This is a genomic window from Pantoea sp. PvP021 (assembly GCF_054056055.1).
The window spans coordinates 288,189-402,866 of sequence record NZ_JBSRXX010000001.1 but is presented as its reverse complement, the minus strand read 5'-3'; the positions used below and the strand labels follow the sequence as shown (position 1 = coordinate 402,866).

The following is a 114,678-nucleotide window of genomic DNA, read 5'->3' as shown; positions in this document are numbered from 1 at the left end:
CCGCGGATAAATTCAGGGGTATTTGCGATACGCGTTACCTGATCGTAACCGCGAATTTCCTGAACTTTGAGGATATCGATGCCGTACTCTTCGTCGCCCAGCGTGAAGACCAGAAACTCCTGACCCACAGTTTCGCCAGCGATTTTTGTCACGGTTGCCATTCCATTCATGTTATTTACCCTTTCGTTATCAATCAGGCGGCAGCGCCAGCCACACGTTTTTCACGGTTAAGTGATTGCAGTGCTGAAACATCAACAATCAGCGCCACGCTACCATCGCCAAGAATGGTGGCGGCAGAGATGCCCGGCACTTTGCGATAGTTACTTTCCAGGTTCTTCACCACCACCTGATGCTGGCCAATCAGCTGATCGACCAGTAGCGCGTAACGTTTGCCCGCGCTTTGCAGGATTACCACGATGCCCTGAGTGGCCTCGGTTTTGGCATCCTGCACATCAAAGACGTTCCACAGCTCGACCAGTGGCAGATATTCGCCACGCACTTCCAGCACGCACTCGCCACCGGCCAGCGGTTTCAGCTCTTCGGCGCGCGGTTGCAGCGACTCCATCACCGCATTCAGCGGCAGAATAAAGACTTCATCGGCCACACGAACGGACATCCCATCAAGGATGGCCAGGGTCAGCGGCAGCAGGATACGAATGGTGGTGCCTTTGCCCTGCTTCGAGGCGATTTCGACATGACCGCCCATCTCCTGAATATTTCGTTTCACCACGTCCATACCGACGCCGCGTCCTGAAACATCCGTCACCTGCTCTGCGGTAGAGAAGCCCGGTGCGAAGATCAGCATGCCGACCTCTTCGTCGCTCATGTTCTCGTGAACCGGCAGGCCCGATGAGAGGGCTTTAGCCAGAATACGTTCACGGTTCAGACCGGCACCATCATCAGACACTTCAATGCAGATGTTGCCGCCCTGATGTTCCGCTGAAAGCGTCAGGTTACCGGTTGCCACTTTACCGGCCACCAGACGTTTCTCTGGCGTTTCGATACCGTGGTCAAGGCTGTTACGCACCAGGTGCGTTAATGGATCGATGATGCGCTCAATCAGGCTCTTATCGAGTTCGGTTGAGCTGCCCAGCAGCGTCAGTTCGACCTCTTTGCCGAGTTTGCTGGCCAGGTCACGCACCAGACGCGGGAAGCGGCTGAAGACATATTCCATTGGCATCATACGAATCGACATCACCGATTCCTGCAGATCGCGGGCGTTACGCTCCAGCTGACCCATGCTGTTCAGCAGGTCACCGTGCGCGACCGGATCGAGTTCGCCGGAACGCTGAGCGAGCATTGACTGGGTAATCACCAGTTCGCCCACCAGGTTGATCAGCTGATCGACTTTCTCCACCGCAACACGGATGCTGGTGGATTCGCTCGATTTGGCAGGGGCCGCGACGCGCTTACTTTCACGCTTCACTGCGGCCACCGGCAGTTCGGTGACGGTGGCAGTGTGAACGTCTTCCACCACCGGTTCGGCCTCGGCAGCAACAGCAACTGGCGCGGCAACGGCTTCGTCTGCTGCCGGGAAGCGGATCTGTGCTTCGTCGATGACGAAGCAGAGCACCGCCACGATGTCATCTTTACCGACGCCATCAATGCAGACATCCAGCGTGGTGCTGCCTTTCTGTACGTTGGTCAGGGTGCCGAGATTACTCATCTCTTCCAGCATCAGATCGACCTCTTTCTCTTTGAGATCGATCAGCTGTACACGCAGGCCGCTGGTGCTGGCCGGTTCTGCGCTGGCAGTGGCAACACTGGCCGGAACATCAACCGGCAGACCTTTGGCCTCTAGCGCCAGCTGGCGCAGCGCTTCACAGATATATTTGAAGCTCTCCGCGTTAGGCTCCTGCGCGGTTTTATAAGCATCGAGCTGTTCCTGCATAATATCTTTGGTTTCCAAAAACAGGTTGATGATGTCGGTGCTGAGCTGCATCTCGCCGCGACGAGCACCATCCAGAATGTTTTCCAGGATATGAGTCGTTTCCTGTAATACCGTAAAACCAAAGGTTCCGGCCCCACCCTTAATGGAGTGAGCGGCACGGAAGATGGCGTTAAGCTGTTCCGAATCTGGCTCCTGCGGGTCTAAGCCCAACAGGTGTTGTTCCATATCCGCTAATAGCTCATCGGCTTCATCAAAAAACGTCTGGTAAAAATCGCTGATGTCCATACTCACGGGAATCACCTCGGCTGTGAGGGGGCTGCTGTATTCACCGCGCCGCCTGGTGTTGCAGGTGCGGTAATCTGTTCAATGGCCGCCGGATCGCTGATCTGGACGGCATCACTTTCTGCGTTCTCTTTTTCTATTGCCGCTTCGGTGTCGTGGTTCAACACCAGCAGGCTGATGCGGCGGTTAACGGCGTCATTACCGCCACGATTTTTCAGGCGCATGGTGTCGGCCATACCCAACACCCGTAAAATTTTTCCGCTGTCTAAGCCGCCCATCACCAGTTCACGGCGTGAGGCGTTAGCACGGTCTGTCGACAGTTCCCAGTTGCTGTAGCCTTTGTCACCGCTGGCATACTGAAAATCATCGGTATGTCCGGCCAGGCTGATGCGGTTCGGAATGTCGTTAAGGACTGGCGCTATCGCACGCAGAATATCGCGCATATAGGGCTCAACCTCGGCCCGACCGGTCTTAAACATCGGGCGATTCTGGCTGTCGATAATCTGAATACGCAGCCCCTCTTCCACCATGTTGATGATCAGATGCGGGCGCAGCGCTTTCAGACGCGGATCCGCTTCAATCAGCTGGTCGAGCTTTTCACGCAGCCGGTTAAGACGAATCTCATCCAGCTTGCGTTTCTGGGCGTCCATATCGACGACTTTGTTCACTTCGCCAATCTTTTTGGTCGGATCATCACCGCCGCCGGGGATCGGGCTCTCGCTGTCGCTGCTGCGCGCCCCGCCGGTAATCGCTACCTTCAGCGGTGTTTTGAAGTAGTCTGCTATCTGCACCAGCTCCTGCGGGTTGGCGATTGAGAGCAGCCACATCACCATAAAAAAGGCCATCATCGCCGTCATAAAGTCGGCGTAGGCAATCTTCCACGATCCGTGGCTGCCTTCATGGCCTTTATGTTTGCGCTTTTTGATCAGCACAATTGGGCGATTGCCGTGTTTCATGAAGCCTCGTCTGAAGTCTGTTTAGCCGGGTTCTTGGCGTTACGTACGTGCTCTTCCAGTTCGCTGAACGACGGACGCTCGGCGGAATAGAGCGTCTTACGACCAAATTCCACCGCAATCTGCGGCGCGTAACCATTCAGGCTCGACAGCAATGTCACCTTAATGCACTGCATCATCTTGGTGGTTTCCGCACACTTCTGACGCAGCACTGACGAGAGTGGAGAGACAAACCCGTAGGCCAGCAGGATGCCCAGGAAGGTGCCCACCATCGCATGCGCGACCAGCGCACCGAGTTCAGCGGCTGGACGATCGGCCGAAGCCAGTGCATGGACCACGCCCATTACCGCGGCGACGATACCGAATGCCGGAAGACCATCACCCACTGCAGCAATACTTTGCGCTGGTACGTCACACTCGTGTTCGTAGGTCTCAATCTCTTCATCCATCAACGCTTCGATTTCAAAAGCGTTCATGTTGCCGCTCACCATCAGGCGTAAATAGTCAGTAATAAAATCCACTAACTGTTTATCGGCAAGAATGCGGGGATAATTAGCAAAAATTTCACTCTGGCTGGGATCTTCAATATCGCGTTCCAGCGATAACATGCCCTGCTGACGCGACTTCGCCATCAGGCGATAAAGCAGCGCCATCAAATCCATGTAAACCGCTTTGTTGTACTTGGAGCCGCGAAATAACTTAGGCAGCGCCTTCAGCGTTTTTTTAATCGACTTACCGTTGTTGCCGACTAAAAAAGCACCGGCACCGGCACCGCCGATCATTAATAATTCGGCTGGCTGATAAAGCGCGCCCAGATGGCCACCTACCAGCGCATATCCGCCCAACACGGAGCCTAAAACAATCAGGTAACCTATAATTATCAGCACAAAAAAATCCTTACGTCCGTAACGTGTTGGTGGAAGTTAAGCCAGAGAGCCGCAGATGTTATTCCTGAACCGCAAGCAAAAAAAAAGCAGCGGTATTAACCGCTGCTGGATGGCTTCCACAGTGCGAACAAACTTAAACGGCGTGTTTAACCTGTTCATCCAGCAGTTGTGGAAACATATCGGCAGGTTCTGCAGAAAGTTTACGTCTTTTTACTGCCCGTGATGGTGGCTGGCACAGGCTGCAGGTAAAGCTGCCAACTGGCTGATGCGCATGATTAATAAAGCTGCCGTTGCAGCTTTTACAATCTGCCAGTTCCAGCATACCGCTATCAACGAATCGGACCAGGGTCCAGGCACGAGTCAGCGCCAACAGCGGGCCCTCGTCCGATTGAGGACACTGTTCAAGATACAGGCGGTAAGCTTTAATCACGGCATCGACGCCGCTGCACAACCCGGTTTTCAGCAAAAACTTCCAGGCGTTACAGAACATAGAAGCATGAATGTTCTGCTCCCACGTCATAAACCAGTCCGTAGAGAACGGCAGCATACCTTTCGGTGGCGGACTGCCACGTAATTCTTTATAGAGCTTGATGAGACGACCGCGGCTCAGTTGGGTTTCGCTCTCAAGCATCTGTAAGCGGGCACCTAATGTAATGAGCTCCATCGCGAGATGAATATCACGTGCTTCCTGAACAATACTTTTCTCACTCATGACATTGCTCTCTTTTTAGCAGGTGCATCATCTTTAGACGCATTACGCAGTAAACGGCTCGATAATAAAATGCCGGTGTGGATTTGTTGTAAATCATCCACGCGTGATTCCTGCGTCAGGCGATTAATGGTGCTGCTATCGGTAAAACGAAACTGGCAAACCAGTTGATTGGTTTCCGCCATTTTTACCATCTCAGGCAATGTTAATTCAGATAATGCATTCGCCATTTTCTCGTCAATTCCGAGGCGAAACATTGCAGAAGCTTTATCCTGGTTAATTAAACGCTGCGCAAGCAGTAAATAAGACAAGTTGAGATCGTAAATATGTTTCAGTACTTCAGAGGTGCCCATTATTTTTCCATCCTGAGAGATGCGACGTAACTGTATCGCAGAATAAATCTGCGGTTCGAGCTGCTGTTTGTTAAATCAAAAGATGGCAAAAAAAACTTCACGTAACGTTAATGTCACCGTTTTCGCCTTCCATTTTTGTGTGGGTTTCAGACCCACCGAAGGTCGAAAATCCATGCCATTTTATTTTCGAGTTCTGGACATCTTCCGTGACGTCTTCTTACATTTTTTAGGACTATTCCGAAAACAACGCAAATCTATATCGTCTGATTTCGACATACAACGACAGTGATGTGAAATTTTAGATAAAGTGTGACGCAGATCACACTTTTAACGCAAATTTCTTCAGCAACCCTTTACCATTACTTACCGACTGGTCATTTTTTGAGCAAAAAAGCCCGATTTTAAGTCCAATTGGTCCTGAGAAAGGTTTAATAGGGGGTAAAAGCATCGCTATTCGACGCTTTGCGCAGTCCGGAATGAATATCGGGTGTTAATCGTTTTAACACCCTATTTAGAACCACCCAAAGAAAGGTTATCAGCATATTATGCTGCTGCGACGTGCGGTTATTTGCTTTTAAATTAGTTACTTAAGGGGAGTATCGCAGAGGGTGAGTAATGAAATCGTTAAGGTTTATACGGCAGCAGGTCAGATTTCTGGCAACCTGGCGTTAACAGTGGTGACCGGGTGTACAGACTCTGATTCCCACTGTAACAAGGGGTTATATAAGAAAGTCGAATGAATTAACGAAGGGTTATGCGTTGGCACTATCACTATCGGCAGCCTGAAGAGAAACTTGAGTAAAGAAGGTAAAGAAAGCGGCAGGGGCTGACAGGACGGGGATTTCCGGGCTTACCTGCATTTATCGGGCCACTCCGGGCAGCCACTGACGTTATCAGCGTAGAATCGTAGCAAACGGTCATTAACAGATAGCAGGCGAGTTTTCTGTGACCTGGGCCGAAAAAAAAGCAGTGACGCCGTAGAGGCGCCGCTGCTTTCATAACCCTGAGTCAGAACAGATATCAGGCGAGTTTTGGGAAGGTCGCGACTTTATTAACCGTGTTGTGGTCAACGCTGCGCGGTTCAATGCGTTCCAGGTCTTTCAGGAAGCCTTCACGCCAGGCGGTAATATCATTTTTACGCAATACCGCCATCATGTCGTTGTAGCGTGAAATCCTTTCGGTACGCGGCATAGTAATCGCCCTATCCAGCGCGGCGGCCACTTCATCACGGTCATACGGATTCACAATCAGCGCGGAGGTGAGCTCGTTAGCCGCACCCGCAAAGCGCGACAGCACCAGTACACCAGGATCATCCGGGTCCTGCGCAGCCACGTACTCTTTCGCCACCAGGTTCATACCGTCACGCAGCGGCGTAACCAGACCGACATCGGTCAGACGGAAGATTTTCATCAGCAGGCGACGGTCAAAATGCTGGTTAAGGTAGTAGAGCGGGGTCCAGCCCAGCGTACCGTATTTACCATTGATGCGCCCTGCTTCGGTTTCCAGCTGATGACGGATATCCTGATACGCCTGCACATCGCCGCGCGAGGTCGGAGCAATCTGCGAGTAGCGAATTTTGCCGCGATGCTGCGGGAAGTTCTCCAGCAGCGCTTCATAGGCAAGAAAACGCTCAGGCAGACCTTTGGAATAGTCGAGACGTTCGCAGGCAATAATATTGCGTGCATCGCCCAGCTCTTTCTTCATGGCGGCCATTTTTGGTGGCAGCGGCCCTTCGGCCATCTCTTTAATACTGTCTGGCTCAATCCCGATGGGATAAACCTCAGTCATAAAGGTGTTGCCAAAGGCGCGATGTTTTTTGTCGCCCTTATTCTGCAGCTGAGTGAGCTGGCTGACGCTGTCGAGGAAGGCCACCCGATCCGATTCGGTCTGGAAACCCAGCAGGTCATATTCGCACAGCATTTCCAGAAGCTCTTTGTGCGGCGGCAGCGCATTAAATATTTCAGGCGTCGGGAAAGGAATATGCAGGAAGAAGCCGATGCGGTTATTAATGCCCGCCCGACGCAGCGCGGCTGCAAACGGTAAAAAGTGATAATCGTGGATCCAGACAATATCATCCGGCTTGATCAGCGGTTTTAAACGCTGTGCCACCGCATCGTTAACGTCGCAATACCCTTCCCAGGCTTCCCGCTGGAACTGCACCAGGTCAAGGCGATAATGGAATGCGGGCCAGATGACAGTGTTTGAGAACTGGCAATAGTAGAGATCGTAATCGTTCTGGCTCAGCGGGAACGAGGCATACTCAATACCCTCATGTTCCTGAACCGTGACTTCTTCTACCTCTTCGCCTGTGTACTCGCTGATTTCACCGTTCCAGCCAAACCACAGTCCACCGGTGCTTTTCAGTGCATCGAGAATACCGACGGCCAAACCGCCAGCGCTGGTTTTTGACCCATCGGGCATGGCGACACGGTTAGATACAACCACTAAACGACTCATAACCTAAACTCCTTACCGACGTTGTCTTGATCTGATAGTAATAATGTTCTTTCCAGCCAGCCGTAAACCGCATCGACATCATGAAGCCGATAATGGGCCTGGGTGGAACCTTCTCCGACTTTGATCGAGACGCCCTGCCGTGCGTTCACGGCCAGAAAGCCCTTCTCATCCGTCAGATCGTCGCCAATAAAGACCGGCGTACGTCCGGCAAAAGGGGGCTGCTGCATAAAGTCGCTGATTGCGGCGCCTTTATCGATACCTGCCGGTTTAATCTCAACCACACATTTCCCCGGCTGAAGCGCCAGTCCGGGAAAACGTTTCACTGACTGTTCAGCCAGTCGCATCACATCCTGCTCATGCTGCATCGCCTGGCGGTAGTGAAGTGCGAAAGCCATGCCTTTTACCTCCAGCTGGGTGCCAGGCCATGATGCCATGGCATCCTGCAATTCCGCCCTGAGCGATTGCTCCACCTTGACCGGCAGGCTGATGCGTTGCAGATTACCCTCTGCATCACGGCGCTCTGCACCATGTACGCCCGCAGCCGGGCCGTGCCAGGGAGCGGCCAGCGCATCAAGTTGTTCTATGGGTCTGCCGGAGACCAGCGCCAGCGCGCCCTGCGAGAGTGCAGAGAGCTGCTGCAGTTGCGCGATGACCTGCTCAGGAATAAATACCGCTTCGGGACGGGACTGAATCGCTGCCAGCGTGCCGTCGACATCAAAAAAGAAGGCGTACTGCCCGCCGCTTAATGTCGGGTACCTGGCATGGGTGTCTGCCGCTTGGGTCACGTTACTTCTCCTGAAAATCGAATTTTAATAAAACATTGAGTTAAAACAAGAATGTCCTGACGCAGTCAGGTCAGCAAGCGGGAAATTCTGATAAAGCGGTGATTGAGGGATAAAACGCGGTAACGGGATAGGTCACTCTCCTCAAACTTGCAAGCGCATTGCTGACAATACTGGCTAACTGAGAACATCTTCACAGTAAGTGTAGTCATTAACAGGGGTTATGCCAGAAAGATGCAGGTTTCATGCCAGCCGCTGCGGTTAAGTCAGCATAAAAGCACCATTCAATTCTGCTTCGCTTCCGATGATCAGGCCAGACACGATCCGCTGCTGACTGGAGTCACGCACGTATCGCACCCGGCAGAGTCGGCCCCCCCAAAGCTTAAGGCTCTTAAGGTATTCCTAATATTGAAAGCGCATTCTCGTGACACTTTTATTACTCTGGTTCCTGCTCACATGGCGTTTACCCTGAAGAGGCCGCTGATTAGCCGCCTTACGTTGCTGATTCTGGCTGCGGTTTACATCGCGGTTTTCCTTAACGTTGCCTATTACCGTCAGGTGCTGGCGGTGATGCCGCTGAACGACCTGCACACCACGCTGGTCTTTTTATCGATGCCGCTGGTCGCCTTTAGCGTGATCAATATCGTGATTACGCTGGCCTCGTTTATCTGGCTGGATCGGCTGCTGACCGCGCTGTTTATTCTGCTCTCCGCCTCGGCACAGTTCTTTATTCACACCTATAACATCGTGGTCGATCGCTCAATGATCACCAACATGATGGATACCACCGCCTCGGAATCTTTTGCGCTGATTACGCCACAGCTGCTTGTGACCCTGCTCACCTCGGGCGTGCTGATGACGTTGCTGCTGTTCTGGCCGCGAATCAAAAAGCAGCAGTGGCGCGGCGTGCTGGCGCGACTGCTCAGCGTATTGCTGTCAGCGGCGCTGATTGTGCTGATCGCCCTGCTCTTCTATAAAGATTACGCCTCGCTGTTCCGTAACAACCGCGAGCTGGTAAAAGCGCTGAGCCCCTCTAACAGCATCGCGGCGACGCTCTCCTGGTATAAGCATGAGCAGTTACAGAACGCGCCGCTGATGCGTATCGGTGAAGATGCGCATCTGCAGCCCAGCCGCAGCAGTGGCAAACCTAACCTGACGATTCTGGTGCTGGGCGAAACCTCGCGTGCGCAAAATTTCTCGCTGGGCGGTTACGGTCGTCTGACCAATCCCTTGCTGGCGAAAGATGATGTGATCTATTTCCCGCACACCACCTCGTGCGGAACGGCGACGGCAGTTTCCGTGCCCTGCATGTTCTCCAATATGCCGCGCGCCCACTATGATGATGTGCTGGCCGCCCATCAGGAGGGGTTGCTGGATATTATTCAGCGCGCCGGGATTAGCGTGTTGTGGAATGAGAACGATGGGGGCTGTAAAGGAGCCTGCGATCGCGTTCCGCATCAGGACATGACCAGCCTGAACCTGCCCGGCATGTGTATTGATGGTGAGTGTTACGACGACGTGCTGTTCCACGGTCTGGATGAGTACATTGGTCAGTTAAAAGGCAACGCGGTGATTGTGCTGCACACCATTGGCAGTCATGGCCCGACTTATAGCCATCGCTATCCGCCACAGTTTCGTCAGTTTGAACCGACCTGCGACACCAACCAGATTCAGGACTGTTCGCAACAACAGTTGATCAACACCTATGACAATACGCTGGTCAATGTGGATCACATCGTCGATAAAGCCATTAACGTACTGCGTGCACATCAGGACCGCTTCACCACCAGCCTGGTCTATCTGTCTGACCATGGCGAATCCCTGGGTGAAAATGGTGCTTACCTGCATGGCCTGCCCTATGCTATCGCGCCGGACACCCAGAAACATGTGCCGTTGCTGATCTGGCTCTCCGATGATTATCAGAAACGTTATGCGGTTAATCGCGGCTGTCTGAATAAACTGGCGGCGACAGACGATTTTTCACAGGATAATCTGTTTTCAACCATGCTGGGATTAACCGGCACCGCGACCCACGAATATGTGCCTGCGGATGATATTTTGACGTCGTGTCGGAGCCAACCTTAATGAAGATACTGATTGTTGAAGATGATGCCCTGCTGCTGCAGGGTCTGATGCTGGCGCTGGAAGGGGAAGGCTATGTCTGTGATGGCGTTACGCGGGTGCGGGATGCTGAAGCGCATTTCGCCAGCGGCCTGTATAGCCTGGTGGTGCTGGATCTTGGCCTGCCGGATGAAGATGGACTGCATTTTCTGATACGCCTGCGGCGGCAGAAGAAGATGACGCCGGTGCTGATCCTGACCGCACGCGACACCATCAGCGAACGCATTGCCGGACTCGACGCAGGCGCGGACGACTATCTGATCAAACCGTTCTCGCTGGATGAGTTGCTGGCGCGTATCCGCGCCCTGATTCGCCGCCACGTCAATCAGGGCGACAGTCATGTCAGAGTGGGTGCGCTGGCGCTGGATATGACCCATCGCCAGATTACGCTCAGCGACGTACTGCTGGATCTGACACCCAAAGAGTTTGCGATTCTGTCACGACTGATGCTCAAGGCCGGGAATCCGGTTCACCGTGAAATTCTCTACCAGGATATCTATAACTGGGAGACCGAGCCTTCTACTAATACCCTGGAAGTGCATATCCATAATCTGCGCGACAAAATCGGCAAAAGCGCTATCCGCACCGTGCGCGGTTTTGGCTATGCGCTGGTGACGCAGGATGGCGTTCGTGAGGCAACATGATAAGACGTTTCGATCATCGCAGTATGCGCTTTCGTCTCATCCTGACCATCGGTCTGATCCTGCTGGTTTTCCAGGTGATCAGCGTGGTCTGGCTATGGCATGAGAGCAAAGAGCAGATTCAGTTTCTGGTGGAAGCGCAGCTGCAGAAGCGCAACATGGACAGTCATGTTAAGCGTGAAGTGCATGAAGCGGTAGCCAGCCTGGCGGTGCCAAGTCTGGTGATGATTACCCTGACGCTGCTGCTCTGCTATCAGGCGGTGAAGTGGATTACCCGGCCGCTTTATCAGCTGCAGCGCGAACTGGAGAGTCGCAGCGAAGAGAATCTTGATCCCGTCGCCTGCCACAGTCAGGTTCAGGAGATCGATGCGGTGACGCAGGCGATAAACCAGCTGGTCGCGCGTCTGAACAGCAGTCTGGAGCGCGAACGGTTGTTCACCGCCGACGTGGCACATGAGCTGCGCACGCCGCTGGCGGGATTGCGGCTCCATCTGGAGTTAATCGAACGTAACAGCAATGTCAAAGTTCAGCCGCTGGTGCAGCGCCTGGATCAGATGACGCACAGTGTGTCGCAGCTGCTGAATCTGGCACGCGCAGGACAGTCTTTTACCTCTGGCACCTATCAGAACGTGGGGCTGATTGAAGATGTGATCCTGCCAATGGAGGCAGAGCTGAGTATCATGCTGGAGGCGCATCAGCAGACGCTGGTGCTCGATCTGCCGCAGGAGCAGTTTGTGCGTGGTGATGCCACGCTGCTGAAGATGTTGCTGCGTAACCTGGTCGAGAACGCCCATCGCTACAGCCCGGATAACAGCACCATCAGTGTGCAGCTGGTGTTAGCTCCTCAGCCGATGCTGGTGGTGGAAGATCAGGGCCCGGGAATTGATGAGAGTAAAAGTGGCGAGCTGAGTAAAGCGTTTATCCGGATGGACAGTCGCTACGGCGGTATCGGACTCGGGCTGAGCATCGTCAGCCGCATCGTCCAGTTACACCGGTTTCAGTTTTTCTTAGAGAACCGCCGCGACCGAAGCGGTTGTCGTGCCGTGGTGAAGTTTTAAGCGCTGAACCAGGCGGAGAGGAACAGAACGACCGTAGCTGCGGCAATCAGCAGTGCAGCATATTCACTCATCGGACGCGGAGCAGTCACAGACAGGGCAACAGGAGCAGTTTTCATAGCATCATCCTCAGTTAAAGCAGGCAGTATCGCGATTGCATATTAAGGAAACCTTAAGCTCGCGACACTGCCGCTAAAAATGTCTGCGCTGCCAGACGCCGCCATCAACCTCGCATTTCTGCCCGCTGACACGCCTGCTGCATCCGCCCGGTGCTCTACACTTAATGGCTACGTTCCGTTTCAGGAGTTACGCCATGAGCCAACGCATGCACAAATATGCTTTTCCGGTCAGCAAAGCCCGCAAATACCTTGAGCCCGGACCGGTGCTGCTGCTCAGTTCGCAGTACAAAGATCAACATGACATCATGACGCTCGGCTGGCACACGGTGCTGGAGTTTTCTCCGTCACTGGTTGGCTGCATGATTGCCGGTATGAACCACAGCCATGAGCTTATCCGCAACAGCGGTCAGTGCGTGCTGAACATTCCTTCTGCCTCGCTGATTGATGAAGTTGTGGCAATCGGCAACAGCCACGGTGACAGCATTGATAAGTTTGAGGCATTTGGCCTGACGCCGGAACCCGCTCAGGTGGTTGGCGCGCCGATGATTGCCGAATGTTTTGCCAGCTTTGAGTGTCAGCTTTATGACGATTCGATGGTCGCTAACTACAACCTGTTTATTTTTGAGATTGTTAAAGCGCACGTTGCCGAGCAGCCGGAATACCCCACTACCCTGCACTACACTGGCGAAGGCCGGTTCAGCGTGATGAGCGACAAAATACTGGATAAGAGCGGCGATTTTAAACCGGAGATGCTGATCTAGTTGAAAGCGCTCTTCTGCGCCCCCATTCACCTCTTTCGACCTGACAGGAGTAAATTATTATGGCAATCGAATACGCAGTTATCGCTGGCGGCTGTTTCTGGTGTACCGAAGCGGTATTTAAGGATGTTATCGGCGTAGAGTCGGTAGAAAGCGGTTATACCGGCGGTGCTCGTCCTAATCCGACTTATGAGCAGGTCTGCAGCGGTGCGACCGGTCATGCGGAAGCGATCCGCATTGGCTTCGACCCGGATAAAGTCAGCTTTGGCGATCTGCTGGATATCAGCTTTGTGACGCATGATCCGACCCAGCTTAACCGTCAGGGTAATGATATTGGCACCCAGTATCGTTCCGCCATTTTCCCGGCCAATGCAGAGCAGGAAGCGGAAGCACGCGCCGCCATTGCCCGCGCTCAGGCTGACCATGATGTGCCGGTGGTGACCACCATTGAGCCGCTGAAAGAGTGGTATCCCGCTGAAGCTTATCATCAGGATTACTGGGAAGGCGCGGGCCAGCGCAACGGCTACTGCATGGCGGTCATTCCACCGAAATTGCAGAAGCTGCGGAAAAGTTTCGCTAACAGAGTAAAGAGCTGATTCCGGCATCAGTCGGGGCAGCGTCTGACCAGTAACGAGGCTGAGAACGCCGCCCCGAGTTATTTGCTGCTATAAAACTCACCTGACCGGGCTCATCAGTTTGGCGGGATGTGGCCGATAAAACGGCGGGTTTTATGCCGCAGTAAATCAATTCGTTCAGAGCTTAAGCGAATAGATCAAAAGAGAAAAATAGTGCTTGACCGTTTTCAGTCGACTCCCTATAGTACCGCCCCGTTGACCCATCGCGGTCAGCGAAGTAAATCTGGTGAGGTGTCCGAGTGGCTGAAGGAGCACGCCTGGAAAGTGTGTATACGGCAACGTATCGAGGGTTCGAACCCCTCTCTCACCGCCATCTTCAAAGAAGAGCCTGAACTTTTGTTCAGGCTCTTTTTTTTGCATATTTCACGCTGAGAGAGTGTGATAACCCCCGCCGGGGAACGACCGCGGGCGCAGTCCTGCCCCACAATAAGAAAACCCGGCCGGAGCCGGGTTTGGGCGCTACACTTCTACTCAATCAAACGCTAGCTATACGCGTGCAGGGTGCGCTGACACAGCGCAGAACGCACACAATCTTCTTTGCCGAAGCGTACAATGCCAACCATCTCGTCCTCTTCGAAACGCGCCAGCGCGTCTGCGAGACCGGAAGGCACCCCAGCGGGCAAGTCGCACTGGGTAATATCGCCGTTAACAATGACCGTGACGTTTTCGCCCAGTCGGGTCAGGAACATTTTCATCTGCGCGGCGGTGACGTTCTGCGCCTCGTCCAGAATTACCACAGCATTTTCGAAAGTGCGACCACGCATATAGGCGAACGGTGCAATCTCTACCTTGGCAATTTCCGGACGCAGACAATATTGCATAAAGGATGCGCCAAGACGTTTAACCAGAATGTCATAAACCGGGCGGAAATAAGGCGCGAATTTCTCAGAAATATCGCCGGGAAGGAATCCCAGATCCTCATCTGCCTGCAGTACCGGGCGCGTAACGATAATCCTGTCGATATCCTTATTAATCAGGGCCTCAGCCGCTTTTGCGGCACTGATCCAGGTTTTACCGCACCCGGCTTCACCGGTTGCGAAGATCAGCTGTTTTCTCTCTATGGCGTTAAGATAGTGCGCCTGAGCTTCATTACGGGCTTCAATCGGCAACCGGTCACGCGTATCGCGCGCCATGCCAATGGCATCCAGTCCACTCATATGCACCAGCGAAGTGACCGACTCTTCTTCACGCTGACGATGACTTCTTGAGTCACTACGAAGCACTCTTCTTGCTTCACGACGCGCTTTGATCACTGCTTTCTGTCTTCCCATAGTGGCACCTTTCAGTTGGTTTCATTTCCTGCGTCAGGCCGGTGGCCCGTTGCGATAACGTGAACGCTTTAGAGGTTTCAGTTGGCTTCCTTTTGAGCCATGACAGGACAGGATAGTGGGTATGCAGCAGCGCAATAGCGTAGCTGAACACCGGATAAAACAGGATGCGATAAGACAAAAGAGATGGTTGAAGGAAGGAAGAAATAACGAGGCAGAATTGCCCTCGCGGTCAGGCGCAATCTATTTACTGACAGTGACTTTCCATTAAAGACTCGACCCATGCGCGAACTCCAGTGTGATACATCAACACATCCGATTACGCCTGTTTAATAAAGTGCACCATTTTGTTGGGCCTTTGCAATAGTAATTTTACCTGCTGGCAAAAGAATTGCTAATCACGTGTATGTATTTCTTTTAAGGCAAAATGTAAAATCTTTTAACTACAGTGCATTAGCTTATTTTATATATGCCAGACAACCGCTAAAACTCAGTTTAACCTCAGTCAGCAAAGCACGAAAACCGTAAAACGTGGGCGACCAGAACAGGTACGCCCACAGTGGTTGAATTTTAATCAGGCTTCCAGCAACGACTGCGCTAAATAACGGCTGGCGTCTGGTACACCGGGCAAAACAAAAAAGTAACCGCCACCAAAAGGCCGGATATATTCTTCCAGCGCTTCGCCGTTCAGGCGCCGCTGCACCGTGAGAAAGCCGCGTTCCAGATCGTGCTGATAGCAGACGAATAGTAACCCCATCTCCAGCTGTCCCGATGCAGAGATACCCGCGGAGTAACTGTAGCCGCGCCGCAGCATCAGGCTGCTTGCCGTCTCTGGTGTGCGGGGATTGGCAAGACGGATGTGCGCATCCAGCGCAATCACTTCGCCGTCCGGATCACGGGCGTAATCCGGAACGTCGCGCTCATGCTGCATCCCCAGCGGCGCGCCACTTAATTTCTCGCGACCAAAGATAGTCTGTTGCTCGCCCAGCGGCGTGCGATCCCACATTTCGACGTGAAAGCGGATTAACCGTACAGCCTGATAGCTGCCATTGCGCGCCCAGACCGGTTCGTCCTGATCGTCGGTCACCCACAGCAGCTGATTCATCAGAGCAGGGTTGTGGGTATCCGGATTGGCGGTGCCATCTTTGAAACCCAGCAGGTTGATCGGGGTCTCCTGCCCCTGACTGCGCGCGGCGTGATCGGAGATAAAGCCCTCACGCCGCCAGCGTACGCCAAGGAGGTCAGGCGTATGCTTGATGATATCCCGCAGGGCATGAATCACCGTATCCTGAGTGTTGGCACAGAGCTGCAACAGCAGATCGCCATGACACTGACTGGCATCCAGCGAATCATTGGGAAAGCGAGTCATCGGCTGCAATTTTTTCGGTTTGTGCGGCGCCAGACCAAAGCGTTCGTCAAACAGTGAGTTGCCGACCGACACGGTAATCGTCAGATTATCAGGCGCGATAGTCGCCCCAAGAATGCCGGAATCCATTGGCGGCAAACGCGGATTGGTGACTACCGGTGCCGGACCGCCCGTGGTCAGGAAAGCGATACGCTGGGTCAGCAACCGGAACAGACGCACCAGCTCCGCTTTATCGCTGCTGAGCAGATCAAACGCCACCAGCATCATCGATGCCTGCTGTGGCGTCGTGATACCCGCCTGATGCTGACCATAAAACGGCTGCATCTGCTGTCGGGCCTGCGGCGTAACCGTCCCCGGCGAAAAGCTGTCGGCGGCGGCTGCATGGAACGGACAGCCGCCGCCCAGCGCTGCCGCGCCACCCAGCAGCCCCAGCCCTTTAAGTAACCGACGACGCGCAGGCTGCGCGTCATCTTCCTTGCGACTCATGATTAATCCAGACCCAGGGTGCCACGAAGTAATGAAAGATCTTCCGCCAGTGCGGTGATCGGTCCTTTCAGCGCGTTACGGTCGGCGCTGGTCAGTTTCTCATAGGATTCAAAACCGGTTTGGGTGCGGTACTTACTCAGGATCGCATCCACTTTTTTGAAGTTGGCGTCAACCTTGGCCAGCAACTGCGGATTGGCTTTGCTTACCATGGGTCGCAGCAGCTCAACGATTTTCTGCGCGCCATCAATGTTCGCCTGGAAGTCCCACAGGTCAGTCCGGCTGTAGCGATCTTCTTCACCGGAAATTTTGCTGGAAGCGACCTCTTCAATCAGGCCGGCTGCGCCGCCGACCACTTTGGCTGGCGGGAAGGCCAGTTCGCTGATGCGCACCTGCAAATCTTTCACATCTTTATTCAGCTGCTCAGCGTAGTCCGCCATGCCTTTCGTGCTGTTATCAGCAAACAGCGCTTTCTCCAGACGGTGGAAACCGGTGAACTTAGGATCGGCCGCTTTTTTCTCATAGTCATCTTCACGGGCGTCAATGCTGCCGTCGAGATCGGAGAAGAGCTCAGCAATCGGCTCAATGCGCTCATAATACTGACGGGTCGGAGCAAACAGCGATTTGGCTTTTTCAACATCACCCGCTTTAACGGCGTCAGTAAAGGCCTGGGTGTTGCTCACCAGCTGGTTCACCTGGTCGGTCACATAGGCTTTATATTCGGTGATCGGGCCTTCCAGCTGCATACGTGCTGAGGTGCCACTTTTCGCCGCGCCCTCACCTGCCTGCACGATCAGCTTGCCTTTTGGATTGCTCAGCAGCCCACAGGTCATCTCATATTCGCCCGCCTCCAGATTGGCGGTCAGTTTCTGACTGAAGCCCGGCGCGATATTCTCACGCTCTTCAACCACCATCACGCCTTTGAGGATCTCCCACTCCAGCGCTTTCTGGCTGTTGTTTTTAATCAGGAACTGGGTCTTACCGGCCTTGACCGTTAAGCTCATCGGCTCGCACTGCTTGTCGGTGACGCTTACGGTAACCTGAGGAACCGCCGCGGCCGCCGTTGCGGAGATCGCCAGCAGAGGAAGCAGCAGTGCCTTGCGGCGGAAACGCATTGTCATCTCTCTTTCCCTATCATGTTGCAGGCGTAAGATGCGCCCGTTAAATGTCAAATTACACAGTGGCCGACGCAGCAGAACGCGCAGGCATAAAGAACAGAATCAGCGCCGGGATCAGGTAGGCAAAGTAAACGGTCACTTCACTGACGCTTGGGGACTCCTGATAACCCAGCACCCCTTCCAGCAGGGTGCCGAACAGCGAATGGGTCGATAAGGTATTGCTGAGATCGAAGGCGACATCCTGAAAGCGATTCCATAAACCCGCTTCGTGGAAGGCGCGGATGGCGCCCGCTGCCAGACCCGCGGCGACAAACAGGATGAATACGCTGGTCCAGCGGAAGAAATGGGCCATGTTAAGACGGATACCGCCCCAGTAGAGCAGCATGCCCAGCACGACCGCGGTTGCCAGACCCAGCACCGCGCCAATCGGCGGCGCATAACCGACATCCTGGGTAAACGCCGCCAGCAGGAAGAACACCGACTCCAGCCCTTCGCGCGCCACGGCAAGAAACACCATCAGCACCAGTGCCAGACCGCCACGACCTGAGCGTTGCAGCGCCTGATCGACCGCCTGTTCAAGCTCGACCCTGATGTTGCGGGCGACTTTGCGCATCCAGAAAACCATTGAGGTGAGGATCACCACTGCAATCAGCGCCACGATGCCCTCAAACAGCTCCTGCTCTTTCTGCGGGAACTCACCGGTGGTGGCATTGATGAACAGACCCAGGCCCAGACAGAGCCCGGCGGCAATAAACACGCCAGCCCACATCGCGGGAAACCATTGGGTACGCTGGGTGCGTTTGAGATAGCTGGCTATCAGGCTGACTATCAGCGCGGCTTCAAGCCCTTCGCGTAGCATGATGAGAAAAGGAACAAACATCGCCAACCTCTTGAATGTTAAGCAGCGTCAATAAACAGTAAAATAAGGTAAAGTGTAAACGATACCGATTATCATTATCGCTGAAAAAAAAACAAGTTGCCGGTGGAGATAATTTCATCTTTGAGTGGTTTATCTTTGTAACAAAAAAGCCCGCCCCTTTCGGGACGGGCCAGGCGATTAACGCCTCGCTTATTTTGTCTGGAACTCCGCCTCTGCAGCGGCAAAGCGCTGCTGCGCTTCTGCTGATGGCTCACGGCCCATCAGCGTGAACACCACAATGGCGATGCTGGCGAAAATGAAGCCCGGGATGATTTCATACAGTCCCAGCCAGCCATACTGTTTCCACACCAGCACGGTCAGCGCACCGACGATCATGCCCGCCAGCGCACCGTTGCGGTTCATCCGCTTCCAGCAGACACCAAACAGTACCACCGGACCAAACGCCGCACCGAAGCCCGCCCAGGCGTAGCTCACCAGGCCCAGCACGCGGTTTTCCGGGTTAGCCGCCAGCGCGATCGCAATCAGCGCCACCAGCAGCACCATCAGACGCCCTACCCATACCAGCTCTTTCTGGCTGGCATTTTTACGCAGTAAGCCTTTGTAGAGATCTTCGGTCAGGGCGCTGGAGCAGACCAGCAGCTGACAGCTCAGCGTTGACATCACGGCTGCCAGGATCGCTGACAGCAGAATACCGGCAATCCACGGGTTGAACAGGATACGCGCCAGCTCGATAAAGACCCGCTCCGCATTGGCGTTAACGCCAACCGCCAGCGTCGGGTTGTTCTGGAACCAGGCGATACCGAAGAAGCCCACCGCCACGGCACCGGCCAGACAGAGCACCATCCAGGTCATACCGATACGGCGAGCGGTACGGATTGAACGATGCGAATCTGCCGCCATAAAGCGCGCCAGAATATGGGGCTGCCCGAAGTAGCCCAGGCCCCAGCCGAGCAGGGAGATCACCGCAACGAAGTTCAGTCCCTTCAGCATGTCGAGGTTTTCCAGGCTCTTCGCTTCAATCACCGCCAGCGAATCAGACCAGCCGCCGACCGCGATAATCACAAACACCGGCGTCAGGATCAGCGCAAAAATCATCAGGCTCGCCTGAACGGTATCGGTCCAGCTCACCGCAAGGAAACCGCCCACCAGCGTATAGAGAATGGTCGCCGCTGCACCCGCCCACAGAGCGGTCTGGTAACTCATACCAAAGGTGCTTTCAAACAGACGCGCACCGGCTACCACGCCTGAGGCGCAATAGATGGTGAAGAACACCAGGATCACAATGGCGGAGATCACGCGCAGGATTTTACTGTGGTCCTCAAAGCGGCTGGTAAAGAAGTCCGGCAGCGTCAGGGCGTTGTTGTGATGTTCAGTCTGAACCCGCAGGCGACCGGCCACGATTTTCCAGTTCAGCCAGGCACCGATCGTCAGGCCAATCGCAATCCAGCTTTCAGAGATACCGGAGATGAAGATCGCACCCGGTAAGCCCATCAGCAGCCAGCCGCTCATATCGGATGCACCGGCAGAGAGTGCCGTGACCACGCTACCCAGACTGCGGCCACCGAGGATGTAATCATCAAAGTTTTTGGTCGAGCGATAAGCCACAAACCCGATTAATACCATCCCAAGAATATAAACCAAAAAGGTCACCAGCAAAGGTGTACTTACACTCATCTGTCTCTCCACTTATTATTTGATATCCCAGAGAAATCGCCAGCTACCCGCCTGCCGGAACGGGGCAAAGCGGGCCGATTTTCTTCGTCAGGGCGTCACTCATTTCCCAGCGGCGCGGTATCCTGCCGGAAAGGCGTTGTGCGCACAATGGATTTAACACAGGCGTTACAGTGATTTCACTAACCGTTTGTGAAAACGTGCTCATAGGTTGCACTCGCTCACAGTTATCCGGTTGCACCGTCGTATTACCTGTCTGAAACCCGCTTTTCATCGGGTCTGCCAGCCTGGCGAGGATCTTGCAGCAATATCCGTGCCGCATTGCGGGATTTAACAATCGTCGACGTTAAAAGGGTGTTAACTGGCTCACATTTAACACGGTTGCACAAAGTTGCAACTTAAGTGATAGTGCAGCCAACGCCGTATCGAACCATTATCAAGGAGCTCTGGAGTCATGGCTACAACCACCATGGGTGTAAAACTGGATGACGCGACACGCGAGCGCATCAAACTGGCTGCGCAGCGCATCGATCGCACGCCACACTGGCTGATTAAACAGGCGATCTTTAACTACCTGGGCCAGCTGGAAACCGGCGATACCGTGCCGGAGATCCCGCTTTCTGCTCAGGCGGCCGCAGAGTCCGACGACACCCAGCCAGAGGAGACGCACCAGCCGTTCCTTGATTTCGCAGAGCAGATTTTACCTCAGTCAGTGACCCGTTCAGCGGTGACCGCCGCATGGCGTCGTCCGGAGACTGATGCGGTGCCAATGATGCTTGAACAGGCACGTTTACCGGCGGCGCTGGCAGAGAAAACCCATCAGCTGGCTTACCAGCTCGCCGACAAGCTGCGGCACCAGAAAGGGGCAACCGGACGCGCTGGCATGGTGCAGAGCCTGCTGCAGGAGTTCTCACTCTCCTCCCATGAAGGTGTGGCGCTGATGTGTCTGGCTGAAGCGCTACTGCGTATTCCCGACAAGCCAACGCGCGATGCGCTGATCCGCGACAAGATCAGCAACGGCAACTGGCAGTCACATCTGGGACGCAGCCCGTCACTGTTTGTCAACGCGGCGACCTGGGGCCTGCTGTTCACCGGCCGTCTGGTCTCGACCCACAACGAGTCGAATCTCTCAAGCTCGCTTAACCGCATTATCGGTAAGGGTGGCGAACCGCTGATCCGCAAAGGCGTGGATATGGCGATGCGTCTGATGGGCGAGCAGTTCGTCACCGGTGAAACCATTGCCGAAGCGCTGGCTAACGCCCGCAAGCTGGAAGAGAAAGGCTTCCGCTACTCCTATGACATGCTGGGCGAAGCGGCCCTGACGGCAGGCGATGCCAAAGCCTATCTGCTCTCTTATCAGCAGGCGATCCATGCCATTGGTAAAGCGTCGAATGGTCGTGGCATCTATGAAGGTCCCGGCATCTCTATCAAGCTCTCAGCACTGCATCCCCGCTACAGCCGGGCGCAGTATGAGCGCGTGATGGAAGAGCTCTACCCTATTCTGAAATCGCTGACGCTGCTGGCCCGCTCCTATGACATCGGCATCAACATCGATGCAGAAGAGGCGGACCGGCTGGAACTGTCGCTGGATTTACTGGAGAAACTCTGTTTCGAGCCAGAGCTGGAAGGCTGGAACGGCATTGGTTTTGTGATTCAGGCCTACATGAAACGCTGTCCGTTTGTGATTGATGAGCTGATCGATCTGGCGCAGCGCAGCCGCCGTCGCCTGATGATTCGTCTGGTGAAAGGCGCGTACTGGGACAGCGAAATCAAGCGCGCCCAGATGGAAGGACTGGAAGGCTATCCGGTCTACACCCGAAAGGTTTACACCGATATCTCTTATCTGGCCTGTGCCCGCAAACTGCTGGCCGTGCCAAGCCTGATCTATCCGCAGTTCGCCACCCACAACGCCCACACCCTGGCGGCGATTTATCAGCTGGCGGGCAACAACTACTATCCGGGTCAGTATGAGTTCCAGTGCCTGCACGGCATGGGCGAACCGCTCTATGAGCAGGTGGTCGGCAAAGTGGCGGACGGCAAGCTTAATCGTCCCTGCCGTATCTATGCGCCGGTCGGTACCCATGAAACCCTGTTGGCCTATCTGGTGCGCCGCCTGTTAGAAAACGGGGCCAACACCTCGTTTGTTAACCGCATTGCCGATACCTCGCTGCCGATTGATGAACTGGTGGCCGATCCGGTGAGCGCGGTGGAGAAACTGGGAGCCAGCGAAGGCGCCATTGGTCTGCCGCATCCGAAAATCCCCCTGCCGCGCGATCTGTATGGCGATAACCGCGTCAACTCTGCGGGTCTGGATATGGCCAACGAACACCGCCTTGCCTCACTCTCCAGCGCCCTGCTGAGCAGCGCCGCACAGCCCTGCCTGGCCGAGCCGATGATCGACGGTGAAGCGGGTGCCGGCGAGTTGCGCGACATTCTGAACCCGGCAGCGCCTGGCGACCGTGTAGGTCAGGTCCGTGAAGCCACAGAGCAGGAAGTTTCTGTGGCGCTGGATGCCGCGGTGAACAGCGGGCCAATCTGGTTTGCCACACCACCGCAGGAGCGTGCCGCCATTCTGGAACGCGCCGCACAGATCATGGAAGGCCAGATGCAGCAGCTGCTTGGCATCCTGGTGCGTGAAGCGGGCAAAACCTACAACAACGCCATCGCGGAAGTGCGCGAAGCGGTTGATTTCCTCTATTACTACGCCGGAATGGTGCGTGACGATTTCGACAACGAAACCCATCGTCCGCTGGGCCCGGTGGTCTGCATCAGTCCATGGAACTTCCCGCTGGCGATCTTTACCGGTCAGATTGCGGCTGCACTGGCAGCGGGCAACAGCGTGCTGGCCAAACCGGCCGAGCAGACACCGCTGATTGCCGCCCAGGCGGTTCAGATCCTGCTGGATGCGGGTGTGCCGCCAGGCGTGCTGCAACTGCTGCCTGGCCAGGGTGAAACCGTTGGTGCACAGTTGACCGGTGACGTTCGGGTGCGTGGCGTGATGTTTACCGGTTCAACTGCGGTGGCGACACTGCTGCAGCGTAATCTGGCGGGTCGCCTTGACCAGCACGGTCGTCCTGTGCCGCTGATTGCTGAGACCGGCGGGATGAATGCGATGATCGTCGACTCTTCCGCGCTGACTGAGCAGGTGGTGATCGATATCGTCGCCTCTGCCTTCGACAGTGCCGGACAGCGCTGTTCTGCCCTGCGCCTGCTCTGCATTCAGGAAGATGTCGCCGACCATACCCTGAAGATGCTGCGCGGCGCGATGGCGGAGTGCCGCATGGGCAATCCGGAACGCTTCTCGACCGACATCGGCCCGGTCATTGATGCCGAAGCGAAAGCCAATATCGATCGCCATATTCAGGCGATGCGTAATAAAGGCTTCACGGTCTATCAGGCGGTGCAGGATAACCCGCAGGACAGCAAAGAGTGGAATAGCGGTACCTTTGTTAAACCGACACTGATTGAGCTGGGTCAGGTCAGCGATCTCGATAAAGAGATTTTTGGCCCGGTGCTGCACGTGGTGCGTTTCACCCGCAATAACCTGCCGCAGCTGGTTGAGCAGATCAATGCGTCCGGCTATGGCCTGACGCTGGGCGTACATACCCGCATCGACGAAACGATTGCACAGGTCACGGCGAACGCCCGAGTCGGCAATCTCTACGTCAACCGCAATATGGTGGGCGCGGTGGTCGGCGTACAGCCGTTTGGTGGCGAGGGTTTATCCGGTACCGGTCCGAAAGCCGGCGGTCCACTCTATCTTTACCGCTTGCTGGCGCATCGTCCGGATAGTGCGCTGCGTCTGACTTTTGATCGTCAGGATGCAGAACGCCCGGCGGACAGCTCGCTGCGTCAGTCACTGCTGGCACCGCATCTGGCACTTAGCAACTGGGCTAAGGATAAGCCTGAACTGGCTGAACTCTGCCAGCACTATGGCGATCTGGCCCAGGCGGGCGTGGTCCGTCTGCTGCCTGGCCCGACAGGCGAGCGCAATACCTTCTCACTGTTGCCGCGTGATCAGGTGCTCTGTCTGGCTGATAACGAGCAGGATGCGTTAATCCAGCTGGCCGCGGTGACCAGCGTCGGCAGTAAAGCATTGTGGCAGGATGATGAGCTGCATCGCGCCCTGCTGGCCTCGCTGCCGGATGCAGTGAAAGCGCGCATCACGCTGGCGCGTGACCCGTTAGCAGCAGAGTTTGATGCAGTGATCTATCACGGCGATGCCGATCAGCTGCGTACCCTGTGTGAACAGATTGCCGCACGTGAAGGTGCGATTGTGTCGGTGCAGGGCTTTGCCCGCGGCGAGACCAATCTGCTGCTGGAACGTCTGCTGATTGAGCGTTCGCTGAGTGTGAATACCGCTGCGGCAGGCGGTAATGCTAGCCTGATGACCATAGGGTAGCGCTGAAGCTTAAGGGGGTTGTTTGCTGCGCGAATGGGCTGAGGTGCAGCGCTGAAGCTGGGATTGTTCGCTGCGCGAACGGGCTATGAGAAGGTTTCGTTCGCCTGGTAAGCCAGGCAGTTTCAGATTCGCCTCTGCAGGCGACCGACAAGGGGGCGCCAGTCGCCGCGCCCCCTTGACCCCGGGCTCCGGCCTGCTTCACCGCCGCTTCGCGGTTCCTTCGCTACTTCAGGATTTCTCACGGACCAGCGGGACGCGCCATCCCTGGCGCGAGCCCGCCTCTTCGCGACATCCCTGTCGCTCGTCCTGAAATCCCTCATCCGCTCAGCGGTTCTGACGGCCTCCCCACCCCCTCGCTGTTATCTTTTCTTTTTATGTTGGGTTCGCTGTCGCTGTGAGTTTGGAAATTGCCTATGACTTTCGGCTCAGCACACAGAATGGCATTCAACTCGCCCGCTGTTATCTCTGCTTTTTATGTTGAGTGCTTTATCGTTGTAATTTTTTGGGATTGCCTCTGAATTTTTGCTCAGCAGACCGAATGTTATTCAACCCACCCGCTGTTATCTCTGCTTTTTATGTTGAGTGCTTTATCGCTGTGGTTTTCTGGGATTGCCTCTGACTTTTGGGTCGGCAGACAGAGTGGCATTCAAACTAACCGCTGTTATCTCGTTTTCAGGTCACTCAGAGTGTTGCGGTGAGATTTCGGAATTGAGACTGGCTTTCGGGGCACCAGACAACGCTGCACTAAAGAAAACACAAAGAAATCACCGGCAGGGGTTTGCCAGAGGCGTCCGAAGCGCTGAGGAACAACCGCAGGCAAGGATGAGCCGACAGGACGTCGGCGAAAGGACGGTACGAGCCAGGGATGGCGAGTCCGGACGGTCCGTCGGCCGCAGGGCGTGACGAAGGCACCCCGCACAGCGGGGCGCGCAGGCACCCCGCACAGCGGGGCGCGCAGGCAGCCGGACGCCGGGATTGTTAAGGGGCGGGCGTCCGCCCCTTGACGCGTCCGCCTGCACAGGCAACCTGAAACTCCCCATCGCCTGGCGGGCGTAACCCTCTCAGCGCTAACGCGCGGCTAAGTGAACTAAGACGCCCCATCGCCTTGCAGGCGAAACCGCTCAGTGCAAGCCCGCTGCAAAGCGAAACCTTATGAATCTTTCCACGCTTTCAGCGGCCTGAGCCCAGCCAGTCCGGGTGACAAACCCACCGGCAGGGGCTTACCAGAGGCGTCCGCAGCGCTGAGGAACAACCGGAGGCCAGGATGAGCCGACAGGACGTCGGCGAAAGGACGGTACGAGCCAGGGATGGCGAGTCCGGACGGTCCGTCGGCCGCAGGGCGTGACGAAGGTCCCCCGCACAGCGGGGCGCGCAGGCAGCCGGACGCCGGGATTGTTAAGGGGCGGGCGTCCGCCCCTTGACGCGGCCGCCTGCACCGGCAACCTGAAACTCCCAAACGCCTGGCGGGCGAAACCCGCTCAGTGCTAACGCGCGGCTAAGTGACATGAAACTCCCCATCGCCTGGCGGGCGAAACCCGCTCAGTGCAAGCCCGCTGCAAAGCGTAACTTCCCCGCTGCTAAGCGTAACTTACCCACCGCTCGCGCCGCCAGGCGCCCTTTTCATTAACGTCGGGAACACAAACAGCGACTGCCCGACTCCGCGATTGGTCAGCGACCAGATTGCCACTGAACAGAGCGAGCAAAGCCCCACGATGGCCACCGGATAGAAACAGGCCCAGAGAAACGAAAACCACGCCTGCTCGAACAGATGATGCCGCTGCGCGAACAGAATCGCAGACATACCAAAGAACTCGATAAAAATACGGTGGATGACGTAAATCTGCAGCGTATTGCGGCCAACCCAGTTGAGATAGCGCATGCTGAAGTGCTGATTCAGCCAGCGACAAGCCGCGATACTGAATAACACCGCCAGTACACACAGGAACAGACTCTTATCCAGACCGAATAGCACATGAATCCCGGCGGCTGCCGCCAGAAGCGCCCAGGGCATCAGATTCTCACGCCGCCATTCACTCAGGCGCAGCATCGTCTGGCTCCAGAATGCCCCTAGCAGGAAGAACACAAAATATTGGGCCAGGCTCTGTGGTCCCCAGAACGGGATCACTTTTTCTGCCGCCAGATAATTCAGCAGGATCGCCACCGCCACCAGGGCCAGCTTATATTGACGGAAAACTTTGGCACAGAGGAAATAGAGTCCCAGCCCATACAGATACCACGAGGTGCTCATAGCCATAAAGGTAAGCTTGAGAAACTCGAATAGCGAACCCGCATAGGCGGCATTAAGGTTCTGCGAAATACGCTGGCCGGTAATTTCAGTAGAGATACCGATAATTGACCACCACTGAATAAACCCCCACAGAATATAGAGATAAAAAAGATTGGTAATGCGACTGGTAAATACCTGCTTCCAGGGCCGGTTCAGAATGCCATTGGTCGCCAGTAATCCCGAGACGAAGAAAAAGGCGGGCATACGCAGCGGCGACAGTACCGTATTAAACTGTATCCATATTTCGGCGGGGATCCATCCGGCAGAGAGATATTTCATCGTCCCTTCAAAGCCGGGTAAAACTGTGTGGTACAGGACCACCAGTAATATGCAGGCGCCCTTCAGGGTATCTACCCACAATATCTGATCTGACTTAGTCTGGTTCATTCAATGACTCCTGCTGTGTAGGTCAGAATGCTGGAAAGTAAAAGCGAGGAAATCAGTATTGCTTTTATGATTATCCGGCAATTATTCGCCATTGAACCGGTGATGAATGTAGCGAAACTCTTAAAAGCCGCTGAGTGGCCCTGTTACCACAGTTATTTACTCAGCGGAACGTTTCCTTACACTTATTAATATCGACGCAACACACTAATTAGCAGTGCCGCAGCCTGTTTAAAGGATAATGTTGCTTCATAATTCAGAAAATATAATTAAGAGAAAGTGGCAACGGGAAAAGCCAATATATCCCCGATGAAAAGAAAAGATTTGTCAGATGTGCCAAAAGGTTTAACAGCAGCAGAGTTATTTATGATACTGCGCCTGTTAATAACGTGACCATAGCCAGTGGCAGCTTAAAAAATGAGGGTTTTAAACAGGTTAAAACTGCCTTCCTGGGAAGGCAGTGTGGATTACTGATTCAGAAATTTATCAAGGAACTGACGGGTGCGCGGCTGCTGAGGGTTACTGAACAACGCTTTCGCTTCGCCCTGCTCCACAATCCGCCCCTGATCCATAAAAATGGCGCGGTCAGCCACATCGCGGGCAAAGCTCATCTCATGCGTGACGATGACCATGGTGCGTTTCTCTTCGGCCAGCGCGCGAATGGTGCTGAGCACCTCGCCCACCAGCTCCGGATCCAGCGCCGAGGTCGGTTCATCAAACAGGATCACTTCCGGCCGCATCGCCAGCGCACGCGCAATCGCCACGCGCTGTTGCTGCCCGCCGGACAGACGGCGCGGATAGCTCTCTTCTTTGCCGTGCAGCCCGACCTTCTCCAGCAGCGTGCGGGCGCGGGCTACCGCATCCGCTTTCGCTTCGCCTTTAACGATAACCGGCCCTTCAATAATGTTCTCCATCACTGAACGATGCGGAAACAGATTGAAGTTCTGGAAGACAAATCCGACCTGCTGCCGCAGACGACGCACCTGCTCTTTCTGCTTACTCTGTGCCAGCGCCGCATCAACGGTAATCTCTCCAACGCGGATGGTGCCGCTATCCGGCACTTCCAGCAGATTGATACTGCGCAGCAGCGTGGTTTTACCTGATCCGCTGGGGCCGATAATGGCCACCACTTCACCGGCGGCCACATCAAGGTCGATGTCGTGCAGCACCGTCTGGCCGTTAAAAGACTTCACCAGCTTTCTGACTTCGATGGCGCTCATTTCGACTCCGAATCCTGACGATTAACATGCTGTTCCAGCCGGTTCTGCAACGCAGATAACACCGTTGCCATCACCCAGTAGATCAGCGAGGCTGCCAGATACATGGTAAAGACTTCCAGCGTGCGTGAGGTGATCAACTGCGCCTGACGGAACAGCTCCGGTACCTGAATGGTCGCCGCCAGCGAGGTATCTTTTACCAGGCTGATAAAGCTGTTGCCCAGCGGAGGCAGCGCGGTGCGGGCTGCCTGTGGCAGGATCACCCGGCGCAGGGTTTGCCAGCGCGTCATGCCGATACTTGCCGCCGCTTCCCACTGCCCGCGCTCAATCGATGAAATCGCGCCACGCAGTGACTCTGAGGCATAGGCTGCGGTATTCAGGGAAAGACCAATCATCGCGGAGGGGATCGGATCCAGTTCAATGCCAAACTGCGGCAGGCCGTAATAGATCATAAACAGCTGGGCGATCAGCGGCGTGCCACGAAAGATCGAGACATAGATTCGTGCCAGCCAGCGAACCGGCCAGAAGCGCGACAGACGCATCAGCGCCAGAATAAAGCCCAGCAGCAGGCCAAAGAACATGCCGCCGATGCTGAGCTGCAGCGTAAACAGCGCGCCTTTTAATAAAAAAGGTGCTGAATCCAGCACCAGTTGAAGACTTTCCTGCATTATTTCGTCACGTCCGCGCCAAACCATTTCTGAGACAGCTTGCTCAGCGAGCCATCTTTCTGCATGTCAGCAATGGCCTGGTCGATCGCTTTCAGCAGGTCGTCGTTGCCTTTACGTACCGCCACGCCCGATTCCTGACGAGAGAACGCATCGCCCGCGACCGCCATGGTATCGCCCGTTTTCTTCACCAGATCCAGCGCAGCCAGACGGTCAACCAGAATGGCATTCAGACGGCCAGAGCGCAGATCCTGATATTTGGTCGGGTCATCATCATAGGTACGGATGTCCACGCCCTTCACATTCTCACGCAGCCACTGCTCGTAGTTGGTGCCCAGACCGACGCCCACTTTTTTACCGGCCAGGTCAGCAGGTTTGGTGATGGTGTTCGCATTGGCTTTCATGGTCAGCGCCTGAATGCCGGAGACCGTGTATGGCGTGGAGAAGTCATACTTCTTCTTACGCTCATCAGAGATGGTGACCTGGTTGATGACCACATCGATGCGCTTCGCGTCGAGTGAGGCCAGCATGCCGTCCCACTTGGTCGGTTTCAGGCTCGCCTTGACGCCCATGTGCTGTGCCAGCTGTTCCGCGAATTCCACTTCAAAGCCGGTCAGCTTGCCCTTTTCATCCTGGAAGCTGAATGGCGGATAGGTGCCTTCCAGACCCACCAGCAGCGTGCCGCGCTCTTTAATTTTGTTCAGCAGATTTTCCGCTGCAAAGGTTTTAACGTTGACGCCAGCAATCAGCGCCACAGCCATGACGCCCATCACCATCTGACGACCTGCACGAGAAAAGGACATATTCACCCCATTATTGACAGTATTGTGTGTGTGTTCTTATAAGGGCAGCACGGCTTGTCGCTGCCAGTCCAGTAGGATAACCCACGGAGTATAAACTGTTTTATTCGCTTGTCTCAGACCGAAGGATGATAAGCAAATAACGCCGGTGCGCCGCCCGTGTGAATAAACAGCAACGGACCTTCACGGCGGAAACGATTCTGGCTCACGCCATCCAGCAGTCCGGCCATTGCCTTGCCGGTGTAGACCGGATCCAGCAGGATCCCTTCCAGCCGCGCCAGCAGTTTCACCGCAGCCATGCCTTCATCATTGGGTTCGCCGTAGCGCGGCGCAAAGTAGTCATCCCACAGGGTAATCGGTGCCTTAGCCTGCACTTCCAGCGTCTCCGCCAGCGACTGACGCAGCCGCTCCACCAGCGGCAACTGCGCCTCAACCTGGCGTGAAACGGTGACGCCCACCAGCTCGGTCTCCGGCAGCAGATGCTCCAGACCCACCGCCAGTCCGGCATGGGTACCGGCACTGCCCGAGGCCACGACCACGGCGGCGAAATCGACCACACCCTCGCTCTGATGAGCAATCTCCTGCGCACACTCTACATAGCCTAGTGCACCCAGCGCATTTGAGCCGCCGACCGGCACGATGTAAGGACGATAACCCTGGGCTTCCAGACGCGTGGCCTGTTCAGCCAGCTGTTCCGCAGGGTTATTCAGCGCATCCACCATAACCACTTCAGCGTCCATCAGATCCAGCAACAGTCGGTTGCCGTTGCTCAGGTAGTTTTCTGCGTGGGTGCCAATCGGGTTTTCCAGCAATGCCACGCACTTCAGGCCAAGCCGGGCCGCGACTGCCGCCGTCTGACGCACATGATTGGACTGGATAGCGCCCGCGGTCAGCAGCACATCGGCGCCTTCACGCAGCGCGTCCGCCGCCAGAAATTCCAGCTTGCGCAGCTTATTACCGCCCATCGCCACGGGCGTGAAATCATCGCGTTTAATGAAAATATCGCGACCCAGGTAGTCAGAGAGCCGTGGCAGATGTTCTAACGGCGTGGGTGCGCCCAGCAGTTCAAGACGTGGGAATTGGTGTAACAGATGTAAAGACAATGCTGCCTCCGTTCGGGCATTCAATTTATCCTTACAGTGTTGCAGAAGATGCGAAAAGGATCACCCTGATTCAGGTGTCAGCAGATGCGGTGAGACAGATGTGTAGTGAAAGTTGCAGGAGAAAGAAGCGCCGTGCTCCCCCTTCCCTTTTACCCGGCTGGCGGGCAAAAGGGGAACGTGCCGCAGGCACGCGGGGGAGCAATCGGTGCAGATCAGGGTTAACCCTGCTGCCAGCCTAAGAACTGATCGTACTTGCGCAGCGCGATGCGGTAATTGTTATTACCGGCATCGGGCAGATCGCTTTCCAGACACTGATGCCAGCTATTTCCCTGAAGCCTGTCGGCCGGGAAATTTCTGGCTTTCAGCATCTCATCCAGACGACGCAGCCGCACCACATATTCACGAATTGTGCTGGGGCTCATCTCTGTCTGTTCAAACAGATACTGTTTAAACGCCATTATGTCGAAGTAATTAGGATGGGTATTACAAAAAATATCACTGCAAAAACGACAAAGCGCGGTCAGTTCGGGCTGAAGTTTCAGCCACAGCTGCTCATCAATCATCTGGTCCATCCGAGCGATGGCCTCTTTATTGATGATCTGGCCACGAAAAACGAGCGCCATTCGATCTAATACCTTGCCACAGTGTGAACAGTTGCTCTGGCTGTGTTTATAGTCTTTAAGATAACGACTTAACGGTCTGGCCTTGGTCTTGGCTCCCATTACTGAGTCCCCGGTTTTTTATAATTTTGAATCGCCAGGAACTGATACTGCTAGCGCGCTCCCGCAAGTCGGGCACGCAGGCGTTTAATCGCCTGACTGTGCAGCTGGCTGACACGGGATTCACCCACATCAAGCACCGCCCCAATCTCTTTCAGGTTCAGTTCTTCCTGGTAGTACAGTGTCAGCACCATCTTTTCACGATCGGGTAACGCTTCGATCGCTTCAATGACGCGCTCACGCAGACTCCCTTCAAGCAACTGATGAAGCGGATTAGCCTCTTCATGGCCTTCCGTCACCAGCTCCGCGCTGTCGCCGTGCTCTTCCCGATACTCGTCGTAGGAGAAAAGTTGACTATTGTTGGTGTCCAGCAGGATCTGCCGGTACTCCTCCATGGAAACATTCAGCTGCTGCGCCACTTCCTGCTCAGAGGCAGAACGCCCCAGCGACTGTTCCACTCTGTGCATTGCTCCGGCCACCTCGCGTGCATTACGACGCACACTGCGCGGTGCCCAGTCCCGACTACGAAGCTCGTCGAGCATGGCGCCACGAATACGCTGCACGGCATAGGTGGTAAAGGCTGTACCCTGGAGCGCGTCATAACGCTCTACGGCATTTAACAGCCCTATCCCACCCGCCTGCAGCAAGTCGTCAAGCTCAACACTGGCCGGCAGGCGAACCTGCAGACGCAACGCTTCATGGCGCACCAGCGGCACGTAGCGCTGCCAGAGCGAATGCTTGTCCATCACGCCTTCGGCGGTATAGAAATCGTTCACGTTGACTACCCTGCGTTAATGAAGTTATCGGCATGATTATCCAATTCTGTAGCGTTTTCGATTGGCTGAATAGGCGGGGTAAAACGAGGCTATTTCATTTTTGTTACGTCAGAGTGCAGATCCTTCTGCACTCTTCAGTGAAGATTAACGACGGGCACGCAGCCGTTGCCGGGTGGCGGGCGGCACTGCCGCCCACAGGCTGCAGACGCGACCTTCCAGTTCCTGGTACCAGGGCGCCAGATGCTGCTGCGCCTCCTCACCAGGATGCACCAGAATCTCGCCCGATTCACCATCAATGCTAATCAGTCGGTTAATAAACAGCCGCTGCAAATCACTGCGTAAAAACAGGCCGTTATCGATGCTGTTATCTGCCAGTACACCGTCATCCCCTTCCTGCGTGTCGATATGGCAGGCTTCCACCCATGGCCAGTTATGCCGTTCGGTCAGCTCGGTGCCGGTCATCACACAGGCGCCGTAGCGGGCTTTGACACCGGCGCTGAATTCCGCCTGGCTGGCGCGCTGCAGCACCCGGGCTTTGACACGACGCCCGACTTCCGTTCCCGGCATCACCGCCGCCGGGACTTTGTGCTGCGGCGTACTCAGCACCACGATGAACTGAATGCGCTGCGACTGCGGAAAACAGGGATCCGCCTGTGGATTGAAGAGCTGCCAGTAAGCGTCTTCATCATCCTGATGCATCAGCACCAGTTTGTAGCCGCGACTGTTCAGCAGATTCTGTGCCGTGGCGGATTGCGGATCGATCATCGCGAAGACCTGGCTGCTGCCCATCACCTTCCACAGGTTGTCGCGCTTTTCGCTATCGCTGCGACGGAAATAGAGGAAGGAGAGATTCTGCTTAAGGTAGTGCTCAAAGCGACGCAGGTAATTTTTACGTTCGTTGTCATGGGAGATGAACAGCAGATCCTCCAGCGGGCTGTTGCTCTCTTCCTGCGCGAACACCGCGCGGATTTTCAGCGTGCGCAGGCCGGTTGACGGACTCAGCAAGGCGCGCGCCGTCAGCTCTTTATCATCAGGGTATTGCAGAGCATAACGCCGGGCGATCTCTTCAAAGGTCAGCCGCTCACCCGGTAACAGGTCATAATTGAAGCGCATAGACACTCCACAAAGTTAAAATCAAAAATGATGTTGTTCTGTGAGGAGTTATCGGCAGTCTGTAGGGGAACTGTAACGGGTCAGGGGATTATCATTACCTGGCTAATATAAGCCATGAGCTGCGAAAAATCATGAGCAGGATGAATACGCTAACGTACCCACCCTCCTCTTTTAATGAACTTTACGGGTCAGCCATGCGGGCAGTTCACCTGGCTGATAAATCCACTCTGCATTAACTTCATGATAGATATTTTCACCCAGGCTGCGTAACAAAAGGGGATTACTGATCATTTTGTTGATCATAAATCGCCACTGCGACGTTTTATTTTTAATGCGCTCAACGCTCATTATCTCTTTATAAGCATCATGATCGCTGGCAAGCACCGGGTAACCACAGGCACCTAACTGTGCAATAACCCGATGCCCTTCCGCCTGATTCAGTAAAGAATCTGAAAGGGGGGCAAGTGCAAGATTTAACCTGAGCGACTGAAACATCTCCGGCAATCTGTTTTGCGGCACTTTACGATGATATTCATGAATAGCCGTTTTCCATGCGTCAGGACAGGCACCGTAAATAATCCAGCAGATATCTTCACTCATCTCTTTGATAAGCACCTCAATATGTCGCCAGTCTTCCGGTAGCAGATCCGACAGCACGATACCCACTCTGGGCTTATCGTGATTTTCGGGCGGAACCGGGCGGGCCCGGATTAAATGCTGCCAGTCTGTACCGAGTTTGTCAGCCTGAAGGACTACATTTTTGTGGCTGAACAATTTCAGCGCAGCGGTGTTTCTCACTACCAGTAGGTCAGTGTTCCGCAGGATCTCATCACGACCATACGCAGGACGGTTCACGCTGAACGACGCCCGGGTCGCCTCAACAATAAAACGGGTGTCAGGGAAAAGATGTCTGTTTCTGAACAGCCGCCCGTTTTTATGGGCAATGACATCGCTCAGAACAACACAAGCAGGCTTCATTCTGTAAAGCTCAGCAACAGATAAATGCTGACACATTAAGGTATGTATGCCATTACCGGCTTGCGAAACTGACAGCGAGCTTTCTTTAACGCGCTGCACTTCCGTAGAGTCTTCGGCATTAAATAAAAATAACACATCAGGTTTTAAACCCTGCCGTGCTGCTATCAGCGAACGATTATTCTCCCGGACTAAATGCTCACCTTTCCAGGAGAGGTTAGGATTAACAACAGGATCGCGGGATAAGCGGTCGATCCATTTTTCATAAAAGAGAGAATCAACAGGGATGCGTTCTGCGTCAGAAACGATGTCATCGCAGCATATCCGCGACTGAGGCACCGCTAATATTACCGTTTCTTTGTCAGACGCCCTCAGCAGCAGATCGCTGATCGCCTCATTTATCGTCGGGAAGTGTTCATCCAGTCCTCCCGCCTCATGGCACGCCGCGGTTCTTAGCATGATACATTCACTGCTGAGTAGTAAATGTTGTCGGGGAACGCTCAGTTCCGGTGCGTACATCCTGTTCAGCGGGTCCGCTGTGCAGGACGGACTGTAGCAGCAGCGCATATCTCCTTCCAGCACGCCTGGGGAATAGAGATAGCTGCGTTTATCTGTTAAAAAGGGTGCGCAGGCTAAAAGTTCAGGTCGGCTGCAGTGATTCAATAAGGCGTTAAGCCACAATTTATTGTTAAAATAAATCCCGCATGAAAGATAAAGCGTAAAATCGCCTCTTGCCTCTGATAGAGCATAATTCAGCGCACTAACGATATTGATTTTTTCCTGAACAAAATAGACTCTGAAGACATCCTCATTGATATCAGACAGTGAGGATAGCCATGATCTGACGTTCTCGTCCGCTGAATAGTTATCAATGAAAATAATTTCGTAGTCAATATCGGCGACGGTATCCACAAAGGTCGACAGAAGCCGCTTAACATTAAGAATTTCATCTTCTACGACAATGATGACGGTAAGCTTTTTAATGTCTGACGCATTAAAATCTATATTAAAAGCATTATTCTTTCTTTCAATCAGCGCATTGCTGCATCCTCTAAGGGTCAGATGCTCTGCCAACAAAGATTGCTTCAACAGGTGATTGTCATTTTCTGTTAATGATAACGCCAGTAAAGGTAGCGGGACATGCTGAATATCAGCGCTAAGCCCTGCATTAACCAACTGCAACATAAAATCCATCTCTACAGTCTGGTGTGAGATGTCGCGCGATTTAATGACCTCTATGCATAATTCACGTCTGAAGAAAGCCCCCCTGGTAAAGCGTTCCGGTAGCGCTAAAAAGTAATCCAGATCGAAATCAGGCAGAAAATGTGACTCAATGATTTCTTCCTTATGCAAGACGATCCTGTCTGAATAAAATGCCAAGGATGTACATATTTTTTCCCTGAAAACAGAGAGTCCAGAGAATATATCCGGGTAAATCCGATCACCGGCACGCAGGAAAAGTATCCATTCATTCTGGTCTTCAACAAGCAGGTGACTCAGCCAGCGGCTGAAATTTTTCGGTTTTCCATCCTCATCGCCTGTTGCCACAACAGAGTAGATCTGAACATCCACGCCCAATGTATGAAGCAAGGAGAGTGTTGTATCGAGTGCCTGCGGTGATTGCTGATCATCCACGACCACAACGCTGAGAGATAAAGTGCCACTCGCTTCGGCCAGAGATTGTTCAGGCACAGGATAGCAGGCCAGCCAGTTTTCCGTTGCTAAAAACTTCTCTTCACTTTTCTTCTGGGCAGCTTTCTGCGTTTTACTGAAAAAATGCATTAGTTGCTGTGAGAAGTTTGCTTCAAACTTTCTCATATGGTCACGGACTTTATAAAGCCCGGAACGCGTGCGCTGCAATTCTGCAGGATCGTCACTAAAGCAGACGCCCGCCCCGCCCATATCGCGAATCGACGCGTCAGAGATGGCGAGCTTTTCATAACCCGGGGCGACCAGAGAAACCACCGGCACCCCACACAGCGCAGCAAGGTTGCAGGTTCCGGACCATTCAAAGGTGTACATCACCGTCGCCGACTTTAAAATTTCTGCCAGCTCCGCCAGAGGACGAGGATTTTGAACCGATATAATCGTGATATCGTCAGGTAACCCCGTAAAATCAACGGTCTGTTCGGGTACCCGATTCAGATAAAGAAGTTTTGTCGTTTTTACTCTGCCGTCATCCGAGAACATCTCTAAATCGGGGCCTACCATCGTTAAAAAATCAACATCAGGTTCTTTCACAATCAGCTGTGAGCTGTACCAGAAAAAGAGATCCTCTTCTGTTTCATTAAGACGATTACCATTGAGTAGCGCTTCATGATTTAACATGTAGCGCACACAGACGTCAGCCTTAATCGGATTACCCGAATAAATTTCAGGATAAACAGCAATGGGGATCAGCTCCGATTTTTTATGCTGATCATAAATCTCAATATCCAGTTTTGGGGTATTCCAGGCAGGATTGGTGATATCGCTATCCACCATCCACGCATTGCCGCCATGCAGATTGATTTGATGACAGAGTTTGTGCAAAGCCTGAATACCGCCGGATGACTCCCGATAATCAGGTGAAACTATATAATAAGGATGTTTAAATTCAGACATTGCAACTCCGCCCTGCCAGGTTGATAAAATCACTTAACCGTTCTGTGCTATACGCTGTTTCAGACCATCTGAAATTTTGATCAGATAGCCTGAAAGGTTAATAGTTACCGAAAAGAATCAGGGCTGCCATGCCTTTGCCCACAGACGCAGGGTCTCACCGGTCAGCATCCAGTTGCGTCGGATTTCAGCCTGCAATTCCAACCCCACTTTTGCGCTCGCATCTGGATCAGCGAGGTGCATCCGGATAGCATCGCGCCAGTCAATAAACCGGTTATTAACTCTTGTCACCGGAAGATTATCTTCCCGATAACAGGCTACATTGCTGCAGATAACCGGCACGCCACAGGCACCATATTCCAGTAACCTCAGATTGCTTTTACAGGCGTTAAAGATATTGTCTTCAACCGGTGCCAGCGCCAGATCGAGATTGAGCGACGCGAGCGCTGCAGGATAAAGCGCAAGATCAACCCCACTGTGTATTTCATGCACGTAGGGGCGGAGTTTATCCGGACACATACCCATAAAGATCCATTCAACGTCTTTCGAAAATTCCCGGACAATGTCGAAAATCATCTCAAGATCGCCCCGATGGCTGACACCGCCGGCCCAGCCCACACGGGGTTTCTTACCCTGCTGACGCAATGAGCGAAGGTTACCCCAGGTCTCTGAAGGAAGGCGATTTTTCATCACAACGATGTCAGGATGCATATCCCGCATCGCGTCAGCCAGTGGCGCGGTAGAGACCACAAAGCGGTCAAAGAAGCTCAGGCTTTTACGTATTAATTTTGCCGTCTCCTGCTTATAAGCATGGCGGCCATGGTGTTTCATGGGCAGATTGATAATGTAATCATCCAGCTCAAACACTTTAAAGACGTTATGAAGTTTACTGACCCGCTCCATCCAGTTATGAAATGCAGGTGCATACCGGCGCTGGATAATCAGACTATCGTGTCTGAACTGCCCCATTTCACTTAATGTAAGCAGCGTCATGCCGCTTGTTCCCTGAGCAATGCCTTCCGCTATCATCGCCTCAAGCGGTTGCGTAATACGGTAGTGTCCGCACCCATAAATATCGGCATTATGCGCCAGGAAGGTGGGCAGATTTTCTGCTCTGACCGGCAGCCAGTTAATATCATCATTTCTCAATTCGAAGTGGCGACTTCTCATTGACAGGTTGGGGTTATATGCAGGATCACTGGCAACAACCGGCATCCATTCAGCATAAATTTTGTCTTCTTCCAGCTGTTTTAATTTACTGGACGTCTGCACGGTTTCATCCGGGAACGGGCTGGTGCGTGCTGCAGGACGATGCAGACGGGCATAAGGTGTCCAGACCGTCAGATAGCCCTGCTCCCGTGCCTTCAGGCACAGATCAACGTCAGCATATAAGCGCTTATCCTGATCAAATCCTCCCAGCTCGTCGAATACCGATTTGCGCATCAGCACCAGATCACCTGAAACGGCACTGTAGTTCTGATCGACATTCATCCGTCCCAGATAGTTGGCGTCTTTGTCGTCATTACCTCTGAAAACTTCACCCACTGCACCGTTTACACCGAGAACATAACCCGCATGCCTGATCTTGTTGTCAGATGAGAGATGCTTTCCACCCACAGCAAAGACTTCGGGTCGTAGTCCATGATTCAGGAGATTATCGAGCCATTCACCGTCAGTGACCGCCATTTCACAATGCATGAAAAGCAGATAGTCACCTGTGGCCTGCTCAGCGGCGAGATTAGCCATTACACTGTGACTGAATGTGCCGTTAAAGCTCGCCGTTTTTATACGGGCGGGGTCTACGTTACTGATATCCGATAACCATTTGTCCCGCTCAGGCGTACCCTGGTTATCAGAGATGATGATCAACTCGTACTGGTGCCAGGTGGTTTTTTCCAGCACGGTCGTTACGCAACTAATCAGCGAGGCGAGATCCCAGTTAGCCAGAATGATGATTGAAACAACCGGCTTATCGGGATGGTTGTATCGTAAACGATAATTGAAGAATTTATCTAATGCCGCTCGTCCATCCGTGTAGCCGCGGTTATGCAAATGCCGCTCAATGATCGCCACATCCTCAAGGATATCTCTGCTTTTCAGGTGGCCGGTTAACAACGGCTCAGCGAGGTGACCTATACCCTCAAACCCCTGTGATTCAATCAGCTTAACAATGAGATCAAACTCTGCTGAATCGGGATAATCGGCATCCAGTCCTTCCGCCGCTAACAGCAGTTCCCGGCGGAACAGCCAGTGTTGCGCCATCGTTTTGGGCGAACTGAGCAGTAAATCAAGATTAAAATCGGGCCTGAACGCGGCACCGAGTGGTGCATTATCGATATAAAAAAATTCATCCGCATACAGGGCTAAATAATGGTTTTGAACGAGTAGCATTTTGCTCAATGCAATCATACCGCAGGCGTGCAGAATAGTAGTCGCCTCAAGAAACATGACCCAATGGTCTTCACGTTCATGGATGATTTGATTGATGACACTGATTCGGCTCTGCTCTGTTGCGGCATAGCATTCAGCGTCCGTATCAGGCGCTACGTCGAGGGCAACGATAAACGGTACAAACCGGATGCCCACTGTCGCTGTCTGGCTGATAGATTTTAAAAGTGTATCCAGACCACTGACGGTCTCTTCTGTAACCGTAATCACGACCAGCACGCTAATGGGGTGCGTGTGTGTCGCGGCAAGATCCACCAGCATATTATGCTGCAACGGATTCAGGGTGCGTGAAGCTCTCCAGGTCGCAAGCGTGTCTAAGGTAAAGTTCTTTTGCTGCTCTTCAGAAAGATTTTTGAGGCTAAAAAGATCAGGTCTTTCAGGGGAAGCAACTCGCGCAAGATGCAGTGCATGGTCGATATCTTTAAACCCGCTTTCGTTACGGATTTTTTCATATAAAGCTTCACGCCCGTTTCTGAACACGTCGTCACTTTCACGTTGATGAGGTTGATGTTCAACGTCTGACGCGCGTACGCTACACAGCGGCGTGGCAAACCAGAGAAGGTGGCTGTGGTTTAACTGACTATGAAAAATAACCAGCGCCGGAACCGCCTGCAGTGCCGGGTCGCCCGTAGTCAGCAGTGAATGATCGATGAGGCTGAGGACGAGATCTTCTCTGTAGAACATCGCTGCACTCATTTCCCCCAGCAGGCTGTAAGCTTTCAATGTCTGATTACGCAGCAAATCCTGCCCGTTGATAATGATATTTTCACTGTTGACTGCTGAGGTGGAGATAAGCGCGGGCAACGCTTCGCCCTGAGGTCCGATACGCTCCCGGCGGGACGCGGCAACACGGCACGCAGGAAAGGCAGTCAGTCCTGACACAAAGGTGGATACACAGGATGATTTCAGGAGATCGGCATCTGACAGAAACTTGATATATTTTCCACGCGCCACGTCTACAGCAGCCTGATAAACAGGTGTCGTCGCATCATCGATTTTTATATAACGGAGAATGTGACTGTATTTGGCAAGATAGCCCTGTAGCTTCTGATGAATGAAAGAAGCATCGCTGTAATCAGCGACGATAATTTCGATATGCGGATAATCCTGATTGAGCGCGCTGTCGAGTGCGTTAGTGAACCAGGCTGAAACGCGTGCGGTAATGATGATGCTAACAAGATCATGTTGAGCCATTTTCTCTCTCTCACTGACTCCTCTCAGTCACGAACGACTGAGAGCAGCGCATATTTTCCATAGCATAATATTTGCGCCTCAGTTCAATCGGAGAAATAAAACAGCAAACAGGGCCTAATCTGCCTGAACAGTTTCAACGTTCAGGTTTTTAGCCAAAAAAAAACCCCGCCGGAGCGGGGTTCTGATTGCGTTGCTAAGTGGAACTTATTAGCCTTGCAGCAGAGACAGAACCTGCTGTGGAACCTGGTTAGCTTTCGCCAACACGGAGTTACCAGCCTGCTGTACGATCTGCGCTTTAGACATGTTTGAAACTTCAGTTGCGTAGTCAGCATCCTGGATACGAGACTGTGCAGCTGACAGGTTAGTCGTGGTGTTGCTCAGGTTAGTCACGGCTGAGTTCAGACGGTTCTGAATCGCACCCAGTGAAGAACGGAACTTATCCACGCTTGCAATCGCGTCATCCAGTTTAGCCAGTGGATTAGCTGATGCACCAGTGGTCAGGCTGGACAGACTCATGTTAGTTGTGTCCAGTTTGAAAGCCGCTTTTGTAGGAGTCGTTGCGGTATCTGCAGACTGTGGATCAACGGCTACGAAGAAGTCTTTAGAAGCGCCGCTTGCAATATCAATACCATTTGCTTTCAGGTTGTTAGTTTCAGCATCGCTTGCTGATGTAACGGTAACTTTGGCAAACATCTTACCGTTGTCATCTTTATAGACGGTGCCGGTATCTACAGCAACACCACCAGTTGCCACACCCAGACGGGTAGACAGGGCATTAGCAGTAGATTCAGCAACGGTTGCACCAGTTACATTAGTAGTAGAGCCATACGCAGCCTTGAAGTCTGCGGCAACAGCGCCAGATGGCGTGCTTGATGGACCGTTGACGTTGAAGCTATCCAGACCCAGGGTCTTGGAGTCGATTTTCTTCAGGTCGATAGTGATGGTTTCGCCGTCGTTTGCGCCAACCTGGATGTTCATTTTGCCGTCTTTAGCCAGCACGTTCACGCCGTTGAACTGAGTCTGACCAGAAACGCGGTCAATCTCGTCCAGACGTGATTTGATTTCGTCCTGGATTGAAGATTTGTCAGAATCAGAGTTAGTACCGCTTGAAGCCTGTACAGTCAACTCACGGATACGCTGTAAGTTGTTGTTGATTTCTGACAGTGCGCCTTCAGTAGTCTGCGCAGCAGAGATACCGTCGTTGGCGTTACGAGCAGCCTGAGTCAGGCCCTTGATGTTAGAGGTGAAACGGTTGGCAATTGCCTGACCAGCAGCGTCATCTTTCGCGCTGTTGATACGTAAACCAGAAGACAGACGCTCCATTGAAGTAGACAGAGCTGACTGGTTCTTGTTGATGTTGTTCTGAGTGATCAGCGAGAGGCTGTTGGTATTAATGACTTGGGCCATGATGAATTTTCCTGTTAATCAAGTCTTTCGGTTAAGGTGTGGGCTTCAACCCGCCGGCTTCAGCGCCGTCAAAGTTGTTATCGTCTGCCGTTTAACAACCTTTAGAATTTTTTTAGTACCAGGCGAATTTTTCTGCTTCAACCTGTCACGTTTTAAGTTATCGCCACCCGCCCGAACTTCTTTAGGCTTAATTCATTAATTTTCTAGCCGCTGAATTACCCTTCTCTATAGTGCTTATTTACCTCATTACCCTAAGGCAAATAACCTTAAACTTTCCTTATTCAAGGCCGATAACCCAGGTATCAATTTTCTGTCGACCTTATAAAGGAATTAATATGGCTAGTATAAGCAACCTCGGTGTGGGTTCCGGCCTGCCACTCAGTACCATGCTTGACAGTTTGACCACCGCTGAAAAAGCTTCACTCAAACCTATTTCTACTCAGCAGACAGCTTATACGGCCAAGCTCAGTGCTTACGCCACCCTGAAAAGTTCACTGACAACTTTCCAGGCTGCTAATACCAAGCTGAACAGTGCTGACCTTTTTACCGCTACGACTGCGGCCAGTAGCTCCACAGCGTTCAGCGCGACCACTTCTGGCAGCACCGTGGCCGGTAAATATGCCATTAACGTCACGCAGCTGGCACAGGCGCAGGTTCTGACCTCAGGAGTACAGAGTAGCAACACCGCCGCGCTGGGCGACAGCTCCGTGGCCAGCCGCAGCATCGCGATTACCTTAAAAGATGGCACCAGCAAAAGCGTAACGCTCTCCAGCGATCAGACCTCGCTGACCGGGATGCGTGACGCCATCAACGGCGCCAATGCTGGCGTCACCGCCAGCATCATTAAGGTGTCAGACGGCAGTTTCCGACTCTCTATGAGCGCCAATAAAACCGGCAGTGATAATGCCGTGGCGACCATTGCCGTCACCGGTGACAGCACGCTACAGGGGATTGTGGGCTTTGACGCCAGCGCCAGCAGCAACGTGATGACCCAGAGCGTCGCTGCGCAGAATGCCAAACTGACGGTCAACAATGTTGCGATTGAAAACAGCAGCAATCAGATTAGCGATGCGCTGGAAGGGATTACTTTAAATCTGACCGCGAAGACAGTTGGCGATGAGACGCTGACGATTACCAAAGACACCTCAAAATCCTCCAGCGCCATCAGCGCCTGGGTGGATGCCTACAATACTTTGCTGGATCAGTTCAATACCCTGACCAAATTCACCAAAGTGGATACCAACAGCGATGCACAGGACTCCAGTAATGGTGCCCTGCTGGGTGACAGTACGTTACGGACGATTGAGACGCAGCTGAAAAGCATGCTCACTAATTCGCAGAGCACATCTACCTTTAAATCACTGAGTCAGATTGGTGTCACCACCGATCCCACCACCGGTTCATTAAAACTGGATTCGACCAAGCTGAGCAGCGCACTGGATAAAGATGCTGCGGGCGTGAAAGCAATGATCGTAGGTGACGGTAAAACCGGTATCGCCGCTAAAATCGACAGCAAGCTGACTGACTGGCTGGCTACTAAAGGGATTATTCAGTCCGCCACCGATGGCGTGAGTAAAACACTGAATAGGTTAACCACCCTCTATAACACCACCAGCGATCGTATTGATGCCGATATCGCACGCTATAAAACGCAATTTACTCAGCTGGATATGGCCATCAGTAAACTCAACTCGACCAGCACCTATCTGACGCAGCAGTTCGACACGTCCGATTCGTCTAAAAAATAACAGGAGTGACCATGTACAGCGCTACAGGCACCAAAGCCTATGCAAAAATTGGCGTAGAAAGCGCCGTGATGAGCGCCAGCCAGCAGCAGCTGGTTGTGATGCTGTTCGACGGTGCACTGAGCGCGTTAATCCGCGCTCGTCTGTTTATGCAGGATGGCAATATTGAAGGCAAAGGCAACTCCATCTCCAAAGCGATCAATATTATCGAAGCCGGCCTGAAAGAGGGCCTGACTGAAAACCGTGGTGATGAGCTGGCAGACAATCTGCTGGATCTTTACAACTACATGACGCGTCGCCTGTTGCATGCCAACCTGAACAATGATGTTACAGCGGTCGAGGAGGTCGAAGGCCTGCTGCGTAACATTGCTGACGCGTGGAAAGAAGTAGTTCAACCTAACCTGATTCAGGACGCCGTTTAATGACTACTGCACCGCATCTGATTACCGTTTACCAACAGTTACTCGATCTCAGCCAGGGAATGCTGCGTCATGCAGCACAAGGCGAATGGGATGAATTGATCAGCAGGGAGATGGAGTATGTCAGTGCGGTGCAGAGCTTAGCCCAATCGACGGAAGCCGTGTCGCCGTCGGCACAGACTCAGGAGCAGTTACGTCCGGTGCTGCGCCGTATTCTCGATAACGAATGTGAAGTGAAACGTCTGCTGCAGGCGCGGATGGATGAGCTGGCCTCACTGGTGGGTCAGAACAGTCGCCAGAAATCGGTGATGTCCGCTTATAGCAATCAAGGCGGCGTTGTTATGGTGCCGCACGAAACCCTCTCCTGACCCCCTGCTCTGTCACGCCGCCAGATTTATTTTTCTGCGCGGCGTCTCTTTTTTGCCGCTTACTCCATACTTGATTTTCATCATCCCCTGGAGTGTGGTACATGCAAAACCCAACGTTATTACAGTTTTTCCATTGGTATTACCCGGATGGCAGCAAACTGTGGCCGGAAGTCGCCGATCGTGCGGCCTGGCTCAGCGAAATAGGTATCACCATGGCGTGGTTGCCACCGTGCTACAAAGGAGATTCGGGTGGCTATTCTGTCGGTTATGACAGCTACGATCTGTTTGACCTGGGTGAATTTGATCAGAAAGGCGGTGTTGCCACCAAATATGGCGACAAACAGCAGTTACTGGCGGCAACAGAAGCCCTGCGCAGTCACAACGTTGGAGTGCTGCTGGATGTGGTGCTCAACCACAAAATGGGTGCCGACGAAAAAGAGACGATCAGCGTTAACCGCGTCAATCCCGATAACCGCGATGAAATCTACGACGAAGTGGTCGGGTGCGAGGCCTGGACGAAATTTACGTTTCCGGCACGCGCCGGGGAATATTCGAAATTTATCTGGGACCACAAATGCTTTAGCGGCGTAGACCACATCGAAAATCCGGACGAAAACGGCGTATTCAAAATCATCAATGACTACACCGCCGAAGGCTGGAACGACCAGGTTGATAACGAGCTGGGTAATTTCGACTATCTGATGGGCGCCAACATCGATTTCCGCAACAACGCGGTCAGGGAAGAGCTCAAATACTGGGCGCGCTGGGTGATGGAACAGGTGCCCTGCACCGGCTTTCGTCTGGATGCGGTAAAACATATCCCGGCCTGGTTCTACAAAGAGTGGATCGACCATATTCAGGAGGTTGCTGAGGAGCCGATGTTTATCGTCGCGGAATACTGGTCGTTTGAAACGGAGAAGCTGCAGGAGTATGTGCATCAGGTAGAAGGCAAAACCATGCTGTTTGATGCGCCACTGCACATGAACTTCCACCAGGCCTCAACCGCGGGCAGCGCCTACGACATGAGCCAGATCTTTGCTAACTCGCTGGTGGTCGCTGATCCGTGGCATGCCGTGACGATCGTGGCTAACCACGACACCCAGCCGCTACAGTCGCTGGAAGCACCGGTAGAAGCCTGGTTTAAACCGCTGGCCTATGCGCTGATCCTGTTGCGTGAGCAGGGTGTGCCCACCATCTTCTATCCCGACCTGTTCGGCGCGACCTATGAAGATGAAGGCGGCGACGGCGAGAAGCACAAAATTGAGATGCCGGTAATCCCTGAACTGGAAGGATTGATCCGGGCGCGCCAGCAGTATGGCTGGGGCGTGCAGACCGACTATTTTGATCACCCAAACTGCGTGGCCTTCAGCCGCAGCGGCACCGAAACACAGCCAGGCTGTGTGGTGATCATGTCGAACGGCGATGCCGGTGAGAAAAGCGTGCCGATGGGTGAAGGTTTTGCCGGTAAGGTCTGGCGCGATCATCTGGGGAATCGGGAAGAGACCATTACTGCCGACGAGCACGGCACGGCGGTCTTTGTCTGTAACGGTGGCAGTGTCAGCGTCTGGGTGGTGGCAGAATAAGGTCGTTGCCGAAGAAATGACTCAAAACTAAAACCGCCCCGGCAGGCAGAAGCGTGAAGTGCGCTCTGCCCGTCGGGGCGGTTTTGTTATGGTCCGGCTGTTATGACTTCGCGTTGTTTTCTGTAATCGGTGTGCGCAGCAGTTGCGGTTCGATGTTCTGAATCACGGCGGCTTTCGGCTGTTTCGCCACCTCTTCCAGCGCCTGCTGACACTCAACGGTCGGACGCGCCACTTTACGCAGAGTCATCCTGTCATAGCTAAGCTCGCCATTCTCCACGACCAGCGGCATCACCCGCACCTGACGCGTTACGTTGACATAATCGCCGCTTAACCGGGTCAGTTTGCCTGGCTTCGCAATCACCCGCATCCACTGACGGCAGTCCAGCGTGCTGCCATCCGCATTGATGATCACACTGGCTATCGCCTTGTCGCTGATCAGGCTGCTCTGTGGGCCGACGGTTTGCCAGGTTCCCTGCAGATCAGCGGGCGCCGGCGTTTGCACCGCATTTTCATAATCGTTGATTTGTGCACAGCCACTCAGTGCCAGCGCGGCAATCAGCATCCACTTTTTCATGTTTAATCCCTAAGATCCCATCAATGGCGGCTACGTTATAATTTTTCCACCGCGTTGCGCAAGGTATCTGGGTGTTCAAACACCACGCAGACCCTGATTGCGCCAGAATTTATCCCGCAGTGAGCTCCACGGTCAGGTTTTTGACCGGAAGTTCAGAGGCTGAACTGATGCAAACTCCGGCCTTTGTCACGCCTGACAAGCGGAAGACAACCCGCTACACTGACGCGCTGCAACAGACTTTCAGGAATATGAATATGAAAACGCCAGAAGCCTACTATGCCCAGGCGCGCGAGATGTTTTTTACCGCGCATCCCGACTTTCAGTCTGCGCTTGATGAATTAACGGAGAGCGACGCCCGTGCGGCTAACCTGTCACTGCGACAGCTGCGCGAATGGCATGCCGAACGTATCTATGCGGCCTTTTTGCGGCAGAAGAATCTGGATGGAATGATCTTTTCTATTCAGCTCGCTGAGTCGGATAAAGCGGTGGCGGCTGAAGCTATCGAGACTTATCTCAAATCTCATGCTGAGTCGCTGGGGATGAGCTGGGAAGAGTTTTGCATCAAAAACGAGCTCTAATCAGGGCCGCGCTGAAGTTGTATCTTGCACACACCTCCAACCAGTTTCGGCACTGCAGATAAAATTGTACTAAACAGGGGAAAGTGTATAACTTCGGCGTGCGACTCAGGTCGTGATTGTCCTTTAACGAATAGTGCTGATGCACTGCCTCTGCAGGTGTTGTCTCAATTCCACCTCCAGAGGCGAATTTTTTTATCCGCCCCTACCCTTCACCTTCCGTCGCTTTACCCTTTACTTCAACATAACTCGCTACCGCCAGCAGACGATTAATATGCGTCAGTAGCAGATCCACATCAGACTGCAGAAACTCGGTCGAAGATTTCGACGCGGTAATAATGGCATCCTGCACCGTTTCTGAAATGGTCAGCGAGTTGTCCTGTTTCGCCTGCACCAGCAGCGCCGCAACCAGCAGGGACTGCGCTTCAAGCTGCGCCGTCAACTCTTTTGCATCGACGTCCATCTTTGCCAGTTTTAGCAGAATATCAATTACCAGTTGTCGCATCGCGGACCTCCTAAAAGTAAGCCGCCATTATGTCGCGATGCGTGCGCATTTTGCTAGTCGAAGATTGAGGTTTATGCGAGATAAAAATTTACACGAAATCAGGCGCGCTGCCTTGCTACTGTTTTTATTTACAGTATTATATGTCAGCGATTTTGCCCTGAATGGATTGCCATCATGTTTGTTGAGTTGATTTATGACAAGCGCAACGTTGCCGGTTTACCGGGTGCTCGCGAGATGATTCGTGAGGAGCTGGAAAAGCGGGTGCATCGGGTGTTTCCTGACATTGAAGTTAAGGTCAAGCCCATGGAACGTAACGCGATTGATACTGATTTGAGTAAAAACGATAAAGCGACGGTTGCGCGGATTGTTGAAGAGATGTTCGACGAAGCGGAAATGTGGCTGGTGGCCGATTAATCCCTTAACGGCCACCACATCAGTTAGCGGGAGATGACTTAGCTCTCCTGCTCGCTGTGATTAACTTCAATCTCGATGTCCTGAATCGCGGCATCCAGATCTTCCAGCAGTTTACCCTGCTTATTCAGCAACGCATCGATTCGGTCGGCGTTGGTCTTGTCTTTATACTCACCGGCATCAAACGCTAACCATTGGCTGGAAAGGGTTTCGGTGTTGGTCTGAGCATAGTGACGCATCTCTTTTAGCTGAGAAGTCACGTCACGCAGATATTCAGTTTTGGTCTTGGTTTCTGTTGAATCGCTCATGCTAAATTTCCTTCTGGTCATCTATCCAAAGTGAGTAGGCTTAGCGGTTCATCAACCGGCCAATCAGCGGGCCTGCATTCAGGTACAAAATGTTGCCCGGATATTTAAAACTAGTCGATAATAGCGAAGCCGCATTAAGAATAATCGGAAGTTATGGTTTATGACCGGATTTCACGGCTGGCACCTCACTCTCAGTGACGACCTCTTTGACTTTTATGACCGTTTTGTCGGCTATGCGATCCGGTATTGCATCCAGCTTGTGCTGTATTGCTGCAACCTGATCGGTCAGCAGCTCCACTCTGTCATCACGCCGCGCCGCAATTAAGCGGTAATCCGCCCGAATCTCCTCGACCCGCTTGTTTGCGGTGTTACTGACGTAGAGAAAAATGATCGTCATCAGGATGCAAATCATCGAACAGCTCAGCAATACGCAGCCGAGGATAACTTTGCGCCGGTAAGACATCGGTGCCTTAGTGCTATTAATCGTGGCCATCACTGCGATCCTCCAGAGTTGAGATAAGCCGATCAATCTCATTACGAAATTTATCGTTCTGATCGGTTTCGGTCATTGCCAGTAAAATCCCTACCGCATTCTTGATTAACCGAAGATCCGTTTCGAGTGTCGAGATACGCCGCAGATTCCTGTCGTGCCGTTCGCGTAATTCATCGTTCTCCTCCCGTATCAGCAGGTTGCTCTCTTTCAGCAACACCACCTGCTCTTTGTAGCTGGTAATAATTTCGCCGCCGGCTCGATTACTGGTTACGATTGACGCAATTCCCGCCAATAACGGTTTCCAGAACAGTGCTGCTGCCCCCCCACCCAGAACTAACGCACCCATACTGGTAATCAGACTACTTTCCATGCCACACCCCTTTGTACGGTAAGGTCTCTGGAACTTACTGCGTGCTGTTTAGCCACGTCCCCCGCATGAAATTTAAGATTGCTTAAATACCAGGCTTAAGTATACTTAAGTCACTCTCAACCAAAAAGTCAAGCTTATGAAAAACGAAACGCTGGGTGACCGCATCCGACTCCGACGTAAATCGCTGCAGTTAACGCAGAAGCAATTGGCGCAACAGGTAAAAGTGTCCCATGTGGCGATTTCGCAATGGGAAAAAGAGGAGACGCTGCCGCGCGGTGAGAACCTGCTGCGGCTCGCCGAAGCGCTGGGCTGCGCACCGGCTTTTCTGATAGATGGGGATGGTCCTGTTTTCAGCGAAAGCGCCTGGAGTGGTTTGCATCAGATCCCACTGCTTGCACAGCGCGACGTGCCGCGATGGCTGAGCGAGGCCGGTTCCGTCCGGCATGAACTGCTGATGCACAACGACATGGCGCTTTCACAGCAGAGCTTTGCCTTCCGGGTGGAAGAACAGGCGATGACGCCCGCGATTCTGCGGAATGATGTGGTGATCATCGATCCCACGCAGTCACCTCAGCCCGGCGACTGCGTGCTGGCATTGCAGCAGCAGGTCGTGCTGCTACGCACCTGGCGTCAGCGCGGCAGTGAAAATGGCGTCATGCAGTTTGAACTGGCACCGGTCAATATCAACTTCCCTGAGCTGCAATCCAGCCGGGACAGCCTGAAGCTGATTGGTACGCTGGTGGAACTGCGACGCTACCGCCAGCCATAAAAAAACCCGCCGGGCGCGGGTTCACTTTTCATCGTACAACAGTGGCTGAGTTTATAGCCGGGCAACTACAGGGCATCGGTCAGTTGATCTACCACCACTTTGCCCTGCAGATCGGTCTGCATAATGCGGTAATTGACGGGCCATGAGCGGCGGGTACTGAGTTTATCGAACAGGGTTACGCCGCCTTTTTTAACTCCCTGGCTATTTACAATAATCCATTCGGTGACCTCTTCCTGACCACGATTTTTCAGGCTCAGCGAGCGTTGTTCGATTAACTGATCTTCAGCTTCAATCTTTAAATAGTCTCTTAACATAATTTCTATCTCCTGGTAACGCAGGCCACTATATGCCTTTTGCTAATCCGTTCAATCGAATTTATTTATCGATCTGTTTATCGACGGGAATGTGACCTGCCGCAAGCGACATGACAGGTTTGTCCATTACTGCATTAGGGATTCCCGGTTAGCATGAACCTGCTGTACACACCCAAACATCGAAAAATGACGTGTTCAGTATGAGAGAAACTCCGATTAGCCCGCCGCTGGCGGGCTTTTTTTTCTTCTTTAATCCGCTGCGCATGCGGGATGTCAGTGCTGGTCTAAACTTAAGAGACTGGAATAAAAGGAGAGAGTTATGTTTAAGCACAATACGAATGAAGAACGTAAGAAAGAAGGTGATGTCAGCAAAAGCCTGCCGGAAGCCGCGCCAAACGCTGGTAATGCTTACGAGGAAGATGATCATCCTGCCACTGATGCGCCGAAAGATCATGGCGAAGTGCCGCGCAAAAATGATGACAGCCAGGATGACAAAAAAGATCCTTACAAGGCAAGCTGATGTGCGAGAGGCGCGCCCGCTGGGCGCGCTGGTCAGCGTTAAGATTTAATGAGATCGGCAAGCTGGTGCTGATTTTCAACCAGCCAGGCTGGAAAATGTTCGGATGTCACCGGCACTATCTCCATCCTTCGCGGACGGTTCCAGATATCAATATTGTTCTCAACGCAGCGCCGTATATGATCCGGATTGTTAAATTCGGGACAGTTACGTTCGGTATGAGAAATCGAAGACATTTTTTCACTGATGCGCTCATCGCTCATTACCCAGGAAAAATGCCATCCTCCATTCTTAATGGTTTTTGTCCGGAAATTTAGCCACTTCCAGCGCAACCAGTTCTCGCGTATCGGTGTACCACGACGCTTAACATTGCGAAGCAATTCCGGTTGTCCCCTGAAAAATTCTCGCAGTGTTTTACAGGTCACCATTTTTGCCAGGGTGGCACAGCGCGGTGTGCCGTTGTCATTTAAAACCCGGACATTAAATTTAAAATTGAAATATTGCTGATGCAGCGTCGTGCAAAGATGTTGATGACTGAATGCTTTTATCGCCTCAGGCCGGGGAATTTCATCGACGTCTGACACAATAACAATATCATCATCCTGCGCACCGGCCAGCCCTTGCATAATCTGATTACGTGCAGTGGCTTCATTTTCCCAGGGATCTGTCTCACCCGCATTAACCACAGAACTATTCGATTTAAAGGCTTCCTGATAAAATCTGGGCGCAATATCGTTAACAATATAAATAATTTTATCGCGGAAACGATCGAACTTCTCAATATCAAAATGAAGCTTTTCCCGGCGTTTTCCGGTAAAGGTGTAGCGCGATTCCACAATGACAAACCGATCAACAACATGCTCAAGCGTGTTCAGACGCATCTCAAGCAAGATATCTTCATTGTAGTACAAAAAACAGTCATAAATCATAGTATTCAGAGGCATTTAAGTAGTAAGTATTTCATCAGGACACCTCAGCATGCGTAACACAACAGAGGTATAACGCCTTTTACTGGGTCGTTTTTTAGTGAACCTGATGTGTGTGTAATGTACTGCGTAAAACTATACATGTTTATAATAAACTGGCTAACAAAGGCTGCAGGCAATGATTTTCGGGCATCCACCTCAAAGCAGACTAACGATATGATGAGCAACCATTCAGAGTGATATTTACCTGACATTCACCTGACAACGGTTAACACCAGCAGACAGCATGAGTCACCTGATGCGGGCTACTGAGTTCCTGTCCGTTGCTTACATCATAATGCGTTGCGCAGAATGTTACATATAGTCCGTAACGCCAGCAATATTAAGCGCAGATTTTTGATTAAAATGAGCGATACGATCAATATCCGGATATTATTGGTCAACAAAATAACTATGATGGTTTAGTTAATGAAGAAGATCATTATTGCCCTGAGCATAAGTCTGATGGGCGGATGCGTAGATATGGGACGGGTTGGATTACATCCGACAACAAAAACCGCTTATTTCAACGGTCATCCTTTTCAGGTTGAATCCTGCCTTAGCGTAGCGGCACAGGATCAAAGACTCTATCTGGAGCAGGATGAACCTCTGCCGGATGGCACGAAGCGATATAATCTTGAGCAGGATGATGAAACCGTGGCCTGGGTTGAAATTGCAAAGTTCAGCCATCATCAGACCAGTGCGACATTTTACTATGCTCCAAAAGCATCAGATATCAGCACAGCAGTTTCAGGGATGATCGCGCGGTGCAAAACATCACGTTAAATGCCGCGTCGGCATGAATGTGATGCAGGATGGACGACCAGGAGACAGAATAAGTTGTCAGACCAGCCCGAGCACAAGCGCTGGCCTGACAATCTTTCGCACTCTTCTATTCTAAGGCTTTTATCACGCCCGCTTCCGGGCTATGCCATGTTCAGGAGTGTGCAGTCAAAGCTCAGCCTATTTAGCCGGTTCGCAATCATAGGCACCTCGTATGCGGATCTGACTCTGGCTGGTGCGGACGATTTCAGCTCTTAACAGCCCTTTACCCTCACGGTTCGTCAGTTCCATATCCACCATCCCCGGCGCTTTGCTGTTTTTCACCAGCAGTTTGACCGTCGCGTTGTCGTAATCGCCCTTCTCTTTCGCAAAGGTGACTTTCTGCGTTTTTGCACGTTCTCCATTCACCGAGAACCAGCCGCTCTTGTCAGGTTTAAGATAGAACGGCCCGCACTGCGTGGCAGTAAAGGCTGGAGCCGATAAGCTGATTAACGATGCGATAAGGATAAGTTTTTTTAGCATTGGGCTGGCCTCCTGCTGATGGGTGATGAGGGGTCAGGTCGCCTGCACTTAAGAGTGAGTTCCCTGCTGCACGGCTCGTAATAAAGAGCAGTATAGTCAATGACACCTGCATTATCGCCAGTACAGGGTCATAGACTCGGCAAAGGGATCGGCCTTGATGCTGGCAACGCACTACCCTAATCCACTGCCACGCAGGCGTGCCTTGTTCAGCGGAATCAGCTCACTAAACCTGCATATGCATAATTTCACTTTGAATATTTAGCATATCAGGTTGCTGTGCGTTGAAGCGTGGTTTTACAGAGACATACCGCAAGTCACAAACTGCCGTCGTGGTGGTTTTGAGGTGATTTGCGGTATTTTTTTGTGCTACATATGTGCTACGGCTAAATCGTGGGCCGGAGAGGCTCGTACACGGACACTACCTCCGCCGTCACCTTCCCCAGCACGATAATCCCTTCCATGCCCTCTCCGTCGATCGTCTCGCCGTCCGAAGTGATAATCCCTGTGCTGAACAATCTGCCAAGTTGCGGGTATTCGCCTATCTGGAATGCGATTTTGTCGCCCGGTACTGGCTTGAGTGATTTGTCCGCCAGCACGAACCCGTCCGGCGTCTCAATCAGGATCATGTTGTTGCGGTGAGGCATCAGTACATCATTCAGGTCGATGCGCCGCTCGATATAATCGGACGCTGGTGATGGAAATCCCATAGCTACCTCACGTATCCCATGTTGCGTAACGACCAGGTCTTATTCTCGCTTTCCTCTGTAACCAGCTCGAAGAAGAAATTCTGGTAACGCCGAATCCACCGGTTGCACTCTGCCAGCGTCCATACGTGATTCAGGTCATCCAGGCGCTTCTGGAATGCCGCAGTGGTGACAATGTCGCCCCCTGCCGTCCTTCGTTATCGCTCCAGTGAACGCCGCGTGTATGTCACTCTCTCTCGCCATGATAAATCCTCCTCTGACAAATACTGTATGGATAAACAGTAATATCGATCGGTAGTTTTGATCAAGGCGGAGCGGCGCACAGATTTGTAAAGGGATTGATGGCGAAGGATTTTTAGTTGGCGGTGGCGGTGGCGGTGGCGGTGGTGAGTTATTAATCTAAAATCACACACCCGGCAGCCTGCTGAGACTGGCGCGGTCTGTAGTTGCCCCGTCGCCCAGGCTTTTTTTAATGGGATATTTCTTAGTTGTGATCATTGAATTATCCTTTACGAAATGACAAGATCTGCCTCTTTACGAGAGTTAAACATGCTTAAGCTGTTTGCGAGGTACGCCTCTGTTGGTGTGATTAATACATTGCTTCACTGGATTGTGTTTTCGCTTCTCTACACACAAGGACAGCCACAGGCACTGGCTAATTTTTCTGCTTTCTGTGTAGCTGTTACATTTTCATTTTTCGTAAACGCTAAGTGGACTTTTAACTCAGAAGCTACAGCCATCAGATACATAACTTATGTATTCTTCATGGGGGCTATGGCGTACGGAGCGGGATGGGGTGCTGACAGGTTTAATCTAAGCCCATTTATAACACTGACATCCTTCTCTTTTATCAGTCTTGTGGGTGGATTCATCTACTCGAAATTCATCGTTTTCAGGGAAGAGAAATGAAAATATCCCTCGTTGTACCTGTATTTAATGAAGAAGAGGCTATACCCCTCTTTTATAGAGCCGTTCGAGACTTTGAAGGTTTTAAAGATAATGAATTAGAAATCATATTCATAGATGACGGTAGTACTGATAGCACTTCGTCTATAATGGAAGAAATAAGCCATGAAGATGGGCTCGTGAAAAATGTGTTTTTCACAAGAAATTTCGGAAAGGAATCAGCTTTATTTGCAGGCCTTGAGGAGGCCTGTGGGGATGTGATTATTCCTATTGATGTTGACCTGCAGGACCCTATAGAAGTCATTCCTGAAATGCTTGAAAAATGGGGCAATGGGTCCGATGTGGTTCTAGCAAAGAGAGTGGATCGAAGCACGGATAGTCACCTAAAGCGAAAGACAGCAGAATGGTTCTACAAACTTCACAATAAGATTAGCTCGCCGAAAATTGAAGAGAATGTGGGCGATTTCCGTCTAATGTCCAGAGAGATTGTTGATAACATAAAGCTTCTCAAGGAGAGAAATCTTTTTATGAAGGGAGTGCTTAGTTGGGTTGGAGGGAAAACTGATATAGTTGAATATACTCGTGCTGAGCGTATCGCAGGCAAAACTAAGTTTAATGGCTGGAAGCTTTGGAACTTGGCCTTAGAAGGCATTACTTCATTTTCCACGTTTCCTCTTAGGATGTGGACCTATATTGGACTTTTCGTTGCTGGCGTGTCATTTTTATATGGTTCTTACACTGTAATTGATACTTTAATATTTGGTAACCCTGTTAGTGGCTACCCTTCCATAATCGTTTCCATTCTCTTCCTTGGCGGCGTACAGCTTATTGGAATAGGCGTTCTTGGTGAATATATAGGAAGAATTTATATGGAAACCAAAGCAAGGCCAAAATATTTGCTAAAGAGAAAAGGTGAGAAGTGAAATATATAAGACACTTATATTTAACTTCATGCATTGCAGTTCTGCTGCTGTGCGCTGGGTTTTTCTACGCTTGGAATGGTAACTTTTACACAAGTGCGATGGAGCCCAATAATTTATCTAAAGGGAATATAGATATGTGCCTCATAGGAGATGATGTAATTGAAGTAAGGGGGTGGGCTTATCTTCCTGCCACAGGAAGAGTGTTAAACAGCATTTATGCTGAGACACTAGATGGTGAAATGTTATCACTGCCTGCCACAGCCTATCATATAATTAGCGTTCAAAAGGATCTCTTGTTGACGGATTATGAAATGCCAGGCTTCCATGCACTTAAGAGAAACCTACAAAAAATCAGTTTTACAGGGAACATAATCGTTGTCAGTAAGTCAGAAAATGGAGGCGTAGGTGTTATCAAATTCAAATGTTAAATTTAATTTCATTTATATCACGACATTGTTTTTATTAATGGCTTTGCTGGGAATGCATATTCATCTGCGCCCTAATGCTGACGATCAGTTTTTCTTAAGTATGGCGGGCGATAGCGTTTTCAATTCGCTACATAATAGATACTACAACTGGTCAGGAAGGCTGTCAATTGAGCTTATACTTCTCACTACAATTAAGCATAGCTTATTTTGGAAGTTTGCGATCCCAATATCAACTTTGTTATTGTGTTATGCAATAGCTAGAATGGCAGATTTCGATAAAAATAAATATAGAGCAACACTTTTGACCCTAACCCTAGGGCTTTTGATAAAATATGATATTCTTAAAGACTCTGTTTTATGGGTAACAGGATATTATAATTATCTATTGCCTGCATCTCTTTGTATCTTCTCCATGTGGCAGGCAAGTATTCGTTCTGAATCAATTACAAAAATGCAATTTTCTGCATTATTTTTTTCTTTCATATATTCATATAGCGAGCAGGCTGCAGTTTTTTCTCTATGCTTTTTGTTAATCATATTTACTTTAAAAGACATTGGAAACAAAAAGTTTATCTCTTTATTATTCACCATAACATTAATTAACTTTCTAATATGCTACCTTGCGCCAGGCAATAAAGTAAGGGCGGCTGTCGAAGCATGGTTTGCATTTCCACAATTCCTTAACTTAACTTTATTCCAAAAGTTGAGTCTCGGAGTGTCATGTTTCTATAAACATGCTACTGATAAACACAATTTATTATACCAATTACTTCTAATTACATGTGCCATTTTAAATATAAAGAGAAAGCGTGGATTAATTACTTATATTGCCACCTCTTTCATTTTGCTACATATAGCCTTAGTGTATTTTGGTTCGGGCCTCAACATTCACTTATATCAAACGCAGGTTTTTGATGAGTATTTCTGGGTTTCATATCGGTCATTCATTTCGTTAGCCATTTCTTTAATAGCTTTCCTGTCAGTTATATTAACAATAATTGAATGTGATAAAAACATGGGGATTAACATTCCTTCTGTAGCAATCACCTGCGGAACCATTACTGTTTTAGCAATGGGTCTATCGCCCACAGTCTTTGAGTCTGGCGAAAGGATATATTTCATTTTTGATTGCTCAGTTTTATATTGCCTGGCATCATTAATGAGGAATATAATAAAACCAAGAGTCAAGTAAAATATTACATCAAGCAAATACATGGAGATATTATTTTGTTTTCATTTTTCAGCAATACAAAGAAAGATAAAATTGCACATGATTTAGCCGTGGTATTAGCAGCAAAAACTTGCGACTCTTCAGTTGCTGCTGATCTTCTGGAACACTATAGGACCCATTACGAAAAACTTACCAAAGAGATTGATGATATAAATTTTGATGAGGAGGAGGAGTTAGTGCGCCCTTGCTAACTAATGATGGCCGCAATTGCGGCCATCATTCACTTTACGCTCCAGCTTACGCCGCTTAATGACAAATAATTAGCTGATGTCCATCCATAGATTTTTGCCTGACCGTTAGTGCCTATAACTAACTTTAGCACTGCACTCTGGTCTGAGTATGCAATCAAATTAACATTGGCCTTTGGTGCCATTGACTTGGGTATTGTAAAGATAGTTGTCCCATCAACTGTAGTTCCAGTAGAACGAAAAATAGTACCCGACATTACAATTATTCCCTCGTGAGAAATGTCGGCGAATATTGGATTGTCGTTTGAGTTGATGGACCAATTGTTAGCCGGACTAGCTATTAGGGCCGAATTCACCGCAAATGTATTTCTCGTAGAAACAACGCCCATAACGGCCTGAGCCATCCTCCGCCCGATGAGCTTATTTGCAAGGGATGTGGGATGGATGTTGTCATGAACAACTGAATCACCCAATCCAACCATGTTTATCGCTGAGGCAGGGTTAACGTAGTATGAAACAACTGGGCCTTCAAACTCTGTGAGGTCTATAAGCTTCACGGATCTCTGTGCCGCCACCCTAGACACAATCCCTCTGTAACGGGCCGCCCTCTCAGCGTTAGCCGATGCCTGCCCCCTCTCTCCCGCTTCCAAGCGCGTATACCACAGCCCAAACTTAGCTAGAGCGACAGTTTTATTTGCGTTAACACAAATATCGATCATTGCATTCAGGTTGGACGTATAGGTATTGAAGTCGACCTGTCCTTGCGCGTCATTTGTTCCCACGGCAATAATCACCAAGTTGGCATCAGCAACCCCTTGGCTTTGCATGATGGCTAGCTGCTGGCTGCTCGTCTGACCGGCAACCGCGGAGTCAATAATGTTCCATGCTCGAAGGCCTGAGCTAAGTTCAAGCTCTTTTTTAAGGTAGGCTGGCCAATAGTCATAGCGGGAAGAGGAAACAGAATCTCCGAAAATTTTAATAGCCAGGAATCTTGACGCATTTACGGCGGCATTTTTAGTCACCACCGGATTGATTATGTTCACGGTGCCATTACTTAGGCCACTCTGGAAGTAACCACCAAATCCCGCATCAATAATAAACCCATTCGTGGAAGTGGAGTAAACTACGAAGCCGTTAAAGCAGACATCAAAGTTGCTGAATGAGTTAATCTTAATAGACCATTCGCTATTTACGGCACTGTATGCTGGGTGGTTTCCCTTCATAGGAACGTCAATAGCAGCCTCAGTGGCATTTGAACCAGATATTTTAGTGACAAGCGTAAGTCCTGAGCCATCTTGATCTGTATAAGCTTTGAGCGCGTAATACCCACTAGTAGTCCTTACCACGGCTAAAAGATATGGCGTTGAAGAGACGGCGATGTAAGATGATATCTTATCACCTGGCTTCGCATTATAAGCGGCGTAATACAGGGTATTATTGCCAGAGGCGACAGTGAAGTTGGCTTGCGAGGCGTCCATGAATGTAAACTGTGACGCTACCTACGAATCTGAGTTAAATGGCGCGCTCAAAGGAGTAAGTTGCGTATTGCAGATCAGTGGGATCACATTACTGTAATCATATGAATAGCTTTCAAGGAAGCTATCTTTTTGTGCAAACGAATGAACATTTGTTGACGACAACATGTAGTTTACATTGATGTTTCTGAAATATACTTTTGTATCTCTGGTGAATGACATAAGCACAGAGCTTGGGCGTCCAACAAGCGCATCATCAGGAACAGATAATTTCACTCCATTTTCTACATCAAACGTAATGCCCTGGAGATTATTTGGCTCAAAAGATGAAAAATAATAGATGTTTGCCGATCCCAGCACAAAAGGAAGGCGGATGTATTTATGTCCGCCTGAAATTAAGGACGTGAGAGATGCTGAGCAATCCATTGCGCCATCAGGAATGCATGCCGTACCTGAACCATCTGCGATGCTTACTGACTCAAGTAACTTCCTTTGAAGGGTTATTGACTGAGAACCCTGCACTGGGACTCGGGCATTAACTATTTTAGATCCACGGCCCGTATCGCTTGCGATTAGATCTGATCTCAGGGAAGAGTCACCCACTGAAATCCACGCATTTACTCCAAATCCGCCCGTTGCCTCTGGAGTTGAACCAGCCAAAACGTTTTTCGGTAACGGTCCATCCCACCGATAATATTCTCCGTCATCAGTATCTTTAATGATTTGGTTTGGCAGTTCTAGATTGTATCCCTCCTGAAACGTTCCCACCGGAATCCAGCCGTATTGTGCAATGGCTTGCTGAGCCAGCCATCGAAGCCCTTCTATTGTGTAGTGGCGGCCCCCAAACCTATCGATGTACTGCTGCGCTAAAGAATTGACGAACTCATCAATTTTCCCCGCGTTGAATTTCAGATCGCGAGGAGACTCGCTTGGAACTTGATTTTGTGTAAGTTGAGTAGCCATATTTTTTCCATAAAAAAAGCCAACGCTAAGGCTGGCCTGGTGTTGGATTGGTTGCTGTCAGGGGTAAATCAGGTCACTGTATTCAGCGAGGCTTAAAGCTGTTGTGCCATCGCTATTTGGCTGCTTTTCGCTTATGACCCACTGAGTGGCGTTAAGCTCTTCTGTGGTTACGATTACATAACGCGAAGGAGATTGAACGTCATAGCCGTCAAAGATGTTCAGCGCCACCTGAGGGATGGCCGCAGTGAAACCAAAGGCTGTTTCTGAGTGAGGCGATGCCGGATAGCGAGCAGACGAGTTGCCAATTGAATCAGTAATGACCACATACATCGAGCCTGAAAATTTAATGCGCTCGCTGGTTTCAAATGAATTCCCTCTGCGTGAAACGATATATCCAGCCTGCTGATTAGTGTCATGTGTGTCAGGAACCTGCACCATATCACCTACGTTAACCCACTCCCCATCAGCAAGGGCTGTAATAGCCATGCTCATACGGGAATAAAGCAATCGTCGGCACTCCTTCTGAGCGCGGAAATCAGCCTGAAAACTATCCCGGATATACATCATTTCAAACTTTTTGGCTTTTACTGGTTGGCCTAATTCGATCTGAATATTTCTTACCCGGTAGCGCATGTAAGCCTGCTTATTGGTGGTTGGATTTCGGTACTGCACCTCAACACCGTCATAGCCCCCGGGAAGCGTCATGTCGTAGCTTAATGAGTATCCCGAATCTACAGTGTTGGACCGGTTGAAAACCGTTGCCGGGACAGTTCTTTTCGCGTCGAGCGTAAAAGATAGAACGCTGTCATCCCAGTAAACACTTACCCCTGCCGCATCACATATGTTCTCCATTCTCTGACCCAGCGACACATCCTCATCATCAAAGGTATAGTCAAAATAGCCAAGCCGCTGATCCCGCGCATCAATCTCTGCCTGAATCTGATAAAGACCATATATGTCGATTGAGTTCTCAGGCTGACCGCCAATGACTAGCCAGTTGTGAAGAGCAATATCTGCAAACTTTCTTGATGCCCTAATCGTGCAATCGACTCTCTGCGTGCTCATGTTGTATGTGATCACATGCCGGTTAATAAGAGCATTATATTTCCTGTCTCGCGCACTAGTGGCGTTCTCAGTCTGCCTGACCGTAACACGCACCAGCGTGTCATTGGGGTAACTGACATTAGTGCGTATGTTTACGCTGTGAATGGCCTCGACCTTGAGCTTACTGTTGTCACCACTGTTATCTGTGCGCTGGAAAGTCACCGCATATCGCCCGTAACCACCAGCCGGCGTTAGCTTATCTGTTCGATAGAATGTGTCAGAAGTGGACTGGTGAGGCGTAGTCTGTCGATAAAGGAACGTCTGAGTTGTTCCCGGCACCTGGACATTATCATCATCGACTTTCCAGATCGTAACCTGCCAGTTGGTCTCGCTTTTACCACCCAATCCTGACTGCGTGTGCAGCCAAAGCTGCGAGGATTGTACCGGTGAAAAGAACGGGCCAATCGCCAGTGCCTGGTTGTCATTAAGAATGAACTTAGTCGTGTTAATTGTTGCGGTAGATATGTATGAGGCGTTTGATCCTTCAATGCTGTCGATGACAAAATTGTAGTAATAAATCGGCGCTGTAACGGACCCGTTAGATGTCTGCGTGGCCGATATCAGATTGCCTGATAATGTGAAGTCCTGAGTAACATTCCCGCTAGCTGTTGGGTATGTAGCATTCACCACAAAGGAAACGGCGTGGGGTAGTGTCAGGCCCATGAAGTAGTCAAAGCTCGCTTGCTTAACGATCTTCATGAGAATCTGGCCGCCGGAGTAGCTTCCGCTTATCACTGTGGTAGCAGTGGCACTCTCAATAGGGAAATCCTCGGACTCGTTCTTACCAGGCACCTCCTGACCATCAACATCATCAAACTGGTAGCCTTCATTTATGGTGCCGATCACATCACCCGGGTTATATACGGTGAACGACGCTCCAGCCATCGACCCTAGGTTACTTTCCGAATATCTGACTGAGCTGACAGTGTATTTTCCAATACCAAAATTCATGAACTCAGTCAGGTATTTTAAATTGTTCGTATATTCAAAGAGAGACTCTTGTATCAGGTCAGGAAAGGCCCTGATCAGACCGTAATTATCAGGCTTGGCTTCTCCATTACGGGCAAGATTAGTCTGACCCTTCAGGCTGTTGTTTGATGATGTTTTGCTTTGCCCGATGTTGCCTGTTCCGGGCTGCTTGATGAGCCCACTCATGATTTTCTGAGTAAACTTTATCGGGTTGAAGTGCTCGAGCGGGTTAAGGAGGGTTTTGGCTAGATCGCCTGATTTTGGCTGATCGAAGATAATAACCCTGTCATCTTCCTGCAGGCTGAAACCGATATCGTCATCGTCCCGAAGCTCGCGACCGTTAACGCTGATGCGTAATTCGTTATGAAGATTCTGGTCAGTCAGCCACTCATTGAACGCCACACCCGCAGGTGCTTTAACTCTCTCTTTTGGCAGCCCCGGAACACGCTGCATCTGGATAATTGGCATACTGATAGAACTCCACGCGCGTGAATAGTTTTTGTATTGTTCGGATGCTGTCTGAGCGCACATGCCCATTCTCTCCGCGGCTGTGCAATGCCCGGCCGTCAAGAGTCAGTCCGACGTGAACCGGCTGGCTGCCGTACCAGGCAATAAAGATTCCGTTGTCACTGAAGATATCCGTTTGCCGCCAGTAAACGACCTCGCCTGTAAAGCACGTCAGGAAGTCAGCGCCAGATTCGTAGTCAGGCTGATGATGAATCTCCACGCCCAGCACATGACGGTAATAGAGAACTACCAGCGCCCAGCAATCCATAGCCTCAAAGGTACATGACCTGTCACGCCATGGGGCTCCTGTCACCCTATAGATGAACTCAGCTTTAAGCATTCTGTAGCCCCGGAAATTCCTCTGGCGTATACAACCGGCCAACGTTGTTATTTAGAGGGTTTTTAAGCGTCAATGGATGGAGGGGCGTGAATATAAGCACGTATCGCCTGATGGCGCGCCGCGTGATAACAGCATGTGCTTTTACGACTGGAAAGCGATTGAGAAGTGGATTGATAACCAGCCGGCAGCGATTGCCAGGAAGAAATCTGCTTAAATGCAGATCCATTTCAACAGGAGAAGGCGTATGTCTGGATATCCGACAGGAGTGGCTCCCAACAAGAACCACCTTCGAATCTGGTTCATGTATGAGGGGCAAAGACGGTGGGAGGCAATCGGCGTAGCCGATACACCCAAAAACAGGAAGATGGCTGGCGAGCTGCGTAGCAACATCGTCTACCGCATTAAGACAGGGACGTTTGATTACCGGAGTGAGTTTCCCGATTCACCAATGTTTAAGAACGAGGTGGGTTCATCGAAGTTGGTGGCTATCAGGGATGTGGCGGATTTATGGCTGAAGCTCAAAAAGCCTGACTGGGCCAACAGCTCTTATGTCACGACAGAACGTCGAGTCAGGGTGACACTGGATATCATCGGCAACGGAAAGGATATCAGGTCGGTTATGCAGAAGGACCTGCTCAACCTGCGCATCGAGCTTCTCAGTGGCAGCTACTTCACGGGCAGGAAGATGAATATAGAAAAGAAAGGGAGGACGGCGGCCACGGTAAACTCCAGCATGGCAGACCTGAAAGCTATCTTCGCCTTTGCTCATGGCAACGGGTATATAGAGGCAAATCCCATGACGGGAATAAAACCGCTCAAGAAATCCAGTAAACGGCCAGACCCGATCACGCGGGAAGAGTACCCTCGCCTCATCGCAGCATGCTCAACACACCAGACGGCAAACATGTGGTCACTTGCCATCCTAACGGGATTACGTCACGGAGAGATATGCGCTCTGGCATGGGAGGACATTGACCTTGAAGCGAAGAAGCTGACAGTCAGCCGAAACCTCACGCCACAGGGTCTATTCACGCCGCCGAAGACGGAAGCGGGAAACCGCGTCATCTGTCTGATAGGCGCAGCCGTTGATATTCTGCGTGATCAAAGGGAGCTGACCCGAATGTATCCTCAGACCTCATTCACCTTTCATACCAGGGAGTATGGCGAGCGCATTGAGGAACAGAAGACATTCGTGTTCAATCCCTGCGTTAACGCAGTCAACGGCAGGTCTGGAGCATATTACTCAACAGAGTCACTCGGACAGATATGGACCGGCGCACTGAGGCGTGCAGGCCTGCGTCACCGGAAAGCATATCAATCACGTCATACCTTCGCATGCTGGGCTCTCTCAGCAGGCGCAAACCCGAACTACGTTGCATCGCAAATGGGCCACTCCGATGCGCAGATGGTGTACCGGGTTTATGGCGCCTGGATGTCAGAGAACAATACCGACCAGCTATCACTCATCAACACGAAAATGAGCGATCTTGTGCTACGTACGTGCTCCACCAAAGTGGCAGTATGATAAACCTTAATAGCTTCAGACAGTTACCCGCCTAAACCTGCATATTCATAATTTCACTATACGCCGACACCAGCTTGTTCCTGACCTGAATACCCATCTGCATTGAGATTGACGATTTCTGCAGATCGACCATCACATCATTAAGCGCGATACCGGGTTTACCCATCTCAAAATCCTGCGCCTGGGTGCGGGCGGTGGTCTGCGTCTCGCTGATCTTATCCAGCGCCGCTTTCATAGTTGCACCGAAATCGATCTGATTAGGGGCTTCACTGCTGCGGTTGCTGGCCTGCAGTGAGGTCGCCTGAAGCTGCTGCAGTACGCCGTCAATTGCCTGAATGGACATGAACGATACCTTATAAAGGAGGATGATATTTTTTCTGTGGGGAAAAGTTAGCACGTTGTCAATGAGACAAAGCCGCTAAATGACATCAAAAACCCTACCTTATCCAGCCATCGAATTTTCCTTATCACCTAATAATGCCTGGCATTGAAGTGGAAATTTTATCTACGCAGGTCAGGGAGTCTGTTTTGCCATCTCAACTTACCCGGTCAATTACGTCAGGCAGGAATCGGTCATGAATGCGAGTACAGCCGCCACAACAGAACAAGAAAAGAAAGGCTTCGGTGACCTGCTCGCTCGCCTGCGCGCAAATCCGCGTATTCCTTTAATCGTCGCTGCCGCCGCCGTTGTGGCGATAGTGATCGCGATGGTGCTCTGGGCGAAGCAGCCCAGCTATAGCGTCCTTTATAACAACCTTACAGATGAAGATGGCGGTGCCATCGTCACGCAGCTGACGCAGATGAACATCCCTTATCGCTTCGCCGAAAATGGCGGCGCGCTGATGGTGCCGGAAGCGAACGTGCATGAGCTGCGTCTGCGTCTGGCTCAGCAGGGTCTGCCGAAAGGCGGCTCGGTGGGTTTTGAGCTGCTGGATAAAGAGAAGTTCGGTATCAGCCAGTTCAGCGAGCAGGTTAACTACCAGCGCGCGCTGGAAGGCGAACTGGCTCGTACCATCGAATCACTCGGTCCGGTTAAAAGCGCCCGTGTTCATCTGGCGATGCCAAAACCAACCTTATTTGTGCGTGAGCAGAAAGCGCCATCCGCCTCTGTTACCTTAACCCTGCAGCCTGGCCGTGCGCTGGATGAAGGCCAGATTCAGGCCATCGCCCACATGGTCTCAAGCAGCGTCGCCGGTTTACCGCCGGGCAACGTCACCGTGGTCGATCAGACCGGTCGCCTGCTGACCCGCTCTGACTCCGCCGGTCGCGACTTGAATGATGCACAGCTCAAGTATGCCTCTGAAGTTGAAGCTCGCTACCAGCAACGTATCGAAGCGATCCTGAATCCGATTCTCGGTCAGGGCAATGTGCATGCGCAGGTTACCGCGCAGATTAACTTCGACACCGCCGAGCAGACCGACGAGAAATATCAGCCTAACGCTAACCCGTCGAACTCAGCGATTCGTTCACGTCAGACCAGCACCAGCGACCAGTCAGGCAGCCCTTATCCGGGCGGCGTGCCGGGCGCGCTCTCTAACCAGCCTGCGCCAGCTAACACTGCGCCGGTGACGACGCCGAACAACACTGCCGCCAATGGTCAGAATGCTAACGGTCAGAACAACGCGGCGAATAACGCTAACCAGACCACCAGCACCGCAGCGGCCAGTGCCGGACCGACCAACTCGCGTCGTGACGACACGGTGAACTACGAGCTGGATCGCACCATTCGTCATACCAAGGTCAACGTTGGCGACGTACAGCGTCTGTCGGTTGCGGTCGTGGTGAACTTCCGTGCAGATGATAAAGGCAAAGCGGTTGCGCTGAACGAACAGCAGCTGAAGCAGATTGAAGATCTGACCCGCGAAGCGATGGGCTACTCCCAGAACCGTGGCGACAGCATCAACGTGGTGAACTCGCAGTTCAACACTACTGAACCAGTGACCACCGATCTGCCCTTCTGGCAACAGCAGTCGTTCTTTGATCAGCTGATGAATGCCGGTAAGTGGCTGTTGATTGCTCTGGTAGCCTTCATCCTCTACCGCAAACTGGTTCGTCCGCACCTGGTTCGCAAGCAGGCCGCAGAGAAAGCCGCCGCGGAAGCCGTTGCCGCTCGTGCGACTGAGCAACCGGAAGAAGAAGCCTTTAATGTGCAGCTCAGCAAAGATGAGCTGGATCAGGAACGTAAGTCTAACAACCGCATGAGCGCAGAAGTGATGAGTCAACGCATCCGCGACATGTCAGAAAACGATCCGCGCGTTGTAGCGCTGGTAATTCGCGAATGGATGAGTAAAGAGCTATGAGTCTGACCGGAACCGAAAAAAGCGCCATCCTGATGATGACCATTGGCGAAGAGCGCGCCGCGGAAGTTTTCAAACACCTGAACCAGCGTGAGGTCCAGCACCTGAGCGGCGCGATGGCCAACATGCGTCAGGTGTCGCATAAACAGCTGACTGAAGTGCTGCGTGAGTTCGAAGCGGATGCTGAGCAGTTCGCGGCGCTGAGCCTGAACTCCAACGAATACCTGCGTTCGGTGCTGACCCGGGCACTGGGCGAAGAGCGCGCCTCCAGCCTGCTGGAGGACATTCTCGAAACGCGCGACACCACCAGCGGCATGGAAACGCTCAACTTTATGGAGCCGCAGGCTGCTGCCGACCTTATTCGCGACGAGCATCCACAGATCATCGCCACCATCCTGGTCCACCTCAAGCGTGCCCAGGCCGCCGATATTGTGGCGCTGTTCGACGAACGTCTGCGTCACGACGTGATGCTGCGTATCGCCACTTTCGGTGGTGTCCAGCCAGCCGCGCTGGCCGAACTGACAGAAGTACTGAACGGCCTGCTGGATGGCACCAACCTCAAGCGTGCGAAGATGGGCGGCGTGAGAACCGCAGCCGAGATCATCAACCTGATGAAAACGCAGCAGGAAGAGGCGGTTATCGAAGCCGTACGCGACTTCGATGGCGAACTGGCGCAGAAAATTATCGACGAGATGTTCCTGTTCGAAAACCTGGTGGCAGTGGACGACCGCAGCATCCAGCGTCTGTTGCAGGAAGTGGAGTCCGAGCAGTTGCTGGTTGCACTGAAAGGTGCCGAACAGCCACTGCGCGAGAAGTTCCTCAAAAACATGTCAGCCCGTGCGGCGGATATCCTGCGCGACGATCTGGCCAACCGTGGCCCGGTGCGTATGTCCGCAGTGGAAAACGAACAGAAAGCGATCCTGCTGGTGGTACGCCGCCTGGCCGAGTCAGGCGAGATGGTGATTGGTGGTGGCGAGGAAACTTATGTCTGATGCATTTTCTGCGCGCCCCTGGCAGCTGTGGCAGCCCACGGATTTAGGCCGTTTCGATGAGCCTGCTGAACCGGAGCTGCAGCCAGAAATTTACGAAGCTGAAGATGGCGTTGATGAGCAGCAACAGCAGCTCGAACGCCTGCAGCAGCAGATGCGCAAAGAGGCACAGGGCCAGGGTTACAACGAAGGCTATCAGCAGGGTGTGACCGAAGGCCAGAAAGCCGGCTACGACGCCGGTTTTCAGCAGGGTCTGGCCGATGCCCAGCAGCAGCAGGCGCCCCTTCAGGCGCGTATGCAGCAGCTGGTAACCGAGTTCCAGAACACGCTTGAATCGCTGGACAGCGTGATTGCGGCCCGTCTGATGCAACTGGCGCTGGAAGCGGCACGCTCGGTGATTGGTCAGGCGACCACGGTGGATGGCACCGCCCTGCTGCGCCAGATTCAGGGTTTACTGCAGCAGGAACCGATGTTCAGCGGCAAACCGCAACTGCGTGTTCACCCGGATGACTTACAACGCATTGAGCAGACCCTGGGTCCGACGCTGGATCTGCACGGCTGGCGGCTGATCGCTGACAGCACCCTCCATCCTGGCGGCTGTAAACTCAGCGCAGAAGATGGCGACCTGGATGCCAGCGTCGCGACGCGCTGGCAGGAACTCTGCCGCCTTGCCGCACCGGGAGAACTGTAATGACCACTCGTCTGAATCGCTGGCTCGGCTCGCTCGACGCCTTTGAGAAACGCATCGCCCAGGTGCAGCCGGTGCGCCGTTATGGCCGTCTGACCCGTGCCACCGGCCTGGTGCTGGAAGCGACCGGCTTACAGCTGCCGCTGGGTGCGACCTGCGTAATCGAACGCAACGATGGCAAAACCATCAGTGAAATCGAAAGCGAAGTGGTGGGATTCAACGGTCAGAAGCTGCTGATGATGCCACTGGAAGAAGTGGACGGCATTTTACCGGGTGCGCGGGTCTATGCGCGCCAGAACGGAGAGAACCCGCAGGCGGGCAAACAGATGATGCTGGGGCCGGAACTGCTGGGCCGCGTACTCGATGGCAGCGGGCGACCGCTGGATGGCCTGCCGTCTCCGGATACTGGCTATCGCGCGCCGCTGAACACCCCGCCGTTTAACCCGCTGCAGCGTACGCCGATCACCGACGTGCTGGATACCGGCGTGCGGGCGATCAACGCCCTGCTGACGGTCGGTCGCGGGCAGCGTATGGGCCTGTTCGCCGGTTCGGGCGTGGGTAAAAGCGTGCTGCTTGGCATGATGGCACGCTACACCAAAGCGGACGTCATCGTGGTCGGTCTGATTGGCGAACGTGGCCGCGAAGTAAAAGATTTTATCGAGAACATTCTCGGCGCTGAAGGCCGCGCCCGTTCAGTCGTGATCGCCGCCCCGGCCGACGTTTCGCCGCTGCTGCGCATGCAGGGTGCCGCTTACGCCACGCGTATCGCTGAAGATTTTCGCGACCGCGGCCAGCATGTGTTGCTGATTATGGATTCCCTGACCCGCTACGCCATGGCGCAGCGTGAGATCGCGCTGGCGATTGGTGAGCCGCCGGCCACCAAAGGCTATCCGCCTTCCGTGTTCGCCAAACTGCCTGCGCTGGTTGAGCGTGCCGGTAACGGCATCGACGGCGGCGGCTCGATCACCGCCTTCTATACCGTCCTGACCGAAGGCGACGATCAGCAGGACCCGATCGCCGACTCCGCGCGCGCCATTCTCGACGGCCACATTGTGCTGTCGCGTCGGCTGGGCGAAGCGGGTCACTATCCGGCCATTGATATAGAAGCCTCGATCAGCCGAGCGATGACCTCGCTGATCGATGAGAACCACTATGCGCGGGTGCGCCAGTTTAAGCAGCTGCTCTCCAGCTTCCAGCGTAACCGCGATCTGGTAAGCGTCGGTGCTTATGCCGCGGGCAGTGATCCGATGCTTGATAAAGCGATCACGCTCTATCCGCAGATGGAAGCCTTCCTGCAACAGGGCATCTTTGAGCGCAGTGATTACGACGACGCCAGCCTGCATCTGCATGCGCTGTTTGGCTAGTCACACGAATTAACGCGAGGTAACGGCAATGAAAACTGCAAATGCCATCGATACGCTGCGCGACTTAGCGGAGCAGGATCTCGAACGCGCTGCCATCTATTTAGGCGATATGCGTCGCGGCCAGCATGCCGCGAACGAGCAGCTGACGATGCTGCTCGATTATCAGGACGAATATCGCAACAAGCTCAACGATGACATGTCATCGGGTATTGCCAGCACCCGCTGGACCAACTATCACCAGTTTATTCAGACGCTGGAAAAAGCGATTGAGCAGCACCGCAACCAGCTTAATAACTGGAATCAACGGCTGGAACAGGCGCTGATCAACTGGCGTGACAAACAGCAACGGCTGAACGCCTATCAGACGCTGATTACGCGCGCAGCAGAAAATGCATTACGACAGGAAAACCGTCTCGATCAGAAACGGATGGACGAATTTGCCCAACGGGCCGCATCGAGGAGAGGTGAATGATTACGCTGCCAAACATTGCTATGAAAGCGACGGTAAAAACCGACGCAGAACCCTCAGTCTCAACTGACCCTGCTGCGGGTGCCGATGCCCTGCCGCAGGACTTTCTGACCGCACTGGGAAACCAGTTGCTCGGCCTGGCTAAACAGCAGGGAAAAGCGGCGCAATCCGCTGACGTTAAAGCAGAAACTGCCGATGACGCCCGTCCGAAGGCCCCGCTGAATGCCCTGATGGCAGCACTGGAAAATCCTGCTGCGCTGACCGCTCTGTTTAAGCCGGAAAATATTAAAGGTGGGTCAAAATCAGCCGATGATAAAGACAAGCCGGACGTTGCACCCTTAAGCGCCAGCGATATGCAGAATATGCAGGCACTGTTCGCCATGTTACCGGGTGTAGCGGCTGTTACAGCCACCACGTCGACCCCGGTCAGCAGTGAAGCGGGCGAGATGATCGCCAAGACCGATACCGGCCGGAAAAGCCAGAGCTCGCTGACGCAACTGCTGAACAGCGCGCAGCAGAGCCACACACCGGGCGAAGATGAAAAGTCTGATGCCAGAAGCGACGTACAGAGCAAACCTGCCGTCACCACTGCCGCCAGCCAGAGTAACAACGCGGCGCAGGGTGCGACCAGCAGCGGCCTGACGCTCGACAGCAGTTTCCAGCAGGCGCTGAGCAACATGGTTAAGCAGGATGATCAGGCTGCGATTAAAGCCAGCGCCAGCGATAACGCGATCAATGCTACGCCAATCGCCACCGCCAGCAGCCTGCCTGCGCCGGTGACCGCCTCCGCGACCACCAGCACACCGTCAACGCCGATGCTGAACTCACAGCTGGGCAGCGACGAGTGGCAGCAGGCGCTGAGTCAGCAGATTGTGATGTTCAGTCGCAATGGCCAGCAGAACGCGGAATTGCGTTTACATCCGGAAGACCTTGGCGCTATCCAGATCAGCCTGAAACTGGATAACGACCAGGCACAAATTAATCTGGTTTCCAGCCATAGCCACGTCAGAGCAGCACTGGAAGCCGCGATACCGCAGTTGCGCAGCGCGCTGGCAGAGAGCGGTATCAACCTGGGCGAGAGTCAGGTGAGCAGTGACAGTTCCGCGCAGGGCCAGCAATTCCAGCAGCAGCAGGAGGCGCGCCGCGATGGACAGCATGGCCGCTTCTCCCTCACCCAGGACAGTGACACCGACATTACGCCGATCGCCGTTCCCGCCGCCCTTCAGGCTCGCGTTAACGGCAACAGCGCCGTCGACACTTTCGCCTGACAGCGGCAAACGCTGAAGGTAAGCGTAAAACCCGCGTCTTTTCTACCCATTGGTTTGACTTAAGACGCGGATAATCTGTCTCGTGAGCCGAGAGGCTTGCCCATAATTCACAGGAAGTAACTGCACCATGTCTGATAACGCGAAAGCAAAAAAAGGCAGCAAACGTAAACTCTTAATACCAGTGTTGCTCATTTTGACGCTGGCCGCTTGCAGCGTGGCAGGCTATGCAGTCTGGCGAATGATGAATAAACATGAGGGCGATAAGCCTGAGGTGGCGAAAGTTGAACCGCCTCCCGCTCCGGTCTTTTTTGCACTTGATACATTTACGGTTAACCTGGTCAATCCCGACAACGATCCCGACCGCGTGCTTTACGTAGGCTTTACCCTGCGTCTGGCCGATGAGGATACCCGGCGTCGGATGAACGACTATCTGCCTGAGGTGCGCAGCCGTTTGCTGCTGCTGCTCTCGCGTCAGAGCGCTGCGGCGCTGGCGACAGAGCAAGGAAAGCAGGCGCTTGTTGAACAAGTCAAACAGGCGCTGACACCCCCGCTGGTAAAAGGTCAACCTCCGCAGGCTGTAAACGATGTGCTGTTTACTGCCTTCATTTTGAGGTGAATCAATGGGCGATAGCATTCTCTCCCAGGCTGAAATTGACGCCCTTTTAAACGGCGACAGCGGCAGTGCGGAAGAAGAAAAGAAACAAAACGGACCGGAAGGCGATATTCGTCCTTACGATCCGAACACCCAGCGCCGTGTGGTTCGCGAGCGTTTGCAGGCGCTGGAGATTATTAATGAGCGTTTTGCCCGTAGTTTCCGTATGGCGCTGTTTAACCTGCTGCGCCGTAGCCCGGATATCAGCGTCGGGGCGATCAAGATTCAGCCGTATCACGAGTTTGCCCGCAATCTGCCGGTGCCAACCAACCTGAACCTGATCCACCTGAAGCCGCTGCGCGGCACCGCGCTGGTAGTGTTCTCACCGAGCCTGGTGTTTATCGCTGTCGACAACCTGTTTGGTGGCGACGGACGTTTTCCGACTAAAGTCGAAGGCCGTGAGTTTACCCATACCGAGCAGCGCGTTATTCGCCGCATGCTGAAGCTGGCGCTGGATGGTTACAGCGACGCATGGAAGGCCATTTATCCACTGGACGTTGAGTATGTACGTTCAGAGATGCAGGTAAAGTTCACCAACATCACCACTTCACCGAACGACATCGTGGTTAACACGCCGTTCCAGGTGGAGATTGGTAACCTGGTGGGTGAGTTTAATATCTGTATCCCGTTTTCAATGATTGAACCGCTGCGCGAGCTGCTGGTGAATCCACCGCTCGAAAACTCACGTCAGGAAGATAACCACTGGCGCGACAACCTGGTCAAACAGGTGCAGCACTCTGAGCTGGAACTGATCGCGCACTTTGCCGAAACCTCACTGCGTCTGTCACGGATTTTGCAGTTGAAACCCGGTGATGTGCTGCCGATTGAGAAGCCGGAACGCATTATCGCCCATGTCGATAGCGTCCCGGTCTTAACCAGCCAATATGGCACGATGAATGGTCAGTACGCGCTCCGTGTCGAACACCTGATTAACCCGATTTTGAATTCGCTGAACGAGGAACAGCCCCATGACTGACAGTAATAAACCGTCTGACGATATCTCTGCGGACGATCTGTGGGCTGAAGCGATGAATGAGCAGGTCGGCAGCGGCAGTGCGCCGCAGACCGACGAAGTCTTTAAATCATTCGACAGCGGCAACGTCGCTGGATCGCTGCAGGATATCGATCTGATTATGGATATCCCGGTGAAACTCACCGTGGAACTGGGTCGCACCAAAATGACCATCAAAGAGCTGCTGCGTCTGGCGCAGGGTTCAGTGGTGTCACTGGATGGCCTGGCGGGTGAGCCGCTGGATATCCTGATCAACGGTTATCTGATTGCTCAGGGTGAAGTCGTGGTGGTGAACGACAAATATGGCGTGCGCATCACTGACATCATCACCCCATCTGAACGTATGCGTCGTCTGAGTCGCTGAAGAGTCACATTATGAATAGCCAGAATCAAACGCTGCAACCGGTTGCACCGCACGCTCAGGCGATCTCGACCGGCTCCATGCTGGCCCAGGTCAGCAGCGTGTTAGCCGTGATTATCTTATTGATTCTGGCCTGCGCCTGGCTGGCACGCCGTGTCGGCTTCGCGCCGAAAAAGGTCAGCGGCCAGGAGCTTAAACTCACAGCCAGCGTCTCAGTGGGCCAGCGCGAGCGGGTGGTGATTGTCGATACCGCTGATGCGCGTCTGGTGCTGGGCGTCACCGCACAGCAGATTACCCATCTGCATACTTTGCCGCCGGGTGAACCGGTCTCTGTGACGCCGGTTAACAGTGCGCCACAGGATTTTCGTCAGCTGTTACAGAACCTGGTTAAACGTCCCGGAAAACCACAATGATGCGTCGACTGCTTCCTTTATTGCCACTGTTGTTACTGGCACCGGTTGCCCATGCCCAGCTGCCGGGTCTGGTGAGTCACTCGCTGCCGAATGGCGGTCAGAGCTGGTCACTGCCGGTACAGACGCTGGTCTTTATCACTGCGCTGACCTTTATTCCGGCCGTGCTGCTGATGATGACCAGCTTCACCCGTATCATCATTGTGTTTGGTTTACTGCGTAACGCCCTGGGCACGCCCTCTGCGCCGCCTAACCAGGTGCTGCTCGGACTGTCGCTGTTTCTGACCTTCTTTATTATGGCGCCGACCTTCGACAAGATTTATCAGGATGCTTACCTGCCGTTCAGCCAGGACAAGATCAGCATGGAAGTGGCGATTGATAAAGGTGCCCAGCCGCTGCGCGAGTTTATGCTGCGTCAGACCCGTGAAGCGGATTTAGCCCTGTTTGCCCGTCTGGCGAATACCGCCCCGATTGCCGGTCCTGAAGCGGTGCCAATGCGTATTCTGCTGCCCGCCTATGTTACCAGCGAGCTGAAGACGGCTTTCCAGATTGGCTTTACCGTCTTTATCCCGTTCCTGATCATCGACCTGGTGGTTGCCAGCGTGCTGATGGCGCTGGGGATGATGATGGTCCCGCCAGCGTCCATCGCGCTGCCGTTTAAACTGATGCTGTTTGTTCTGGTCGATGGCTGGCAACTGCTGGTCGGTTCACTGGCGCAAAGCTTCTACTCCTGATCCCCCTTTTCTTACCGGAGCAACACATGACACCCGAATCAGTAATGGTAATGGGACAGGAAGCGATGCGCGTCGCCCTGATGCTGGCCGCCCCGCTGCTGCTGGCCGCACTGGTCAGCGGTTTGCTGATCAGCCTGATCCAGGCCGCGACCCAGGTCAACGAACAGACCTTATCCTTTATTCCTAAGATTCTGGCGGTTGCCACCACCGGTATCATTGCCGGCCCGTGGATGCTGAATCTGCTACTGGACTATATCCGCACCGTCTTTACCAACCTGCCTTACATCATCGGCTGATGATTACTCTCGACAGCAGCCAGCTGGTTCAATGGGTCAGCCAGTTCTTCTGGCCTCTGGTGCGCATCATGGCGCTATTCGCCACCGCACCGATCCTCAATGAACGATCCGTCAGCAAACGTGTCAAAATCGGTCTGGCGGTAATGATCACCTGGCTGCTGATGCCGCTGTTACCTGCGGTCAATGTCACCCTGTTTTCCCCTGAAGGCTTCCTGCTACTGATTCAGCAGATGCTGATTGGTATTGCACTCGGCTTCACCATGCAGTTCGCTTTTGCTGCCGTGCGCCTTGCCGGGGAAGTGATTGGTTTACAGATGGGCATCTCGTTCGCCACCTTTTTCGATCCTGGCAGCCGTCTTAACATGCCGGTGCTGGCCCGTTTTCTCGACATGCTGGCGATGTTGCTGTTCCTGACCTTTAACGGACACCTGTGGCTGATCTCGCTGCTGGCGGACAGTTTTCATACGCTGCCGATTGGCGGTCAGCCGCTAAATGCCAATGCGTTTATGGCGCTGGTGAAATCTGGCGGATTAATTTTCCTTAATGGCATGATGTTAGCGCTGCCCTTAATCGTTTTGTTACTCATGGTAAATCTGGTACTGGGTTTGTTAAACCGTGTTTCACCACAGTTATCAATCTTCGCAATTGGCTTCCCGATTACCTTATCAGTCGGAATTTTAACCATCAGCTTGCTGATGCCTCTGCTAGCCCCGTTCTGTGAGCATTTGTTCGGTGAAGTATTTGATTTACTCGCCGTGTTCCTGACAGAACTATCCCGTCCCTGAACATTAAGTTTCTAACTATCTTTGCATAACGATACTTAAGTATCGCAAAACCATCCGTGCATTTTCCGAACCATGTTTTCCAGAATGCAACTAAGGAAATTCTGATAAACGTGCGGAGAGTCTGAAAATAATTCTTATTAAACCGGGCTTCGCGTATTTTAGTGGGGTGGTTCACAGGAGCGGTCAGACTGTGAATGTGCAGGCAAAATCGACAAGACACTGAATTTACAAGAAAAAAATCTTTAAGTGATTTTTCTTGTTAAAAAATGTTTTTTCCGGCATTGTCAACGCACGCTGAGACATCACACTTTCGTAAAACAAATGTTTTTGAGAATTGTCCTATCAGAAAACTCCGCGTTTTCAAGGATAGTGACCTGGCTCCCAAAAAAATGAGTCTTACTTAACCTCCGACATTTCACTGGCACTCCCCGCCATGGCCGGAGAATGTGTGACGTCATGGCAGCACAAATTTTTTGCAGAACGGGTCAGGGATGAAGACTTTTACGGGCGGTTGCCTGTTGCCAAACTGCACGAGCAGAATAAAAAAGTACCTAAGAAATCTCTCTCGTACCGCAACGCGTATTCATCGTTGATTTAAACGGATAACAAATTGGTGAGGGTCGCTATTATGCCAACTATTATTATGGATTCCTGCAACTACACACGCCTGGGATTATCAGACTACATGTCTTTAAAAGGAGTTAAGAAGAAGAATATCTCTTCTGTCTCCGATATTGAGCAACTACAGCAAAAATGTGAGCAATTAAACCCTGGTGTCGTCTTTATTAATGAAGATTGTTTCATTCATGAATCCGATTCCAGTGAACGTATCCGCAGCATTATTACGCAGCATCCTGATACGCTGTTCTTTATATTCATGGCGATTAGCAATATCCATTTTGAGGAATATCTCTACGTTCGTAAGAACCTGATTATTACATCAAAATCGATGAAGACATCGACCCTGGATTCCTTACTCAGCACCTATTTGCAGAAGAAGCTTAACCAGTCTGCGCGTATCTCTTCGGGCATGGATGTACATCCATTAACGCTGAGCCAGACTGAGTCAAACATGCTGAAGATGTGGATGTCAGGTCATGATACCATCCAGATCTCAGATAAAATGCAAATTAAGGCCAAAACGGTATCGTCACACAAAGGTAATATTAAACGCAAAATCAAAACCCATAATAAGCAGGTTATTTATCATGTGGTGCGTTTAACGGATAATGTGACTTCAGGTATTTACGTTAATATCCGCTGATCATAACATCTGAAGAACCGGCCTCTCTGGCCGGTTTTTTTTTGCCCGGAATTGCGATCCAGGTCTCACTCTTACCGCTAAGCCTTTACGCTCTTTTGCCGATGTTATGCCTTATAACAACAGCCTCAAGAGAGCAAGGATATGAACACTGCACGAGATAATAATGGACAGAAAAGCGCAGGCATCTGGCAGAATCTCCGCCTGGTGCCGCTGTTTAGCCTGATCTTCGGCGGCATTTTGCTGCTGTTCGCACTCTGTATTGGTGTCGCCAGTTACTTTCTGATTTCCGGCAATCACTCCCTCGATGATGCCACGGACGAAATTCAGGTTCGTATGGGCCTCTCTAACAGTTCAAACCACCTGCGTACTGCGCGCCTGACCATTATTCAGGCCGGTGCCGCCGCGCGTATTGGTGAAATGGACGAGTTTCGCGCCAATATTGCCGCCGCCGAAAAACGGATCCAGCAGGCAAAAGATGGCTTCGCGATTTATCAGGCACGTGAAGTAAAGACGCCCGCTGATATGGAACTGGATGCCACGCTGCAGGCTCGCTTCAACGATTACATTACCAAAGGCCTGATACCGATGATTGAATCCGGTAAACAGGGCAGCTTTGAGGGCATCATTGCTCAGGAGACCGATGTCACCCGCAAGCTGGATGACGACTATAACGCGGTGTTGCTGAAGGCGATCAAGATCCGAACTGATCGCGCCAATGCCATTACCGCCCAGGCCGATCAACAGTCGCGCATCGGCTTTATCTCCATGGCCGTGGCATTCAGTGCCGCCCTGGTGCTGGTGCTGTTGACCTTTGTCTTCCTGCGCCGCGTGGTGATTAATCCGCTGCGTCAGTCGGTGCTGCGTATCGAACGCATTGCGCAGGGTGATCTGACCTCCGCTCCCCTGCCCCATGGCCGGAGCGAGATTGGTACGCTCATCCATAACCTGCAACTGATGCAGCAGGCGCTGGTGACCACCGTTGGTACGGTGCGTGAAGGCGCCGTCGCGATTTACCAGGGCTCCAGCGAAATCTCAGCCGGTAACACCGATCTCTCTTCACGCACCGAGCAGCAGGCTGCGGCACTGGAGCAGACCGCAGCCAGCATGGAACAGCTTACCGCTACGGTGAAGCAGAACGCCGAGAATGCGCATCACGCCAGCCAGCTGGCCGCGGATGCCTCGGGCAAAGCGCGCAGCGGTGGCGAGCTGGTGAACAGCGTCGTGAAAACCATGACCAATATTTCCGGCAGCTCGAAAAAAATCGCTGAGATCACCAACGTCATTAACAGTATTGCGTTTCAGACCAACATCCTGGCGCTGAATGCGGCGGTAGAAGCAGCGCGTGCTGGTGAGCAGGGTCGGGGCTTTGCGGTGGTGGCCAGCGAAGTGCGTAATCTGGCCCAGCGCAGCGCGCAGGCGGCGAAAGAGATTGAATCGCTGATTGCTGAGTCCGTCACGCTGATCAATGACGGTTCGCATCAGGTCGGCGCAGCCGGTAGCACCATGGGTGAGATTGTCGAAGCCGTACGGCGCGTTACCGATATTATGTCGGAGATCGCGGCGGCGTCAGACGAGCAGAGCCGTGGTATACAGCAGGTGAGCCAGGCGGTCACCGAAATGGATAACGTCACCCAGCAGAACGCCTCGCTGGTGGAAGAAGCCTCCGCTGCAGCGGCCTCGCTGGAAGATCAGGCGGGTAAACTGACGCACGCGGTCGCGGCATTCCGCCTGCAGGACACGCCTGCAACCGCAGGTGTCGCTGCGCGCGTCTCTTCACCGGTAAAGACACCGACTCTGGCACCCCGTCCGGCGCTGGCAGGCGGCAGCGATAACTGGGAAACCTTCTGAGGTCATACCGGTTAACCGTCAGCGGCTGATGTCAGCCGCGTAATCTCCGACAGCAAAAAGCCGCCTTTCCGGCAAACGGAAAGGCGGCTTTTTTATTGCGCGTCAGGCTCAGGCTTCGTGGTAAGGCTCGACGAAAATGCCATCCGGCTGGTGCGTCTCGTTAAAAAACCAGATGCCCAGCGGATAATCTTCCAGCGCCACCAGGAACATGGTGCCTTCATTAAACGGCTCCATAGCCAGAATGGTGCCAACACGACGCGGGCCGCCATCGGTTTTGACGCTGACGCGGTCATTTACCTTCATTTCGGTTCTCCAGATTATTGACTGAGTACAGTCTAAACGAAGAACCGTGGTGATGCAGCGCGTTAGCGGCGGGCAATGACCCAGACGGCGTGGATGATACCGGGGATATAACCACAGAGTGTCAGCAGGATATTCAGCCAGAAGGCGCCACCAAAACCAACCTGCATAAACACGCCCAGTGGTGGCAGCAGAATAGCGATAATAATTCTTAAGATGTCCATAACCATTCCTTTAGGTATTGATAAAAATCAGCTTTATTATCAACTATAGCTGAATCTGCTCTGTTTAGTCGAAAAGTCAGGTAAATCTGAGTAAGGAGAAACTTTTGCAATTTCTTAACATTTCACCGCAAGACTTCTTACGCGTCAGACCTTTAAACTCCTCTCACTGCATCACCCCCATAGGTGCAGCCAACCTGAAAGTAACAAGGATTTTGCCCGCGCAGCGCGGGCTTTTTTTTGCCTGCGATCTCTCCGCTCCCGCCTTTCTGCCCTGCGTTCTATACTGATTACTCTGTTTGCTCTCAGGAGTCAGAAAATGACAGACGAAAAACAGCACGGCGATGCTCAGCCATCCGATCTGCAGATTGATGTCGAAGGTTTACTGGCGGCGATTCAGGCCAGAACGTCGGGAGAGGTACGGGAGTATATGGAGCAGGATCAGACGCCACGGCTGGAAGTAGAAGGCCGGGTTTTCCACTCCTATAGCGAACTGGCGGAGGCGTTTGAAATTGATATTTGTGATTATCGCGCCTATGAAGCGAACCGCTGAAATCGATTTCAAAAAAAACCCGGCGGGAAGGCCGGGTAAAAAATCAATTCGTTACACCAGGGAATTCTTAACACCTCTGCAGATTACCCTTTCCGGACGCCGAAACAAGCATCAGATATGCACGTTTCTGCAACCGATCGGGTAATTATGGAGCGACTGTTACCAAAAACACCGCGCCCGCCAGTCACTTAGCCCTGCACACTTCTTGCATACCCACTTTTACTGCGGTTTCGTTTTAAGAATTATCCTGGATTTCCAGCCAGCGTAGCAGGAAAAAAAGTGTGAGCCATATTCAACTATAATATTGAAAAATCGCCGCTTTAGCCGCGAACGTGATGAAAGGAGCCTGTAAATGCCCGATCTCCACCAGCCGTTAATGATAATTACCGATCTGGATGGTTCGTTACTCGACCATCATACCTATCGCTGGGATGCGGCCACCGAATGGCTCACCACGCTCAGGCAGTACGCTGTTCCGCTGGTCATCTGTTCCAGTAAAACCGCAGCCGAGATTATTCCGCTGCAAAAAAGGCTTGGCATCAGCGGTTCACCGTTTATTGCTGAAAACGGTGCCGTGGTGCAAACGCACGATCAGCAGCGGATCCGCCTGCCTGATAACACGCTGACCTATGACGCTATCTGCCAGCGGCTGGCTGCCTTGAAAACAGCGTACCGTTTTACCGGCTTCCATGACTTCTCTGATCCGGAAGTGGCCTCGATGACCGGCCTGAGCGAGGCGGATGCAGAACTGTCGCGTCAGCGCGATGCGTCAGAAGTGATTGTCTGGCGCGACAGTGACGAGGCGTTTGACCAGTTCCATGACGCACTGCGTGCAGAGGGCCTGGCGCTGACTCAGGGCGGGCGTTTCTGGCATGTGATGCCTGCGGGCAGCGGCAAAGGCGAAGCCCTGCGCTGGCTGCTGGCGCATTCACCCGGTGAGGCACGCGTGACCATCGGACTGGGTGACGGCCCTAACGATGCGCCGATGCTGGATGCGGTTGATTATGCGGTCGTGATTAAGGGCTACAGTAAAACACCGGTGACACTCAGCCGCTCCGATCAGCAGCAGATCTATCACACGGCTCACCATGGCCCAGAGGGCTGGCGTGAAGGACTTGACTATTTTTTGACTCAACCTCAATAAGCTGCCCACGGGCATTAAAAGGATGATGCGATGAGTGACTTTTATCAGAATGGCGTAATCACCAACTTTCACAACCTCACCCACCGTAGCGTGGAGTCGCTGGAAAAAGAGATGGTACGCTTTGCCCGCAAACGCAAAATGGGGCTGATCCTGCCATCGCTGTTTTCCGAACTTGAAGGCCCGGCGCTGACGAAAATTGTCGATGAGCTGGCTAAAGTGCCCTATCTGGATGAAATTGTGATTGGGCTGGATCGCGCTGACCGTGACCAGTTCCTGTTTGCCCGCGAGTTTTTCTCCCGTCTGCCGCAACGGCATCGCATTCTGTGGAACGATGGCCCGCGTCTGAAGGCGATTGATGCCGAACTGGATAAAGAGGGTCTGTCACCCACTAATCCCGGCAAAGGGCGCAACGTCTGGTTCTGCACCGGCTATACGCTGGCGTCAGACCGTACCAGCTGTGTGGCACTGCATGACTGCGATATCGTCACCTATGAGCGCGGAATGCTGGCACGCCTGCTCTACCCGGTGGCGAACCCGGCGTTTCAGTATGAGTTCTGTAAGGGGTTCTATGCGCGCGTCGCGGACGGCAAGCTTAATGGCCGCGTGGGACGTCTGCTGGTGGGTCCGCTGCTGCGATCGCTGCAGAAAGTTTATGGCCATTCAGAATATCTGGAATATCTGTCGAGCTTCCGCTATCCGCTCTCCGGGGAGTTCGCCATGCGGACGCATGTGCTGAACGGGATTAAAATCCCCGGCGACTGGGGGCTGGAGATTGGCGTGCTGTCGGAGATTTATCGTAACTACACCACCCGCCAGTCGTGCCAGGTTGAGATCGCCGATAACTACGATCACAAGCATCAGCCGCTGGCTGAAGATGACGGCACCGGCGGCCTGAAGCGCATGAGCAGCGATATCGTCCAGTCACTGCTGCGTAAGCTCGCCACCATGGGTGTGCCGCTGACCAGCGACTCGTTCCGGGTGCTGAAAGCGACCTATTATCGTAATGCGCTGGATATGATGGAGACCTATAACCACGAGGCGGCTATGAACGGGCTGAAGTTTGATCAGCATGTGGAAGAGGCAGCGGTAGAGATGTTTACCCAGTCGATTCTGGAAGCGGGTCAGGCGTTTATTGAGCGTCCTAACGATAAGCCGTTTATACCGAGCTGGAGTCGCGTCCAGTCAGCCTTCCCGGATGTGCTGCAGCGGATCTATCAGGCGGTTGAAGAAGATAACGACGGTAACGTCTGAAAACAGGGCGGCACAGGGAGTGTGCCGGGCCAGAAAAAGCAGAAACCGGGCCTGGCGGGTCGCAGAACCCACAGGCCTGATGCTGTCAGCCCGCCAGTTGCTGCGCGGGATTCAAAGCGCAGAGTTCATCGCTGCGAAAGGCTTCGCTGCGCACGGCATAGCCATCATACCAGCGGCACTCCACCATGCCACTCGCGTAGCCGGTCACCACCATCGTCTGCCCCTCTTCCTTATGCTGTACTTCTTCACTGATTGCGAAAACCATGATGCGCTCCTTTTATTAACCTGAGTGTTATTAACCTGAGTGATTATTTTCTTTATAGCAGGCGAATAACGTTCCTGCCTGTTAAGGCACGCAAAAAAAGGGCAAATTCGGAATTAATCAGCTGGATATGCGGAAAATAAAAAAAGCGGATAAAAAAACTTATCCGCTTTGATGAAGTATTGACGCTGACGTCAGATTTTACAGCCTTCGCAATCGGCTTCGTCGCCGAGATCATCCGGCACTTCGCTGGCTTTTTTCTCTGCTTTCGCTTCAGCCTGCTCCAGTTGTGCGTCGATATCAAATTCAAACATGTCGTCGTTCATCGTCATTCTCCTGACCGTAAATCACAGTGCGCTTTATACCGATTTTCCGCGCACTCTGGCAATAAGGTTGACCACTAACAGCACGATCGACCCAATGATAAAGCCGAGCACCAGGTTGGCGCCGTTGCTGAGCAGCATAGCGATCCAGCCGCTGAAGCCACTGCTGACTTCCTCGATGAGATGATGCAGCGGTGCGATGCCGTGCACCACAATACCGCCGCCGACCAGGAACATGGCGATGGTACCGACCACCGAGAGGATCTTCATCAGCCAGGGCGCGGCAGCCAGCAGCACGCTACCCAACCCCTGCGCAAGGCGAGACGGTTTCTCACGCAACCAGAATCCGAAGTCATCAATTTTGACGATGGCCGCCACGATGCCGTAAACGCCCACCGTAACCAGAATAGCGATGCCTGCCAGGATAATCACCTGGTTGAGCAGCGGCGATTCCGACACGATGCCTAAGGTAATCGCGACAATTTCGGCTGACAGAATGAAATCGGTGCGCACCGCGCCTTTGATCTTCTTCTTCTCAAACTCTGCCGCATTCTGATTCGCCAGCGAATCGAGTCGCTGCTGACGCGCTTCCGGTGATTTGCTCTGCTTGTCATGCTGCAAACTGTGCATCACCTTCTCCACGCCTTCGTAGCAGAGATAGGCACCGCCAATCATCAGCAGCGGCGTAATCAGCCAGGGCGCAAACGCGGAGATAATCAGCGCCAGTGGCACCAGGATCAGTTTGTTAAGAAACGATCCTTTGGCAACGCCCCATACTACCGGCAGCTCACGGTTGGCTTTCACGCCGCTGACCTGCTGAGCATTCAGCGACAAATCGTCGCCCAGTACGCCAGCGGTTTTTTTCGCCGCCACTTTCCCCATGACGGAAATATCGTCCAGAAGTGTTGCAATATCATCAAGTAAAGTCAGTAAACTGGTTCCCGCCAAAATCTTATCCTTAGTCTGGTTCGTTATGTTGACAACATGGGCAGCGCTCAATTTCCGTAACGGTCATCTCGGCGATGCCCTCACAATCCCACTCTACCCGCACCGTCTCGCCTGCTGCTCCTTCAGCATGCAGATATTTGCTGACCGGGCTTTCGGTCATGCCGGTGATCTCCTCCGTGGCGACAAGCCTGTCACCGCAGTAAACCCGCGCGGTCGCTTTGGTATTCACCATCCGCTCGTCACGAATCTGGTAAAGGCGTTTTACCGTCAGTTTTATGCTGCTCATTTCAGGCTCCTGGCCACGGAGAAAGCGCAGATCTAACCAATTATGTCTGTGATTAGCAATCGGCGTTGTAATGATGAATGCCCTGATGGTCGACTTCGGCACTCTCCGGCATCGCCAGCAGCCACTCCTCCAGCCGTTCCAGCAGGTCCTGATCCGTCAGGCGCAGTTTGCCACGTAGCGCACACTCCCAGATGATCAGCACTTTCCAGCCGCTCTCCTGCAGCTGGCGCACATAACGCCGGTCACGTTCAACGTTGCTGTTGATTTTGCCGGTCCAGAATTCTGTGCGCGTCGCCGGCAGTTTAAACAGATAGCAGTGATGACGATGCCAGAAGCAGCCATGAACAAAAATAATTGCCTGATGTTCTGTCAGAACGAAATCGGGCCGTCCCGGCAGGTTTTTATCCTGCACGCGAAAGCTGAACTCCCTATCTTTCAGCAGCAGCGCAATACGTTGCTCAATGGCCGTATCCTGAGCGCGAATGGCACGCATATTTTTGCTGCGTATTTCGCTGGAGTGAACATCAGCCATAACCTCTCCTTTTTTGCTGGTACTTCAACTTTAGCCTGCGCCACGAAAAGCGAAAGCCGCCGCCCGACGACTTCACACAGTGTGCCGCAAAAACAGAACATTCCGGGGGGCTGACACAGGGCACATCCAGGCAATTTCCTCACAGCGTCTGGAGTGATAGCATAGGCACCTTACTGTTAAGGAAAAACGCATGCATCCCGCCGCCCTCGCTGAACCACTCTCTGCTGCACTTTCATCTGCTGATGCGTCTGAACTCTTTCAGCAGGTGCTGGCAATCTATTCGGTTCGTGATCTCACGTCCCGCCTGCAGCAGTCAGGATTTTCCTGCTGGACGCCGGCACTCCTGAACCGGATTCGTCAGGGTAAAACCGCCCTGCCACCGTTATGTGAGGCGGAACTGTCGCTGTTACAAGGGCTGCTGCCGACCCGACCCGCCCATTATGATAATCCCGAATTTCGTTTTATCGATCTCTTTGCCGGTATTGGCGGCATTCGTAAGGGGTTCGAGGCGATCGGCGGCAAATGCGTATTCACCAGTGAATGGAATAAAGAGGCGGTCCGCACTTACAAAGCCAACCACTACAGCGATCCGCTGGAGCATCACTTCAATACCGATATCCGTCAGGTCACCCAGCCGGAAGGTCTGACTGACGATGAAGCGATATACCGCGCGATTGATGCGGCAATCCCCGATCATCAGGTGCTGCTGGCCGGTTTTCCCTGTCAGCCCTTTTCGCTGGCGGGCGTCAGCAAGAAAAATGCGCTGGGTCGTGCACATGGCTTTGAGTGTCAGGTACAGGGCACGCTGTTTTTCGATGTGGCCCGTATCCTGGCTGCCAAGAAGCCGCCGTTCTTTGTGCTGGAGAATGTGAAAAACCTCAAGAGTCACGACAAGGGCCGCACCTTCGCCATTATCATGGAGACGCTGGATGAACTGGGGTATGACGTTGCGGATGCGGGTGCCAGCAGCCCGGATGCCAAAGTGATCGATGCGCGTCACTTCCTGCCGCAGCATCGCGAACGCATTGTGCTGGTGGGTATTCGCCGTGACCTGAAAAAGCAGGATTTTACGCTGCGCGATATCCGCCGTTTCTACCCGGCGCAGGTACCCAGCCTGCAGAGCCTGCTGGAGAGTGCGCCGGACGACAAATATATCCTGTCACCGGTCCTGTGGCGCTACCTCTATCAGTATGCGAAAAAACATAAAGCCAAAGGCAATGGCTTTGGCTTTGGCCTCAACGATCCGCGTAATCCTGACTGCTGCGTGCGTACGCTGTCAGCGCGTTACTACAAAGATGGCTCAGAGATCCTGATCGATCGCGGCTGGGACAGTGCGCTGGGCGAAGCGGAGTTTCAGGATGCCGATAACATGGCGCGTCGGCCACGCCGCCTTTCCCCGCGCGAGTGCGCCCGCCTGATGGGCTTTGATGTGCCAGGCCGCGAGCCGTTCCGCATTCCGGTTTCGGATACCCAGGCTTATAAGCAGTTTGGTAACTCGGTGGTAGTGCCTGTGTTTGCAGCGGTGGCTCAGCTGTTACTGCCACATATTCGTCAGCTGAAGTCGTAATCACCGTGAAATGAAAAAACCCGTCTGGCGACGGGTTTCAGGCTGATGAAGAACTCACATCAGGCGAGTCTCACAGCAACAAATAAGCTTAACTCGCAGGGAACACGGTCAGAATAGGAAAGCGTCCCGCGCCAGGGACAAAAACGCCGGGAGCGTTTTTGAACAACGCAAAGCGTTGGCCCAGATATGGGCGCACCTCAGGGATGAGGTGCGTAATCGCGCGGGCCGAGCATGTCATGGATGACGGCTTTTGCGTCTTTCCGATCTGACCGTGTTCCCTTCGCAGGCACAGTCTCACAGCGAAAAGGTCCAGCCTTTCTCCAAAGTAAAAACCCGTCTGGCGACGGGTTTCTGTTTTATTTCTTCTTCTTGCTCTGCTTCTTCAGCAGCAGCCGAATCTGCTTCAGCTCTGTTGCACTTAGTGCATCGGTCTTCACGTCAGCGGCACTGGATCCCTCAGTCCCCTCTTCAGTGATGTCCTGATTATCAATCGCCGGATGTGGATGCGTTTCCAGACTGGCCTGCAAACGTTGCACAATCTCCTGGCTCATCGAAATCTGATTTTCCAGCGCCAGCTGTTTAATCGTTTCTTTCAGCTCAGGATCAATTTTAATTGTTAAATTAACAGTTTCAGTCATCGGGCAGCTCCTTTTTGTTATTGCTACAAGCTACCGGATGACCGTTTCGATTAACATACTGTCACAAAAATTTAATATTCGGTTTGTAAAGGTGTGAAGTCCCGCAGCACACCCTCATCCATTCCCACCAGATTGCCCTGCAGCTCGGCATAAAGCTTAGCCATATAGCGTACCAGGAAATCGGCGTTATGCTCAGCCAGCATGCGGCCGGTTTCAGTGTGCATAGTTTCCGGCAGACGCAACAACTTCTTCTGGAAATGATCCAGCGTCCACTTAACATCATTCAGCTCGCGATCTTTACCCAGCGGATCCTGGCTGTCGAACAACGGCCGATTCAGCGCACCGGCGGTGTAGAAGACCCGCGCCAGCCCGATCGCGCCCAGCGACTCCAGCCGATCAGCATCCTGTACAATTTTAGCTTCCAGCGTCTGAGGCGGTATGCCGGCGCTGAAACTGTGGGTTTTAACGGCATGCATCACGGCATCAATCTTTTCAGCCGGGAAATCGAGAAAGTCCTGCTGCAGAATGCGCTGGGTTTCCGTCGCGGCATAGGTAGAGGCGAGATGACGTTCCGGATGGTTCTTCGGCAGATTCACCACATCGTGAAAATAGCAGGCGGTCAGCACCACCAGCGGATCAGCGGGCGTGCCGTTCATGATTCGCTGTGCGCTCATCCATACACGCCGCAGATGGGCGATATCGTGCGCGCCGTCGTCGTGGATCCAGTTCGCCTGAAACCAGCTTTCATAGCGAGATTGCCAGAGTGTAAGTGACATAATCTATCTCCCTGTAGTGATCGACAGCAGTTTTTCTGTCGCGATCAGTGCGCAAACGGCAAGCCATCATAGCGACTGGCTAATGACACTTTTTTTACAGTGCAGTTGAAAAGAGCAGCGCTGCCAGCGATTCCGGGCAGAAAAATGAGATCTGGATCATCTGTATAGCATCTCTGTTACACAATAACCGCAATTTCGGCTGTTTTCAGTCTTTCCTCAGTGAATTGCTGCTAAGAAAATTAGTTTAACAGGCGTAATGTTTGGTTCGATCTTAACCAACTTCCTGCCTCATGCTCAGCGTTTTTTTGTCACGCGATTAAGTGTAAAACTGCACGTTATGACAGGTGAAAAAGTCTGAAAAGGTTCCTATTTTTACGGTTATAACGTACTGTATCCGGGCTATTCGTCGCTTTTTGCCAGTTGCGTGATAAGCTTTGGTGCGCTTTTTGCATTTTGCTGGTTTTTAACTACTAAAGTGACAATTATACAGTGACAGTCAGCCTACAAATTATTAAGCAAAATGATTTAAAGCTTTTATGATAACTCTCAGATGTGAAGCAAATGGACTTTTACAGCAGTAACCGGGTTCTACTAATAAAAAGAGGTAATCCATGAAAGAACGGCCGATTCTTTTTTCCGAACAGCGTGTTCGTGCCCTGTTGGTTGGCCAGCAAACGCAAACCCGGCGCATTATGAAAACTCAGGCTTTCGGTCCGGGACAGGATCATCACGAGGGCGTACACGCTTTCGATGTGAGTGCTAATCATCTGCATGGTTATAAAATGATGTCGATGACGGACATCAGCTATCAGTGTCCTTACGGTAAACCGGGTGACGTGCTCTGGGTGCGTGAAACCTGGCGTGGCCCGATGGTACCCGAGCAGTATCTGGCCGATTATGAACGCGACCCGACGCCCTTCCGCCAGCCAGAATATTGCCAGTATCGTGCAGACAGCAACGAGCTCGGCCAGCATGCACTGAGCACGCCGGAAGCGGAACAGTTTGGCTGGCAAACCGCCATTCATATGCCGCGCTGGGCCAGCCGCATCAATCTGGAAATTACCGGCGTGCGCGCCGAGAAAATTCAGGACATCAGTGAAGATGACATTATGGCGGAAGGTGTGCAGACCGATTCGCACTTCCTCAACAACTTCTTCACCATGAACGTCAATTCTGAATCGCCCAAAGAGGCGTACCGCAAAGCCTGGGAAAAACAGTATGGTGCGACCAGCTGGGAAGTGAATCCCTGGGTGTGGGTAATTGAGTTTCATCGTATTGAGCGCAACTGACGCCCCGGCCCCACGCTTTGCGGGCTGAATCACAGACAACGACCGTGCTAACAGGTTGAATAGACGGCCCTTAGCCCTGTCGCCAGATGAACAGTGCCAGCATGGTGTTTCGATGCTGGCATTTTTATGTCTGGCGCGTCAGGATAGCGAAATAGTCCGGTTCTGTGCGGGAGTTGCGATGTTTAAATGGCCCTGGAAAACGCATAACGACGCCACCCTGGCCGCGCTGCCATGGCAGCATGGGCTGGCGCAGCCGATATTCAGCCAGCTGGATGAGGCTGAACAGCAGGCGCTGGTTGAGCTGGCGCAGCGCTTTCTGCAGCAGAAAAAGCTGGTGCAGCTCGACGGTGTTCAGCTGGATGAACTGCGCAGTGTGCGGATCGCCCTGCTGTTCTGCCTGCCGGTGCTGAAACTGGGTCTGGAGTGGCTGGACGGTTTCCACGATGTCCTGATCTATCCCGAGCCGTTCGAGGTCGACGATCAGTGGCAGGATGACGATGGGCTGGTTCACAGCGCGCCTGCGGTTCACGCCGGACAGAGCTGGACGCAGGGGCCGGTCGTCCTCAACTGGCTCGATATTCAGGACTCGTTCGATCTCTCCGGCTTTAATCTGGTGATCCACGAAGTTGCGCACAAGCTGGATGCCCGCGGCAGCGGTTACACCAGCGGTATTCCGGTCATGTCGCTGCGTGACGTCGCCCTTTGGGAGAAGGACTTGCGTGCCGCGATGGCGGAGATAGAGAGTGAAGTTGAACTGGTGGGTGAACAGGCCGCCACGATCGATCCCTACGCCGCCAGCGATCCCGCTGAGTGCTTTGCCGTGCTCTCTGAATATTTCTTTACGGCTCCGGTTCTGCTGGCCGAACGCTTTCCCGCCATGTATCAGCATCTGCGCCAGTTTTACCAGCAGGATCCCCTGCCCAGAATCGCCGCTGACACTGCGCAAACTGCTTAAATCACGATCGCTTTGCGTTAAAGCTAGCCAGTTGAATGATAATGTATTTTTTGCTGTTGACACCTTAGAGCGACGCCGTTAATATTCGCCTCGTTCACACGATTCCTCTGTAGTTCAGTCGGTAGAACGGCGGACTGTTAATCCGTATGTCACTGGTTCGAGTCCAGTCAGAGGAGCCAGATTAGAAAAACCCGCTCAGGGAAACCTGAGCGGGTTTTTTGCTTTTCAGCGATCCCAGTATTCTATTCCTGTCTGACTGTTCATCTCAGCTCGTCTGCGGCTGCTATTACCGAGACCACCGTTAAGTCTGAATCAACGCAGGCTGTCTGGCGCAACCCTGTCATGGTGTAATGAGAAGCTGGCTTTAAATAAAAAACCAGCCGGGCAATATTTGCGCCAGCTGGCTCATACTATTGACGAATTATTAATCAGGAATGGTCAGTACCTGACCCGGTGCAATTTTATCCGGGCTGCTGAGAAGGTTTTTATTCGCCTCAAAGATTTTCATGTATTGGGATGCATCATTGTAAAACTGCTTTGCGATGGCGCTGAGCGTGTCGCCTGATTTAACCGTATATGTACGATTACTCTCTGCGGTGGTGACAGACTTATCTTCAACATTTTTATCCACAGCATGTAACAACTCATCGCCTATATTTTTAATATTATCCAGAATGCTCATATTTACTCCCCTATCGTTTCTGATACGTTTAGTTTGATAAAGAAAACAGGATTGCCAGGCAAATACTGCTCGGCGTACGATACACCTGCTTTTAATTCATGGGTTAAACCACTGCTAAACGTTGCTGTAATTAATATAAAAACAGAGGATATTAATGATGGGTATATTGTCATGGGTTGTATTCGGATTACTTGCCGGCATTATCGCCAGATGTATTATGCCAGGTAAAGAACATATGGGCATTTTCATGACCATTATTCTGGGTATTATCGGTGCGCTGATTGGCGGTGTCGTCAGTACCGCTCTGGGTTTTGGCAAGGTCGATGGCTTCAATATTTACAGCATTGGCATTGCCACCGTGGGTTCAATTATTGCGCTGTTTGTCATTCATAAAATCAGAGCGTGTAAACAGTCTTAATAGATTACGTCAAAGGGGATAACAGAATGAGTTTACTGGAAACAGTACTGGCCATGTGCGGCCTGAATAATCAGACCAGCCAGGAAGTGAAAGGTGTGCTGGAGTGGGTTGAGCAGCAAGGCGGTTTACATACCATCGTGAGTCACCTGCAGAGCGGCGAGTACAGTGAGGTGGTTAACTCCTGGCTGGGTGATGAGCAGAATGTTGCGCTGAGCAGCGACCTGGTGCAGAAGATGATTAACTCTGAGGCGATTGAGCAACTGGCTGCGCGGATGGGCATCAACACCAGCGATGCACTGAATCTGCTGGCGAAATATCTGCCGCAGCTGGTGGATAAAGCGTCAACGGCGGGCGTCGTGGATAAAAAGGCTGATCTTACCGGACTGGTGAGTCAGTTAATGCACTAAGCATGATGCTAGTGAAAGATAAAAGCCTGCTGCGAAAGTATGAGGCTTTTATCTTTTAGATTAGTCAGGATAAATTAAGACGAATGCTGGAAAGCTCTTTTAAACGTTGATAGAAACCATTCAGATGTTCCTGTAGAAAACATCAAAAATAGATTTTACAACTTCTCTTATATACCCTGACTGATAAACTCTAAAAACAAGCGCCATTACGCAATTGAATAAAAGTGATTAACATTATCTGAGTCATTTCCCTATATCAGGAAATTATATTTAATCATTTTCCGGAACCAGCACAAGACAACCCTGCTCAATTTTCACCGTAATAATGGTTCCGGTATCAAATCCTGCCTCACGCAGCCATTTTCCGCTCAGATGTATTGCAGGTGTACTGCAATCACCGCGTTTAGGCTGATAGCCGATGGTATAGCGACGTTGTGTTTTAGATGGCGCGACTTCAGATGAGAAGTGGCATTGATCGAGGTTCGTGGTCATGGGGATGTCTCCAGTATGCTTTTAAACCGCCACCTGAGGTTCCAATCTCATGGGTGGCAGACTGAACGAGGTTGGAACTACCGGGCATACTGAACCGGCGCACCCTGAGGTGCCCTCGCCCAGCCCACCATTGAGGTGTAGCAAGACGTACGACAATAATACATTGTCGCCAGTATGATTAACCGGAGTTCCAATTCCGTCGCCTGATTTTGCAGGCGCAGAAAAAGAATACGTCGATTAACGCTGGACGACAACAGGCAGAACTGGAACACAACTCGCAGATATTAAACGAAGTTTCCTGACATGCCTATCAGAGATCTCTACCCTGTATTAATCGGAGAAATGAAGTCCACACTCTATCCTGGCCCAAACGCAAAAAGGCCCGCAACGTAGCGGGCCTTTAACCAGACAACATACAACAACCATTATTTTTCATGGTAGCGATGCACTGCCGGATAATATTCCAGTCCATACAGCTGGCTCAGCGGCAGCAGCAGTTCCACGTTAATATCATGCACACGGTCACTCGCCACAGGGCCGCTCAGCAGCTGTTCAAACCAGGCTATCAGTTTCTGTTTCATCTCAGGCTCTCCGCATCAGTTGATGCCCTGAGTAAACCCGCTTACACGCCCGATCAGAACCAAAAATTTCTGCGCTGCTTATGCCGGAAATGGCATAAGCAGCCCGCATCTGTTTAGCCAGTGCCATATGCCAGCGGCTCAAAACGGTTACTGCGTTATCAGCGTCACCCAGTTCGCGCCTTTACCAGCCGGGGCTTCAGCAACCCGTTTGAGTTCACCGCTGGCGGAATCGATAGCGTAACTGCCAATCACCGCGCTCTTCTCCCCGCTGACGATCAGCCATTTACCCTGCGCATCAATCGCAATACTGCGCGGCTGTTTTTCAACCGGCCAGCTGCCGATAAGTGTTAACTCACCCGACTGTTTATCAACCCGGTAGCCGCTGACGGTGCTGGAGGTGCGCTCGGTGACATAGATAAATTGCCCGTCCGGGGTGATTTTAATGTCTGCCGCCCAGATGCGCGGCGTGGGATCGCTGTAGCCCGCCGGGCGCTGCTCGCCATGCTGCAGGTTATATTTCTTCGCCACCGCATTCGGCCAGGTTTTCAGCTCCGTCAGCGACCCATCCGCCGCGCGCCGGAACTGCGTAATGGTGCCGCTCATCTCCGCGAGGTTATAGAGAAAACGATTGTCGGGCGATATCACGGAATGCCGTGCGCCGCTGTTCTTCTCACCCTGAACAAATCCGGTGCCCAGCGGCGTTATCGCGCCATTATCGGCAAAGGCATATTGCAGCACGCGATCCGCGCCAAGGTTGCCGACGTAGAGTGAATGATTGCTGACGTCGGTGATCACCGAATGGGCATGCGGCCCGGTTTTCACCTCGCCCGTGACCTGTGTTGTCACAACTCCTTTGTCATCAATCCGGTTGCTGGTGACGATATCGCTGTCATAGGAGGCAGCCAGCAGATAGCGCCCACTTCTGTCGGTGGTGATCCACGGAAAGCTGGCTGCAACCGGTGTCACCGCCAGTTTCTGCAAGTCACCGTGCGGACCCGAGACGCGCCAGCTGATGATCGAATAAGGCGGACTCCGCAGCGCACCATAGAGCCGTTTACCATCCGGGCTGGCCGCCAGCGGCATAATCTTTTTACCGGCAGGCGTATCGCCACGCCATTGCAGGCTGCCATTCGCCTCGCTGAGCTGATAGCGGGAAACGGTGCCGGATTCGGCATTGGACACATAGACAAAGGTTGTCGCCCATAACGGGGCGCTACACAGCAGCGGCAGGAGTGCCAGCGCCGTTTTCAGACGGATCATAGGGTCACCTTGATAAGTAGTGTCTGCATCATTGCGCAGCAGGCATTACGCTAACCCTGTCTGGGAAGGCTGGCTTTGTGCAACTGTCTGAAATTCGGTTCGAAAGTCTGGAGATGTGACGGAGATGTTATTTTTAATGGTGCTAAAAGAGGTATGGCGCCTTTCCCCACGGCGGGGGAAAGGCGTTAACAACGCGCTAACCGGTTTTCGCGATCATTTTTCGATAGCGGTTGAGCCACTTGCCGCTGTTGAGCCGCCACCAGAAGAAGATGCCACGCACCGTCCAGTCGAGGAACATCCCCAGCCAGACACCGGTCACGCCCATCCCCAGTTCAATACCGAGCAGGTAGCCGACCACCACGCGGGCGCCCCACATGCTGAACATCGACACATACATGGTGTAACGCGCATCGCGTGCGCCCTTGAGACCGGCGGGCAGCACCCAGGATGCGGCCCACAGTGGCATAAACAGCGCGTTGAGCCAGAGCAGATGCTTCGTCACATCAATGACCTCCGGATCGCTGGTATAGAACCGCGCCAGCAACCCGGCCAGCGGCACCGTCAGCAGGGCCATCGCGCTCAGACACAACGTCGCCAGCCAGAAGACATGCCGCACCTGACGCTCTGCCTGGAACACCTGATTTCTGCCCAGACGGGTGCCGGTAATAATGGTGGATGCAGAACCCAGCGCATTGCCCGGCAGGTTAATCAGCGACGCAACCGAGAACGCGATAAAGTTACCCGCAATCTCACTGGTGCCCATTCCGGCAACAAACACCTGTGTCAGTAGTTTGCCGCCGTTGAACAACACCGACTCGATACTGGCAGGCACGCCTATTCCTAAAACTTCCATCAGAATGCTGCTGTTCCAGCGCCGGAAATAGCTCGACAGCGTAATTTTCAGTGAGGCGTTAAAGCCGATCATCAGCACGTAAATCACCGCGATCGCCCCGATATAGCGGGTGATGGTCAGTCCGAGCCCGGCACCGATAAACCCTAAACCGTCCCACGAGAAGCAGCCATAAATCAGCACGCTACTGATGATGATGTTGAGGATGTTCATGCCGCCGTTAATCAGCATCGGAATTTTGGTATTACCTGCACCGCGCAGCGCCCCGCTGCCAATCAGGGTGATGGCGGCGGCCGGATAGCTCCAGGCGGAAGTCTGCAGATAGCTCAGCGCCAGCGCTTTGACTTTTGGATCGGCGGCACCGGCAATCGCATCGACGATCAGATGGCCCCAGAACTCAATGGCGATCACCAGCACAAAGGCGAGTATCGTCATCATGGCCAGCGACTGACGCGTGGCGGCACGGGCGCGCTTGCCGTTGCGTTTTGCCAGACTGAACGCCACCACCACGGTGGTACCAAGATCGATGGCAGCAAAGAACGAGATGATCACCATGTTGAAGCTGTCGGCCAGGCCGACGCCCGCCATCGCCTCTTTACCCAGCCAGCTGACCAGGAAGGTGCTCAGTACGCCCATCAATAGCACACAGGCGTTCTCGAAAAAGATAGGCACTGCTAATGGCGATATCTCACGCCAGTAGAGCGTGCGATACGAACGGCGTTTCGGGTACCACGCCGTGCGCTTGATCGCCTGCATCACTGCTACGCCGGGATTTTGCAAAGGATTACCAAATCAGAAGAGACTGGACAGGAGTTCTAATGATGATAGTGGGCAGGGAAATATGCAAAGTCTTTCCGGTGCAAATTAATCATGGTTACAAACTTTTTAATGCCGCCACGGCACAATCTGCCTCACTGCCCCGCCCGCTGTAGCAAACCTGATTATTTCCCTGACGTTATGATCGGTTGGCCATGCTTTGCTGCTGGCGGTTTTTCCGCCATCTCCTCATCGGTAACGCATTCAAACGTGGCGAACCACCCCTTCTGATAGTAAAGATTTTCTTACTGTTTTTCAGTGCAGCAGATCTTCACTTAAAACAGCACTGCTCAGAATTCCCGCTTCGCTGGCGCAAAAAAACGGCGATCACAGATTCTTCAACAATCTCCGCAACAAACCCGCTAAGCTTGGGGCAAATTGCGGAAAAAAATGGAAGGAGAAACCATGCCGACACTACGGAAAAACCTGACCAGCCAGCAGGCGCTGGATGAACTTGAACGCCTGTACGATGGTGCCGTCGATGCGCTGCGCGAGGCGATTAAAGCCTTTACCGAAAACGGCACGCTGCCCGATGCCACCGCGCGGGCGCAGGGACTATTTGTTTACCCGGAGCTGCGCATCACCTGGCGCGGCGACGGTCCGCAACAGAACCGCACGCGTGCCTGGGGACGTTTCACCCACACCGGCAGTTACAGCACCACCATCACCCGCCCGGCATTGCTGCGCCACTATATTTCGGAACAGCTTCAGATGCTGGAAAAGGAGTATCAGCTGGAGATCGACGTGGGGCCCTCCAGCCAGGAGATCCCCTATCCTTACGTGATCGACGGTTCCGACCTGTCACTGGATCGGACCATGAGCGCCGGTATTGCGCGCCACTTCCCGACCACCGAGCTGTCACAGATTGGTGATGAGACCGCCGACGGCCTGTTCCACGCCGATGCAAAATCCCCTCTGTCGCACTTCGACGCGCTGCGAACCGACTTCTCGCTGGCCCGCCTGCGCCACTACACTGGCACCAGCGTAGAGCACTTCCAGCCGTTTGTGCTGTTCACCAACTACACCCGTTATGTTGATGAGTTTGTGCGCTGGGCGATCGAGCAGGTGCGCGATCCCAGTACCCCTTACGACAGCCTGGCCTGCGCGGGCGATGTGGTGCTGACCGCCGACACCGCTGACAGTGAGTCGATGCTCTCGGATCTGGCGTGGAAGAAGCACCAGATGCCCGCCTGGCATCTCACCTCGCCGAATCGTCGCGGTATTACGCTGATTAACATTGGTGTCGGCCCGTCGAATGCCAAAACCATCTGCGATCATCTGGCGGTGATGCGTCCACATGCGTGGCTGATGATTGGTCACTGTGGCGGGCTGCGCGAGAGCCAGCGGATCGGTGATTATGTGCTGGCCCATGCCTATCTGCGCGACGATCACGTGCTGGACAGCGTGCTGCCGCCTGATATCCCGGTACCCAGCATTGCCGAAGTGCAGCGCGCGCTGTATGACGCCACCAAATCAGTGAGCGGCATGCCAGGCGAAGAGGTGAAGCAGCGGTTGCGTACCGGCACCGTGGTGACCACGGACGACCGCAACTGGGAACTGCGCTACTCCGCTTCGGCACTGCGCTTTAACCTGAGCCGTGCGGTGGCGGTCGATATGGAAAGCGCCACTATTGCCGCACAGGGTTATCGTTTCCGGGTGCCATATGGCACGCTGCTGTGCGTTTCAGACAAGCCGCTGCACGGTGAGATTAAGCTGCCCGGTCAGGCGAACCGTTTCTATGAAGGGGCGATTTCGGAGCATCTGCAGATTGGTATTCACGCTGTTGAGCTGCTGCGCGCCGAGGGCGATAAGCTGCATTCGCGTAAGTTGCGTACCTTTAATGAGCCGCCTTTCAGGTAAGCGTTAGCCGGCTGATGCGAGGAATAAGGCCGGTACTGCTGACAGGCAGTACCGGCCTCTTGCTTTGGAATTTACCCAATGCGCATGTCAGCGCCGGGATAATTTATACTTTAAAGGTCTCTACAATCAGCCTGAGAGACTGCGCTTGCTCAGAGAGAGACTGAGAAGCACTTGATGATTCTTCTACCAGAGCAGAGTTATTTTGCGTCACCCCATCCATCTGGCTGACTGCAATACTCACCTGAGAAATCCCCTGCATCTGTTCAGCCGACGACAGCGCAATAGCATCCATGGATTCAGCCAGTTCATCCACTAAATGCACGACTTTGAGAATACTTAAACCCGTATCACTGGCAACAGTGACGCCGCATTCAACCTGTCCGACAGCCTGCTCTATTAACGCTTTAATATCTTTTGCGGCAGTCGCACTACGTTGTGCAAGCGTTCTGACTTCAGACGCGACGACAGCAAAGCCCCTTCCCGTCTCTCCCGCTCGTGCCGCTTCAACGGCTGCGTTCAGGGCAAGAATATTAGTCTGGAATGCGATGCTTTCGATGACGGCGGTGATATCTCTGACTTTAGACGCGCTTTTTGAAATATCACTCATCGTATCTGACATTCGTTTGACGTCCGTTTCCCCTCGTTTTGCAATCGAGGCGGTATCTCTCGCTGAGTTGGCTGTGTCCCTGGCAGTTTTGCTGTTATTTTGTACCGTAGCGGTGAGCTGTTCCATACTCGCAGCCGTTTCCTGCAAGGCAGCGGCCTGCTGTTCAGTGCGGGATGCAAGCTCATTGTTTCCTTCAGAAATCTCATTCGCAGAAAGGGCGACTGAAGAAGAGCCTGATTTAATTTCTGAAACGATATCCCGTAACCGAACCTGCATGCTGTTTAAAGAGGCCATGAGACTGAGAGTGTCATTTTTCTTCAAGCTAACCGGTGTGGTCAGATCCCCATTAGTGATCGCATTAGCAAGTTTCCGCGCTGTACTCGGTTCATCGCCAAGCTCGCTCATGAGTTTACGAATAAGATAGATGCTGGTGCCCGTGCCGAACAAAATAGCCGCAACTAAAAGCGTCACCAGGATGATGTAGGCTCTTTCGGTATTTTTCGCGTTTTGAATAACTGAGTCATCCGACTGCTTTGCCAGGATTTCACTCATCAGGGTAAGACCTTCAAGCAGCGGAACCTGTGCGGGTCTGACTTTTTCCAACAGATACTTAACCGTGATGTCACTGTTTTTAGCCAGTGCCAGCGGAACGGTGTTACTGAAGGCGTCCAGAGCATTTTTCTCGCTGTCACTGATCTTCGCAAAGGCTTTATATTCTTCCGTATCGCCAGACTGGCTGATCATCGTATTCAGTTGATCCCTGCTGGCTGCAAATTTAGCCTTCAGTTTAACCAGACGATCAGACTGCTCCTGGATAAGAGCCTGATCTGAAAAGAGTGATAAATTCCTGACGGTTATCGCCATATCGCGCTGCGCCAGGGTAAGTTCATTGATTAATTTTGTTTTTTTCATATCACCCTGAACAACTGACTCAAGCGTGCTTTTAGCCTGATATAAAGAGTGAATAGCGACAATGATACATATGGAGAAAAAGATGATTAACGTGCCAAATCCGGAACCGAGGCGCGTAGAGATTTTCATTAACATTCCTTGAAGGGGGGCGGCGATATAGATCTATCGGCATCTCTTTTTTTAACTTCAATGAATATTTATCACATAAATAATATTAACCAGAATTAATAGCACCGCTGCAAAGCATCACAAAAACTCATAAATTTGTCAGGCTTTGATGCTTTCCAGTTCAACCAGAAATCGTTTTTTTGTGCGTTATAAACAATCAGAACCCTTATGCTTACCGTTGTCTTAACTTATTACTGCGTTACGCTACACTGGTTTGCATGTCATAAAAATTTCATTTAACCCTTGCAGGCGCGGCTTTTAAGGCTGCTACAACCTGGATGCTTTTCGCATGCAAAAAACACCGAAATAAAAACCAGGAATACATAAATTATAATTATAAATAACGTCAGGAACTTCTGTAGATCACTTTAAACGTGGGCCGGTTCTGTGACGTCTCGCAGGATATGAATGCTTTATTCGTTCGATGAATATGGCAGAACAGACCGGCATAAGGATGCTTCAGCCCGACCGTAGCAATCCAGCCTTCAGGCAGAAAACGCGCTGAGTGCGCTGATGAGCGTGCCCGTCTGCACGATAGCCCTGGTCTGATATGCATCACGAATAAACTCTCCATCATCAGCCCTTGATACGAACGGATAGCCCGGGCAATCGCAGAGAGAAATAGGTTTGCCTGACTCGCGCATCAGCTGCAGTAACAGATGAAATTAAAAGCCGTAACATAACTGAAGTATATTGCAGACGAAATATAAAAACATACACAGCAACAAAACTCATCATTATTGAGCTTGTCACTCCATAATTACTGTGCAATATAAATAACAGCCAACTGGAGAAGCTATTTCTTAAAATTAGTGCCACATTCTGGCAATGCATTTCCGCCTTTCACATAAAAATTAAATAAAGGACGCATAAAGAAACTCCAAAATGGAGGAAGAGTGACAAGAATTATTTGAGGAAAATTAACATACCTTTGGCAGCGCAGATAATAAATTTAATTACTCACTTAAAGAGGATTCATTGTGAAAGTTAAAAATATGACTGTGTTAGCGAGTATGGTTTTATTCTACTCCGCTCAGGGTATGGCCAGACAATTTGATATCAGTGCAGCAAACATTGACGTCAATACCTCTAAGTTTTCCTTCATTCTTACTGGTGCGGGAGGTGCCGGCGGCGCAGGTGGCGCGGGGGGTGCAGGAGGCGCGTTAGGCGGGCAAGGTGGTGCCGGAGGTGTTGGAGGCGCCGGAGGTGCTGGCGGAAGTGATGGTAATGGCGCCGCTAACGCCAGCCAGAATGGTAATAATTCCAATAATGATAACGGCAGTAAAAACGGCAACGGTTCTGATCAGGGTAATAACAGTAATAACGGCACCGGGAATGCTAACGGGAGTGGTGACGGTAACGGAAATGATGCAGGCAACGGCGGTGGTAATGGAGGAGATGATGGTGGCGGAGATGGTGGTGGTAATGGTGGTGGTGGTGATGGTGGCGGTGATGGCGGCGGTGATGGCGGCGGAGACTGATAGTCTGGCGTCCATTAACTAAAAAGCTCCTGTTTGTAACCGTTATAGCAGGAGCATTATCACTGTTAGCACAGGAACAGCACATGAAACTTACCAGAAGTTACCCATTATTTTTAGCCACCGTACTGACAGTGGCATGTCCGTTTTACTCGCTGGCTCAGACTGCCAGCGACATGAATACTTCATCCTCAAATACCTCCCTCCAGCCCTCAGCAGGCAAAGACGGACAACAAGGCAATGGTGAAAACGGAGGCGCGGGAGGCAAAGGAGGCGTTCCGGGAGAAGGTACTAACGGAGGAAAAGGAGGTAATGGCGGCAATGGCGGCAATAGTGGGAGTGCCGATAATCCCGATACATCAAGTAAAGGCGGCGCAGGTGGCGCAGGCGGTGCGGGTGGCGCAGGTGGTGCGGGTGGCGCAGGTGGTGCGGGTGGCGCAGGTGGTGCGGGCGGCGCAGGTGGTGCGGGCGGCGCAGGCGGTGCAGGTGGTGCGGGCGGCGGCGCAGGCGGTGCGGGTGGTAACGGAGGGACCGGTGGAGAAAGTTTTCTGAAAAGGATTTTCAAATGAAAATAATCACTTTGTTAGCTTCGCTAATCATCATTCCGTATGCGCATGCTGAGTACAAAACGGATATGTTGAGTTCACACCATAATGTCATTCTCATTGATGCCGCTGCAGGTTCTGATGGCGGACCGGGTCAGAACGGCGGTGCCGGGGCCAATGGCGGTCCGGGTGAAAATGGAGGACGAGGGGGAAACGGAGGTATCGGAGGAAATGGAGGGTCAGGAGGAAACGGTGGTGCCGGAGCCAATGGCGGTGATGGCGGAAATGGCGGCCTGGGAGGAAACGGTGGAAATGGAGGGAACGGAGGTGCTGGACAGAATGGCCAGGCCGGAGGCAATGGCGGGAATGGAGGAAACGGCAGTATGGGGGGAGATGGCGGAAACGGTGGAAATGGAGGGGATGGCAGCAATGGTAGTGCTGGTGGCGCAGGGGGGAACGGAGGGAATGGTGGCAGCACGGGAGGTGACGGCGGTGCGGGAGGTAACGGTGGTGACGGGGGAGATGGCGGCGACTAAATTCAACCACGCCTTAATATCTCTTCTCTCCTGGCAGCCGGCTTATAAAACAGGCCTGAACAGCAATTATCACGGGTTAATTCACAGCTAAAACAGGCATTTTAATAACTCTGATTTAGCGTAAGAAAACTTTCCGTTAGCTCAACATTAAAATCAGCTTACCTGAACTAACAAAAACGCTCAGAGATCCTGTCAACGCTGAGTATGTGTGAAACCCCTCTTTTTTTACCATCAGGGAAATGCAGCTTAGAGCTGGCGTACAGTGGAACCTCGGGTTTTTGGATAGCTATGATGTGAGAAATAATGGAATTAAATACACCGCTGAAATGGAGTAGCGAGTAACAACAAACGTCACAAGTGAAATGCTTTTATAATTTAAACGCACAAACGAGAACAGCCGCGAATAACAACAACTCCGCCATATGCGCTCTATTGTAATGTTTCGCAGTGTATCAGACACCGCCTGCCCCATAGCCTGGCCGACGAAACCCGCTCAGTGTTAACGCGCGGCTAAGTGATCTGAAACTCCCATACGTCTGGCGGGCGAAACCCGCTCAGTGCTAACGCGCGGCTAAATGACCTGAAACTCTCCTCGCCTGGCGGGCGAAATCCGCTCAGTGTCAGCCTGCTAAAAGCGAAACCTTATGAATCTTTCCCCGCTTTCAGCGGCCTGAGCCCAGTCAGTCCGGGTGACAAACCCACCGGCAGGGGGTTTGCCAGAGGCGTCCGCAGCGCTGAGGAACAACCAGAGGCAAGGATGAGCCGACAGGACGTCGGCGAAAGGACGGCACGAGCCAGGGATGGCGAGTCCGGACGGTCCGTCGGCCGCAGGGCGTGACGAAGGCACCCCGCTACGCGGGGCGCGCAGGCAGCCGGACGCCGGGATTGTTAAGGGACGGGCGTCCGCCCCTTGACGCGTCCGCCTGCACAGGCAACCTGAAACTCCCCATCGCCTGGCGGGCGTAACCCTCTCAGCGCTAACGCGCGGCTAAGTGAACTAAGACGCCCCATCGCCTTGCAGGCGAAACCGCTCAGTGCAAGCCCGCTACAAAGCGAAACCTTATGAATCTTTTCCCGCTTTCAGCGGCCGGAGCCCAGCCAGTCCGGGTGACAAACCCACCGGCAGGGGGTTTCCCAGAGGCGTCCGGAGCGCTGAGGAACAACCGGAAGCCGGGAGCCGACAGGACGTCGGCGAAAGGACGGCACGAGCCAGGGATGGCGAGTCCGGACGGTCCGTCGGCCGCAGGGCGTGACGAAGGCACCCCGCTACGCGGGGCGCGCAGGCAGCCGGACGCCGGGATTGTTAAGGGGCGGGCGTCCGCCCCTTGACGCGTCCGCCTGCACGGGCAATCTGAAACTCCCCATCGCCTGGCGGGCGAAACCCGCTCAGTGTTAACGCGCGGCTAAGTGATCTAAAACGCTCCATCGCCCAGGCGGGCGTAACCTGCCCATAGCCAGCCCGCTGCTAAGCGAAACTTACTCAGTGTGCCAGCCCGCAGCCAGGCGAAACCCGCTCATAGCCAGCCCGCTGCACAGCGAAATCCGCCCGCTGCTAAGCGACCTTCCCTGCCGCCAGGCAACAACTAAGCACTCAACCATCCCAGCTTAATCACAAACAGAATCGACAGGATCACCAGCGCCGCATTCACCTCTTTCGCGCGTCCGCTCAACAGCTTCACCAGCGTCCAGGTAATAAAACCAAACGCGATGCCGTTGGCGATCGAATAGGTCAGCGGCATGGTCAGCGCGGTGACGGTGACCGGCGCGGCGGTGGTGATATCTTTCCAGTCAATCTCTGCCAGGCCCGATGCCATCAGCACCGCTACAAACAGCAACGCAGGCGCGGTGGCATAAACCGGAACACTGGAGGCCAGCGGCGAGAAAAACAGGGCCAGCAGGAACAGCACGGCGACCACAATCGCGGTCAGGCCGGTACGGCCACCGGCACTCACGCCCGCCGCCGATTCCACATAACTGGTAGTGGTCGAGGTGCCGAGCAGTGAACCAAACAGCGCAGCCGCACTGTCAGCAATCAGCGCACGGCCCATCTTCGGCACGTTACCCTGCTCATCCGCCAGACCGGCGCGTTTGGTCACACCCAGCAGCGTGCCCGTGTTATCAAACACATCAACAAACAGGAAGGCAAAAATCACGCTGATCAGGCCGACGTTAAACGCGCCGGCAATATCCAGCTGCATAAAGGTCGGTGCAATCGATGGCGGTGCAGAGAAGACCCCGGCAAAAGGCGACAGACCAATACCCATGGAGATAAAGGTCACCAGCAGAATACCGATCAGCACTGCGCCCGTCACCCGACGCGCTTCCAGTACTACGATAACCACAAAGCCGAGCATCGCCAGCAGCGGACCCGGTTTAGTCAGATCGCCAATGCCCACCAGCGTCGCCGGGTTATCGACCACAATGCCCGCCCCTTCCAGCGCAATCAGCGCCAGAAAAAGCCCGATACCGGCACCAATCCCGGCGCGCAGCGGCAGCGGAATACTGGCAATAATCCATTCACGAATCTTAAATAGCGACATCGCGAAGAAAATCACCGCCGAGAGAAACACCGCGCCCAGCGCAATCTGCCACGTATAGCCCATGTGCAGCACAACGGTGTAGGTGAAAAAGGCGTTCAGTCCCATACCCGGAGCCAGCGCAATCGGATAGTTGGCGATCAGCCCCATCAGCACGCAGCCAATCGCCGCAGCCAGACAGGTGGCGACAAATACCGCGCCCTTGTCCATGCCGGTCGCGCCCAGAATGCTTGGGTTCACAAACAGAATATAAGCCATCGCCAGGAAGGTGGTGATCCCGGCGATAATCTCAGTACGAACCGTCGTGTTATGCGCTTTGAGTTTGAATAGTTTTTCTAACATCATCATCTCTCGATACAGGAGACATCAGTCTCACTTGCCAAAGGGGTTTGCATGCTGATTATTCTGTTTCCGGGACATTGATGCCGGCCGCTGCATACTTGCTTGCCAGAATCGCATGAAATCCCTGACTTACCCACTGCCCAAAGCAATTGTCATGCCATCTACCGACGCAATCGATTACCTGGCAGAGCCGGGTACGCCTAAGAGAATTCCGAACCAAAACGAGGCGCGATTATGGTGCAATGCACCGATGCCGCGCAATCGTTTTCCTGCGGCAAACAGGCAGCCCCGAAAAACTCTGCGCCAGCGCACGCTTCCGCACTCTCACAGGCGAAGCTGGTCACGTTTCAGCACGCTGCCTCAGCACGCTTTTCTGGTCTGTGTAGACTCCTGAATTAACTCTTTCGTAACATTGAGGCCGCGCAATGAAGCCAGCAATTTTGGTGGTGGATGATGATCCTGCAGTCTGCGACGTCTTGCAGGATGCGTTAAGTGAACATCTGTTAACGGTCTACCGCTGTCATCAGGGACGCGAGGCGCTATCGATGCTCAGCGAACACCCGGAAATCTCGCTGGTGATGCTGGATATGATGCTGCCCGATACCAACGGGCTACTGGTGTTGCAGCAGCTTCAGCGTCAGCGACCCGAAGTGCTGGTGATTATGCTGACCGGTATGGGTTCTGAAGCGGAGATGGTGGTGGGCCTTGAGATGGGCGCAGATGACTACATCGCCAAACCCTTTAATCCACGCGTGGTAGTAGCGAGAACCCGGGCGGCCCTGCGTCGCAGCGGACGCATTGCCCAGGCCGACCCTGAACAGGAGGGCTGGCGTTTTGGCGGCTGGCAACTGGATGATGGCCGCTGCCAGCTGTTTAATCCGCAGCGCGAGCTGGTGCCGCTGACCCAGGGGGAATATAGCCTGTTACGCGCGCTGGTACGCCACGCCCGCAAGGTACTGACCCGCGATCAGTTGCTGGAGCTGACCCACAGCGAAAGTCTCGACGTGTTTGACCGCACCATCGACGTGCTGATCATGCGGTTGCGCCGTAAAATCGAAATCAATCCGCACCAGCCCGACCTGATCCGCACCATTCGCGGACTGGGTTATGTCTTTTCGGCCGATGTGGTGAAACCCGATTCGACAACGCGTGCCAGTCAGATTGCCTGATTACGCCTGCCGCGCGCAGGATAACCAGTGCGCGTAATCATTACACAGCAGCCAGCGCGGCGCTTCATCCTCCTCCAGTGGGTTGAAACGAGCCAGCGGCGTCAGAAACACATTGTCGTTTTCGTCATCGTTGGGCATCGACACCTCGCCCACCAGCACGTCGCCGAAGCCACTTTCACCCCAGAAACTGTGCCAGATGCCCGCCTCCAGCGTCACGCTTTCACCCGGTGAGAGCCGTAGCTGTGAACCGGCGGCATGGGTCTGGCGCAGGCCATCCAGCGAAACCGCCACCAGCGAGTCAGCCAGCCCGTCACCGTTGCGGTTATGCAGTTCGACAATCAGATTCCCGCCGCCGCGATTAATGATGTCTTCCATCTTGCGCGGATGGTAGTGCATCGGCGTCTGCTGCCCTTCCCGCACATGCATTATTTTCTCGGCGTAGGGTTTATGCCACGGCTGCCCGCCTGGTGAACCGTTGCGCAGTGTAAACAGCGTCAGCCCGGTCTGCAGAAAATCAGCTGCGCCAAAACTGGTGAGATCCCAGCCCAGCCGCAACGCCAGAATCTCCTGCGCGACCTCACGATCCTGAGCCCGCCACTGGCTCACATCGAAATCGGCCCACGGCGGCAGATGCACATCCTGCTGTCGGAAAAACTCGCGCGTATGTTGCAGGTAATAATTAACCTCTGAACGTTGCATGGTGGCCTCCTGAGAGCGGCACCCTAAAAGTGCCGCCCTAAAGCTTATTTCACCGTCCAGCCCTGATAGCTGCCGATATTATTACGATCGATCAGTTTCACCGGGATCAGCACCGGCTTATCGGGTGCCGGTTTGCCCTGCAGAATGTCATAACCAATCTCGACCGCTTTGGCGGCCATGACCTGTGGATCCTGCGCAGGCGTCGCGACGAACAGTGAATTCTTGCGCTTGAGCGCCTCTTCACCGTCCGGCGAGCCATCAACGCCAACGATAAAGAACTCACTGCGCTGCGCCTGTTTCGCCGCTAAGTCTGCACCAATCGCTGTCGGGTCGTTGATGGCAAACACCGCATCAATTTTTGGATTGGCAGAAAGCAGACCGGTCATGACTTCCAGTCCGCCTTCACGACTGCCTTTGGCGTTCTGGTTGTAAGAGAGCAGCTTGATGTCAGGATGGGTTTTCAGCTCGGTCATGCAGCCTTCAACGCGGTTCTGCACTGCAGAGACCGGTGGTCCGTTGATGATCACCACGTTGCCTTTGTTCTTCAGGCGGTCAGAAATATATTTACAGGCCATCGCGCCCGCCTCGGTGTTATCGGAGGTGATGGTCGCATTCGCGCCATCGGCCGCCACGTCGACCGCCACCACTACAATACCGGCATCACGCGCCCGCTTCACCGCCGGGGCGATCCCTTTGGAGTCGGCGGCGTTGAGAATAATCATGTCGACTTTGGCCGCAATAAAGTTATCAATCTGGCCCACCTGCTGACCGAGATCGTAGCCGCTGGAGACCAGCGTCACATTCACCTTATCGCCCGCCAGCTGACGCGCCTTCATCTCTGCGCCTTTGGTGATCTGCACGAAGAAGGGGTTTGCCAGATCGCCGACCGTTACGCCGATAGATTTGAGTTCTTTTGCCTGAGCCAGGCCGGTACTGAACAGCGTCGCCGCCAGCAGCCCGGTTACAATCGGATTAAAACGCATAGACCTTCTCCTGCTGTTTTCAAGGTGCCAACCACTTAATGGCGTTTTTTAGATGGCGGAGGTGTAATGGCACATCCGCCCTTTTAAGACTCAACTCACATGATGACGGGTACGGTATTTGTCGATCAGCACCGCGATGATGATGACCGCGCCCTTGATCACCAGCTGCCAGAAATAGGAGACCCCCATCAGCGTCATGCCGTTATTCAGCGTGGCGATAATCAGTGCGCCAATCAGGGTGCCGGTGATGGTGCCGATGCCGCCGACAAAGCTGGTGCCGCCGAGGATCACCGCCGCAATCGCATCCAGCTCATAGCCAACCCCAAGGTTGCCGTTGGCGCTGTAAAGCCGCGAGGCACTCATCAGACCGCCCAGCCCCGACAGCAGGCCGCTCATGCCGTAGACAAACAGCAGCACCATTCCGACCTTGATACCGGTGAGACGCGCCGCCTGGATATTGCCGCCGACCGCGTAGATATGTACGCCCAGCGTGGTGCGGCGCAGGATGAACCAGCAGATGGCGATCACCGCAAAGGCAATCACAATCAGCCACGGCACTGGCCCGAGATAGCCGTTGCCGATCCACTCAAAGTTAATATCGGAGTTGATTACTGTAGTGCCATCCGCCAGCAGGTAAGCGGCTCCGCGCAGCGCGGTGTAGGTGCCAAGCGTGACGATAAAGGGCGGCAATCCGGCCCAGGCGACCAGGATGCCGTTGAACAGCCCCATCACCAGGCCTGCGCCCAGCGCCATCGGAATGGTCATGGAAGCCAGCATTGGATCCAGTGATGCTACCAGCGCCACCACCGCGGTGGTCCCCAGCATTGACCCCACCGACAGGTCGATGCCGCCGGTGAGGATCACAAAGGTCATGCCCGCCGCCAGCACGATGTTAATCGACGCCTGACGGGTGATGTTGAGCAGGTTTGCTTCGGTAAAGAAGTTCGGCGTGACGAAACCAAATACCGCCACGATCAGGATCAGAATCGGCAGGATACCCACCGTTTGCAGCAGATCGCCCATCAGGGCGCGTTTCAGCGTCGGTGCTTTGGTGCGGGCCAGTTGTGTCATGGTGGTCTCCTTAGATTTCGCCTGCTGACGCGCTATGCGCACCGGTTGCCAGCGTCATAATATTTTCCTGACTGATGTGGCTGCCCTCCAGCTCACCGACGATGGTGCCTTCGTGCATCACGTAAACGCGGTCGCTCATCCCGACCACTTCCGGCAGTTCGCTGGAGATCATCAGAATCGCCACACCCTGCCGCGCCATCTCCTGCATCATGCGGTAGATCTCGCTTTTCGCCCCGACATCGACACCGCGCGTCGGTTCATCGAGAATCAGAATGCGCGGACCAATTGCCACCCAGCGCGAAATCAGCAGCTTCTGCTGGTTACCGCCCGACAGACCGCCCGCCCGGACCTGAGCGTGAGGAACACGAATATTGAGTGAAGCGATCGCTTCACTGGCGATGGTTTGCCCTTTGCGGCGGTTCAGCATCCCGTAACTGGCGTCACGTTCCAGCGTCGCCATCACGATGTTCTCCTGCGCCGCCATCTCCAGAAACAGTCCCTGCTCTTTGCGGTTTTCGGTGAGGAAACCGATGCCGCGTGCAATTGCATCGCGCGGTGAATGGATGGTGACCTTCTCGCCATCGATCCAGATCTCGCCCTCTTTCGGCTTGTGCACGCCAAAAATCAGCTGTGCCAGTTCGCTGCGGCCTGCGCCCACCAGCCCGGCCAGCCCGACAATCTCTCCGGCCCGCACTTCAAGACTGCTGGGATGCACTTTGCCGCCGTCGGTAAGGTGATTGACCGCCAGCCGGATATCGCCCAGCGGGATAGCACGGTCTTTGTTAAACAGGTCGCTGAGCGGCCGTCCGACCATCATCCGCACCAGTTCGCTGGCGTTGAGCTGGTCACGGGTCAGGCTGCCCACATACTCCCCGTCGCGCAGCACGCTGACGCGGTCGGACAGCTCATATACCTCCGCCATGCGGTGGCTGATATAGATGATCGCCATGCCTTCGCTGCGCAGCCGTTTGATCAGCGCGAACAGCTGTTCGGTTTCGCGGTTGGAGAGCGCGGCGGTCGGCTCATCCATCACCAGAATGCGGCTGTTGCGCTGCAGCGCGCGGGCGATCTCCACCTGCTGCTGCTCGGCGATGCTCAGACGGCTGACCAGATCCCAGGCGCTGAACTGCGCGCCGAGCCGGTCAATGACCCGCTGCGCCTCTTCGGCCATCTGCCGCCGCCTGACCAGCCCGCCGGGCGCGATTTCGCTGCCGAGAAAAATGTTCTCCGCCACCGTCAGGTTAGGTGCCAGGTTGATCTCCTGATAAATCAGGGTGATCCCGGCGGCCAGTGCCTCTTTCGGCCCTTTCAGCGCCCAGGGCTTGCCTTCAATTAAAATTTCCCCGCTGCTGGCGGTATAGGCACCGGCCAGAATCTTCATCAGTGTGCTTTTACCCGCGCCGTTCTCCCCCATCAGCGCGTGGACCTCACCGGGATAAACCGTGAGATCGACGCCCTTCAGGGCATAAAAGCTGCCGAAGCGCCGGGTAATTCCCCGCATTTCCAGTATCGGTGTGGCTGTCATCGCCTCGCTCCTGCGGACTGTGGATAGCCGTCAGTAAAGCAACGCCAGATAAACGGAAAATGTCAGCGGCCGTTCATATTTGTCATAAACGCCCGCCTGCACGCTCCTATACTCGGCCCATCGTTGCAGTGAATAAGAGGTCGTGGGATGCAGCGCACTTATCCGTGGCAGGCCGGGGCACGTGGACGCCTGTTGCTGTTCAATCTGCTGGTGGTGTCGGTCACGCTGATGGTCAGCGTGGTGGCGATCTTCGGCTTTCGTCATGCCGGGGCGATTCAGGAGCAGGCGCAGGCGCAGACCCTGGCCGACATGAACGGCAGCCTGGCGCTGGCGCGGGATACCGCCAACGTGGCGACAGCGGCAGTGCGGCTGTCACAGGTGGTGGGCGCGCTGGAGTATCAGAGCGAATCACAGCGGCTGCAGCAGAATCAGCAGGCGTTGCAGCAGTCGCTGAGCCTGCTGGCCAGTGCGCCGCTGGCGGCACGTCAGCCGGAGCGCATCGCCCGGATCCGCGCCCGCAGCCTGATGCTGGAACAGACGATTAACAGCCTGCTGCTGACCGGCCACCAGCGTCATCTGCAGCGCAACAACATGCTGAGCGACCTGTGGCAGACGCAGATTTTGCTCAGCCATATCGACCAGCTGGTGCAGCGGGAACAGCGGACGCTGCCGGATGCCGCACTGCGGGAGCAAACCGAACGGCTGATCACCATCGCGATCCGCACACCCTCGCCCATCGCCGTCATCGAACAGCTCCAGCAGGTGATGGCGCAGTGGCGCAACGTGCCGCTGACGGGCGTGACTGGCGAAAATGTGCAGCGACTGCTGGCCACCCAGCAGCGCCTCCTGCCGCTGGCGGAGGCGCTGGAACAGAGCGACCTGGCGATCGCCTATGCCACCTACCGGATTAAAGCGCTGGTGGCGATGCTGAATGAAGATATCAGCGCCTCGGTGCAGCAGGTCGCGCTGCAAAGCGAGGCGCGTACCCTGGCGACCCACCGTGAGCTGGATTCCATCATCGGCTTTATCGCGCTGTTTGCGCTGCTGGCGCTGGCAATTACCGGCTATGCCGGTATCTACATCTACCGCAATCTCGGGTCGAGCCTGACGGCGATTGCCGGGGCCATGACGCGGCTGGCGCAGGGCGAGCAGAACGTCAGCGTGCCAGGGCTGCAACGCCGCGACGAGCTGGGCGAGCTGGCGCGGGCCTTTAACGTCTTTGCGCGTAATACCGCCTCTCTGGCTCACACCTCACGGCTGCTGAAAGAGAAGAGCAACCAGCTGGAATCCACCTTTCTGGCGATGCGCGACGGCTTTGCGCTGTTTGATAACAACGGGCAGCTGGTGGTGTGGAACGCCCAGTATGCGGAACTGCTCGGCATCGCGCCGCATGAACTGCATCGCGGCGTTCCCTGGCAGCAACTGCTGGCGCCGCTGGCGGTGGATCTGCACGATCCCGGTGAGCCGCAGGAGATCCGGCTGGACGATGGTCGTACGCTTGAGCTGCGCTTCAGCCCAATCCCGCGGCGCGGCATGGTCAATACCGTGCTGGACCGGACCTCGCGTAAAACGCTGGAGGAGGCGCTGCAGCACAGCCAGAAGATGAAGGCGGTCGGCCAGCTGACCGGCGGACTGGCGCACGACTTCAACAATCTGCTGGCGGTGATTATCGGCAGTCTGGCGCTGACCGAAGGCCAGCTGACGCCCGGCCCGCTGGCCAGCCGGATTGAGCGGGCGCGGCAGGCGGCCGACCGCGCTGCACAGCTGACCCAGCGGCTGCTGGCGTTCTCACGCAAGCAGGCACTCTATCCCCGTGCGGTGTCGGTGGTGACGCTGGTGGATAACCTGCAGGGGCTGCTGCAGCACTCGCTGCTGCCCGGCCAGCAGCTGATTATTGATGCGCAGCGTCCCGGCTGGCCCGCCTGGATTGATGCCAGCCAGCTGGAGAATGCGCTGATGAATCTTGTGGTGAATGCCCGCGATGCGATGCATCAGCAAAGCGGTGAAATCCGGCTGCGCATCTGGAATCAGCGTCGTCTGGAGGGGGATGAAAAGCGTGACAGGGTCACAATCGAGGTGATAGACCACGGCTGCGGCATGTCGGCCGGGGTTCGTGAGCAGGTGTTTGAGCCTTTTTTCACCACCAAAGCTACCGGCAGCGGCAGCGGGCTGGGCCTGTCGATGGTCTATGGTTTTGTACGGCAGTCAGGCGGCCAGATCGAACTGGAAACCGCGCCAGGCCAGGGCACCACGGTGCGGCTGCTGTTGCCACGCGCGCCGGAAGCCGCCGTCGCCGCAGTGATCGCCCCGCCATCGCCTGTGCACATTGAGACGGACATTGCGGCGGCCAGTAACCGGCTGGTGCTGGTGCTGGATGATGAACCGGCGGTGCGCCAGACACTCTGTGAACATCTGCATCAGCTGGGTTATCTGACGCTGGAGTGTGGTGACGGTGAAGAGGCGCTGGCGCTGCTGCGCCAGACACCCGATATCGACCTGCTGATCAGCGACCTGATGCTGCCCGGCGAGATTAACGGCGCGGAGGTGATCCGCCAGGCGCAGCAGAACTGGCCGCAGCTGGCGACGCTGCTCATCAGCGGTCAGGACCTGCGCCATCAGCCGGTGACGCTGCCGCTGTGCGAACGGCTGGCGAAGCCCTGGCAGCAGGCACAGCTGGTGCAGGCGTTACAGCGGGCCTGGCAGCGCAGCGAACGGCTTAATCGCGCGCAGCAGGCTGCCACAACGGCACCGGCTTCCCACTGATGTAGCGCTTGCGCAGGCGGCTGGAGATCACATCCATCACCATCACTACCACCACCAGAATCAGCGTCAGAAACATCACCACATCCCAGTTCCACAGGCGCATATTCTCAGCGTAAACCAGACCGACGCCCCCGGCGCCGACAAAGCCCAGCACCGCCGCTGAGCGGGTATTGGACTCTATCTGGTAAAGGCTCAGCGCCAGAAACTGCGGGAATGACTGGGTGAAGATGCCGAAGCGGTGTTTCTGCAGGCTGTTGGCGCCGACGGCGCCCAGTCCGCGACCCGGTGAACGCTCCACCGCTTCGTGCCCTTCGGCGTAGAGTTTGCCGAGCAGACCGACATCCTGCAGGATGATCGCCAGCACCCCGGCCAGCGGCCCCATACCGACCGCCCGGACGAAGATCAGCCCCCAGATCGCCATGTCGATGCCGCGCAACACGTCAAACAGACGGCGCATCAGAAACGCCAGCGGTTTCGCGGTTCGGCTGTGCATCACGTTGCGCGCCGCCAGAAACGACAGCGGCAGCGCCAGCAGCGAGGCAGTCAGCGTGCCGGCAAAGACAATCCCTAAGGTGATGCCGACCTGCGACAGATAGTAGCCAAACGGCCAGTTCAGAAAGTCGTGCCAGACAAACATCCGCAGGAAATAGCGCCCCAGCTGCTGGCAGCCCATCAGCAAACGCGACCACTCCAGACCAAACACCGAAAAGAAAAAGAGGTAATAGAGCAGCACCGCCAGTGTGATCAGCGCCAGGCGACGCAGATAGCGCGGCTGTGCGGCGAAGAGTTCACGATGCTGCTGCTTCATTAGCGCGATATCGGGAACGGTGCTTATCATGTCCTGTCTCCTGTCACACGGCGACGAAGCTGGCCGGATAGCGTATCCAGCAGCGACACCACAATCAGGATCAGCAGCAGCGTAATACTGACCTGATCGTAGCGGTCCAGTTTGATGTTGGTCATCAGCTCCTGGCCGATGCCGCCTGCGCCGACCAGCCCAAGGATGGTTGAGGAGCGGAAGTTAATCTCCAGCCGCATAAAGCTGTAGGAGAGAAAGACCGGCTTAACCTGTGGCCAGAAGGCGAAGCGCATCCGCTGCAGTTTGCTGGCTCCGCAGGCGGCCAGGCCGCGTACTGGCTTATCCGACGCCGACTCAATCGCCTCGTAAAACAGCTTGGTCAGGCTGCCCACGGTGTGCAGCGCCAGCGCCAGAAAACCGGGGATCGCCCCGATGCCAAAGGCCATCACAAACATCACCGCCCACGCCAGCTCCGGCATGGTGCGCAGGAAGGCGACAAAGGCGCGAATCGTCATCCGCACGCTGACCGGCGTCTGGGTATTGTCGGCGGCGAAAAAGGCCAGCACCGCGGCCAGTGCCACCGCCACCAGCGTCGAAGCCAGCGCCAGTTGTAGTGTTTCCCAGATCAGCGGCAGCTGGATCGGCAGACGGTAGCCCCAGTAAGCCAGCGAGCCTTCGGTCTTGCCGTCGGC

General features: G+C 53.3%; 110 protein-coding genes, 2 tRNA genes and 1 pseudogene (2 of these 113 running past the window's edge). 52 read left to right on the top strand and 61 right to left on the bottom strand.

Features of this window, described 5'->3' with window-relative positions; genetic code table 11:
• From cheW to otsB, 8 genes are all read right to left on the bottom strand, one after another.
• On the bottom strand, window positions 1-170 hold the start of the coding sequence (gene cheW, locus ACVKSX_RS01735; RefSeq protein WP_010258541.1) for a chemotaxis protein CheW. 328 nt of this gene lie to the left of the window's left edge; the window shows 170 of its 498 coding nt (coding positions 1-170); it begins with the start codon at window positions 168-170; the stop codon falls past the left edge of the window.
• A gap of 23 nt (window positions 171-193) precedes the next feature.
• Window positions 194-2,176, bottom strand: coding sequence for a chemotaxis protein CheA (gene cheA / locus ACVKSX_RS01730; protein ID WP_181955347.1), 1,983 nt, complete (start codon window positions 2,174-2,176; stop codon window positions 194-196).
• 11 nt (window positions 2,177-2,187) lie between these two features.
• Window positions 2,188-3,129, bottom strand: coding sequence for a flagellar motor protein MotB (gene motB, locus ACVKSX_RS01725; RefSeq protein WP_010258536.1), 942 nt, complete (start codon window positions 3,127-3,129; stop codon window positions 2,188-2,190).
• Entirely contained in the window at window positions 3,126-4,013 is an 888-nt protein-coding gene (gene motA, locus ACVKSX_RS01720; RefSeq protein WP_003849139.1) for a flagellar motor stator protein MotA, read from the bottom strand. The genes motB and motA overlap by 4 nt, the downstream gene beginning before the upstream one ends.
• Before the next feature lie 133 nt (window positions 4,014-4,146).
• Window positions 4,147-4,725: a flagellar transcriptional regulator FlhC gene (gene flhC, locus ACVKSX_RS01715; RefSeq protein ID WP_010258532.1), complete on the bottom strand. Its 579-nt coding sequence runs from the start codon at window positions 4,723-4,725 to the stop codon at window positions 4,147-4,149.
• Window positions 4,722-5,075: a flagellar transcriptional regulator FlhD gene (flhD, locus tag ACVKSX_RS01710; RefSeq protein ID WP_010258528.1), complete on the bottom strand. Its 354-nt coding sequence runs from the start codon at window positions 5,073-5,075 to the stop codon at window positions 4,722-4,724. The genes flhC and flhD overlap by 4 nt, the downstream gene beginning before the upstream one ends.
• 1,020 nt (window positions 5,076-6,095) lie before the next feature.
• Window positions 6,096-7,532 carry an alpha,alpha-trehalose-phosphate synthase gene (gene otsA / locus ACVKSX_RS01705; protein WP_060680405.1) on the bottom strand — a complete coding sequence of 479 codons (1,437 nt, stop codon included), beginning with the start codon at window positions 7,530-7,532 and terminating at the stop codon, window positions 6,096-6,098.
• Window positions 7,529-8,317 (bottom strand): trehalose-phosphatase, encoded by a 789-nt coding sequence (gene otsB, locus ACVKSX_RS01700; RefSeq protein WP_354438260.1) that lies wholly within the window; start codon window positions 8,315-8,317, stop codon window positions 7,529-7,531. The genes otsA and otsB overlap by 4 nt, the downstream gene beginning before the upstream one ends.
• 453 nt (window positions 8,318-8,770) lie before the next feature.
• On the opposite strand from otsB, the gene eptA reads away from it, so the two are divergent.
• The 6 genes from eptA (at window position 8,771) to ACVKSX_RS01670 (ending at window position 13,956) form a co-directional block, all read left to right on the top strand.
• On the top strand, window positions 8,771-10,399 hold the full coding sequence (eptA, locus tag ACVKSX_RS01695) for a phosphoethanolamine transferase EptA (protein WP_163763029.1): 1,629 nt from the start codon (window positions 8,771-8,773) through the stop codon (window positions 10,397-10,399).
• Complete coding sequence (gene pmrA, locus ACVKSX_RS01690; protein ID WP_010670822.1) at window positions 10,399-11,079, top strand: two-component system response regulator PmrA; 681 nt, start codon at window positions 10,399-10,401, stop codon at window positions 11,077-11,079. Before eptA ends, pmrA begins: the two co-directional genes overlap by 1 nt.
• Window positions 11,076-12,134, top strand: a complete 1,059-nt coding sequence (gene pmrB, locus ACVKSX_RS01685; RefSeq protein WP_167423309.1) for a two-component system sensor histidine kinase PmrB — start codon at window positions 11,076-11,078, stop codon at window positions 12,132-12,134. Before pmrA ends, pmrB begins: the two co-directional genes overlap by 4 nt.
• Window positions 12,135-12,444: 310 nt before the next feature.
• Window positions 12,445-13,011, top strand: coding sequence for a flavin reductase family protein (locus ACVKSX_RS01680; protein WP_022625495.1), 567 nt, complete (start codon window positions 12,445-12,447; stop codon window positions 13,009-13,011).
• 59 nt (window positions 13,012-13,070) lie between these two features.
• On the top strand, window positions 13,071-13,604 hold the full coding sequence (gene msrA / locus ACVKSX_RS01675; protein ID WP_010670823.1) for a peptide-methionine (S)-S-oxide reductase MsrA: 534 nt from the start codon (window positions 13,071-13,073) through the stop codon (window positions 13,602-13,604).
• A gap of 264 nt (window positions 13,605-13,868) precedes the next feature.
• Window positions 13,869-13,956: transfer RNA gene (locus tag ACVKSX_RS01670), tRNA-Ser, on the top strand.
• A gap of 169 nt (window positions 13,957-14,125) precedes the next feature.
• On the opposite strand, the gene phoH is transcribed toward ACVKSX_RS01670, so the two are convergent.
• The 5 genes from phoH to putP form a co-directional block, all read right to left on the bottom strand.
• Window positions 14,126-14,914, bottom strand: coding sequence for a phosphate starvation-inducible protein PhoH (phoH, locus tag ACVKSX_RS01665; protein WP_010258505.1), 789 nt, complete (start codon window positions 14,912-14,914; stop codon window positions 14,126-14,128).
• Between the two features lie 571 nt (window positions 14,915-15,485).
• On the bottom strand, window positions 15,486-16,763 hold the full coding sequence (gene efeB / locus ACVKSX_RS01660) for an iron uptake transporter deferrochelatase/peroxidase subunit (RefSeq protein ID WP_228312634.1): 1,278 nt from the start codon (window positions 16,761-16,763) through the stop codon (window positions 15,486-15,488).
• Window positions 16,764-16,765: 2 nt separating this feature from the next.
• Window positions 16,766-17,881, bottom strand: coding sequence for an iron uptake system protein EfeO (gene efeO / locus ACVKSX_RS01655; protein ID WP_354438259.1), 1,116 nt, complete (start codon window positions 17,879-17,881; stop codon window positions 16,766-16,768).
• A gap of 52 nt (window positions 17,882-17,933) precedes the next feature.
• Window positions 17,934-18,758: an iron uptake transporter permease EfeU gene (efeU, locus tag ACVKSX_RS01650; RefSeq protein ID WP_010258496.1), complete on the bottom strand. Its 825-nt coding sequence runs from the start codon at window positions 18,756-18,758 to the stop codon at window positions 17,934-17,936.
• A 189-nt stretch (window positions 18,759-18,947) separates the two neighbouring features.
• Window positions 18,948-20,432 carry a sodium/proline symporter PutP gene (putP, locus tag ACVKSX_RS01645; protein ID WP_060680413.1) on the bottom strand — a complete coding sequence of 495 codons (1,485 nt, stop codon included), beginning with the start codon at window positions 20,430-20,432 and terminating at the stop codon, window positions 18,948-18,950.
• A 451-nt stretch (window positions 20,433-20,883) separates the two neighbouring features.
• Here putP and putA point away from each other — a divergent pair, with 451 nt between their 5' ends.
• Entirely contained in the window at window positions 20,884-24,831 is a 3,948-nt protein-coding gene (gene putA, locus ACVKSX_RS01640) for a trifunctional transcriptional regulator/proline dehydrogenase/L-glutamate gamma-semialdehyde dehydrogenase (protein ID WP_354438257.1), read from the top strand.
• A gap of 1,588 nt (window positions 24,832-26,419) precedes the next feature.
• Here the strand turns inward: putA and ACVKSX_RS01635 are convergent.
• The 11 genes from ACVKSX_RS01635 to ACVKSX_RS01585 all read right to left on the bottom strand — a co-directional run bounded on the left by ACVKSX_RS01635 (window position 26,420) and on the right by ACVKSX_RS01585 (window position 42,520).
• Window positions 26,420-27,505: an acyltransferase family protein gene (locus ACVKSX_RS01635; RefSeq protein ID WP_010247569.1), complete on the bottom strand. Its 1,086-nt coding sequence runs from the start codon at window positions 27,503-27,505 to the stop codon at window positions 26,420-26,422.
• Window positions 27,506-27,969: 464 nt separating this feature from the next.
• Window positions 27,970-28,722 carry an L-cystine ABC transporter ATP-binding protein TcyN gene (tcyN, locus tag ACVKSX_RS01630; RefSeq protein ID WP_010247571.1) on the bottom strand — a complete coding sequence of 251 codons (753 nt, stop codon included), beginning with the start codon at window positions 28,720-28,722 and terminating at the stop codon, window positions 27,970-27,972.
• On the bottom strand, window positions 28,719-29,387 hold the full coding sequence (gene tcyL, locus ACVKSX_RS01625) for a cystine ABC transporter permease (protein ID WP_003854540.1): 669 nt from the start codon (window positions 29,385-29,387) through the stop codon (window positions 28,719-28,721). Before tcyL ends, tcyN begins: the two co-directional genes overlap by 4 nt.
• Window positions 29,387-30,187, bottom strand: coding sequence for a cystine ABC transporter substrate-binding protein (gene tcyJ / locus ACVKSX_RS01620; RefSeq protein ID WP_031593429.1), 801 nt, complete (start codon window positions 30,185-30,187; stop codon window positions 29,387-29,389). The genes tcyL and tcyJ overlap by 1 nt, the downstream gene beginning before the upstream one ends.
• A 113-nt stretch (window positions 30,188-30,300) precedes the next feature.
• Complete coding sequence (locus ACVKSX_RS01615) at window positions 30,301-31,287, bottom strand: D-cysteine desulfhydrase (RefSeq protein ID WP_022625488.1); 987 nt, start codon at window positions 31,285-31,287, stop codon at window positions 30,301-30,303.
• 218 nt (window positions 31,288-31,505) lie between these two features.
• A complete protein-coding gene (fliZ, locus tag ACVKSX_RS01610) occupies window positions 31,506-32,009 on the bottom strand; it encodes a flagella biosynthesis regulatory protein FliZ (RefSeq protein ID WP_010247591.1) in 504 nt (167 codons plus the stop codon).
• A gap of 50 nt (window positions 32,010-32,059) precedes the next feature.
• Window positions 32,060-32,782: an RNA polymerase sigma factor FliA gene (locus ACVKSX_RS01605; RefSeq protein ID WP_003854529.1), complete on the bottom strand. Its 723-nt coding sequence runs from the start codon at window positions 32,780-32,782 to the stop codon at window positions 32,060-32,062.
• A 144-nt stretch (window positions 32,783-32,926) separates the two neighbouring features.
• Complete coding sequence (locus ACVKSX_RS01600) at window positions 32,927-33,895, bottom strand: HNH endonuclease signature motif containing protein (RefSeq protein WP_010247595.1); 969 nt, start codon at window positions 33,893-33,895, stop codon at window positions 32,927-32,929.
• Between the two features lie 171 nt (window positions 33,896-34,066).
• On the bottom strand, window positions 34,067-37,474 hold the full coding sequence (locus tag ACVKSX_RS01595) for a glycosyltransferase (RefSeq protein WP_354438255.1): 3,408 nt from the start codon (window positions 37,472-37,474) through the stop codon (window positions 34,067-34,069).
• Window positions 37,475-37,591: 117 nt separating this feature from the next.
• Window positions 37,592-41,113: a glycosyltransferase gene (locus ACVKSX_RS01590; protein ID WP_354438254.1), complete on the bottom strand. Its 3,522-nt coding sequence runs from the start codon at window positions 41,111-41,113 to the stop codon at window positions 37,592-37,594.
• 207 nt (window positions 41,114-41,320) lie between these two features.
• Window positions 41,321-42,520 (bottom strand): FliC/FljB family flagellin, encoded by a 1,200-nt coding sequence (locus ACVKSX_RS01585; protein WP_307379549.1) that lies wholly within the window; start codon window positions 42,518-42,520, stop codon window positions 41,321-41,323.
• Window positions 42,521-42,855: 335 nt separating this feature from the next.
• Here ACVKSX_RS01585 and fliD point away from each other — a divergent pair, with 335 nt between their 5' ends.
• The 4 genes from fliD to amyA all read left to right on the top strand — a co-directional run bounded on the left by fliD (window position 42,856) and on the right by amyA (window position 46,635).
• A complete protein-coding gene (gene fliD, locus ACVKSX_RS01580; RefSeq protein ID WP_172608225.1) occupies window positions 42,856-44,268 on the top strand; it encodes a flagellar filament capping protein FliD in 1,413 nt (470 codons plus the stop codon).
• Window positions 44,269-44,279: 11 nt separating this feature from the next.
• Entirely contained in the window at window positions 44,280-44,687 is a 408-nt protein-coding gene (fliS, locus tag ACVKSX_RS01575; RefSeq protein WP_033787599.1) for a flagellar export chaperone FliS, read from the top strand.
• On the top strand, window positions 44,687-45,052 hold the full coding sequence (gene fliT / locus ACVKSX_RS01570) for a flagella biosynthesis regulatory protein FliT (protein ID WP_033758046.1): 366 nt from the start codon (window positions 44,687-44,689) through the stop codon (window positions 45,050-45,052). The genes fliS and fliT overlap by 1 nt, the downstream gene beginning before the upstream one ends.
• Window positions 45,053-45,153: 101 nt before the next feature.
• Window positions 45,154-46,635 (top strand): alpha-amylase, encoded by a 1,482-nt coding sequence (amyA, locus tag ACVKSX_RS01565; protein WP_111533938.1) that lies wholly within the window; start codon window positions 45,154-45,156, stop codon window positions 46,633-46,635.
• A 100-nt stretch (window positions 46,636-46,735) separates the two neighbouring features.
• Here amyA and yedD read toward each other — a convergent pair whose 3' ends face one another.
• Entirely contained in the window at window positions 46,736-47,209 is a 474-nt protein-coding gene (gene yedD / locus ACVKSX_RS01560) for a lipoprotein YedD (RefSeq protein WP_010247616.1), read from the bottom strand.
• Window positions 47,210-47,463: 254 nt separating this feature from the next.
• Here yedD and ACVKSX_RS01555 point away from each other — a divergent pair, with 254 nt between their 5' ends.
• Window positions 47,464-47,787 carry a DUF6388 family protein gene (locus ACVKSX_RS01555; protein WP_061703845.1) on the top strand — a complete coding sequence of 108 codons (324 nt, stop codon included), beginning with the start codon at window positions 47,464-47,466 and terminating at the stop codon, window positions 47,785-47,787.
• Window positions 47,788-47,989: 202 nt separating this feature from the next.
• Here ACVKSX_RS01555 and iraP read toward each other — a convergent pair whose 3' ends face one another.
• A complete protein-coding gene (gene iraP, locus ACVKSX_RS01550) occupies window positions 47,990-48,289 on the bottom strand; it encodes an anti-adapter protein IraP (RefSeq protein ID WP_163657636.1) in 300 nt (99 codons plus the stop codon).
• Between the two features lie 174 nt (window positions 48,290-48,463).
• On the opposite strand from iraP, the gene ACVKSX_RS01545 reads away from it, so the two are divergent.
• Window positions 48,464-48,703 (top strand): DinI-like family protein, encoded by a 240-nt coding sequence (locus tag ACVKSX_RS01545; protein WP_003854508.1) that lies wholly within the window; start codon window positions 48,464-48,466, stop codon window positions 48,701-48,703.
• Window positions 48,704-48,741: 38 nt separating this feature from the next.
• On the opposite strand, the gene ACVKSX_RS01540 is transcribed toward ACVKSX_RS01545, so the two are convergent.
• The 3 genes from ACVKSX_RS01540 to ACVKSX_RS01530 form a co-directional block, all read right to left on the bottom strand.
• Window positions 48,742-49,008 carry a hypothetical protein gene (locus ACVKSX_RS01540; protein ID WP_010670837.1) on the bottom strand — a complete coding sequence of 89 codons (267 nt, stop codon included), beginning with the start codon at window positions 49,006-49,008 and terminating at the stop codon, window positions 48,742-48,744.
• Window positions 49,009-49,159: 151 nt separating this feature from the next.
• On the bottom strand, window positions 49,160-49,501 hold the full coding sequence (locus ACVKSX_RS01535; RefSeq protein ID WP_010670838.1) for a hypothetical protein: 342 nt from the start codon (window positions 49,499-49,501) through the stop codon (window positions 49,160-49,162).
• Window positions 49,488-49,871 carry a hypothetical protein gene (locus ACVKSX_RS01530; RefSeq protein ID WP_010247627.1) on the bottom strand — a complete coding sequence of 128 codons (384 nt, stop codon included), beginning with the start codon at window positions 49,869-49,871 and terminating at the stop codon, window positions 49,488-49,490. Before ACVKSX_RS01530 ends, ACVKSX_RS01535 begins: the two co-directional genes overlap by 14 nt.
• Before the next feature lie 136 nt (window positions 49,872-50,007).
• Between ACVKSX_RS01530 and ACVKSX_RS01525 the strand changes: the two genes are divergently transcribed.
• Window positions 50,008-50,640 carry a helix-turn-helix domain-containing protein gene (locus ACVKSX_RS01525; protein WP_022625481.1) on the top strand — a complete coding sequence of 211 codons (633 nt, stop codon included), beginning with the start codon at window positions 50,008-50,010 and terminating at the stop codon, window positions 50,638-50,640.
• Between the two features lie 65 nt (window positions 50,641-50,705).
• Here ACVKSX_RS01525 and ACVKSX_RS01520 read toward each other — a convergent pair whose 3' ends face one another.
• Complete coding sequence (locus ACVKSX_RS01520; protein ID WP_010247633.1) at window positions 50,706-50,954, bottom strand: hypothetical protein; 249 nt, start codon at window positions 50,952-50,954, stop codon at window positions 50,706-50,708.
• 319 nt (window positions 50,955-51,273) lie between these two features.
• On the opposite strand from ACVKSX_RS01520, the gene ACVKSX_RS01515 reads away from it, so the two are divergent.
• Complete coding sequence (locus ACVKSX_RS01515; RefSeq protein ID WP_010247636.1) at window positions 51,274-51,474, top strand: hypothetical protein; 201 nt, start codon at window positions 51,274-51,276, stop codon at window positions 51,472-51,474.
• A 38-nt stretch (window positions 51,475-51,512) separates the two neighbouring features.
• Here the strand turns inward: ACVKSX_RS01515 and ACVKSX_RS01510 are convergent, their stop codons facing one another.
• Entirely contained in the window at window positions 51,513-52,400 is an 888-nt protein-coding gene (locus tag ACVKSX_RS01510) for a glycosyltransferase family 17 protein (RefSeq protein ID WP_354438251.1), read from the bottom strand.
• Window positions 52,401-52,865: 465 nt separating this feature from the next.
• Between ACVKSX_RS01510 and ACVKSX_RS01505 the strand changes: the two genes are divergently transcribed.
• Window positions 52,866-53,222, top strand: coding sequence for a hypothetical protein (locus ACVKSX_RS01505; RefSeq protein WP_354438250.1), 357 nt, complete (start codon window positions 52,866-52,868; stop codon window positions 53,220-53,222).
• Window positions 53,223-53,399: 177 nt separating this feature from the next.
• Here ACVKSX_RS01505 and ACVKSX_RS01500 read toward each other — a convergent pair whose 3' ends face one another.
• Window positions 53,400-53,741 carry a hypothetical protein gene (locus ACVKSX_RS01500; RefSeq protein WP_354438249.1) on the bottom strand — a complete coding sequence of 114 codons (342 nt, stop codon included), beginning with the start codon at window positions 53,739-53,741 and terminating at the stop codon, window positions 53,400-53,402.
• Between the two features lie 383 nt (window positions 53,742-54,124).
• The gene (locus tag ACVKSX_RS01495; RefSeq protein WP_307379529.1) at window positions 54,125-54,448 is read right to left on the bottom strand and encodes a S24/S26 family peptidase; all 324 of its coding nucleotides are present in this window, start codon (window positions 54,446-54,448) and stop codon (window positions 54,125-54,127) included.
• Window positions 54,449-54,994: 546 nt separating this feature from the next.
• On the opposite strand from ACVKSX_RS01495, the gene ACVKSX_RS01490 reads away from it, so the two are divergent.
• Genes ACVKSX_RS01490 through ACVKSX_RS01470 form a run of 5 tightly spaced genes read left to right on the top strand, consistent with a single transcriptional unit; the run spans window position 54,995 to window position 58,124 of the window.
• On the top strand, window positions 54,995-55,354 hold the full coding sequence (locus tag ACVKSX_RS01490; RefSeq protein ID WP_307379526.1) for a GtrA family protein: 360 nt from the start codon (window positions 54,995-54,997) through the stop codon (window positions 55,352-55,354).
• Window positions 55,351-56,274: a glycosyltransferase family 2 protein gene (locus ACVKSX_RS01485; RefSeq protein ID WP_307379524.1), complete on the top strand. Its 924-nt coding sequence runs from the start codon at window positions 55,351-55,353 to the stop codon at window positions 56,272-56,274. Before ACVKSX_RS01490 ends, ACVKSX_RS01485 begins: the two co-directional genes overlap by 4 nt.
• A complete protein-coding gene (locus ACVKSX_RS01480; RefSeq protein WP_307379521.1) occupies window positions 56,271-56,702 on the top strand; it encodes a response regulator in 432 nt (143 codons plus the stop codon). The genes ACVKSX_RS01485 and ACVKSX_RS01480 overlap by 4 nt, the downstream gene beginning before the upstream one ends.
• Complete coding sequence (locus ACVKSX_RS01475; RefSeq protein WP_354438248.1) at window positions 56,680-57,894, top strand: hypothetical protein; 1,215 nt, start codon at window positions 56,680-56,682, stop codon at window positions 57,892-57,894. The genes ACVKSX_RS01480 and ACVKSX_RS01475 overlap by 23 nt, the downstream gene beginning before the upstream one ends.
• 35 nt (window positions 57,895-57,929) lie before the next feature.
• Window positions 57,930-58,124, top strand: coding sequence for a hypothetical protein (locus ACVKSX_RS01470; RefSeq protein WP_307379515.1), 195 nt, complete (start codon window positions 57,930-57,932; stop codon window positions 58,122-58,124).
• A 29-nt stretch (window positions 58,125-58,153) separates the two neighbouring features.
• On the opposite strand, the gene ACVKSX_RS01465 is transcribed toward ACVKSX_RS01470, so the two are convergent.
• From ACVKSX_RS01465 to ACVKSX_RS01450, 4 genes are read right to left on the bottom strand one after another with little or no spacing between them, the layout of a single operon-like run.
• Window positions 58,154-59,599, bottom strand: coding sequence for an SGNH/GDSL hydrolase family protein (locus ACVKSX_RS01465; RefSeq protein WP_354438246.1), 1,446 nt, complete (start codon window positions 59,597-59,599; stop codon window positions 58,154-58,156).
• Window positions 59,600-59,620: 21 nt separating this feature from the next.
• A complete protein-coding gene (locus tag ACVKSX_RS01460) occupies window positions 59,621-60,559 on the bottom strand; it encodes a tail fiber/spike domain-containing protein (protein ID WP_354438244.1) in 939 nt (312 codons plus the stop codon).
• A gap of 57 nt (window positions 60,560-60,616) precedes the next feature.
• Window positions 60,617-63,100: a host specificity factor TipJ family phage tail protein gene (locus tag ACVKSX_RS01455; protein WP_354438242.1), complete on the bottom strand. Its 2,484-nt coding sequence runs from the start codon at window positions 63,098-63,100 to the stop codon at window positions 60,617-60,619.
• A complete protein-coding gene (locus ACVKSX_RS01450; RefSeq protein ID WP_307379506.1) occupies window positions 63,048-63,479 on the bottom strand; it encodes a peptidoglycan endopeptidase in 432 nt (143 codons plus the stop codon). Before ACVKSX_RS01450 ends, ACVKSX_RS01455 begins: the two co-directional genes overlap by 53 nt.
• Window positions 63,480-63,555: 76 nt before the next feature.
• Between ACVKSX_RS01450 and xisR the strand changes: the two genes are divergently transcribed.
• Complete coding sequence (xisR, locus tag ACVKSX_RS01445; protein ID WP_307379504.1) at window positions 63,556-63,693, top strand: excisionase family protein; 138 nt, start codon at window positions 63,556-63,558, stop codon at window positions 63,691-63,693.
• 30 nt (window positions 63,694-63,723) lie between these two features.
• A complete protein-coding gene (locus tag ACVKSX_RS01440; protein WP_354438241.1) occupies window positions 63,724-65,004 on the top strand; it encodes an Arm DNA-binding domain-containing protein in 1,281 nt (426 codons plus the stop codon).
• Window positions 65,005-65,035: 31 nt separating this feature from the next.
• On the opposite strand, the gene fliE is transcribed toward ACVKSX_RS01440, so the two are convergent.
• Window positions 65,036-65,347 carry a flagellar hook-basal body complex protein FliE gene (gene fliE, locus ACVKSX_RS01435; RefSeq protein ID WP_003854485.1) on the bottom strand — a complete coding sequence of 104 codons (312 nt, stop codon included), beginning with the start codon at window positions 65,345-65,347 and terminating at the stop codon, window positions 65,036-65,038.
• A gap of 232 nt (window positions 65,348-65,579) precedes the next feature.
• Here fliE and fliF point away from each other — a divergent pair, with 232 nt between their 5' ends.
• The 15 genes from fliF to ACVKSX_RS01360 all read left to right on the top strand — a co-directional run bounded on the left by fliF (window position 65,580) and on the right by ACVKSX_RS01360 (window position 79,441).
• A complete protein-coding gene (gene fliF, locus ACVKSX_RS01430) occupies window positions 65,580-67,304 on the top strand; it encodes a flagellar basal-body MS-ring/collar protein FliF (protein WP_354438240.1) in 1,725 nt (574 codons plus the stop codon).
• Complete coding sequence (gene fliG / locus ACVKSX_RS01425; protein WP_010670853.1) at window positions 67,301-68,293, top strand: flagellar motor switch protein FliG; 993 nt, start codon at window positions 67,301-67,303, stop codon at window positions 68,291-68,293. Before fliF ends, fliG begins: the two co-directional genes overlap by 4 nt.
• On the top strand, window positions 68,286-68,981 hold the full coding sequence (fliH, locus tag ACVKSX_RS01420; RefSeq protein WP_010247652.1) for a flagellar assembly protein FliH: 696 nt from the start codon (window positions 68,286-68,288) through the stop codon (window positions 68,979-68,981). The genes fliG and fliH overlap by 8 nt, the downstream gene beginning before the upstream one ends.
• Window positions 68,981-70,342: a flagellar protein export ATPase FliI gene (gene fliI / locus ACVKSX_RS01415; RefSeq protein WP_010247655.1), complete on the top strand. Its 1,362-nt coding sequence runs from the start codon at window positions 68,981-68,983 to the stop codon at window positions 70,340-70,342. The genes fliH and fliI overlap by 1 nt, the downstream gene beginning before the upstream one ends.
• Window positions 70,343-70,370: 28 nt before the next feature.
• The gene (gene fliJ / locus ACVKSX_RS01410; protein ID WP_003854478.1) at window positions 70,371-70,814 is read left to right on the top strand and encodes a flagellar export protein FliJ; all 444 of its coding nucleotides are present in this window, start codon (window positions 70,371-70,373) and stop codon (window positions 70,812-70,814) included.
• Window positions 70,811-72,079, top strand: coding sequence for a flagellar hook-length control protein FliK (locus tag ACVKSX_RS01405; RefSeq protein ID WP_354438238.1), 1,269 nt, complete (start codon window positions 70,811-70,813; stop codon window positions 72,077-72,079). Before fliJ ends, ACVKSX_RS01405 begins: the two co-directional genes overlap by 4 nt.
• Before the next feature lie 127 nt (window positions 72,080-72,206).
• Window positions 72,207-72,695 carry a flagellar basal body-associated protein FliL gene (fliL, locus tag ACVKSX_RS01400; RefSeq protein ID WP_033778945.1) on the top strand — a complete coding sequence of 163 codons (489 nt, stop codon included), beginning with the start codon at window positions 72,207-72,209 and terminating at the stop codon, window positions 72,693-72,695.
• Between the two features lie 4 nt (window positions 72,696-72,699).
• Window positions 72,700-73,707: a flagellar motor switch protein FliM gene (fliM, locus tag ACVKSX_RS01395; RefSeq protein ID WP_003854473.1), complete on the top strand. Its 1,008-nt coding sequence runs from the start codon at window positions 72,700-72,702 to the stop codon at window positions 73,705-73,707.
• Window positions 73,700-74,107: a flagellar motor switch protein FliN gene (fliN, locus tag ACVKSX_RS01390; protein WP_337029783.1), complete on the top strand. Its 408-nt coding sequence runs from the start codon at window positions 73,700-73,702 to the stop codon at window positions 74,105-74,107. Before fliM ends, fliN begins: the two co-directional genes overlap by 8 nt.
• An 11-nt stretch (window positions 74,108-74,118) precedes the next feature.
• Window positions 74,119-74,517, top strand: a complete 399-nt coding sequence (gene fliO, locus ACVKSX_RS01385; RefSeq protein WP_167430276.1) for a flagellar biosynthetic protein FliO — start codon at window positions 74,119-74,121, stop codon at window positions 74,515-74,517.
• A complete protein-coding gene (gene fliP / locus ACVKSX_RS01380; RefSeq protein ID WP_010247675.1) occupies window positions 74,517-75,248 on the top strand; it encodes a flagellar type III secretion system pore protein FliP in 732 nt (243 codons plus the stop codon). The genes fliO and fliP overlap by 1 nt, the downstream gene beginning before the upstream one ends.
• Window positions 75,249-75,274: 26 nt before the next feature.
• Window positions 75,275-75,544, top strand: a complete 270-nt coding sequence (gene fliQ, locus ACVKSX_RS01375; protein WP_003854466.1) for a flagellar biosynthesis protein FliQ — start codon at window positions 75,275-75,277, stop codon at window positions 75,542-75,544.
• Complete coding sequence (fliR, locus tag ACVKSX_RS01370; protein WP_010247683.1) at window positions 75,544-76,329, top strand: flagellar biosynthetic protein FliR; 786 nt, start codon at window positions 75,544-75,546, stop codon at window positions 76,327-76,329. The genes fliQ and fliR overlap by 1 nt, the downstream gene beginning before the upstream one ends.
• A gap of 628 nt (window positions 76,330-76,957) precedes the next feature.
• Entirely contained in the window at window positions 76,958-77,593 is a 636-nt protein-coding gene (rcsA, locus tag ACVKSX_RS01365) for a transcriptional regulator RcsA (RefSeq protein WP_010247685.1), read from the top strand.
• 141 nt (window positions 77,594-77,734) lie between these two features.
• Window positions 77,735-79,441, top strand: coding sequence for a methyl-accepting chemotaxis protein (locus ACVKSX_RS01360; protein WP_354438236.1), 1,707 nt, complete (start codon window positions 77,735-77,737; stop codon window positions 79,439-79,441).
• Window positions 79,442-79,549: 108 nt separating this feature from the next.
• Here the strand turns inward: ACVKSX_RS01360 and dsrB are convergent, their stop codons facing one another.
• On the bottom strand, window positions 79,550-79,744 hold the full coding sequence (dsrB, locus tag ACVKSX_RS01355) for a protein DsrB (protein ID WP_010670857.1): 195 nt from the start codon (window positions 79,742-79,744) through the stop codon (window positions 79,550-79,552).
• Window positions 79,745-79,806: 62 nt separating this feature from the next.
• Window positions 79,807-79,965, bottom strand: a complete 159-nt coding sequence (locus ACVKSX_RS01350) for a YqaE/Pmp3 family membrane protein (protein WP_010247691.1) — start codon at window positions 79,963-79,965, stop codon at window positions 79,807-79,809.
• Between the two features lie 316 nt (window positions 79,966-80,281).
• Here ACVKSX_RS01350 and ACVKSX_RS01345 point away from each other — a divergent pair, with 316 nt between their 5' ends.
• From ACVKSX_RS01345 to ACVKSX_RS01335, 3 genes are all read left to right on the top strand, one after another.
• A complete protein-coding gene (locus ACVKSX_RS01345) occupies window positions 80,282-80,515 on the top strand; it encodes a DUF2525 domain-containing protein (protein ID WP_010247694.1) in 234 nt (77 codons plus the stop codon).
• A 352-nt stretch (window positions 80,516-80,867) separates the two neighbouring features.
• Window positions 80,868-81,659: a mannosyl-3-phosphoglycerate phosphatase-related protein gene (locus tag ACVKSX_RS01340; RefSeq protein ID WP_022625472.1), complete on the top strand. Its 792-nt coding sequence runs from the start codon at window positions 80,868-80,870 to the stop codon at window positions 81,657-81,659.
• Window positions 81,660-81,689: 30 nt separating this feature from the next.
• Window positions 81,690-82,910, top strand: a complete 1,221-nt coding sequence (locus tag ACVKSX_RS01335; protein ID WP_010247700.1) for a glycosyltransferase family protein — start codon at window positions 81,690-81,692, stop codon at window positions 82,908-82,910.
• Window positions 82,911-82,995: 85 nt separating this feature from the next.
• Here ACVKSX_RS01335 and ACVKSX_RS01330 read toward each other — a convergent pair whose 3' ends face one another.
• The 5 genes from ACVKSX_RS01330 to ACVKSX_RS01310 all read right to left on the bottom strand — a co-directional run bounded on the left by ACVKSX_RS01330 (window position 82,996) and on the right by ACVKSX_RS01310 (window position 85,261).
• On the bottom strand, window positions 82,996-83,175 hold the full coding sequence (locus ACVKSX_RS01330) for a YodC family protein (RefSeq protein WP_010247703.1): 180 nt from the start codon (window positions 83,173-83,175) through the stop codon (window positions 82,996-82,998).
• Between the two features lie 191 nt (window positions 83,176-83,366).
• Window positions 83,367-83,498 (bottom strand): hypothetical protein, encoded by a 132-nt coding sequence (locus ACVKSX_RS01325; RefSeq protein ID WP_003854444.1) that lies wholly within the window; start codon window positions 83,496-83,498, stop codon window positions 83,367-83,369.
• A 33-nt stretch (window positions 83,499-83,531) separates the two neighbouring features.
• Window positions 83,532-84,443 carry a DUF808 domain-containing protein gene (locus tag ACVKSX_RS01320; RefSeq protein ID WP_010247708.1) on the bottom strand — a complete coding sequence of 304 codons (912 nt, stop codon included), beginning with the start codon at window positions 84,441-84,443 and terminating at the stop codon, window positions 83,532-83,534.
• Between the two features lie 10 nt (window positions 84,444-84,453).
• Entirely contained in the window at window positions 84,454-84,729 is a 276-nt protein-coding gene (locus tag ACVKSX_RS01315; RefSeq protein ID WP_010247711.1) for a hypothetical protein, read from the bottom strand.
• A 52-nt stretch (window positions 84,730-84,781) separates the two neighbouring features.
• Entirely contained in the window at window positions 84,782-85,261 is a 480-nt protein-coding gene (locus ACVKSX_RS01310; protein WP_354438232.1) for a very short patch repair endonuclease, read from the bottom strand.
• A 190-nt stretch (window positions 85,262-85,451) separates the two neighbouring features.
• Here ACVKSX_RS01310 and dcm point away from each other — a divergent pair, with 190 nt between their 5' ends.
• Entirely contained in the window at window positions 85,452-86,828 is a 1,377-nt protein-coding gene (gene dcm / locus ACVKSX_RS01305; RefSeq protein WP_223563980.1) for a DNA (cytosine-5-)-methyltransferase, read from the top strand.
• Window positions 86,829-87,184: 356 nt separating this feature from the next.
• Here the strand turns inward: dcm and ACVKSX_RS01300 are convergent, their stop codons facing one another.
• On the bottom strand, window positions 87,185-87,466 hold the full coding sequence (locus ACVKSX_RS01300; RefSeq protein WP_010247717.1) for an Arc family DNA-binding protein: 282 nt from the start codon (window positions 87,464-87,466) through the stop codon (window positions 87,185-87,187).
• A gap of 71 nt (window positions 87,467-87,537) precedes the next feature.
• A complete protein-coding gene (locus ACVKSX_RS01295; protein ID WP_010670862.1) occupies window positions 87,538-88,242 on the bottom strand; it encodes a phosphohydrolase in 705 nt (234 codons plus the stop codon).
• 611 nt (window positions 88,243-88,853) lie between these two features.
• Here ACVKSX_RS01295 and ACVKSX_RS01290 point away from each other — a divergent pair.
• From ACVKSX_RS01290 to ACVKSX_RS01280, 3 genes are all read left to right on the top strand, one after another.
• Window positions 88,854-89,531, top strand: coding sequence for an ASCH domain-containing protein (locus ACVKSX_RS01290; protein WP_010247721.1), 678 nt, complete (start codon window positions 88,854-88,856; stop codon window positions 89,529-89,531).
• Between the two features lie 178 nt (window positions 89,532-89,709).
• Window positions 89,710-90,486 (top strand): DgsA anti-repressor MtfA, encoded by a 777-nt coding sequence (gene mtfA, locus ACVKSX_RS01285; RefSeq protein ID WP_320513450.1) that lies wholly within the window; start codon window positions 89,710-89,712, stop codon window positions 90,484-90,486.
• A 103-nt stretch (window positions 90,487-90,589) separates the two neighbouring features.
• Window positions 90,590-90,665 (top strand) — tRNA-Asn (locus tag ACVKSX_RS01280).
• A gap of 245 nt (window positions 90,666-90,910) precedes the next feature.
• Here the strand turns inward: ACVKSX_RS01280 and ACVKSX_RS01275 are convergent.
• Window positions 90,911-91,159 (bottom strand): annotated as a pseudogene (locus ACVKSX_RS01275) (LysM peptidoglycan-binding domain-containing protein); the annotation flags it as partial.
• 166 nt (window positions 91,160-91,325) lie between these two features.
• On the opposite strand from ACVKSX_RS01275, the gene ACVKSX_RS01270 reads away from it, so the two are divergent.
• Window positions 91,326-91,586, top strand: coding sequence for a GlsB/YeaQ/YmgE family stress response membrane protein (locus ACVKSX_RS01270; protein ID WP_033788422.1), 261 nt, complete (start codon window positions 91,326-91,328; stop codon window positions 91,584-91,586).
• Window positions 91,587-91,612: 26 nt separating this feature from the next.
• Window positions 91,613-91,993, top strand: a complete 381-nt coding sequence (locus ACVKSX_RS01265) for a YidB family protein (protein ID WP_010247730.1) — start codon at window positions 91,613-91,615, stop codon at window positions 91,991-91,993.
• A gap of 270 nt (window positions 91,994-92,263) precedes the next feature.
• On the opposite strand, the gene ACVKSX_RS01260 is transcribed toward ACVKSX_RS01265, so the two are convergent.
• From ACVKSX_RS01260 to ACVKSX_RS01245, 4 genes are all read right to left on the bottom strand, one after another.
• Entirely contained in the window at window positions 92,264-92,485 is a 222-nt protein-coding gene (locus ACVKSX_RS01260; RefSeq protein ID WP_022625466.1) for a SymE family type I addiction module toxin, read from the bottom strand.
• A 425-nt stretch (window positions 92,486-92,910) separates the two neighbouring features.
• Window positions 92,911-93,066: a hypothetical protein gene (locus ACVKSX_RS01255; RefSeq protein ID WP_010247735.1), complete on the bottom strand. Its 156-nt coding sequence runs from the start codon at window positions 93,064-93,066 to the stop codon at window positions 92,911-92,913.
• Between the two features lie 147 nt (window positions 93,067-93,213).
• Window positions 93,214-94,326, bottom strand: a complete 1,113-nt coding sequence (locus ACVKSX_RS01250; protein ID WP_354438229.1) for a lactonase family protein — start codon at window positions 94,324-94,326, stop codon at window positions 93,214-93,216.
• A 196-nt stretch (window positions 94,327-94,522) separates the two neighbouring features.
• Window positions 94,523-95,932: an EmmdR/YeeO family multidrug/toxin efflux MATE transporter gene (locus ACVKSX_RS01245; RefSeq protein WP_187501110.1), complete on the bottom strand. Its 1,410-nt coding sequence runs from the start codon at window positions 95,930-95,932 to the stop codon at window positions 94,523-94,525.
• Window positions 95,933-96,397: 465 nt separating this feature from the next.
• Between ACVKSX_RS01245 and ACVKSX_RS01240 the strand changes: the two genes are divergently transcribed.
• A complete protein-coding gene (locus ACVKSX_RS01240) occupies window positions 96,398-97,852 on the top strand; it encodes an AMP nucleosidase (RefSeq protein WP_010670874.1) in 1,455 nt (484 codons plus the stop codon).
• A 103-nt stretch (window positions 97,853-97,955) separates the two neighbouring features.
• Here the strand turns inward: ACVKSX_RS01240 and ACVKSX_RS01235 are convergent, their stop codons facing one another.
• Together ACVKSX_RS01235 and ACVKSX_RS01230 are read right to left on the bottom strand one after the other, a co-directional pair.
• Window positions 97,956-99,500: a methyl-accepting chemotaxis protein gene (locus ACVKSX_RS01235; RefSeq protein WP_187501059.1), complete on the bottom strand. Its 1,545-nt coding sequence runs from the start codon at window positions 99,498-99,500 to the stop codon at window positions 97,956-97,958.
• Window positions 99,501-100,702: 1,202 nt separating this feature from the next.
• On the bottom strand, window positions 100,703-101,035 hold the full coding sequence (locus ACVKSX_RS01230; protein ID WP_172608300.1) for a hypothetical protein: 333 nt from the start codon (window positions 101,033-101,035) through the stop codon (window positions 100,703-100,705).
• A 294-nt stretch (window positions 101,036-101,329) separates the two neighbouring features.
• Between ACVKSX_RS01230 and ACVKSX_RS01225 the strand changes: the two genes are divergently transcribed.
• Both ACVKSX_RS01225 and ACVKSX_RS01220 read left to right on the top strand, forming a co-directional pair.
• On the top strand, window positions 101,330-101,569 hold the full coding sequence (locus ACVKSX_RS01225; protein ID WP_354438227.1) for a hypothetical protein: 240 nt from the start codon (window positions 101,330-101,332) through the stop codon (window positions 101,567-101,569).
• A gap of 101 nt (window positions 101,570-101,670) precedes the next feature.
• On the top strand, window positions 101,671-102,189 hold the full coding sequence (locus tag ACVKSX_RS01220; protein ID WP_354438225.1) for a hypothetical protein: 519 nt from the start codon (window positions 101,671-101,673) through the stop codon (window positions 102,187-102,189).
• A gap of 1,492 nt (window positions 102,190-103,681) precedes the next feature.
• On the opposite strand, the gene ACVKSX_RS01215 is transcribed toward ACVKSX_RS01220, so the two are convergent.
• Window positions 103,682-104,980 (bottom strand): NCS2 family permease, encoded by a 1,299-nt coding sequence (locus ACVKSX_RS01215; RefSeq protein ID WP_212685931.1) that lies wholly within the window; start codon window positions 104,978-104,980, stop codon window positions 103,682-103,684.
• Between the two features lie 422 nt (window positions 104,981-105,402).
• Here ACVKSX_RS01215 and ACVKSX_RS01210 point away from each other — a divergent pair, with 422 nt between their 5' ends.
• On the top strand, window positions 105,403-106,146 hold the full coding sequence (locus tag ACVKSX_RS01210; RefSeq protein WP_052270614.1) for a response regulator: 744 nt from the start codon (window positions 105,403-105,405) through the stop codon (window positions 106,144-106,146).
• On the opposite strand, the gene ACVKSX_RS01205 is transcribed toward ACVKSX_RS01210, so the two are convergent.
• From ACVKSX_RS01205 to ACVKSX_RS01190, 4 genes are all read right to left on the bottom strand, one after another.
• A complete protein-coding gene (locus ACVKSX_RS01205; RefSeq protein WP_061901339.1) occupies window positions 106,147-106,845 on the bottom strand; it encodes a D-lyxose/D-mannose isomerase in 699 nt (232 codons plus the stop codon).
• Window positions 106,846-106,889: 44 nt separating this feature from the next.
• On the bottom strand, window positions 106,890-107,828 hold the full coding sequence (locus ACVKSX_RS01200; RefSeq protein WP_010670879.1) for an ABC transporter substrate-binding protein: 939 nt from the start codon (window positions 107,826-107,828) through the stop codon (window positions 106,890-106,892).
• Window positions 107,829-107,918: 90 nt separating this feature from the next.
• A complete protein-coding gene (locus tag ACVKSX_RS01195; RefSeq protein ID WP_010670880.1) occupies window positions 107,919-108,899 on the bottom strand; it encodes an ABC transporter permease subunit in 981 nt (326 codons plus the stop codon).
• A 10-nt stretch (window positions 108,900-108,909) separates the two neighbouring features.
• Window positions 108,910-110,424 (bottom strand): sugar ABC transporter ATP-binding protein, encoded by a 1,515-nt coding sequence (locus ACVKSX_RS01190; RefSeq protein WP_033758244.1) that lies wholly within the window; start codon window positions 110,422-110,424, stop codon window positions 108,910-108,912.
• A gap of 147 nt (window positions 110,425-110,571) precedes the next feature.
• On the opposite strand from ACVKSX_RS01190, the gene ACVKSX_RS01185 reads away from it, so the two are divergent.
• A complete protein-coding gene (locus tag ACVKSX_RS01185) occupies window positions 110,572-113,187 on the top strand; it encodes an ATP-binding protein (protein WP_163763040.1) in 2,616 nt (871 codons plus the stop codon).
• Here the strand turns inward: ACVKSX_RS01185 and phnE (ACVKSX_RS01180) are convergent.
• Together phnE (ACVKSX_RS01180) and phnE (ACVKSX_RS01175) are read right to left on the bottom strand one after the other, a co-directional pair.
• The gene (phnE, locus tag ACVKSX_RS01180; protein ID WP_033767647.1) at window positions 113,141-114,025 is read right to left on the bottom strand and encodes a phosphonate ABC transporter, permease protein PhnE; all 885 of its coding nucleotides are present in this window, start codon (window positions 114,023-114,025) and stop codon (window positions 113,141-113,143) included. The genes ACVKSX_RS01185 and phnE (ACVKSX_RS01180) overlap by 47 nt on opposite strands.
• A protein-coding gene (gene phnE / locus ACVKSX_RS01175) for a phosphonate ABC transporter, permease protein PhnE (protein WP_010670882.1) crosses the window boundary here: on the bottom strand, window positions 114,022-114,678 show its 3' portion. Its footprint extends 204 nt past the window's final position; the window shows 657 of its 861 coding nt (coding positions 205-861); its start codon lies off the right edge, out of view; its stop codon occupies window positions 114,022-114,024. The genes phnE (ACVKSX_RS01180) and phnE (ACVKSX_RS01175) overlap by 4 nt, the downstream gene beginning before the upstream one ends.

Bases quoted from the DNA above. Each gene is read 5' to 3' on its own strand.
- ACVKSX_RS01270 (WP_033788422.1), top strand. From the start codon at position 91,326: ATGGGTATATTGTCATGGGTTGTATTCGGATTACTTGCCGGCATTATC.
- ACVKSX_RS01350 (WP_010247691.1), bottom strand. From the start codon at position 79,965: ATGGACATCTTAAGAATTATTATCGCTATTCTGCTGCCACCACTGGGC.
- ACVKSX_RS01405 (WP_354438238.1), top strand. From the start codon at position 70,811: ATGATTACGCTGCCAAACATTGCTATGAAAGCGACGGTAAAAACCGAC.
- iraP (WP_163657636.1), bottom strand. From the start codon at position 48,289: ATGCGACAACTGGTAATTGATATTCTGCTAAAACTGGCAAAGATGGAC.
- ACVKSX_RS01340 (WP_022625472.1), top strand. From the start codon at position 80,868: ATGCCCGATCTCCACCAGCCGTTAATGATAATTACCGATCTGGATGGT.
- ACVKSX_RS01185 (WP_163763040.1), top strand. From the start codon at position 110,572: ATGCAGCGCACTTATCCGTGGCAGGCCGGGGCACGTGGACGCCTGTTG.
- pmrA (WP_010670822.1), top strand. From the start codon at position 10,399: ATGAAGATACTGATTGTTGAAGATGATGCCCTGCTGCTGCAGGGTCTG.
- ACVKSX_RS01635 (WP_010247569.1), bottom strand. From the start codon at position 27,505: ATGAACCAGACTAAGTCAGATCAGATATTGTGGGTAGATACCCTGAAG.
- fliN (WP_337029783.1), top strand. From the start codon at position 73,700: ATGACTGACAGTAATAAACCGTCTGACGATATCTCTGCGGACGATCTG.
- ACVKSX_RS01260 (WP_022625466.1), bottom strand. From the start codon at position 92,485: ATGACCACGAACCTCGATCAATGCCACTTCTCATCTGAAGTCGCGCCA.
- mtfA (WP_320513450.1), top strand. From the start codon at position 89,710: ATGTTTAAATGGCCCTGGAAAACGCATAACGACGCCACCCTGGCCGCG.
- dsrB (WP_010670857.1), bottom strand. From the start codon at position 79,744: ATGAAGGTAAATGACCGCGTCAGCGTCAAAACCGATGGCGGCCCGCGT.
- fliJ (WP_003854478.1), top strand. From the start codon at position 70,371: ATGAAAACTGCAAATGCCATCGATACGCTGCGCGACTTAGCGGAGCAG.
- ACVKSX_RS01485 (WP_307379524.1), top strand. From the start codon at position 55,351: ATGAAAATATCCCTCGTTGTACCTGTATTTAATGAAGAAGAGGCTATA.
- ACVKSX_RS01545 (WP_003854508.1), top strand. From the start codon at position 48,464: ATGTTTGTTGAGTTGATTTATGACAAGCGCAACGTTGCCGGTTTACCG.
- otsA (WP_060680405.1), bottom strand. From the start codon at position 7,532: ATGAGTCGTTTAGTGGTTGTATCTAACCGTGTCGCCATGCCCGATGGG.
- rcsA (WP_010247685.1), top strand. From the start codon at position 76,958: ATGCCAACTATTATTATGGATTCCTGCAACTACACACGCCTGGGATTA.
- ACVKSX_RS01310 (WP_354438232.1), bottom strand. From the start codon at position 85,261: ATGGCTGATGTTCACTCCAGCGAAATACGCAGCAAAAATATGCGTGCC.
- ACVKSX_RS01315 (WP_010247711.1), bottom strand. From the start codon at position 84,729: ATGAGCAGCATAAAACTGACGGTAAAACGCCTTTACCAGATTCGTGAC.
- efeO (WP_354438259.1), bottom strand. From the start codon at position 17,881: ATGACAATGCGTTTCCGCCGCAAGGCACTGCTGCTTCCTCTGCTGGCG.
- ACVKSX_RS01495 (WP_307379529.1), bottom strand. From the start codon at position 54,448: ATGGGATTTCCATCACCAGCGTCCGATTATATCGAGCGGCGCATCGAC.
- putA (WP_354438257.1), top strand. From the start codon at position 20,884: ATGGCTACAACCACCATGGGTGTAAAACTGGATGACGCGACACGCGAG.
- fliH (WP_010247652.1), top strand. From the start codon at position 68,286: ATGTCTGATGCATTTTCTGCGCGCCCCTGGCAGCTGTGGCAGCCCACG.
- yedD (WP_010247616.1), bottom strand. From the start codon at position 47,209: ATGAAAAAGTGGATGCTGATTGCCGCGCTGGCACTGAGTGGCTGTGCA.
- fliZ (WP_010247591.1), bottom strand. From the start codon at position 32,009: ATGGGAGCCAAGACCAAGGCCAGACCGTTAAGTCGTTATCTTAAAGAC.
- ACVKSX_RS01200 (WP_010670879.1), bottom strand. From the start codon at position 107,828: ATGCGTTTTAATCCGATTGTAACCGGGCTGCTGGCGGCGACGCTGTTC.
- fliR (WP_010247683.1), top strand. From the start codon at position 75,544: ATGATTACTCTCGACAGCAGCCAGCTGGTTCAATGGGTCAGCCAGTTC.
- ACVKSX_RS01535 (WP_010670838.1), bottom strand. From the start codon at position 49,501: ATGGCCACGATTAATAGCACTAAGGCACCGATGTCTTACCGGCGCAAA.
- dcm (WP_223563980.1), top strand. From the start codon at position 85,452: ATGCATCCCGCCGCCCTCGCTGAACCACTCTCTGCTGCACTTTCATCT.
- ACVKSX_RS01300 (WP_010247717.1), bottom strand. From the start codon at position 87,466: ATGACTGAAACTGTTAATTTAACAATTAAAATTGATCCTGAGCTGAAA.
- ACVKSX_RS01225 (WP_354438227.1), top strand. From the start codon at position 101,330: ATGGCGGCAATGGCGGCAATAGTGGGAGTGCCGATAATCCCGATACAT.
- phnE (WP_033767647.1), bottom strand. From the start codon at position 114,025: ATGATAAGCACCGTTCCCGATATCGCGCTAATGAAGCAGCAGCATCGT.
- ACVKSX_RS01585 (WP_307379549.1), bottom strand. From the start codon at position 42,520: ATGGCCCAAGTCATTAATACCAACAGCCTCTCGCTGATCACTCAGAAC.
- fliM (WP_003854473.1), top strand. From the start codon at position 72,700: ATGGGCGATAGCATTCTCTCCCAGGCTGAAATTGACGCCCTTTTAAAC.
- ACVKSX_RS01345 (WP_010247694.1), top strand. From the start codon at position 80,282: ATGACAGACGAAAAACAGCACGGCGATGCTCAGCCATCCGATCTGCAG.
- ACVKSX_RS01520 (WP_010247633.1), bottom strand. From the start codon at position 50,954: ATGTTAAGAGACTATTTAAAGATTGAAGCTGAAGATCAGTTAATCGAA.
- ACVKSX_RS01230 (WP_172608300.1), bottom strand. From the start codon at position 101,035: ATGGACGCCAGACTATCAGTCTCCGCCGCCATCACCGCCGCCATCACC.
- ACVKSX_RS01440 (WP_354438241.1), top strand. From the start codon at position 63,724: ATGTCTGGATATCCGACAGGAGTGGCTCCCAACAAGAACCACCTTCGA.
- ACVKSX_RS01500 (WP_354438249.1), bottom strand. From the start codon at position 53,741: ATGCTAAAAAAACTTATCCTTATCGCATCGTTAATCAGCTTATCGGCT.
- cheA (WP_181955347.1), bottom strand. From the start codon at position 2,176: ATGGACATCAGCGATTTTTACCAGACGTTTTTTGATGAAGCCGATGAG.
- fliG (WP_010670853.1), top strand. From the start codon at position 67,301: ATGAGTCTGACCGGAACCGAAAAAAGCGCCATCCTGATGATGACCATT.
- ACVKSX_RS01590 (WP_354438254.1), bottom strand. From the start codon at position 41,113: ATGGCTCAACATGATCTTGTTAGCATCATCATTACCGCACGCGTTTCA.
- phoH (WP_010258505.1), bottom strand. From the start codon at position 14,914: ATGGGAAGACAGAAAGCAGTGATCAAAGCGCGTCGTGAAGCAAGAAGA.
- ACVKSX_RS01505 (WP_354438250.1), top strand. From the start codon at position 52,866: ATGAAGAAGATCATTATTGCCCTGAGCATAAGTCTGATGGGCGGATGC.
- tcyN (WP_010247571.1), bottom strand. From the start codon at position 28,722: ATGAGCGCCATCGAAGTCAGAAAGCTGGTGAAGTCTTTTAACGGCCAG.
- fliI (WP_010247655.1), top strand. From the start codon at position 68,981: ATGACCACTCGTCTGAATCGCTGGCTCGGCTCGCTCGACGCCTTTGAG.
- flhD (WP_010258528.1), bottom strand. From the start codon at position 5,075: ATGGGCACCTCTGAAGTACTGAAACATATTTACGATCTCAACTTGTCT.
- motB (WP_010258536.1), bottom strand. From the start codon at position 3,129: ATGAAACACGGCAATCGCCCAATTGTGCTGATCAAAAAGCGCAAACAT.
- ACVKSX_RS01240 (WP_010670874.1), top strand. From the start codon at position 96,398: ATGCCGACACTACGGAAAAACCTGACCAGCCAGCAGGCGCTGGATGAA.
- ACVKSX_RS01360 (WP_354438236.1), top strand. From the start codon at position 77,735: ATGAACACTGCACGAGATAATAATGGACAGAAAAGCGCAGGCATCTGG.
- ACVKSX_RS01465 (WP_354438246.1), bottom strand. From the start codon at position 59,599: ATGGACGCCTCGCAAGCCAACTTCACTGTCGCCTCTGGCAATAATACC.
- fliF (WP_354438240.1), top strand. From the start codon at position 65,580: ATGAATGCGAGTACAGCCGCCACAACAGAACAAGAAAAGAAAGGCTTC.
- fliP (WP_010247675.1), top strand. From the start codon at position 74,517: ATGCGTCGACTGCTTCCTTTATTGCCACTGTTGTTACTGGCACCGGTT.
- fliO (WP_167430276.1), top strand. From the start codon at position 74,119: ATGAATAGCCAGAATCAAACGCTGCAACCGGTTGCACCGCACGCTCAG.
- pmrB (WP_167423309.1), top strand. From the start codon at position 11,076: ATGATAAGACGTTTCGATCATCGCAGTATGCGCTTTCGTCTCATCCTG.
- fliQ (WP_003854466.1), top strand. From the start codon at position 75,275: ATGACACCCGAATCAGTAATGGTAATGGGACAGGAAGCGATGCGCGTC.
- ACVKSX_RS01515 (WP_010247636.1), top strand. From the start codon at position 51,274: ATGTTTAAGCACAATACGAATGAAGAACGTAAGAAAGAAGGTGATGTC.
- ACVKSX_RS01265 (WP_010247730.1), top strand. From the start codon at position 91,613: ATGAGTTTACTGGAAACAGTACTGGCCATGTGCGGCCTGAATAATCAG.
- efeB (WP_228312634.1), bottom strand. From the start codon at position 16,763: ATGAGTCGCAAGGAAGATGACGCGCAGCCTGCGCGTCGTCGGTTACTT.
- fliL (WP_033778945.1), top strand. From the start codon at position 72,207: ATGTCTGATAACGCGAAAGCAAAAAAAGGCAGCAAACGTAAACTCTTA.
- ACVKSX_RS01335 (WP_010247700.1), top strand. From the start codon at position 81,690: ATGAGTGACTTTTATCAGAATGGCGTAATCACCAACTTTCACAACCTC.
- fliS (WP_033787599.1), top strand. From the start codon at position 44,280: ATGTACAGCGCTACAGGCACCAAAGCCTATGCAAAAATTGGCGTAGAA.
- ACVKSX_RS01510 (WP_354438251.1), bottom strand. From the start codon at position 52,400: ATGATTTATGACTGTTTTTTGTACTACAATGAAGATATCTTGCTTGAG.
- fliE (WP_003854485.1), bottom strand. From the start codon at position 65,347: ATGTCCATTCAGGCAATTGACGGCGTACTGCAGCAGCTTCAGGCGACC.
- ACVKSX_RS01540 (WP_010670837.1), bottom strand. From the start codon at position 49,008: ATGAGCGATTCAACAGAAACCAAGACCAAAACTGAATATCTGCGTGAC.
- ACVKSX_RS01295 (WP_010670862.1), bottom strand. From the start codon at position 88,242: ATGTCACTTACACTCTGGCAATCTCGCTATGAAAGCTGGTTTCAGGCG.
- ACVKSX_RS01680 (WP_022625495.1), top strand. From the start codon at position 12,445: ATGAGCCAACGCATGCACAAATATGCTTTTCCGGTCAGCAAAGCCCGC.
- ACVKSX_RS01255 (WP_010247735.1), bottom strand. From the start codon at position 93,066: ATGAAACAGAAACTGATAGCCTGGTTTGAACAGCTGCTGAGCGGCCCT.
- flhC (WP_010258532.1), bottom strand. From the start codon at position 4,725: ATGAGTGAGAAAAGTATTGTTCAGGAAGCACGTGATATTCATCTCGCG.
- ACVKSX_RS01235 (WP_187501059.1), bottom strand. From the start codon at position 99,500: ATGAAAATCTCTACGCGCCTCGGTTCCGGATTTGGCACGTTAATCATC.
- putP (WP_060680413.1), bottom strand. From the start codon at position 20,432: ATGAGTGTAAGTACACCTTTGCTGGTGACCTTTTTGGTTTATATTCTT.
- ACVKSX_RS01250 (WP_354438229.1), bottom strand. From the start codon at position 94,326: ATGATCCGTCTGAAAACGGCGCTGGCACTCCTGCCGCTGCTGTGTAGC.
- ACVKSX_RS01195 (WP_010670880.1), bottom strand. From the start codon at position 108,899: ATGACACAACTGGCCCGCACCAAAGCACCGACGCTGAAACGCGCCCTG.
- ACVKSX_RS01450 (WP_307379506.1), bottom strand. From the start codon at position 63,479: ATGCTTAAAGCTGAGTTCATCTATAGGGTGACAGGAGCCCCATGGCGT.
- ACVKSX_RS01460 (WP_354438244.1), bottom strand. From the start codon at position 60,559: ATGGCTACTCAACTTACACAAAATCAAGTTCCAAGCGAGTCTCCTCGC.
- ACVKSX_RS01555 (WP_061703845.1), top strand. From the start codon at position 47,464: ATGAAAACGCCAGAAGCCTACTATGCCCAGGCGCGCGAGATGTTTTTT.
- ACVKSX_RS01215 (WP_212685931.1), bottom strand. From the start codon at position 104,980: ATGATGTTAGAAAAACTATTCAAACTCAAAGCGCATAACACGACGGTT.
- ACVKSX_RS01525 (WP_022625481.1), top strand. From the start codon at position 50,008: ATGAAAAACGAAACGCTGGGTGACCGCATCCGACTCCGACGTAAATCG.
- ACVKSX_RS01245 (WP_187501110.1), bottom strand. From the start codon at position 95,932: ATGCAGGCGATCAAGCGCACGGCGTGGTACCCGAAACGCCGTTCGTAT.
- ACVKSX_RS01210 (WP_052270614.1), top strand. From the start codon at position 105,403: ATGAAGCCAGCAATTTTGGTGGTGGATGATGATCCTGCAGTCTGCGAC.
- ACVKSX_RS01220 (WP_354438225.1), top strand. From the start codon at position 101,671: ATGTCATTCTCATTGATGCCGCTGCAGGTTCTGATGGCGGACCGGGTC.
- ACVKSX_RS01325 (WP_003854444.1), bottom strand. From the start codon at position 83,498: ATGAACGACGACATGTTTGAATTTGATATCGACGCACAACTGGAGCAG.
- ACVKSX_RS01490 (WP_307379526.1), top strand. From the start codon at position 54,995: ATGCTTAAGCTGTTTGCGAGGTACGCCTCTGTTGGTGTGATTAATACA.
- xisR (WP_307379504.1), top strand. From the start codon at position 63,556: ATGGAGGGGCGTGAATATAAGCACGTATCGCCTGATGGCGCGCCGCGT.
- ACVKSX_RS01330 (WP_010247703.1), bottom strand. From the start codon at position 83,175: ATGGTTTTCGCAATCAGTGAAGAAGTACAGCATAAGGAAGAGGGGCAG.
- ACVKSX_RS01600 (WP_010247595.1), bottom strand. From the start codon at position 33,895: ATGCGCTTCAATTATGACCTGTTACCGGGTGAGCGGCTGACCTTTGAA.
- efeU (WP_010258496.1), bottom strand. From the start codon at position 18,758: ATGTTTGTTCCTTTTCTCATCATGCTACGCGAAGGGCTTGAAGCCGCG.
- tcyJ (WP_031593429.1), bottom strand. From the start codon at position 30,187: ATGTCCTTTTCTCGTGCAGGTCGTCAGATGGTGATGGGCGTCATGGCT.
- tcyL (WP_003854540.1), bottom strand. From the start codon at position 29,387: ATGCAGGAAAGTCTTCAACTGGTGCTGGATTCAGCACCTTTTTTATTA.
- msrA (WP_010670823.1), top strand. From the start codon at position 13,071: ATGGCAATCGAATACGCAGTTATCGCTGGCGGCTGTTTCTGGTGTACC.
- ACVKSX_RS01530 (WP_010247627.1), bottom strand. From the start codon at position 49,871: ATGGAAAGTAGTCTGATTACCAGTATGGGTGCGTTAGTTCTGGGTGGG.
- ACVKSX_RS01595 (WP_354438255.1), bottom strand. From the start codon at position 37,474: ATGTCTGAATTTAAACATCCTTATTATATAGTTTCACCTGATTATCGG.
- ACVKSX_RS01455 (WP_354438242.1), bottom strand. From the start codon at position 63,100: ATGCCAATTATCCAGATGCAGCGTGTTCCGGGGCTGCCAAAAGAGAGA.
- fliD (WP_172608225.1), top strand. From the start codon at position 42,856: ATGGCTAGTATAAGCAACCTCGGTGTGGGTTCCGGCCTGCCACTCAGT.
- ACVKSX_RS01290 (WP_010247721.1), top strand. From the start codon at position 88,854: ATGAAAGAACGGCCGATTCTTTTTTCCGAACAGCGTGTTCGTGCCCTG.
- ACVKSX_RS01190 (WP_033758244.1), bottom strand. From the start codon at position 110,424: ATGACAGCCACACCGATACTGGAAATGCGGGGAATTACCCGGCGCTTC.
- ACVKSX_RS01205 (WP_061901339.1), bottom strand. From the start codon at position 106,845: ATGCAACGTTCAGAGGTTAATTATTACCTGCAACATACGCGCGAGTTT.
- fliT (WP_033758046.1), top strand. From the start codon at position 44,687: ATGACTACTGCACCGCATCTGATTACCGTTTACCAACAGTTACTCGAT.
- amyA (WP_111533938.1), top strand. From the start codon at position 45,154: ATGCAAAACCCAACGTTATTACAGTTTTTCCATTGGTATTACCCGGAT.
- eptA (WP_163763029.1), top strand. From the start codon at position 8,771: ATGGCGTTTACCCTGAAGAGGCCGCTGATTAGCCGCCTTACGTTGCTG.